Source organism: Kribbella caucasensis (genome assembly GCF_004361855.1).
Classification (GTDB): domain Bacteria; phylum Actinomycetota; class Actinomycetes; order Propionibacteriales; family Kribbellaceae; genus Kribbella; species Kribbella caucasensis.
Map to the genome: position 1 here is coordinate 57,672 of NZ_SNWQ01000004.1, position 115,343 is coordinate 173,014.

Consider the following 115,343-nt stretch of genomic DNA (forward strand, 5'->3'; position numbering starts at 1 on the left):
TGATCGACCGGGCCGGGTTTGCGCTCGGCAAGCTGGTCGCCGCGGCCGCGAATCTCACGTTGCCGGAGCGGATCGTGATCGGCGGCGAAGGGGTCCGGCTGGTCGAGGTCGCTCATGACGCCCTGCTGGACGGGCTCCACGTCGACCGGCATCCGGCCGCGACCGATCCAGAACTCGTGCTGCTCGATCCCGACTTCAGCGAGTGGGCTCGCGGTGCGGCCGTGATCGCGATCCAGACCTTCGTCCTCGGCAGCTGAAGATTTGGTAACTGCCTACTCCATGATAGACAGTTATGTATGGATGAGCTGTTGCGCCGTTGGCAGCGTGGGTGGGGGCTCTGCCGTGGACTGTCGCCGGCCGAGGATCGGTCCACCGCGCTGGAGGTCACGCTCGGGTTGCCGGAGCGGGATCGTGAGCTGTTCGCCTTCCCGTCGAGCGAGTTCGGGGCGCTGATCACCGAGACCGTTCAGGCGACCAGGCCGACCTGGCTGACTATCACGACGCACGAGCCGGATGTGGTCGACGAGCGACTCCGGTACGCCGGGCTCACGGTGTTCGCCGAGCGCAAACTCCTGATGACGTGCGACCTGACGAACCACCCGCGCCCTGCCCTGCCGGCGCAGTACGAGTTGGAGAGCGCAACGGACGGGGCTGTGTACAGGGTGAAGTTGCTCGATCGGCAAGGGGCGATCGCTGCGCGCGGGATGATGGCCGTGGTCGGTGGGGATGCGGTGATGCACGACATCCATACCGATCCGGCGCATCGGCGACGCGGTCTCGCCAGCGTCGTGATGGGTGAGCTCGCGCGGATGGCGGTAGAGCGCCGGGCGATCAGCGGGATCCTGATGGCGACGATCGACGGCGGCTACCTCTACGCCAAGCTTGGCTGGTCGTCGGAGGCAACAATGCTCACCGCAACCACGCCCAGCCGCGCGGCCTGAGCCCCAAGCGCCGGGCCGGTCGGCGGCGGCAGGGTCGCGGACGGGTTTAGCGGCCTAGGCGCTGCGGGCGCGGTGGGCGGCGACTTTGGTGCGGTTCTGGCAGGCGGGTGAGCAGAATCGTTGTGTGCGGCTCCGGGTCGCGTCCAGGAACAGGTTGTCGCAGCGGTCGGCATCGCAGATCCGCAGGCGGGCCCGCTCATCACTACCGAGCAGCATCGCGGTCGCAGTGGCGAACTCGGCCAGCCAGCCGGTCGCCGCCGAGACGCCGGGGCTGACGAAATGCAAATGCCACGGGCCCTCACGGCGGACGAGCCGCGGCGCCGCGCGAGTGCTCTCCAGCAGGTCGTTGATTGATGTGGCCGCGGCGTCGACCTCACCCTCCGCAATCCGCCGTAACGACGCATAGAGATCCCGCCCGCCGACCGCGAACGGCTGCAGCTCGATCTCCGGCAGGCGGTTGGTCGTCAACCGGAGCGCCGCCTCGACCGCCGCGGCATCACCGGCCGGGCGCGGCCGCCCCTGGGCGAATTCCCCGCCGAAACTGTTCGCCAACGCCACCGCCGCGTCCAGCGAAGCCCTCAGATGATCGGTTGCATCCACCCAGCAAGTATCCCGGGAACCGCGCCACGGTGGTGGTGCGTACATCTCGACAGTAGGTAGTCGGCAAATCGCCGCCGGCCTGCGCTCAGCGCAGGTGCAGCTTAGCCGGAAACGGCCACTACCTCATGTCGAGATGTACCGCCTGAGGCGCGGGTGCAGCACCTTTGGAGGAGGGTGGCGGGGCAGGACACCCGGGGGGGCTCATTCATGTGGACGAGGCGACTCAGACCGCGGCACGGCTCTCGCTACGACCACGGTCGTACGCCACCCGACGGCAACCTCCGACTCCGAACCGATGTGCGGGTTCGTTGCCGGAAACAACAATAGCGGCCATGAAACTGCGGACCCGCTGCCTCGGCCTGGCCGAAGCGGTCGTCGATCTGAGCGCCGTCGAGGCCAACGTCCGGCAGATCCGGCAGCGGCTCCGGCCCGGTACCGAGGTCCTTGCCGTGGTCAAGGCGGACGCGTTCGGTCACGGCGCCGTCCAGGTCGCCCGAGCCGCGATCGGGGCCGGCGCGACCTGGCTCGGCGTCGCCCGGGCCGACGAGGCGCTCCAACTCCGCGCGGCCGGGCTGACCGCACCGATCCTGGTCTGGCTGTACGACGCATCGGAGCTGATGTTGCTCGCCGACGTCGACGTGAGCGTGTCCACGGTCGCCGAACTCCAGCAGGTGATCGACACCCCGTCCGTCCACAACATTCACCTCAAACTCGACACCGGCCTGCACCGCGGCGGCAGCAACCCCGAACAGTGGATCGAACTCACTCGCACAGCCGCGTACTACGAAGCGCTCGGCGCGATCAAGATCCGCGGCATCTGGTCCCACCTGTCCCACGGCGACGAGCCCAACGCACCCCAGAACCAAAAACAACTCGAACTCTTCCGCACCGGCCTCACCCTGGCCCGCCGCGCCGGCCTGAACCCGAGCGTCATCCACCTGGCCAACTCCGCCGGCGCACTCACCCTCGACGCCCCCGACTGCAACCTGGTCCGAATCGGCGCCGCCCTCTACGGCATCGACGAACTCGGTATCGAGCTGACTCCACCGATGCGACTCGTCTCAAAGGTCGCCCAGGTACGCCGAATCCGGGCCGGCGAAGGAATCTCCTACAGCCATGACTACGTGGCGCCCCACGACACGACCGTCGCGCTGATCCCACTCGGCTACGCAGATGGCATTCCGCGCAACACGACGGGCCAGGCGAGCGTCCTGATCCGCGGTGTCCGGATGCCCATCCGCGGCCGGATCGCGATGGACCAGTTCGTCGTCGACGCCGGCGACATCCCCCTGGAACCAGGCGAACCAGTCACCATCTTCGGCGACGGCAGTCAGGGCGAACCGACCGCGGCCGACTGGGCCGAATGGGCCGGCACCATCCCGCACGAGATCTACTGCGGCCTCGGCCCCCGCATCCCCCGCCGCTACGAGGAGACGACCCGATGAAGGTGGCAGTGATCAGCGGCGGCGCGAGCCCCGAACACGAGGTGTCACTGGACAGCGGCGAAGGCATCGCCGACGCCGCGGAAGCTCTCGGCCACACGGTGCTCAGACTCGTGATCGATGCCGACGGCAATTGGTACGACGGCCAGCACGAAGCGATCGCTCTGCTCCAGGACTGCGATGTCGTCGTCCCCGCCCTGCACGGCGAAGGCGGCGAGGACGGCATCCTGCAAGGCTTCCTCCAGCACCTGAAGATCCCGTACGTCGGCAGCGGCGTCGCGGCCAGCGCCGTCGGCCTGGACAAGCACCTCACCAAATCCGTACTGCGTGCCCACGGCATCCCCGTAGCGCCTGGGATCACATTGCACAACGACGACGCCGAGTCCACGATGCAGAAACTCAAAGCGGCCGGCCTCGACTTCCCCGTCTTCGTCAAACCCGCGAACGGCGGTTCGAGCTTCGGCGTCACCCGTGCCACGGATCTCCCGTCCTTGACGCAGGCCATCGAGACCGCGGCCGCTGTGGATCACGACATCCTGGTGGAACAAGAGATCCGCGGCCGCGAGATCGACCTTGCCGTGCTGGAGTTCCCCGACGGACGGATCGACACCGCGCCCGCGTTGGAGATCCACGCGGACCCGGCCGAGCCGTTCTTCACCGCCACTGCGAAATACGCCAGCTCGGCGACGGAGTTCGTCGTACCGGCTGTGTTGGAGACCTGGCTCGCGCGGCGGTTGCGCAGTACGGCGATCGAGGTGTTCCAGACGCTCGGGTGTGCCGGACTGGCTCGGGTGGACTTCTTCGTCCCGGCTGGCGGGGAGCCGGTGGTCAACGAGATCAACACCTTCCCCGGATTCACCCCGGCCTCACAGTTCCCGCGGATGTGGGCCGCGGCCGGGATATCCTACGCCGACGTCGTACAGAACCTGCTGGAGACCGCCCATGCCCGTGCCACCCAGTCCCGTAAAACTCATGCCCGTACTGCTCAGTGACGACCGGATCGCCCGGATCCCCGCGATCGAGTGCGGCGAGCCACTGGTCGACCTCACCGACTGGGGCATCTCGACGGCGGATCGGCAGTTCGTCCGCGAAGGGCTGGCCGATCGCCTCGCCATCGCGGACAGCTTCCTGCCCACGGGGATCAGGTTGCACGTCGTCGAGGGATTGCGCGAACTCAAGCTCCAGCAGGAGATCTACGATGGCTACCGCGCCGAACTGGTCCGACTCAACCCGGGAATCTCACCCGAAGAAGCACACGTCCTGGCCAGCCGATTCGTCTCGCCGGTCGAGGTCGCACCGCATGTCGCGGGCGCGGCGGTAGACCTGACCTTGATCGGTGCGCACGGCCCGCTCGACCTCGGTACGCCGATCGACGCGACCCCCGAACAGAGCAACGGCGCCTGCTTCTTCGACGCCACCAACATCAGCCGCGAGGCCCGCGCGAACCGGTCACTCCTGGCCGACATCCTGTCCTCGGCCGGCCTGGTGAACTACCCCACCGAGTGGTGGCACTGGTCCTTCGGCGACCGCTATTGGGCCTACACCGAACAACACCCCCACGCCATCTACGGCCCACTTGCGCAAAACCAAATAGGCCAGAATCATGTGCTGTAAATCCGATCCGGTGAATACTGGATATTGATAGGAGCTGCCTATTGCGTGATAGGCAGCTTTGCTTTGACCCGGGCCGGTGTGGCCGGGACCGTTGGGTTATGACGATGGAAGTCACGGATTCCGCCCCGCCACCGGCCGCCGGACGTCCCCAGCGCGTGCGCGAGCTCGCCACCGAACGCAAAAGGATGCGCGGTGCGTTGATGCCGATCCTGCATGCGGTGCAGGAGGAATTCGGCTGGATAAGTCAGACCGACATCCCCGTGATCGCGGATGTACTGAACTTATCCGTTGCCGAGGTGCACGGCGTGGTGACGTTCTATCGGGACTTCCGCCGCGAACCGGTGGGCCGGACCGTCGTCCGGATCTGTCAGGCCGAGGCGTGCCGCTCGGTCGGCGCCGTCGACCTGGCCGAGCACGCGAAACGCAGTACCGGCCTTGGGTTCGGTGAGACGACGTACGACGGACGGCTGACCGTGGATGAGGTGTTCTGCCTCGGCAACTGCGCACTCGGTCCGGCGGTCCAGGTCGGCGACAAGGTGCACGGCCGGGTCACGCCCGCCCGGCTGGACGCGATCCTCGGGGAGGCACGATGAAGGTGTTCGTACCGCGGGACGCGGCGGCCCGGTCCGTCCGCGCCGATGAGGTCGCCGAGCGGATCGCTGCCGTAGCGGCCGGCGCCGATGTGGACGTGGTCCGCAACGGATCGCGGGGCATGCTCTGGCTGGAACCACTGGTCGAGGTGGAGACCGCCGAAGGACGGGTCGGGTACGGACCGGTCGCGCCCGAGGACATCGACGGACTGGTCGCCGCCGGGATGCTGACGGGTGGCGCCCGCAGTGAAGGCGCCTATCTCGGACTCGTCGACGAACTCCCGTGGATGAAACGCCAGCAGCGGTTGACGTTCGCTCGCGTCGGCGTCGTCGATCCTCGTTCGGCCGACGACTTCGCGCAGTACGAAGGAAACCAGGGACTGAAGCAGGCGCTGACCATGTCGCCGGCCGACGTGGTCGAGGAAGTCGTGAACTCCGGACTGCGGGGTCGCGGCGGCGCGGGGTTCCCGACCGGGATCAAGTGGCGCACGGTGCTCGGGGCCGAGTCGGACCTGAAGTTCGTTTGCTGCAACGCGGACGAGGGAGACTCGGGGACGTTCGCCGACCGGATGCTGATCGAGGGCGACCCGTTCGCGTTGATCGAGGGGATGACGATCGCGGCGTACGCCGTCGGCGCGACCGAAGGCTACGTGTACCTGCGGTCGGAGTACCCGGATGCGATCGAGACGCTGAACGCGGCGATCGTCACCGCCCGCGAGCGGGGCTGGCTTGGGCCGAACATCCTCGGCTCGGAACTCAGCTTCGACCTGCATGTCCGGGTCGGCGCCGGCGCGTACATCTGCGGTGAAGAGACGAGCATGCTGGAGAGTCTCGAGGGTAAGCGTGGGATGGTCCGGGCGAAACCCCCGATCCCTGCCCTGGAAGGACTTTTCGGCCGCCCGACCGTGGTCAACAACGTGTTGTCGTTGGCAACGGTCCCGACGATCCTGGCGAACGGCGCGGCGGCGTACGCGGCGTACGGGATGGGCCGTTCGCTCGGCACCAACGTGTTCCAGCTGGGCGGCAACGTCGCCCGCGGCGGGATCGTCGAGACCGCGTTCGGGATCACGCTCGGCGAGTTGGTGCAGGAGCTCGGTGGCGGTGCCGCGTCCGGCCGGCCGGTTCGCGCGGTCCAGGTCGGCGGACCGTTGGGCGCCTATCTCCCGGTCGAGCAGTTCGACCTGCCGATGGACTACGAGTCGTTCGCCGCGGCCGGTGCGATGGTCGGGCACGGCGGCATCGTGGTGTTCGACGAGACCGTCGACATGGCCGCGATGGCCCGGTTCGCGTTCGAGTTCTGCGCCGAGGAGTCGTGCGGGAAGTGCACGCCGTGCCGGGTCGGCGCGGTCCGCGGCGTCGAGACGATCGACCGGATCACCGCCGGCGTCGACCGGGACAAGAACCTCGTCCTGCTCGACGACCTCTGTGACCTGATGACCGACGGTTCGCTCTGCGCGATGGGCGGCCTCACCCCACTGCCGGTACGCAGTGCCGTCCGCCACTTCGGAGAGGACTTCCAAGCATGACCCTGCTCAAGGAACCCGATTTCGGAACTCCGGCCCGCGACGGCGAGGCGACCGTCGAGCTGACCATCGACGGGATCGCCGTCGCCGTCCCACCTGGGACTTCGGTGATGCGCGCGGCCAAGCAGGCCGGGGTCGACATCCCCAAACTGTGCGCGACCGACAGCCTGGAGGCGTTCGGGTCCTGCCGGTTGTGCGTGGTCGAGATCGACGGCGCGCGCGGTACGCCGGCCTCCTGTACGACGCCGGTCGGGCCGGGCATGGCGGTGCGGACCCAGAACGAGAAGCTCGGCAAGCTCCGCCGCGGGGTGATGGAGCTCTACATCTCCGACCACCCGCTCGACTGCCTGACCTGTTCGGCCAACGGCGACTGCGAACTGCAGGACATGGCCGGGGTCACCGGACTGCGCGAGGTCCGGTACGGCTCCGGGGTCGAGGCCGGCGCGAACCACATGGACGCGCCGACGGACTCCTCGAACCCGTACTTCGACTTCGACGCCTCCAAGTGCATCGTCTGCTCCCGCTGCGTCCGCGCGTGCGACGAGGTCCAGGGCACGCTCGCACTCACCATTGACGGTCGCGGCTTCGACTCGAAGGTTGCCGCCGGCATGGATGTCGGCTTCATGGACTCCGACTGCGTGTCGTGCGGCGCATGTGTCCAGGCCTGCCCGACCGCGACCCTGCAGGAGAAGTCGGTCGTCGAGCTCGGCATGCCTACCCGCTCGGTCGTCACCACCTGCGCGTACTGCGGGGTCGGCTGCTCGTTCAAGGCCGAGCTCCGCGGCGACGAACTCGTCCGGATGGTGCCGTACAAGAACGGAGGGGCGAACGAGGGGCACAGTTGCGTCAAGGGCCGGTTCGCCTTCGGGTACGCGAGTCACCCGGATCGCGTGCTCGAACCGATGGTCCGCGACGCGATCACCGATCCGTGGCGCAAGGTCTCCTGGGAGGAGGCGATCGGCTTCACAGCCCGCCGGCTGCGTGAGATCCAGGCTGCCCACGGCCAGGGTTCGATCGGCGCGATCACCTCATCGCGGACCACCAACGAAGAGGTCTACGCGGTGCAGAAGATGGTCCGCGCGGTGTTCGGCAACAACAACGTCGACACCTGCGCGCGGGTCTGCCACTCGCCCACGGGGTACGGGCTCAAGCAGACCTTCGGCGAGTCGGCCGGCACCCAGGACTTCCGCTCGGTGGAGAAGTCGGACGTGATCCTGGTGATCGGCGCGAACCCGACCGACGGGCACCCGGTGTTCGCGTCCCGGATGAAGAAGCGGCTTCGCCAGGGAGCCAAGCTGATCGTGGTCGACCCGCGGCGGATCGATCTGGTCCGCTCGCCGCACATCGAGGCGCAGCACCACCTCCAGCTCGCGCCCGGGACGAACGTTGCCGTGATCAACGCTTTCGCGCATGTGGTCGTCACCGAAGGTCTGGTGGACCGTGCGTTCGTCTCCCAGCGGTGTGAGGACTTCGATACTTGGGAGCAGTTCATCTCCGCTCCGGAGCACAGCCCCGAGGCGGTTGCGTCGGTCACGGGTGTGGACGCGGAGGAGTTGCGCGCGGCGGCCCGGCTCTTCGCGACCAGCGGCAACGCGGCGATCTACTACGGTCTGGGCGTCACCGAACACAGCCAGGGCTCGACCATGGTGATGGGGATGGCGAACCTGGCGATGGCGACCGGCAACATCGGCCGCCGTGGTGTCGGCGTGAACCCGTTGCGCGGGCAGAACAACGTGCAGGGCTCCTGCGACATGGGTTCGTTCCCACATGAGCTGCCGGGGTACCGGCATGTGTCCGACGACGGCGCGCGGGACGTCTACCAGCAGCTCTGGGGTACGCCGCTGCTGAACGAACCGGGTCTCAGGATCCCCAACATGTTCGACGCAGCGATCGACGGTTCCTTCCGGGCGCTGTTCGTGCAGGGCGAGGACATCGCGCAGTCCGACCCGAATACGCAGCATGTATTCGCCGCGCTCTCCTCGCTCGAGTTGCTGGTCGTGCAGGATCTGTTCGAGAACGAGACCGCCAAGTTCGCGCACGTGCTGCTGCCGGGAACGTCGTTCCTGGAGAAGGACGGCACTTTCACCAACGCCGAGCGCCGGATCAACCGGGTCCGCCCGGTGATGGCGCCGCAGACCGGTAAGCAGGAATGGCAGATCATCTGCGAGATCGCCCAGGAGATGGGCTATCCGATGCACTACGACTCGGCCAGCCAGATCATGGACGAGATCGCGCTCACCACCCCGACGTTCATGGGAGTGTCGTTCAAGAAGCTCGACGAGGTCGGCTCGGTGCAGTGGCCGTGCAACCTGGAGCACCCCGATGGGACGCCGATCATGCACGAGGAGGAGTTCACCCGGGGCAAGGGCCGGTTCATGGAGACGGTGTACGTGCCGACGACCGAGCGGTCGACGCGGAAGTACCCGTTGATCCTGACGACCGGGCGGATCCTCTCGCAGTACAACGTGGGCGCGCAGACCCGGCGTACGGCGAACGTCGCATGGCATCCGGAGGACATCCTGGAACTGCATCCGCACGACGCGGAGGTGCGCGGGATCGAGGACGGATCCACGGTCGCGTTGTCGAGCCGGGTCGGGCGGACGACGTTGCGGGCTCGGTTGTCGGAGCGGATGCCGGTGGGGGTCTGCTACACCACGTTCCACCACCCGGTGACGGGGGCGAACGTGATCACCACGGACAACTCGGACTGGGCGACGAACTGCCCGGAGTACAAGGTGACCGCGGTACAGGTCGATCTGGTGGTCGAGCCGTCCGCGGCATCGCTGGAGACTGTTGCGGTGGGCAACTGATGAGCGGAGTGGGGCTTCCGCCGCAGGTCCGGCTGGCCAACGAGATCGCCCGCCAGTTCGCCCACCGTACGCCGGCCGACGCGGCGACTGCGATCGCCACTCACATCAGGGCCGTCTGGGATCCGCGGATGAAGGCGGCCCTGATCGCTCATCTGGATGCGGGCGGCGAGGACCTCGACCCGGTCGCGGCACTTGCAGCCGCCCAGCTCCGCCCGGTTGACGCACAAGGAGCCAAGTAGTGCAGACTGCGGGGATGCGTCGTCGTCATGCGGCGGCGGCGCTTCCCTGGGATGCAGCGAGGGAGTTGGCGCACGCCGCAGCCGCACCGTTGAAGTGTCGGCCCCAACCGCTGGCCGACACGTACGGCTGCACGCTCGCCACCCCGCTCGTCGCACCCGCTCCGGTCCCACCGGTGGACCGCGCCGCCATGGACGGCTACGCGGTCTCCGGCGCCGGCCCTTGGCGCCTGGTCGGGGTTGTGTCGGCCTCTTCGGGACAGGCGGCTCCACTGGCAGACGGCGAGGCATGCGCCATCGTCACCGGCGCCGCCATCCCGACTGGCACTACAGCAGTACTACCGGACGAAGAAGCTCTCCTGCCTTCCTCTGACACTGTCTCTGGTGAGGTTTCGCCGGGGCGGCACATTCGGCGGGCTGGGGAGGAGTGTGTTGCCGGGGAGGTGTTGTTGCCTGCTGGCGTTGTCGTGCAGCCGGGTGTGCTGGGGCTTGCGGCGACGCTCGGCCTCGACCGGCTGACGGTGATTCCGCAGCCCCGGGTTGCTTCGCTGGTGACGGGTGACGAACTCGTGCACCGAGGACCTTCAGGACCCGGCAGGGTTCGCGACGCGATCGGGCCGATGCTGCCTGGTCTCATCGGTCAAGCCGGCGCCATCGCCCTGCCCGTCGTGCACCTGCCGGACTCGCGCAGGGATCTGGTCAACGCCCTGACCGACACCCAGGCCGACCTGATCCTCGTCTCCGGTTCCTCCGCCTCCGGGCCGGCCGACCACCTGCGCCCCGCATTGGCGGAACTGGGGGGCGAACTGATCATCGACGGAGTCGCCTGCCGCCCCGGGCATCCCCAGGCACTCGCCAGGTTCGACGACGGACGGCTGGTACTCGGGCTGCCGGGGAATCCCCTCGCGGCATTGACCGCCTTCCTCACTCTCGGGGCAGCGGCTCTGCACCGGCTCCGGGGATTACCGTTGCCCACTCTCCCGATAGCGCCAGTACCCGGTGGGCTCGCGTGTCATCCGGATAGCACCCGTCTAGTGCCAGTCCGCGTCGGCCCGCAGGGCGTAGTACCGGTTGGTCATGGTGGTTCCGCGATGCTCCGGGGAGTCGCCAGCGCGGACGCCCTCGCGGTAGTCGACCCCGGACCAGCAGAGGCGATCGCCGCCCGCCTGCTCTTCCTAGGCCGTGTCTGATGGTTTCCTGCAGTCGCGAGCAGGTGCTCGGTGCGGTAGCTCGGTGTGCTGGAGTGAAGGCCTCGATGCGGTGTTCATCGTGGCCTTTGCTCCAGTGCAGCGAGATGCCGTGCCGAGTGCCGCGCAGCACGCAGGAAACCATCAGACACGGCCTCGACCCAGGAGCACAGTTGTGGGGCGTCTGATCGCACGCAAGCCTGTACTGCGACTCGGCCCGGCCGGCGAACGCACCCGCCCGGACTCCATCGCCGTCGAGGAACCACTGGAGATCCGGGTCGACGGCAAACCCCTCGCGGTCACCATGCGAACGCCCGGTCACGATGTAGAACTCGCTCACGGCTTCCTCCACACCGAAGGCGTGATCGGTTCACCCGACGACATCCGCGACGCCCGGTACTGCGATTCGCGCGACGACGAAGGCCGCAACACCTACAACGTCCTCGACCTCGGCCTGGCCCCCGGCGTCCCTTCCCCGACGGTTGGAGTCGAGCGGAACTTCTACACGACCTCCTCTTGCGGCGTCTGCGGCAAAGCTTCCCTGGACGCGGTCCGCGTGAAGACCCGTTTCTCCCCCGCCGACGACCCGATCCGCGTGCCCCTCGACGTACTGGCGTCACTGCCGGACCGCCTGCGCGAACACCAACAGGTCTTCGATCGCACCGGCGGCCTGCATGCCGCCGGCCTGTTCACGCCAACCGGCGAACTGCTCGTGGTCCGGGAGGACGTAGGCCGCCACAACGCCGTCGACAAGGTCGTCGGCTGGGCCCTCCTCGGCGGCCTGATCCCCGCCCGAGGCTGCGTCCTGATCGTCTCCGGCCGCACCTCGTTCGAACTGGCCCAAAAGGCAGTCATGGCCGGAATCCCAGTCCTGGGCGCAGTCTCCGCCCCCTCCTCCCTGGCCGTCGACCTGGCCGACGAATGCGGCCTCACCTTGGCCGGCTTCATCCGCAACGGCTCCATGAACGTCTACGCCCACCCGAACCGCATCACCGTCCCGGCTCCCGTACAGATCTAGTGGCCAGTGTCCGACACGGGCCACTAGTTCGTGCCGAGGCCGGTGGTGCGGGCTCGGACTATTGCTTCGGCTCGGGTGGTGACCTGGAGCTTGGCGAAGATGCTGGTGATGTGGTTGCCGATCGTCGCGGTGGCCAGGTTGAGCCGGCTCGCTATGGCGGCGTTCCCCAGTCCGTCGGCGATCAGCGCCAGTACTTCGCGCTCCCGCGGGGTCAGCTCCGGGAAGAGCGCCTCGTCCGTGCGCGGGCGGGACAGATAGGCCAACGTCCGGCGCGCGATCCCCGGGCCGAAGATCGCCCCTCCGTCGGCGACGGCGGCGATCGCACGGATCACGTTGTCCCCCGCGGCGCCCTTCAGCACATAACCGCGTGCCCCGGCGCGCATCGCGGCGAACACCGACTCGTCGTCGTCGAACATCGTCAGCATCAGTACGGCGACGTCCGGCGCGACCCGGGCGATCTCGCGAGTGGCCTCGATCCCGGTGACCTCGGGCATCTGGATGTCCATCACGAGTACGTCCGGCTTCAGCGTGACGGCAGCCCGGACCGCCTCCGACCCAGTCGCTGCCGTACCGACCAACTCGAACCCGTCGCGAGCCGACAGCAGCGCCGCGAGTCCTTCCCGGACGATGCCGTGGTCGTCGGCGACGACAATGCGAACCGTCATCCGCCTGCTCCCAACTCCGACTCGGCCGGCGACACCCGGACCGGCAGCGGCAGCGATACCCGGACTTGGCCGCCGGTGCGGTCGTACCGGATCTCGCTCTCGCCGCCGAGTTCGGCCGTGCGCTCGCGGATCGAGGTCAGGCCGACCCCGGGCTGCCAGCTGTCCTCGGCGTTCACGCCATTGTCACGGACCTCCACGCGCAGGGCCGTCTCCGCCACGCTGAGCGTGACGACAGCCCGCGACGCCGTGGAATGCCTGATCACGTTGGTGAGCGCCTCGGTGACGATGCGATAGGCGGCAACCTCAACCGCTGCGGGAAGTTCCGGCAGCTCGACCGGTGCCTCGACGGTGACCGTGAGAGCACCCTCACCAGCCCGACCGGACAAGACCGTCCGCCCGGACAGAACCGCCGCGTGCTCGCGAAGCGCGCCGAGGAGTCCCATCCCGTCCAGCACGGGCGGGCGCAGATCGTAGGCGAGCCGACGGATCTCCTCGATCGCACCGATGGTCTGATCCCGCAGGTTCGCCAGCAGCTCGGCACTCCGCGCCCGGTCGGCTTCGAGCAGCCGCAGGGCCGCATCGGCGTTGAGGACCACCCCGGTCAGAACCGGCCCGAGACCGTCGTGCAGATCTCGCCGGATCCGGCGCCGTTCCTCCTCCCGGCCACTGATGACTCGCTGCCGCGACACCTGGAGTTCGTCCGCCAACCGCCCGGCCTGAACAGCCACCGTCAACGGAGCTGCAAGCAACGACAACACCCGCTCGTCGGCCGCGTCCAACCGATGCTCGCCGGAGCGCAGCCCAACCACGAGCTCGCCGATCCGCTGCTCCCCCGAATGCAAGACGATCGCCTGCCGAGCGGCCGGAAGCTCCCCATGGCCGGCCACCACCAGCTCGCCGACGACGATGGACGCCGCCGGGAAGTGCATCACCCGGCAAAGCGCTTCGAGTACTCCGTCCAGCCCTGCGCCGGCCCCGACACCTTCCCCCGTACCGGTGCCGATCTCGCCGAGTCGCTCCCCGATCGCGGCGATCGCACGGACCGGATCCCGTCGTGCGCCGTAGAACGCCCGGTGGATCAGGCTTTGCAACCACAACCTGACCGGGTTGAACGCCAACGCGATCAGCAAGGTGGCAAGGACCGAAGACCCGAGCGACACCTGGCGTCGTACGGCCTGGTCCATCAGGGCCACCAGGCCCAGGTACGCCGCGATCACGCCGCCGGTGAGCAACAGGTAGAGCAAGGAACGGGAGACCACCAAGCGGATGTCGAGCAGCTGGTACCGCAGTACGGCGATCGTGATCGACAAGGGAATCAGCACGATCGGCAAGATCCCCAGCAGCAACGACTCGGTACTCAGTACGGCCTCGAGCGTGAACGCCGAGACCACCACGACCATCGCCATCACCAGCCAGAGCATCCTCCGCCGGACCACGTCGTCACCCCGGCGGTAGGTGATCACCAGAATGACGAACGCGCCCAGGTAACTGGCCAGCAGGCCGATCCCCCAGATGGCGTTGAGCCAGGACGGCTGACCCGTCCACGGCGGCGCCGGATACGCCTGGATCCCGAGCTCGGCAGACATGCCACCCAGGGGATCGAGGACACCGGCAACCATCAGGCCACCCGTGTTGACGAGCAGCAAGCCGACGAACCACCGCAGGCGACTCCGCAACCGCCCGTCGGGAAACAGCACCAGAGCCAGCGGGATGAAGAACGCGACCGCCCAGTTCCAGCCGAAGCCGTTCACGACCGTCGCGAAAACCCGCCAGCCCCAGCCGTCGCCGGCAGCCCAGGCAAGAACCGCCATCCCGGTTCCGGTGAACGCATAGCAGCAGCCGCCGAGCAGCAGCACCCAACCGATCAGGTTGCGCGGACGGTAGAAGGCGATCGGCCAGCCGGCCACGGCCAGCGCCATACCGAGGATCGTGTTGCTGACCACAAGTAAGTCGACCAGGCGTGACCACGGCAACCCCGACAGTGCCGACGCGACGACCGTGAGCACGGCCTCGGCGACCGCCACCCCGAGCAGCACCGTGGCCGCCACACTGCGGCGGTGGTCGTACTGCGCTTCGAGGTCGCTGGTCACGTCCTCATCATCAGGACCTCGGGCCCCTGTCGCATAGGGGCCTGGCCCTGGACAACCCAGGAAATCCCACCGCCAGAGGGTGGGTCAGCACTCTGCGAACCAGGGGCAGGTCCGCCACACGCTGAATCGGCAAGCAACCATCGATTCGAGGAGTCCCCATGTCGACCACCAGTGCCGCGGCAGCGGCGACCACCCGGAAACCGCTCCGCGACGTGCGCGGCTTCTGGCGGATCCTGCTCGCGATCATCGCTCCGCTACCGATGCTCGCCAACGGCATCTACTACCTGCTGAGCCCGACCAGCGGCAACGCTCCGTTCGACGAGAGCGTCGCCGCCGCCGTCGCCCACGGTGACCGGGTGAGCCTGCTGGAGTGGATCCAGATCCCGTTCGTGACGTTGCTCATCCCAGCTACGTTCGCCGTGGTCTGGGTGGCCCGGCGCGGTGCTCCACGGCTGACCACGGCCGGCGCCCTGCTGGCACTCACCGGGTTCTGCGCGGGCCTCGGCAACCTGCCCGGCACGGTGTCGCTGGCCAGCCTCACGGTGAAGGAAGGCCTCGACGTCACGACCGTCGGCAAGCTTGCCAAGGCGATGGAGGAGAACCCGATCTTCCTGATCTCCGGCCTGCTGTTCATCATCGGCGTCACGTTCGGCCTGTTGCTGCTCGGGCTCGCCCTGTGGAAGAGCCGGGTCGCGCCGGCCTGGATGGGCATCGCGCTGGCAGTCGGCGGCTTCACCCACCCGTTCATGCCCACCCACGTGGTCGCCGGCGTCGGTCTGCTCGTTGCGGCCGCCGGATTCGCCGGCGCCAGCTACGCACTCCTCCGCACCAGCAACCAGGAGTTCGACCTGCCGCCGCAATAAGTCGCAACAAGTACTGCGAGTTGGTGCGCGAGTGATTCGCGCACCAACTCAGACTGCCTGGTCCGCCTGGTCCGGATGCAATGTCGACGGGGCGACCCAGAGACAGTCGGCGGTGCCTTGGGCCAGGCGGTCGGAATAGATCTCGACCTTGTGGGTGATGACGTTGAGGCACTCGGTGAGTTCGGCGAGCTGGGTCTGGATGTGTTCCTGGTGGCCACGGAGCAGGGCGAGCCGGTCGTGTTCGTTGCCGGGGCCCTGGCGGACCAGATCGGTGTAGCGGCGGATGGTGTCGAGCGGCATCCCGGACGAGCGGAACTTGATGCACATCTCCAGCCAGTCCACATCGTCCTCGCTGTAGACGCGACGGCCGTTCGACTCCCGGCGTACTCGGTCCGCCAGGATCCCCTCCCGCTCGTAGAACCGCAGCGCGTGCACGCTGAGCCCGGTCCGCTCCGACACCTGCCCGATGCTCAACCCCTCGCTCATACCCGCCACCCTAACCCGATGAGCTAGAGCTGGGTCTAGCTCACCGGGTCAGATGTTCTTGAGGGCGCGGAGTGCGAGCTCGACATCAGCCGAGGTGCTGTAGACGTGGAAGGACGCACGGAGGTTGCCGTTGCGGACGGCGGCCCGGATGTTGGCGGCTTTGAACGCCTCGTCAGCGCCCGGGAAGCTGGTGGACACGATCGCGGAGTTGCTGGGCGGCAGACCGAGGCCGGCCCGGAACTCGTTGGCCAGGGCGAGGTTGTGCTCGTGGATCGCCGGGATGCCGATCTGTTCGAGCAACTCCAGCGCCGGTGCCGCCCCGACGAAGCTGAACCAGGCCGGCGACTGGTCGAACCGCCGCGCGTCGGGAGCCAGATCCATCCGCGTCCCGTAGTACGAGCTGTGCCGGTCGTTGCCCGCGTACCAGTTGGCGAAGATCGGCCGGCAGCGCTCCTGGAGTTCGGGTGAGAGGTAGCCGAGGGTCGCGCCGCGTGGCGACATCAACCACTTGTACGTGTGCGCGATCAACGCGTCCACGCCGCGAACGTCCAACGGCAACCATCCCGCCGCCTGGCTCGCATCGAGCACCAGCAACGCGCCGATTTCCTTGCTCGCGGCAACGACCGCCGGGAGGTCCAGTACGTCGCCGGTCGCGGACTGGACCGCACTCACGGCAACCAGATCGATGCCCGGCCGAATCGCTTGAATCAGCTCGGCTGTCGGCGCGGACACCACCTCGACGCCACGGTCGGCGTGTGCCTGCCACGGGAACACGTTCGAGGTGAACTCGACATCGTCGACGAGCACCTTCGCGCCGTCCGGCAACGCGGCCGCAATCGGCGCCACGCCCGCGGCGACCGTACTGCCGACGAACACGTCCGCGGCCGGCGCACCGATCAGCCGCGCGAACGACTCCCGCGCCCGGGTGGTCGACTCGTCCCACGGCTCCCAGCTGGTCGCGCCCACATGCCAGTCCGCGAGCGCCGCCTGCAACGCCTCCCAGGCCGGGCGCGGCGGCAGCCCGTACGAAGCCGTGTTCAACCACCCCGGCTGCGCCTCCCACAGGTGCGCGTAATCGGACACAGACGTCATCGGCTCAGCTCCCCAGCTCACGGACAGTACGTCGCCCTATCCTCCGCTGGTTCACCACACCGGCCACAACCACCCCGGCCAAGATCACACCAAGCAACTCCGCAAGCACGGAAAATCATCTCGATCCGATCTGACGATCCGTTGCGACAGTAAGGGTATGAGCACGCCGACCGACTCGGATCTCCTGCGGAACATCGCCGCGGGTGACGAGGCGGCGCTCCGGCAACTCTACGAACGGCACGCCGGCTGGCTCCTCCTCCGCTTGAAGCGCCGCTGCGGCAACCCCGACCTGGTCGCCGGCGCGTTGCAGGACACGTTCGTCGCCGTCTGGAAGTCCGCGGGCCGGTACCGCGGCGAGGGCGATGTGGCGGCCTGGCTCTGGGGCATCTCGATCCGCCGCCTGGTCTCCGCGCTCCGCGGTCGCCCGGCCGCGGATCCACTCGGCGACGAGGTGATCAGCGCGGCCACCCCACTCGTCCACAGCGCCGAGGACGAGCTGCTGCTCGGAGTCGAGTACGGCGATGTCGGCTGGGCCCTCCGAACCCTGCCGCCCGAACTCCGCGCCACCGTCCAGGCGACAGTGATCGACGGTCTCACCGCCAAGGAGGCGGCCAAGTTGCTCGGGCTTCCGCAGGGCACGGTCAAGAGCCGCCTCCGGGTGGCCAAGGTCCAGCTACGGGAACGGCTGATGCCGGCCCGGGACGGGAGGATCTGATGGACTGGCACCTCGGTTCCGAACTGCTGGACCGCTACGTCACCGGTGATCTCGACCTCGCTCGTCAGGCGGCGGTGGAAGCGCACGTCCTGACCTGCGCGGACTGCCAGGCCCTCGCCTCCGAGCAGGCGCCCCAGCCGACACTCGACGAGATCTGGGCAGGCGTGGTCACCGCGACGGCCCGGCCCAAGCTGCCATGGCCGCTCCGGTTTCTGCAGCGGCTCGGACTCACCGAGACGGATGCGGTGATCCTCCGGTCGTCCACCTCGCTCTACCGGCCCTGGCTGCTCTCGCTCGTCGGCGCGTTCGTCATCGGTGTCGGCGGGAGCATGCTGTCACCGACCGAACAGCGCGCCTTCTACCTGCTCGTCGCTCCGTTGCTCCCGGCAATCACCGTGGCCGCGGCGTACGACTCCACGGACCCGATCCGCGAGCTCGCCAGCGCCACGCCGTTCAGCAAACTCCGGATCGCCTTGCTGCGAACGGCTCTGGCCGTCGCGGTCGCGCTACCGATCGTGCTGATCGCGGGGCTCATTTTGCCCTTCGTCGGCGCCGAGGCCTTCACCTGGTTGCTACCGGCCCTCACCTTGACCCTGCTCGCTCTCACCCTGCTGACCTGGTGGAACGCACCGATGACAGCCGGCGTCGTCGCGGCCCTCTGGCTGCTCGTCGTCGGGCTGCTCCGATCCGCCGACCAGCTCACCGCGGTGGACACCCCCTTCGCCCAACTGGCCTTCGCTGTCACAGCCCTCCTGGCGCTGGCCGTCCTCACCATCCGCATCACCACCCGGCACGCACCAGGAGGCTACGCATGAACAGCCAGATCGCCGTCCTCGACGGCGTGACCAAGTCCTACAACGGCACCGAGGTCCTGCACCCGACCGATCTCGGCTTCGGCCGCGGCGTGATCGGTCTGCTCGGCCCGAACGGCGCCGGTAAGTCCACCATGCTGCGGCTGCTCGCCACTGCGATGCCGCCGTCGTCCGGCCGGATCGTGGTCAGCGGCCACCTGGTCACCGGCGGAATCGCCGAGCGGACCGCCGCCCGCCGGCGGCTGAGCTACCTGCCTCAGGAGGTCGGTATCCCGCGACGGATGATGAGCTTCGGCTTCCTCGACTACATCGCCGTCCTCAAGGAGTGGAAGGACCGCGACACCCGGCACCGAGAGGTGATCCGCGTACTCGGCCTGGTCGGGCTGGCGGACCGCCGGACCAAGCGGGTGTCCGCGTTGTCCGGCGGACAGCGTCGCCGCCTCGCCCTCGCGCAGGCGTTGATGGGCGACCCGGACCTGGTCGTCCTCGACGAACCCACGACCGGGCTGGACCCCGAACAGCGCGCCTCGCTCCGCGGCATCCTCTCGTCGTACGCCAACCGCGGCTCCGTGCTGCTGGCCACCCACCAGACCGAGGACGTCTCGGCGTTGTGCGACCGGGTCATCATCCTGGACGAGGGACGGATCCGGTTCGACGGGACGGTCGCCGAGTTGATCCGGCTGGCCGAAGGTCAGGTCTGGGTCGGCGCCGAGGCGAACACGCGCGCGCTGTCGTCCTGGCGCACCGGTACCGGCGAGATCCGTTCCCTCGGGGGCGTCCCGGCTCCAGGCAGCCGCCCGGCCGACGTCGCCGTCGAAGATGCCTACCTGCTGGTCCGCAGCGAGATCACTGGCGCGACCAAGATCGGAGAGGTGCGATGAACACCGCGGCAGTCCCGTTCACGCCCGCCCGGACCGAGTCCATGCTGACCCAGTTGGCCGGCAAAGAGACTGCCCGCTACGCGAGGCATCCGCTTTTCCTTGTCGGCGTCGTCCTCGTGGCCTCGTCCTCGATCGGCAAGCCCGACGGCTTCAGTTCGTCGCTCGGCAATGTGATCGCCCCGGCCGCCGGCCTCGGCGTGATCGGCCTGCTGGTGATGGCGTCCCTGACCCGTACGTCGGACCAGGTCGCCACCGCCGCCGGCACGGTCGCCGTGAGCGAACGCACTCGGACGATGGCGTTGGTCTGCGCGATGATCGTCCCGTTCACGGCCGGCCTGATTTGGTTGCTCTGGGCAATCTGGGCGTACCGGCACTGGCCGCCGGCTGCCAACGGAGCGCCCTTCGGCGGCGTGTCCGACGGCTGGGCGTACGCGAACCTGATCGCCCTCGGTCTCATTCCGTCGCTGGGCGGACCGGTCCTCGGGCTGCTGCTCGCCCGATGGGTTCCGCGCCGCGGCGCCGCACCGTTGTTCGCCGTACTGGTGGTGGCCGAAACCATCATCATGCAAGGCCTTTTCGAGCCGCTGCGCTACGCCCGCCTCGTCGCGCCATGGACCTATTTCACCGGCCCGTACGGCGTGCCAGGTGACGCCGATCGCATCATGATCCTGACCGGATCGCCGCACTGGTACTGCGTCTACCTGCTCGCCCTGTGCGCCCTCGGAGTCGTTCTGGCCCTGCTCCATGATCGCGAACACCCCCGCAACCGGCTCTTCGTCGCGCTAGGCGTGATCGCCGCGGTCGCCGTGATCACCTGCGTCCTGGCCATCACGACAGGGGTGCAGGACGTGATGATCAACCCGTTGCCATCGGGTCTGTCATGATCCGGTACGCCGCCCGCGCCGTGCCCTGGGGACTCCTTGGAGCCGGCGCGGGCCTGGTGATCGGCCTGCTCCTGTTGGTCGAACGCTGGCCGTACACGCTCTGGCCCCTCCAAGGAGCGGCCGTCGGCCTGCTCGCGGGAACCGCCGTCTGGTGCTTCAACGAACCAGCCGCCTCCCTCGTCGACACCATGCCCCGCAGCCTTCGCTGGCGAACCACCGCACGATCCACCGGCACCTTGGCACTCGTCGCGATCTGGCTTATCGCCTTGCAGCAAACGCGATCCGGCTACTTCGGCCATGCCGAGGATGTCGCCTGGCAAGGCATCGCGCTGGCGGCCGCCGCTTCGGCGTACATGACCTGGCAGCGGTGCCGCGGTTCCACCGGGCCGGCGCGGGCGCTGTCGGCCGGGATCGTGGGGATCACTCTGTTCGTCGCTCTGGCCAGACCGTTCGACGAGGTGCTGCCGATCTTTCCGTACACCGCCGGCGACGACTGGGCGACCAGTCGCCTGATCTGGGCAGCGGTCCCCACCGCCGTTCTCCTGCTGACAGCCCGCCTCCCCGTGTTTCACCGGCTCACCTGACCTTGTGGGCTGAGGACGTGCCAGGTGCCCTTCACGCCTTCGCCGAGGACGTCGCCTGGCTTGGTGTCCTTGGCGAAGCGATACAACGGCCAACCATTCAGCGTCGCCTGGATGTCCTCGTCCGGCCGGACGACCGTGCCGAGCTTGTCCTGGCTGACCCCGGCTCCCGCGACGATGCCGGACTTCTTCACGTAGACCGGTTTCCACGCGGCCAGGCAGGTCTTGCTCACACAGACGGACTTCGACGGATCCCGGCTGTCGAGCACGGACATGTAGAGCGTCATGCCGTCGGCATCGACGGCGACCAGCCCGAGCTTCGTCGTACCGTGTTTGATGATCACCGGAGCTTCAGCCTCCGCCGACGGCGGTTTGGATGGCTGCGGTTCGGACGGCGGTGGTTTGGAGGCCGGCGCTGGGCTTTGTGCCGACGCCGGCGGCGGTACTGCGGCCGGCGCGGTCGTCGCGACATTGCCGACGACCGGGCTCAGCGCAGCGACCGCAACCGTTGCCCCGATCACCCAGAGCATGGTCGGCAGGCTCTTCAGCATGACAACCGTCCTACGCCTGGAAGATCGCGCCGTCGCGCTGCTGAACCGCCACCGGCGGCAGTGGCTTCTGCGCAGGACCTTCGACTCGTTCACCCGTGGTGGCGTCGAACTTGCTGCCGTGGCACGCACAGTTGATCGTGCCGTCGCCGACCCCCGTCACCACGCAGCCCTGGTGCGTGCAGATCGCCGAGAACGCACAGACCTTGCCACTCGCGTCCTTGGTCAGCACGACGTTCTGGTCCTTGAGGATCACCCCACCGCCGGCAGGAATGTCGGCCACCTGCGCGAGAGCCGCGGCACCAGTCGTCCCCTGTTTGACTGGTGCCTTGCTCGTCGGCTGGGTGCCCGCTGCCGGCGGTGGCGCTTGCTGCACGATGCATCCGGTCAGTACTACGGTCGTGGCCGCCGCGCCTCCGGCAAGGAGCACTGTCCGGCGTTCCACCTGTAATTTGCTCATGGTCATGTCTCCTTGTTCGATCAACGCAGCGGAACGCCGGATTGGGTGAGGTACCACAGACCCGCGGTAGCCCAGGCGCCGATGAGCAGGGCGAACAACATGCCGCCCGAGATCGGCAGAGCCCAGCCCGGCAACTTGTTGGCCCGCAGAGCGACCATCTTGGTCGTGAACGCGCCGTAGAACGCACAGCCGAACAGCGAATGCAGCGCGACTCTGGTGTCGAAGGTGCTGTACCCGAGACTCCACAGGCAGTGGTAGGCCACGGGAAGTGTTGCCACAAAGGCGATCGCGCCACTCCACCGGTGCCACTGCGACAACACCGCAGGCGCCTTCCGCTTGATCGGCAGCCGCCCGTACATCCACATCGCCGACACCACTTGGAACACACCCAGTACTACGGCCGCGGTCGCAAGCCACGCCTTCATCGGAGTCAATCCGGTGAACCCGACCAGCAAGGCCAGCGGCCGGCCAGTCGGCGTATGCACCCGCCCGTAGATCCCCAGTGACAACGCCACCAAGGCCCCGACGATCGCGAACCCCAGCAGCACAACGGCTCCCGGAACACCTCGCCGCGGCTCGGCTCTCGACTCCTTCCCCACCCCACCACCCCGGTCAGGCACAGGTGTCTCCACGTCCGTTTTCATGGCGCTCCACCCTCTTCGGCAACAACTCGTATGACCGCCATACGTGGAGATCCGCGGACCGGTTCAACGGAAGTTTTGGTGACTTGACCTAGAGGGCGCTCTAGCTCCTATGTTCTGTGGGTAACCACGGACCTAGGAGCTTCTTCATGCGCTACCGCACACTCGGCGGGACCGGTATCGAGGTGAGCGTGCACTGCCTCGGCACGATGATGTTCGGCGCGGTCGGCAACCCCGATCACGACGACAGCATCCGGATCATCCACACAGCTCTGGACCAGGGCATCAACTTCGTCGATACCGCCGACATGTACTCCCGCGGCGAGTCCGAGGAGATCGTCGGCAAGGCGCTCAAGGGCCGCCGCGACGACGTCGTACTCGCCACCAAGGTGCACTTCCCGCTGAGCGACGAGACCCGCAACCGCAGCGGCAACTCGCGGCGCTGGATCGTCCGGGAGGTCGAGGACAGCCTGCGTCGGCTGGACACCGACTGGATCGACCTTTACCAGATCCACCGGCCGGATCCGAAGACCGATGTCGAGGAGACCCTGTCGGCCCTCACCGACCTGGTCACGCAGGGCAAGATCCGCGCGTTCGGGTGCTCCACGTTCCCGGCCGAGGAGATCGTCGAGGCGTACCACGTCTCCGAGCGGCGCGGGTACGGGAAGTTCCGCACCGAGCAGCCGCCGTACTCGCTGATCGCCCGCGGGATCGAGCGCTCGGTGCTGCCGACCTGCGCGCGGCTGAACATGGGCGTGCTGACCTGGAGCCCACTGGCGTCCGGGTTCCTGTCCGGCAAGGTGCGCAAGAACCAGCCGGTCGACCTCACGACCGGCCGGGCTGCGCTCACCCCGTTCCGGTTCGACCCGTCGATCCCGGGGAACGCGGCGAAGTTCGACGCGCTCGAGCAACTGGTGGAGGTTGCCGACGGCATCGGATGCACACTGCCCGAACTCGCGCTGGCGTTCGTCGTCGCCCATCCCGCGGTCACCTCGGTGATCAGCGGCCCGCGCACGATGGAGCACCTCGACGCCCTGCTCAAGGGCGCCGAACTCACCCTCGACGACGAGACCCTCGACCGGATCGACGAGATCGTCCCACCCGGCACCGACCTCTACCAGCCCGACGGCGCCTGGCGACCCATCTCCCTGACCGACCCCACCAACCGCCGCCGCCCGATCCAGGACCGCTCCGCCGCCTGACCTCACAGGGCAAGGGCGGACCGCCAGGCCATCAAATCGCTGCTCCGTCGGCGCCATCCACGCTCAGCCGGGCCGGATCGGGTCCGTTGTGATGGCCTGGCGGTCCGGGCTTTCGTATCTGCAGCACTCACCAAGTGCCGCGAGACACCCGTCGGCGACCGGGTCGAGCGTGGGGACGGGGAGTCCAGCGTGGTTAATGAGTGCTGGAGGTACGGTCCGGTCGACTACCGTTTGCGTTCTGACGGGCGGAACGGAGGTGGCGGCGTGGCGGTGACCATGCGGGACGTGGCCGGGCACGCGGGCGTGTCGCCGAAGACGGTGTCCAACGTGATGAGCGGGTACCCGTACATCCGCGAGGAGACCCGGCGCCGTGTGCTCGCCTCGATCGACGCCCTCGGCTACCAGCTGAACATCTCGGCCCGGAACCTGAAGTCCGGCCGCACCGGCATCATCGGCCTGGCCGTCCCCGAACTGAGCCTGCCGTACTTCGCCGAGCTGGCCGACGCGGTGATCACGGCCGCCGAGAAGCACGGCCTGACGGTGATGATCGAGCAGACCGGCGCCGTCCGCGAACGCGAACTCGCCGCCCTCGCCCGGCCGCGCGGCCACCTCGTCGACGGCATGCTGTACAGCCCGCTCGCGCTCGGCCCTGACGATTCCGAGCAGCTGCGCACCCAGCACCCGATGGTCCTGCTCGGTGAGCGGATCTTCCACAGCCCGGTCGACCACGTGATGATCGACAACGTCACCGGCACCCGGGCAGCCGTACAGCACCTCCTGGACACCGGCCGGCGCCGGATCGCGGTGCTCGGCGTCCACCACGGCGAGAAGGTCGGCACGGCCGCGATCCGGTACGACGCGTACGCCACCGCACTGGCCGACGCCGGCGTCCGGCCGATCCAGAAGCTCGCGATCCCGGCCGGGAAGTGGCATCGGGACACCGGCGCCCAGGCGATGGAGACGCTGCTCGCGTCCGGGGCGAAGTTCGACGCCGTGCTCGGCCTGAACGACACGCTCGCGCTCGGCGCACTCCGGGTGCTGATCAAGCGCGGCATCCGGGTCCCGGACGACGTCGCGGTCGCCGGGTTCGATGATATCGACGAGGCGTCCTACAGCACCCCGAGCCTGACCACGGTCGACCCCGGCCGCGCCCAGATTGCCACCACCGCGGTCGAGCTGCTGGTGAAGCGGATGAACGGCGACGACTCCGACCACCAGGAGATCGTCGCGAAGTACGAGCTGCACGTCCGCGAGTCCACAACCGGACGCTGACCGACCCCAACCTCTTGACCCCTGCGCGGGGTCCGGGCATCATCCTTCTACACCGATGTAGAACACCGATGTAGAAACCGTACCGGCGGTCCTCACCCTGGAGCTGGTGCGTCCCCAAGCCCTGCCCCCCAACCGTGATCCACCACCCGCCGGGAGGACACGTCGATGCCCCATGCCGCCCCACCCCCACCGCCCGGAAGACCGACCCGAAGAACTCTGCTCGCCGGCGCACTCGGCCTGGCCGGCGCCACCACCCTGACCGGCTGCGGCACCTTCAGCCGGGACGCCCGCGTCCGCGAATGGAACCTGTTCGGCGGCGGCGACGGCGCCCGGCTGCTGCAGATCCACGACAAGTTCGTTGCCGAGCACAAGGACATCGCGTTCGAGGCGTACACGCTCGCCTGGGGCCCGCCGTTCTACACCAAGCTGGCGATGTCCGCCGCCGGTGGCCGTGCACCCGAGGTCGCGACGCTGCACCTGTCCCGGCTGAAGGGATTCAGCCCGACCACGATGCTCGATCCGATCCCGGTCGACCTGCTCGCGAAGGCCGGCATCACCGAGCAGGACTTCATCCCCGACACCTGGAGCCGCTGTCAGGTCGACGGCCAACTGTACGCCGTACCGCTCGACTCGCACCCGTTCGTCCTCTACTACAACACCGAGATCTGCCAGCAGGCCGGCCTGCTCGGTCCCGACGGCCGGATCAAGACCGTCAAAGGCGTGGACGCGTTCCTCGACATGCTGCGAGCGGTCAAGGAGGTCACCGGCAAGTTCGGCGCATCGGTCGAGACGACCAACCCGTGGAGGCTCTGGTGGACCCTCTACGGCCAGCTCGAGGGCAAGTTCTTCGACGAGTCCGGCACCCAGCTGATCATCGACGACGCCAAGGCGATCGAGGCCCTGGAACTGATGGCGAAACTCGCGGCCGACGGCCTGACCCCGAAGTCCTCCGACTACCCGTCGCTGGTCGCGCAGTTCACCAACGGTGACGCGGGTCTGAGCTTCAACGGCGAGTGGGAGGTGACGACGTACCAGACCGCGAAGATGCCGTTCAGCATGGCGCCGTTCCCGGTCGTGTACGACGTGCCGAAGTTCGCCGGCGACGCACACACGTTCGTGATGCCGCACCAGGCGGACCGGAGTACCAAGGACACCGAGGCCACGGTCGAGTACATCGCCTGGATGCTCAAGAACAGCGCCGAATGGGCTGCCGGCGGCCACATCCCGGCATACCAGCCGGTGGTCGCCAGCCCGGAGTACCTGAACCTCAAACCGCAGGCCGAGTACCGGTCGGTCGCGCCGGACGTGCTGTTCGACCCGGACGCGTGGTTCAGCGGATCGGGTGCCCAGTTGCAGAACGAAGCGGGGGCCGCCTTCTCGGGGGTGTACGCGGGCCGGATGACGCCGAAAGCGGCGCTCGACCAGTTCAAGGCCGCCACCCGGAAGCTGCTCGACACCCCGTCCCCGGTCTGACAGGAGCTGACCCCGATGGCCGTTCAGACACCGACCCGTACCGGTACCACCGAACCACAACCGACCCGCCAGCCACCCAGAAATGGGCCGCCCTGGACCGAGAAGTGGGGTGGACTCTTCTTCGTAGCGCCGTTTGGCGTGCTGTTCGCCTTCTTCCTGCTCTGGCCCACCTTCTCCGGACTCTGGAACAGCTTCTTCAACACCAGCCTGGCCGGAGTCCAGCAGGAGTTCCTCGGCCTGGCGAACTGGCGCGAGATGTTCGGCGACCCCGCGGTCTGGGACTCGCTGCAGAACACCCTCGTCTTCACCGCTATGAGTACGCCGCCGCTGGTGATCATCGCCCTGGTGATGGCGCTGCTCGCCAACCGCAAAGGCCTGCTCGGCTGGTTCCTGCGATTCTCGTACTTCGCTCCGTTCGTCATGCCGGCGACCGTCGTCACCCTGATCTGGGTGTGGATCTACCAGCCCGGCTTCGGCCTGGTGAACGGGCTGCTGACCGCCGGCGGGTCCGCCGAGATCGACTGGCTGAACACCGAGAACCGGGCCATGCTGGCGGTTGTGATCACCACGGTCTGGTGGACCGTGGGGTTCAACTTCCTGCTCTATCTCGCCGCCCTGCAAGGGATTCCGGACCAGGTCTACGAGGCGGCCGCGATCGACGGCGCGAGCGGACGGCAGCAGTTGTTCCGGATCACGCTGCCGCTGATGAGCCGGACCACCGGGCTGATCGTCGTACTGCAGCTGGTCGCGTCGCTGAAGATCTTCGACCAGATCTACCTGATGACCGACGGCGGCCCGAACTACGCGACCCGGCCGATCATCCAGTACATCTACGAGAACGGCTTCACCAGTTACCGGATCGGCTACGCGTCGGCGATCTCGTACATGTTCTTCCTGGTGATCGTGATCGTCTCGATCGCCCAGTTCAGGCTGTTCGGCGGCCGGAAGGAGGCGAACTGATGGCCACGCTCACCCTGTCTTCACGGGCTTCACGGGCTTCACGGTTTTCGCGGGGCAGCGGACCGGTTCAACCCCGCTTCACGTTTGCCAAGGTCGCGATCACGGTCGGCTCCGTGCTGCTCGCGCTGCTCTGGCTGGTTCCGTTGCTGTGGGCGATCGACACGTCGCTCAAGCCGGAACCCGAGACCACTCAGACGCCGATCACGTGGTTGCCGGGGGCACCGACCATCGACGCGTACCGGAACGTGCTGGATCAGGGTTCGATCCTGCGCTGGTTCCTGAACAGCACCATCGTGGCGTGCCTGGTGACCACCTTGACGCTCGTGGTTTCCACGCTCGCGGCGTACGGGTTCTCCCGGACGACGTTCCCCGGCCGGCGAGTGCTGTTCGGGATCCTGATCGCGGGCATCCTGGTGCCGCCGCAGGTGCTGATCGTGCCGTTGTTCCAGGAGATGACCGGTCTCGGTCTGGTTGACACGTACTGGGGGATCGTGCTGCCGCAGGTGGTCGCGCCGGTGATGGTGTTCGTGCTGAAGAAGTTCTTCGACGGCGTCTCCCGCGACTACGAGGACGCCGCCCGGGTGGACGGCGCGACCCGGTTGCGGATCGTCTGGAGCGTGATGGTGCCGATGTCGCGGCCGGTGCTCGGCGCGGTCGCGATCTTCACCTTCATCGGGGCCTGGAACAACTTCCTCTGGCCGTTCATCGTGACCACTGATCCGGCGATGATGACGATCCCGGTGGGGCTGGCAAACGTACAGGGGTCGTACGGGCTGCGGTACGCGCAGATCATGGCGTCGGCCGTGCTCGGCGGGCTCCCCTTGCTGGTCGTCTTCGCCCTGTTCCAGCGGCAGGTCGTCCGTGGTGTGGGCGACGCGGGGATCAAGGGATGAGGCGGGTCGCCGCGCTGGTTGCGGCCTTCCTGTTGCTGTTCACCGGTACTGCGCAGGCCCGGTCTGCGCCGGCCGACCAGCCTGCGCGCAACGCCCCGGCCTTGAGTGGTGATCTGCGCACCCATGACCCTGCGCTGATTCGCGACGGCTCCGACTGGTACGTCTTCTCGACCGGAGACCCTGCGGTAGCGGGCGGCGCAATACAGATCCGTAGGTCGACGGACGGCAAGCACTGGATCACCGACGGGACGGTCTTCGACGGGATTCCCGCGTGGTTGCAGGCGGAGGTCCCAGGTGTGTCGAACCTCTGGGCACCCGACGTGATCGAGCGCGACGGGACCTTCTACCTGTACTACTCGGCGTCCACGTTCGGCTCGAACCACTCCGCGATCGCGCTCGCCACCAACACGACGCTGGACCGCACCGACCCGTCGTACCGGTGGGTCGACCGGGGCCTCGTGCACCGCTCGGTGACCACTGACGACTACAACGCGATCGACCCGGGTGTCGTGGTCGATCGCGACGGGACACCATGGATGGCGTTCGGTTCCTTCTGGAGTGGGATCCGGATGATCCGGCTGCAGTGGCCGTCCGGTCTGGCCGCGCCGTCCCAGGGTGCGCCGCTCCGACTGGCCGACCGCCGCGTCCCACCGAACGCGATCGAGGCTCCGTACGTCGTCCGGCGTGGTGACTGGTACTACCTGTTCGTCTCGTTCGACTTCTGTTGCCGCGGGTCGGACAGCACGTACAAGATCATCGTCGGCCGTTCCCGCAACGTCACCGGCCCGTACGTCGACCAGTCCGGTACTCCGATGCTGCAGGGCGGCGGCACGGTGATCCTGTCCGGATCCGGTTCGATGGCCGGTCCGGGTGGCCAGTCCGTGTACGGCGGCTGGCTGGCGCACCACTACTACGACGTCCAGGCTGGCGGGGACTTCCGGCTCGGCCTACGGCGGATCCAATGGGGCTCAGACGGCTGGCCCCGTGTCACCTGAACCACCCTCAACTCCCAACCCTCACTACAGGAGCCACCTCGTGACATCTGCTTCACTCGTCCTCGACCCGGCCTTCACTGTCGCACCGGTCCGCCGCCGGACCTTCGGCACGTTCGTGGAGCACATGGGCCGTTGTGTCTACACCGGCATCTACGAACCCGGTCACGCAACCGCCGACGAGGACGGTTTCCGCAAGGACGTCCTGGAGCTGACCCGGGAACTGGGCGTGTCCCTGGTTCGCTACCCGGGCGGCAACTTCGTCTCCGGTTACCGCTGGGAGGACGGGGTCGGACCGCAGGACCAGCGGCCGCGCCGGCTCGAACTCGCCTGGCACAGCATCGAGACGAACCAGTTCGGCCTGGACGAGTTCATCCGCTGGTGCGCGAAGGCCGGCGTAGAACCGATGATGGCGGTCAACCTCGGCACGCGTGGCGTCCAGGAGGCGCTCGACCTGCAGGAGTACTCGAACCACCCGAGCGGTACGGCGTGGTCCGACTTGCGCGTGCAGCATGGCGAGGAGTCGCCGTACGGGGTCAAGTTGTGGTGCCTGGGCAACGAGATGGACGGGCCCTGGCAGATCGGGCACAAGACGGCCTCGGAGTACGGGCGGGTGGCCGCCGAGACGGCTCGGGCGATGCGGATGGTCGAGCCGGATCTGGAACTGGTCGCGTGCGGCTCGTCCAGCTCGGCGATGCCGACGTTCGGGACGTGGGAGCGCGAGGTGCTCCGCGAGTGCTACGACCTGGTCGACCAGATCTCGTGCCACGCGTACTACGGCAACGACGATGGTGACACGGCGTCGTTCCTGGCGTCGGCGGTGAACATGGACCGCTTCATCGACGCGGTGGTGGCGAGCGCGGACCACGTCGGGGCGGAGCTGAAGAGCAAGAAGCGGATCGACATCTCCTTCGACGAATGGAACGTCTGGTACGGCGACCGGTCCCGGCGTACGGACGGGCCGGGCGACGCGTGGGAGGTGGCGCCGCGACGGATCGAGGACGAGTACAACCTGACCGATGCCGTTGTAGTGGGCAACCTGCTGATCTCGTTGCTCCGGCACAGCGACCGGGTGGCCGTGGCCTGTCTGGCGCAGCTGGCGAACGTGATCGCGCCGATCATGACCGAGCCGGACGGTCCGGCCTGGCGGCAGCCGACGTTCCACCCGTTCGCGATCACCTCCCGGCTGGCGAGCGGCGACGTACTGCGGGTCGAGACGTCGTCCCCGTCGGTGGAGACAGCCAAGTACGGCGAGATCCCGGCCGTCGACGCGGTCGCTACGTATGACGCCGCTTCGGGCAAGCTGGCCGTCTTCCTGGTCAACCGCTCGGTGGACACGCCCGTCGAGGTGACCGTCGACCTCACCCGCACAGGCGCTACCGAGGTCCTCGAGGCGCTGAGCATGTACGACGACGACGGCCTCGCTGTGAACTCGGCGACGCAGCCCGACCGCGTTGTCCCCAAGCCGAACGACTCGGTGCGGTTGGCTGACGGTCGGTTGACCGTGACCCTGCCCGCGATCTCCTGGACGGCTTTGAGCCTGTCCTGACCATCGAAGCCCGGGCGGGGTACTGGAAAGTTCCCTGAGGATTCCTGTTGAGTGCCTTGCCCGGGCACCCGGTCGGCGGCGAGGCTGAAGGTGCTTCATTCGGCCGGCCGAGGAGATCCGATGTACGACTACGACCTGTTGGTGATCGGCTCGGGTCCGGGCGGGCAGAAGGCGGCGATCGCCGGTGCCAAGCTCGGCCGGCGGGTCGCGGTGGTCGAGCGCGGCTCGATGATCGGCGGCGTCTGTGTCAACACCGGGACGATCCCGTCCAAGACCCTGCGCGAGGCCGTGCTCTACCTGACCGGTATGGCCCTGCGCGACCTGTACGGCGCGAGCTACCGGGTGAAATCCGATATCACCATCGCCGACCTGATGGCGCGCACCCAGCATGTGGTCGGCCGCGAGGTCGAGGTGGTCCGCGCCCAGTTGCTGCGCAACCACGTCGAGATCCTGCACGGCACCGGCACCTTCGTCGATGCGAACACGGTCCGGGTGACCGGCTCCGGCCGCGGCGAGACGAGCACCGTGACCGCGGAGAAGATCGTGATCGCCACCGGGACCAGGCCGGCCCGGCCGCCACAGGTCGAGTTCGACGACCGGTATGTGCTCGACTCCGACGCGATCCTGAAGCTGGAGAAGGTGCCGGGATCGATGGTCGTGGTCGGCGCCGGCGTGATCGGGATCGAGTACGCGTCGATGTTCGCCGCGCTCGGCACCCGGGTGACCGTGGTGGAGAAGCGCGACAGGATGCTGGAGTTCTGCGATCCCGAGGTGGTCGAGTCGCTGAAGTTCCACCTCCGCGACCAGGCGGTGACGTTCCGCTTCGGCGAGGAGGTCGAGCGGGTCGAGGTGTCCGACCGCGGCACCATCACCTCACTGGCCAGCGGCAAGCGGATCCCGGCCGAGATGGTGATGTACTCCGCCGGCCGGCAGGGCGTGACCGATGAGCTGAACCTGCCCGCCGCCGGTCTGGAGGCGGACCCGCGCGGCCGGATCAAGGTCGACGACCACTACCGCACCCAGGTCGAGCACATCTACGCCGTCGGCGACGTGATCGGCTTCCCCGCGCTCGCCGCGAACAGCATGGACCAGGGGCGACTCGCGGCGTACCACGCCTTCGGTGAACCCGCCCGCGAACTGGCCGGCCTGCAACCGATCGGCATCTACACCATCCCCGAGGTCTCGTACTGCGGCGCCACCGAGGACGACCTCACCCGCTCCTCCGTGCCCTACGAGGTCGGCGTCTCCCGCTACCGCGAACTCGCCCGCGGCCAGATCCTCGGCGACACCTACGGCATGCTCAAGCTGCTCGTCTCCACCACCGACCGCACCCTGCTGGGCGTCCACGTCTTCGGCACCAACGCCACCGACCTCGTCCACATCGGCCAGGCGATCATGGGCTGCGGCGGCACCGTCGACTACCTGGTCGACACCGTCCTCAACTACCCCACCCTCTCCGAGGCCTACAAGGTCGCCGCCCTGGACGTCACCAACAAGATCAGAGCCCTAGAAGCCTTCGGAACCGACTGATCTCCACCCCCGGAGCCACCTCAACCCGCCCCACTTCCTCAAACCCACGCCCCTCATACAACGCCACCGCCGGCGTGTTCTTAGTCCCCGTGGACACCAACGCAACCGCCCGAGGCTCAATCACATCCAACTCATCCAGCAATGCCCGCCCGTGCCCTTGCCGCGAGTACGCCGGATCCACCACCAACCGCGTGATCTCCACCGTCTCGTCATCCGGCAACTCATACGCAACCGCGCCCACCAACACGTCCCCCACAAACCGCCCCAGCCAGCGTTCTTCGGACGCCATCAGCCCAGCAAGATCCTCTCGCATCGGCGGAATCCCATCGAACCCGATCAGCCCTGCCTCCACCGCATACGCCGCCCGTTGAACCCCCAACAACCGCCCCGCAATCCCCACATCACTTGGCTCAATCACCCGAATCACCCACCCAACCTGTCCACCCCCCCATCCACCCCGCGCCCCCATTTCCCGCACCGGCACAGCGGCCACGTCCCCACTCCGCCTCTCCCGCGTCGCACCCCGTCCAGCACCGCGATCCTTCGGCATCTCGCCCTCTTCGGCACCGCGCCCCTTCCGGGACCGTGAACACGCTGCAGCATGTCCAAGCCCACCACTTGTTGTTCAAGCCCTCCATCCCCGCCGCCCCTCCGCCACCGCCGCCCCTCCGCCACCGCCGCCCCTCCGCCATCGCGGCCACGTCGCCACGGCGCCCCTACGCGGCCGCGCCTCCTCCGGTCCTACGGAACCGTGAACAAGAAACCGGGACCGTGAACATGTTGCAGCGTGTTCACGGTCCCGGTTTGTTGTTCAAGCTCCCCGCAAGAACTCGCTCAGCTTCGTCGTCGACGACACCGCGCGAGCGCGCCCAGCACTTCGCGTTTGTGGCTTCGTCGCACCGTCCCGCGGACTCGCTTCCGTGGTGATGTCAAGACTGGCTGGTTGGCTCCGTCCTTCTCGTGACGGCGCCGGACGGCGGCGCGGATCGAGCGAGGGAGGCTGACGATGAGCAAGGTAGTGCTGGATGTGTCGACATCGCTGGACGGGTTCACGGCCGGACCGAATGTCCACCAAGAGGAGCCCACGGGGAACGGCGGCGAACGGCTGCACAAGTGGTATGCAGGGAAGGGATCGGATGGTGAGGTCGACCTCGCAGTCGGGCGGGAGTCCGAGGGGACGTTGGGGCCGGCCCCAGTCCACCGATTGACCGATCTGATCGACGGCGTCCGGGGCGCCGTGGCCGCGCAAACCGACTGGGCCGCCACGGCCCAGCTCGTCGCCGAGCAGTTGCGCACGCACCTCCCCGCACCGGACGTGCTCACCGCTGAGCAGCGCCTCGGCTCGCCCGACGACTACCGCGGCCACACCCTGTACGTCGAGCCGGACGGCTCGTTCTCGATCGTTGCCCTGGTCTGGCGGCCCGGGCAGATCACCCGGATCCACGACCACGTCACCTGGTGCGTGCTCGGCGTCATTCAGGGAGCCGAACACGAAGAACTCTTCGACGCCGACCTCAACATGATCGGCAGCAGCGACAACCACGTCGGCGAGGTCAGCGGATTCGCGCCGCCTGGCGGCATCCACCGCGTGCGCAACAACACCGAGACAACGGCGATCTCGATCCACATCTACGGCACTGATATCACCCGTCTCGGCTCCAGCGCCCGCCGCTACTACGACTGACCCGATCAGGAACAGCAGGGGAAACCAACACCCCACTATCGAAGGAGCATCAACATGTCACTCGTCCGCGTCCACAACTTCTCCATCTCACTCGACGGCTTCGGCGCTGGTGAGGGCCAGAGCAAAGACGCCCATTTCGGTCACGCCGGGGACAGACTGCACCAATGGTTGTTTGCCACTCGGTGGTGGCAGCAGACCGGCGGCAGCGGCGGCGTCGACGACGCTTTCGCCCACGAGTGGGGTCCGGCGATCGGCGCCGAGATCATGGGGGCAGGGAAATTCGGCCACCCCGGATGGCACGAGGACCCCGAGTGGAAGGGCGCCTGGGGTCCCAACCCGCCGTTCCACACACCGGTCTTTGTCCTCACCCATCAGCCGCGCCCGTCGATCGAGATGGAGGGCGGCACGACATTCCACTTCATCGACGCCTCGCCCGCCGAGGCGCTCGAGACAGCCCGCGAGGCCGCCGGCGGCAAAGACGTACGTATCGGTGGCGGCGCCACCGTGATCCGCGAATTCCTGGCTGCCGGACTCATCGACCAGATGCATGCGGTGGTGGTCCCGATCCTGCTCGGCCGAGGGGTACGTCTCTGGGACGGTCTCGAGGGCATCGAGAAGACCTACGCGATCGAGTCCGTCTCCTCGCCGAGTGGGGTCACTCATGTGACCTTCACCCGTGCGGGCGCCTGACTCGCACGTGCCGACCGTCGCGGATGGCACAAGAAGCCGGGACCGTGAACAAGAAGCCGGGACCGTGAACATGCTGCAGCTTGTTCACGGTTCCGGCTTGTTGTTCAAGCTCCTCCCGATCCTCCGGTTCAGAAGGGTTGGCGGGGGAGGTTTGAGGTGGAAGGTTTCCACCACAAGCGCCACTCCGCCCCGGATTCGTACGCCGAGCAGACTCGGGGCGGATGCTGTCATCGTTTCGGGCGGCGTGGGGTGGAGGAGTTCTCGGTGTGGCCGGGTACCTTTCGCGTGGTGCGTCGACTCCTTGCGACTCTGCTCGTACTCGGTTCCGCGGTCTCCGGCTGCACCTTTCCCGCAGCTGGCGCGGATCCGGGGCGGTCGACGACCCCGCCTCGAACCACGCCCACCGGTAGGCCTTCCACAACGTCGCCGTCCGGCTCGGCCAAGCTGATGCTCACAGAGCTGGGCCGCGTCCGCGTCGTCGCGACTCGGCCCGATTTGCCCGGCTACAAGCGGGATCAGTTCGGGCAGACCTGGAGCGACGACCACGCCGGCCCGGGCGGTCACAATGGCTGCGACACCCGCAACGATGTCCTCGCGGCCCAGCTGGCTGCGGTGCAGTACCGCAGCCGCTCCAGGTGCGTCGTGGTCGCCGGCATGCTCCCGACTGAGCCGTACACCGGTCGCCGGATCGAGTTCCGCAAGGCCGCGGCGGCCAAGGTGCAGATCGACCATGTCTACCCGCTCGCGCGGGCCTGGGACATGGGCGCGGCCGGCTGGCCGAAGGAGCGGCGCGTCGATTTCGCCAACGACCAGGCGGCAAATCTGCTGGCCGTCGACGGGCCGGCGAACGCATCCAAGAACGACGACGGTCCCGGCGAGTGGATGCCGATCAACCGCGGCTACCGCTGCACCTACGTGCTGCGGTACCTGCAGGTCGCCCACAAGTACGCGCTGCCGATCACCGCAGCAGATCGCGATGCCGCGCACGCGATCACCCCATCCTGCTCCTAGCCTCCCGATCCTCCGGTTCAGAAGGGTTGGCGGGGGAGTTTGGGGTGGCGGTTTACGTCTTTGTAGAGGAGGTAGCGGAAGCGGGTCGGGCCGCCGGCGTAGCAGGCTTGGGGGCAGAACGCGCGGAGCCAGAGGAAGTCGCCCTCCTGTACCTCGACCCAATCCTTGTTCAGGAGGTAGACCGCCTTGCCTTCGAGTACGTAGAGGCCGTGTTCCATCACGTGGGTCTCCGGGAACGGGATCACGCCGCCGGGCTCGAAGGTGACGATGTTGACGTGCATGTCGTGGCGTACGTCCAGCGGATCGACGAATCGCTGCGTCTTCCAGCGGCCCTCGGTGTCCGGCATCTCCACACCTTCGACGTCGACCTCGTTGGTGACGAACGCATCAGGGATGTCGATCCCCTCCACCCGCTCGTAGGCCTTGCGGATGAAGTGGAATCGGGAGACCTGCTCACTGGTGTTGCGCAGCGTCCAGTCGACAGCCGGTGGCAGGAACGCGTACCCGCCCGGCCCGAGTTCGTGCTTCTCGCCGGCGACGGTCAGGAGCACGTTGCCTTCGACAACGAACAGGACCGCCTCGGCGGCAGGATCCGTCTCGGGCTGGTCGCTACCGCCGCCTGGGGCGACCTCGACGATGTACTGGGAGAACGTTTCGGCGAAACCCGACAGCGGCCGGGCGATCACCCAGAGCCGGGTGTTCTCCCAGAACGGCAGTTGGCTGGTGACGATGTCGCGCATGGTGCCGCGCGGCAGTACGGCGTACGCCTCGGTGAAGACGGCACGGTCGGTCGTCAGCTCGGTCTGAGCGGGCAACCCGCCCGTCGGGGAGTAGTAGCGCGGCTGGTTCATCGTTCAGCTCCTCGGCTCGGCAGCCCACCCGGTGGGGAGTTGCGCGGCTCGGTCATTGTTCGTGTCCTCGGGTCAGCAGGTGGCCTCGGGGGGCGGCGTCGAGGTCGATGGGGTCGCCGCGTAGCCAGGTGCTGCGTACGACGCCGGCGAGTGCCCGCTCGGCGTACGGGGTGATGGGGTTCTTGTGGTGGAGGGCGTGTACGTCGACCAGGAACGTCTCGTCCGGCGCGAAGACGCAGAAGTCCGCGTCGGCTCCGACCTCGATCCGGCCCTTGTGCCGTAGTCCCGTCTGCGACGCGGGCGCCTGGCACATCCAGCGGGCGATGTCGACCAACGTGAAGCCACGCTGGCGGGCCTGCGTCCACACCGCCGGGAGGCCGAGCTGGAGTGAGGCGATGCCGCCCCAGGCCTCGCCGAAGTCGCCGGTGTCCAGGCGTTTGAGGTCGATCGTCGAGGGTGAGTGGTCCGAGACGACCAGGTCGATCAGGCCGTCGCGCAGGCCGTTCCAGAGCAGCTCGCGGTTCTCGGCCTCGCGGATGGGCGGGCAGCACTTGAACTGCGTCGCGCCATCTGCAATCTCCTCGGCGCAGAACGTGAGGTAGTGCGGGCACGTCTCCGCGGTGATCTGGACGCCCTCGCGGCGGGCCTGCGCCAGCATCGGCAGGACATCGGAGCTGGACACGTGCAGGATGTGCACGCGGCAGCCGGTCCGGCGGGCGAGGTCGATCACCTCCGCGACAGCGGCGTTCTCCGCTTCGCGCGGCCGGGAGTGCAGGAAACCTGGGTAGCTCGCCCCGTGCGCAGACGGGGCACTGTCGATGCTGTGGGCATCCTCGGCATGCACGATCAGCAACCCGCCGAACGAGGCGATCTCGCGCATCGCCGGCTCGACCTCGGCCGGATCCAGCGGCGGGAACTCGTCCACGCCCGAGTGCAGCAGGAAGCACTTGAACCCGAACACACCGGCCTCGTGCAGCGGTCGCAACTGCTGGACGTTGCCGGGAATCGCGCCGCCCCAGAAGCCGACGTCGACATACGCCTGGGATTCAGCGGTTTTCCGCTTCACTTCCAGCGCCGGTACGTCGCAGGTCGGTGGGATGCTGTTGAGCGGCATGTCGATGATCGTGGTGACGCCACCGGCTGCGGCGGCTCTGGTCGCGGAAGTGAAACCCTCCCAGTCGGTGCGCCCCGGATCGTTGACGTGGACGTGGGAGTCCACCAGGCCGGGCATCAGCACCTCGTCGTCGGAGAGGGCCAGCCGGTCCGCGGCGCCGGTGTCGGCCGCGGCCCAGAGCTCGGAGTCGTAGGGCTCGATGGCGACGATCCGGCCGGCCTTGACGCCGACGACGCAGGCCAGCTCGCCCGCCGTACTCACGACCCGACGGGCCCGGATGACGAGGTCCAGCGCGGTCATGCGATGCCCCTCTCGGTTGCGCTCATCGTAGGTCTCCCATTGGCCGACTGGCCGACAGAACACAGCAAACCCCCTCGAGCTCACGCACGAACTGTGCTCGGCAGGTGATCGACGGCGATCCGTTCCCCGAGCCGTCGCAGCAGTGGGGTGGGGTCGGCGATGCAGCGTCGTACGTCGGGTTCGAGGTCGGTCAGCGCGTACGCCGCGACGATGCCGACCTGATTCATCCGGGCAGGGTCGAGCCGATTGGTGCCACAGACAGCAACCACGGGGATACCGGTCGCCCTGGCCGCCGCAGCCACGCCGACGGCCGCCTTGCCGTGCAACGTCTGCTCGTCGAGCGCCCCCTCCCCGGTGACCACGAGGTCGACGCCGCCGAGCTGCTCATGAAACCCAACCAGGTCGAGCACAAGCTCAATCCCCGGCCGCAACTCCGCCCCAAGCAACGCCAACGCCGCAAACCCGACTCCTCCAGCAGCCCCCGCCCCCGCCGCACCCCGGAGGTCCCGCCCTGTCTGGCGGGTGACGAGGTCTGCCCAGTGGGTGAGGGCGGTATCGAGTACGTTGATCTGCACCCGGTCGGCGCCTTTCTGGGGGCCGTAGGTTGCGGCTGCGCCGTGTGGGCCGGTCAGCGGGTTGTCAACGTCGCAGGCGACGATGACTTCTACTCCTGCGAGTCGCTCGTCGAGTGCTGTCAGGTCGAGGGATGCCGCCTCGGACAGGGCTGCGCCGCCCTCGGCGAGGTCCTCACCGTTGCCGTTGAGCAGCCGGGCGCCGAGGGCTCGGACCAGACCGGCTCCCCCGTCCGTACTGGCGCTGCCGCCGATGCCGAGGATCACTCGGGTGCAGCCGCTGTCGATCGCGGCCGCCATGAGCTCGCCGGTACCGCGCGAGGTCGCGGTCATCGGAGCGAACTTGGCGCCTGGCAGCCGGATGAGACCGGAAACATCGGCCAGTTCGACGACGGCCACATCACCACGCCGGGCGAATCCACTGTGGACCGGCTCGCCAGTAGGACCCGAAGCAATCACCGGTACCAGCTCGAAGCCCGCGGCGACGGCGGCGGCGAGAGTCCCCTCGCCGCCGTCCGCAACCGACACCGATCCGACGATCACGTCCGGGCGGACACGTCGTACGCCGTCGCTCACCGCCGCCGCGACCTCGTCACTACTCAGCGTGCCCTTGAACTTGTCAGAGGCAACAACCACCTTCACCATCGCCGGCCCGTCAGCTGAGAGGCGCGAGTGCGGTTGGGGCGTCTTCGGGGCGTTCGGCCAGGTCCTCGAACTCGATCACGTTGTCGATCTCGAGGCCCATGGACACGTTGGTCACGCGCTCCAGGATGACCTCGACGACGACCGGGACCTGGTACTCGACCATCAGCTTCTTCGCCTGGTCGAGAGCGGGCAGGATCTCGTCCGGCTCGGTCACCCGGACGGCCTTGCAGCCAAGCCCTTCGGCGACCTTGACGTGGTCGACGCCGTAACCGTTGAGCTCGGGGCTGTTGATGTTCTCGAACGACAGCTGCACGCAGTAGTCCATGTCCAGCCCGCGCTGCGCCTGACGGATCAGCCCCAGGTACGAGTTGTTCACGACCACATGGATGTAGGGGATGTTGAACTGCGCACCGACCGCCAGCTCCTCGATCAGGAACTGGAAGTCGTAGTCACCCGACAACGCCACCACAATGCTGTCCGGGTCAGCCGTGGCAACGCCCAGCGTGGCGGGCACCGTCCACCCAAGAGGCCCAGCCTGGCCCGCGTTGATCCAGTGCCGTGGCTTGTACACGTGCAGCATCTGCGCGGCCTGGATCTGCGACAGCCCGATGGTGCTGACGTAGCGGGTGTCGGGTCCGAAGGCCCGGTTCATCTCCTCGTAGACACGCTGCGGCTTGATCGGCACGGTGTCGAAGTGCGTCTTGCGCTGCAGCAAGCTCTTCCGCTGCCGGCACTCGTCCGCCCACGCGGAACGGTCGGCCAACCTACCCTCGGCCGCCCACTCACGCGCCACCTCGACGAAGATCGCCAGCGCCGCGTGAGCGTCGGAGACGATGCTGTAATCCGGCGCGAACACCCGGCCGATCTGGGTCGGCTCGATGTCCACGTGGACGAACTTCCGGCCCTCGGTGTACGTCGCGACCGAGCCGGTGTGCCGGTTGGCCCAGCGATTGCCGATGCCGAGCACGAAGTCCGAGGCCAGCAGGGTGGCGTTGCCGTACCGGTGCGAGGTCTGCAGGCCCACCATGCCGGCGGTCAACGGGTGGTCGTCCGGGATTGTGCCCCAGCCCATCAGCGTCGGTACGACGGGAACCCCGACAACCTCGGCGAACTCGACCAGCAGGTCGGCCGCGTCGGCGTTGACCACTCCACCACCGGCGACGATCAACGGCCGCGAAGCGTCGTTCAGCATCCCGAGCACCTTCTCCGCCTGGGCCCGGGTCGCGGCCGGCCGGGCCACCGGCAACGGCTCATAGGTGTCGATGTCGAACTCGATCTCGGTCAGCTGGACGTCGATCGGCAGGTCGATCAGCACCGGCCCAGGACGGCCGGAACGCATCAGCTGGAACGCCTTCTGGAACGTCCCCGGCACCTGGGCCGGTTCCATCACCGTGACGGCCCACTTGGCCACCGGCGCCGCGATCGACGCGATGTCGACCGCCTGGAAATCCTCCTTGTGCAGCTTGGCCACCGGTGCCTGGCCGGTGATGCACAGGATCGGGATCGAGTCGGCCGACGCGGAGTACAGGCCGGTGATCATGTCGGTCCCGGCCGGGCCCGACGTACCGATGCAGACGCCGATGTTGCCGGGCTTCGCGCGGGTGTAGCCCTCAGCCATGTGCGAGGCGCCCTCGACGTGGCGGGCCAGCACGTGCTTGATCCCGCCGTGCTTCTTCATCGCGCTGTAGAACGGGTTGATCGCGGCGCCGGGCAGCCCGAAGGTCTGGACGGAACCCTCCTTCTCCAGGATCAGGACCGCGGCGTCGACCGCGCGCATGCGTGCCATCAGTCCGACGCCTTCCCGGAGAGACGCTCCACCCCGCGGAGCAGCGCGGAGTGGTCGAGTCCGCCGTCGCCGTTCGTACGGGCCGAGGCGACCAGTTGGGCGACCAGCGAGCCGAGCGGTACGACGACACCCGCCTCCCGGGCGGCCGCGGTCACGATGCCCATGTCCTTGTGGTGCAGGTCGATCCGGAAGCCGGGCTGGAAGGAGCGCGACAGCATGTTCTCCTTCTTCTGGTTCAGCACCGTCGAACCGGCCAGTCCACCACCGAGCACTTCCAGAGCCGCCTTGGTGTCCACCCCGTACGCCTCCAGGAAGATCACGGCCTCGGACAGCGCCTGGATGTTGGCCGCGACGATCAACTGGTTGGCGGCCTTGACCGTCTGGCCGGAGCCGCTCGGACCCACGTGCACGACGGTCTTGCCGACGGTGTCGAAGAGCGGCTTGGCGACGGCGAAGTCGTCCGCCTGGCCGCCGACCATGATCGAGAGCGCGGCGTTCTTGGCACCGGCCTCGCCGCCGGACACCGGGGCGTCAAGCAACCGGAAGCCGAGCGCGCGGGCCTGCTCGGCCAGCTGCTGGGTGACGTCCGGCCGGATGCTGGAGAAGTCGATGATGAGGGTCCCGGTCTCGGCGTGCTGGAAGACGCCGTCCTCGCCGGCGAGCACCTGCTCGACGTCCGGAGAGTCCGGCACCATCACGCAGACCACGTCGGCGCCCTTGACCGCGTCGGCGATCGACGTCGCGGCGCGCCCACCGGCGGCGACCAGAGGTTGGGCCGGCTCCGGACTGCGGTCGAGGCCGGCGACGGTGTGACCGGCGGTGGCGAGATGAACGGCCATCGGGCTACCCATGATGCCGAGGCCGATGAAGGCGATATTCGTCATGACTGAATCTCCAATGGTGGGTCAGCGGGAGGCGGCGCGGCGTTCGCGCGGCAGCCAGCCGAAGCTCTCGACAGTGGTGGTGGACGGCTTGTACTCGAGGCCGACCCAGCCGGTGTAGCCACCGGCCTCGAGGGCGGCGAGCTGGCGTTCGAGCGGAAGCGTTCCGGTGCCCGGCTCGTTGCGGCCGGGTGCGTCGGCGATCTGGACATGTGCGATCCGGCCGGCGTACTCGGTGATCACTCGATCGACGTCGTCGCCGTTGACCGCCAGGTGATAAAGGTCGGCAAGCAGGCCGACGTTCGGCGCCTGGACGCGATCGATGACGGCCTGTACGTCGGCGGCGGTCCGCAGCGGGTACCGCTCTGCCCCGCTCACCGGTTCCACGAGCACAGTGCCCTGAATCCGAGCCGCGGCGGCGGCCGCCAACCCCAGATTCTCGACGGCGAGGACGTCCTGCTCAGCCTCGGAGTGGCCGTCCTCCCGGTTGCCGTAGAGGGCGTTGAAGGCCCGGCAGCCGAGCCGCTCACCGATGCCGATAGTGACGTCGATGTTGTCCCGAAACTCACCGGATCGCTTCGGCCAGGACACCAGGCCGCGGTCGCCGCCGGGCATGTCACCGGCGAAGAAGTTGAGGCCGACCAGCTGTACGCCGGCGTCCTCGATCGCTGTCACGAACGCGTCGATGTCAGTGTCCGACGGCACTGCCGAGGCGAACGGCCACCAGAACTCGACGGCGTCGAAGCCGGCCTGCTTGGCGGCCGCGGGGCGCTCCAACAGCGGCAGCTCGGTGAACAGGATCGAGCAGTTCACCTCATAACGCAGCGCGTGGCTCATGGCGCTCTCCTTGCATTCCGCATCGTGGAAATCTGTTTCTGCTTTGCGAAATGACCATAAGATGCAGTTAGTGAAGGCGTCAAGCGGTGTGGGCGTTGTACGTTCCTCCAAGGACCGGAATCTCGGTCACCGCATCGACCAGAGGAGGTGCGCCGTGCTGCTGTCCGAGCTGCTCGACGCGCCGGAGCTGGGGCTTCGCCTGCTCTTCACCACCCCGGATGCGCTGGACCGTCCGATCGGCCGGGTGGTCACCACCGACCTGCTCGAACCCGGCAACTACCTCAGCGGCGGCGAACTGGTCCTCACCGGTCTGGTCTGGCGGCGTAGCGACGGGGACAGCGAGGTCTTCGTCGCGTCGATGGCCGGGCGGGGCGCCACCACGATCCTGGCCGGCAAGGCGTTGTTCGGGTCTGTCCCGGACGACCTGCTCGAGGCCTGCCGTCGGCACGAGGTCACACTCGTCGAGGTTCCCACGGAGGTCGCGTTCGCTGATGTCGCCGAGCACGTGGCGGCCGCGAGTTCGGCCGAGACGGGCGCCCGGTTGTCCGCGAGTCTCGTCCGTCAGCGGCAACTGCTCTCGGCGATCGCGTCCGGCCGTAGTCTCGATGAGCTCGCGGCCCGGATCTCCACCGAGATCGGACACGACTGCCGGGTGATCACAGCCACCGGTCGGCACGTCGTACCGGGTCCTGGACCGTTGGACGACGAGACGCTCGACGCGGTCACCCGGCGGTTTCTGACCGCGGATCGCACTCCCGCGGTCGCCGACGCCGGCGGCGCGTCGTACAGCCTCTTCCCGGTCGGATCAGGTCTCGGCAACCGGCTGACTGCCTGGGCGCTGGTCATCGAGGGCGACCACACGAAGTGGTCGGGCGACCATGTCGAGGCGGTGCACGAGCTGTGCGCGATCGCCGCCCTGGACCGCGCCCGGCGGGACGAGGGTCGGCTGGCGTTGCGCCCCCTGGTGGCGGACGCGCTGGCGATGGTCGAGTCCGGCGCCCCGTACGCCGAGGTCGCCACCCGGCTTCGGCAAGCCGGTGCGCAGTCGGACCGGCCGATGGTCGTCGCCATCGCCGAACTCCGGGACGACGGGTCGGCCGACGTCGCGATGTCGATTTTCGAGGACGTCGCGCTCACGGTCGGTCCCGCGATAGTGGCGCCGGGACGGGACGGCCTGCTGGTCGGGTTGTTGCCGTCCTCCCCGGAGCTCCCCGACCTGCTGCGCCGTGCGTTCGCCAGGCTCGCGCCCGGCCTCGTGCGCGCCAGGCTCGCGGTCGGCGTCAGCGGCGAGACCGTCATCGATGCGTTGGCGGGCGCGCTCGAGGAGGCACGGTCCGCACACCGGGTCGCTCGGGTCGGCGGTACGCCGGTGTCGGTAGTGACCTCCGACGAGGTCGCCTCGCATGTCCTCCTGCTCGCCACGGTGCCCGACGACGTTCGGCGGACCTATACGAACCGGGTGCTCGGGCCGGTACTAGAGCACGATCGCCGGACTCATACCGAGCTGATCGCCACGTTGCGGGAGTTCCTCGCCTGCTCGGGTTCGTGGTCGCGGACCGCCGAGTCGCTGCATCTCCACGTCAACACGGTCCGCTACCGGATCGAACGCGTAGAGCAACTGACCGGACGGGATCTGTCCAGTCTCGAGGACCGGGTCGACGTGTTCCTCGCGCTCAAGTCGCTCTAACCGCCCGGTTTGGGTGATCGCACAGATCCGGCCCCGCCGGAGCGACCCAAGTTCGGAGGTTCATCGGGTGCAATCCGGTCCCACCTGAGCCCAAGCTGTCGTGCAGGTCACTCCCCCGCGACCCCTTGAGCTTCCGAGGAAGGTGCCCCCGATGGCAATCCTACGACCAGGCCGCCGAGCCACCCGTCACCCTGTCGACGAGGTGCTGCCCGCGGGCAAGCTCGCCGTGTACGGCACCCAGCATGTCCTGGCCTTCTACGCCGGCGCGGTGATCGTACCGATCCTGCTGGCGAACGCGATCGGGCTGAGCACCGAGCAACTCATTCACCTGATCAACGCCGACCTGTTCACCTGTGGCATCGCGTCCATCATCCAGTCCGTCGGGTTCTGGAAGGTCGGCGTCCGGCTTCCGCTGCTGCAAGGTGTGACCTTCACGGCGGTCTCGCCGATGATCGCGATAGGCCTCGCCGCTGGGGGCGGTACGGACGGCCTGTTGGTGATCTACGGCGCGGTGATCGTGGCCGGTCTGGCTACGTTCCTGATCGCGCCGTTCTTCAGCAAGCTGATCCGCTTCTTCCCACCGGTGGTCACCGGCTCGGTCATCACGATCATCGGCCTGGCGCTGCTGCCGGTCGCGGCCGCGGACGCCACCGGCGGCGCCGGTCCGACCTCGGACCCGACCAGCGGCAAGAACCTGGCGTACGCGTTGGGAACGCTCGCCCTGATCGTGCTGATCCAGCGGGTCTTCAAGGGCTTCATGGCAACGGTCGCGGTACTCGTCGGCCTGGTCGTCGGCACCGGCGTCGCGTGGGCCTTCGGGGACGCCCACTTCGATGCCGTCGGCAACTCGAACTGGGTCGGCGTGACCACCCCGTTCCACTTCGGCTGGCCGCAGTTCTCGGTCGCCGCGATCATCTCCATGATCGTGGTCATGCTCATCACCGCGGTCGAGACGACTGGTGACGTCTTCGCAACCGGTGAGATCGTCGAGAAGCGGATCGGCCGCGAGGACATCGCCCGCGCCCTGCGCGCCGACGGCCTGGCCACCACCCTGGGCGGCGTCTTCAACTCCTTCCCCTACACCTGTTTCGCCGAGAACGTCGGCCTGGTCCGGCTCACCCGGGTGAAGAGCCGCTGGGTGGTCGCGGCGGCCGGCGTGATCATGATCCTGCTCGGCCTGGTGCCGAAGGCCGGCGCCATCGTCGCCGGTATCCCGCACCCCGTGCTGGGCGGCGCCGCCCTGGCGATGTTCGCCACTGTGGCCGTCGTCGGCTTCCAGACCCTGGCCAAGGTCGACTTCCACGACCACCGGAACGTGGTCATCGTGGCGACCAGCGTCGGCCTGGCCATGTACGTCACCGCGCAGCCGCAGGTCGCCCAGGCGGTGCCGGGCTGGGCCGAGATCATCTTCGGCAGCGGCATCACGCTCGGCAGCCTGACCGCGATCGGGCTCAACCTCCTGTTCCACCACGTGGGCAAGGACTTCGGCCCCGCGGTGGCCGGGCATCCGGGCGGCGAGACCGTACGGCTGGACCAGGTCAACCGGATGAGCCGCGAGGAGTTCGTGGAGACCTTCGCCGGCCTGTTCCAGGGACCTCGCTGGATGGTCGAACGCGCCTGGGACATGCGGCCGTTCACCGACACCCACGCCCTGCGACGCTCGTTCCAGGAGGCGCTCTTCTCCGGATCGCACGAGGAACAGCGCCAGCTGATCGAGGCGTATCCGCAGCTCGGTTCGCAGTTCGTTGCCGACGGCCTCAGTGGCGAGGCGTCGCTGCGGGACCAGTCCGCGCGCGGCCTGACCTTCCTGGCCGAGTCGGATCGCGACGAGCTGGCGGCGATCACCGAGGCGTACCGTGAGCGTTTCGGCTTCCCGCTGGTCATCTCGGTACGGGACGCGGAGTCCTTCGACCGGATCGTCGAGCAGGGCCGGGACCGCCTCGGTAACTGCGAGAACCAGGAGCACGCCGCCGCGCTGCTCGAGATCGCGAAGATCGCCGGTTACCGGTACGACGACTTCCTGCAGGACGCCAACCCCATCCACAGTGCCCGAACCCGCTGGAGCAGCAGCCGATGAGTACGACGATCCCGGACCGGCGAGTGTCAGCGGTCAAGGTCAACGGCAAGGACCTCGCCTTCGATGGCGTGGCCGTCCACACGACCTTGCTGGACTGGCTCCGCGACCGTGGGCTGACCGGAGCCAAGGAGGGTTGCGCCGAAGGTGAGTGTGGCGCGTGCTCGGTGCTGGTCGCCCGGCCCGGGATCGACACTGCCACCGAGTGGACCGCGGTGAACGCGTGTCTGCTGCCGGCCGCTGCCCTCGACGGTCAGGAGGTCATCACCGCCGAGGGTTTGGGGTCGAGCACGGCCCTGCATCCGGTCCAACAGGAGCTGGCCGTCCGGGGCGGATCGCAGTGCGGGTTCTGTACTCCGGGATTCGTGTGCAGCATGGCCGCGGAGTACTACCGCCCCGGCCGTACTGCGTCCTCGGCCGACCGTACGACGCCCGCAGCCGACCGTACTTCGGCGAGCGCCGACCGTACTGCGGCCGCGGGCGGCGGGTGTGATCACGAGCACGGGCCCAACGGCTTCGATCTCCATGCGCTCAGCGGAAACCTCTGCCGGTGCACGGGTTATCGCCCGATCCGGGACGCGGCGTACGCGCTCGGTGGTCCGGAAGCGGACGACGCGCTCGCGGCCCGGACGTCCACCCCACCACCCCCGCCGGCGCCCACCCGGTTGGAGGTAGCGGGAGCGGAGTTCCTCCGGCCGGCGGGACTCGACGAAATACTCGAGCTACTGGCAGACCGGCCTGATGCACAAATCGTGGCAGGGTCGACCGACCTCGGGGTGGAGGTGAACATCCGCGGCGTACGGGCTCCCCTGGTCGTCGCCGTGGACAGGCTTTCCGAGCTGCGGGAGTTCACGTTCGGGGCGGACGAGACGACCGGGGCGGTGGGGCGGGGAAGGAATCAAATCAGCATCGGTGCAGCGCTCACGTTGAGCGAGATCGAGCGACTGCTTGCCGGACGGGTACCGCTGCTGGCGCAGATGTTCCCCCAGTTCGCCTCCCGGCTGATCCGCAACGGCGCCACGATCGGCGGCAACCTCGGCACCGCGTCGCCAATCGGCGACACCCCGCCCGCGCTGCTGGCCCTCGACGCTTCGCTCGTACTAGCGTCCAGCCGCGGCGAACGTGTGGTGCCGCTCGCGGACTACTTCACCGGCTACCGGCAAACCCTGAAAGCGCCAGACGAGCTGATCCGGACCATCCTGATCCCATTGCCGCTCGCAACTACCACCGCTTTCCACAAGATCGCCAAGCGACGCCTCGACGACATCTCAAGCGTCGCGGTCGGCTATTCAGTCGAGGTGGTGGATGGAGTAGTCGATAGCGCCCGGATCGGGCTCGGCGGGGTGGCCGCGACACCGCTTCGCGCGCGGGCGACCGAGGACGCGTTAACCGGTCGGCCATGGACCGAGAAGACGGTGCGCGAGGCGGCCGCAGTACTGGCTGGCGAGGGCACACCGATGGACGACCACCGCGCGAGCGCGTCGTACCGCTCGGCGATGCTCGGTCAGTCGCTGCTTCGCTTCTACGCCCAAAACCTCGCAGCAGAAGGGGTCAGCGCATGAGCACGCTGTCCGAACGACCGCAGCGAGCCGTCGTCGGCCTGCCGTTGCCGCACGAGAGCGCTGCATTACACGTCACTGGCGAGGCCCTCTACACCGACGACCTAGTCGTACGCACCCGCGACGTCCTGCACGCCTGGCCCGTCCAGTCCCCGCATGCTCACGCCCGGATCACCGCGCTCGACGTGCAGCCCGCGTACGACGTACCTGGGGTGGTCCGCGTCCTCACAGCCGACGACCTGCCCGGTACCAACGACGCCGGTGTGAAGCACGACGAGCCGCTGTTCCCGAACGAGGCGATGTTCCACGGGCACGCCATCTGCTGGGTGCTCGGTGAGACTCTCGAGGCTGCCCGGCTCGGCGCCAAGGCCGTGCAGGTCGAGTACGAGCCGCTCCCCTCGTTGGTGACGGTTCGGGAGGCGATCGCCGCGGACAGCTTCCAGGGAACCGGGCGACACCTTGAGAGCGGCGATGTCGAGACGGCGTTCGCCCAGGCGGCGCACGTGTTCCGGGGCGAGTTCGAATTCGCCGGCCAGGAGCACTTCTACCTCGAGACCCACGCCGCGCTGGCCTTGGTCGACGAGGCCGGCCAGATCTTCGTACAGAGCAGCACCCAGCACCCGTCCGAGACCCAGGAGATCGTCGCGCATGTGCTCGGCGTACCGAGTCATGCTGTGACGGTGCAGTGCCTCCGGATGGGAGGAGGCTTTGGTGGCAAGGAGATGCAGCCCCACGGGTTCGCCGCGATCGCAGCGCTCGGCGCGACGCTGACCGGTCGGCCGGTCCGGCTGCGCCTCAACCGCACGCAGGACATGACGATGTCCGGCAAACGCCACGGCTTCCACAGCGAATGGCGGGCCGGCTTCGACGACGACGGCCACCTGGTCGCACTCGACGCCACCCTCACCGCCGACGGCGGCTGGAGTCTCGACCTGTCCGAACCGGTTCTGGCCCGCGCGATGTGCCACATCGACAACGGGTACTGGATCCCGAACGTCCGCGTCGACGGCCGGATCGCCAAGACGAACAAGACTTCCCAGACCGCCTTCCGCGGCTTCGGCGGACCCCAGGGCATGATCGTCGTGGAGGACTTGCTCGGCCGGTGCGCGCCGCTACTCGGGTACGACGCGATGGAGCTGCGGCGCCGCAATCTCTACCAGTCGCACCACGCCACGCCGTACGGGCAGCCGGTCCGCCACGCCGAGCGGTTGGAGGCGTGCTGGAGCCAGGTGCTCGAGATCGGAGACGTCGAGCGGCGGCGTACGGAGATCGAGCAGTTCAACGCGTCCCACCTGCACACGAAGCGGGCGCTCGCGATGACGCCGGTGAAGTTCGGCATCTCCTTCAACCTCACCGCGTTCAACCAGGCCGGGGCGCTGGTGCACGTCTACAAGGACGGCTCGGTGCTGATCAACCACGGCGGCACCGAGATGGGACAGGGCCTGCACACGAAGATGCTGCAGGTGGCGGCCACGTCGCTCGGCGTACCGCTGGCTCGGGTCCGACTGGCCCCGACCCGTACCGACAAGGTGCCGAACACCTCGGCCACCGCGGCCAGCTCGGGCGCCGACCTCAACGGCGCGGCGATCAAGAACGCCTGTGAGCAGATCCGCGAGCGCCTCGCACAGGTTGCCGGGGGCAAGCTCGGTATCAGCCCGCACGACGTACGGTTCACCGACGGCGCGGTCAGCGGACTGTATGGCGACAGCTTGCGGTGGGAGGACGTCGTCCACGCCGCGTATCACCAGCGTGTACAGCTGTGGGCGGCCGGCTTTTACCGCACCGAAGGACTGCATTGGGATCCGGCCGCCATGCATGGCGAGCCGTTCAAGTACTTCGCGTACGGCGTTGCCGCGGCGGAGGTCGAGGTCGACGGATTCACCGGCTCCTACACGCTGCGCCGGGTCGACATCGTCCATGACGTCGGTGACAGCCTCAGCCCGTTGATCGACGTCGGCCAGATCGAGGGCGGATTCGTCCAGGGCGCCGGCTGGTTGACGCTCGAGGATCTCCGCTGGGACGAGAGCGACGGACCGAACCGGGGCCGGGTCGCGACGCAGGCGGCCAGCACGTACAAGCTGCCCAGCTTCTCGGAGATGCCGGAGGTCTTCAACGTCCGCCTGCTGGAGAAGGCTCACGAGGAAGGCGCCGTCTATGGCTCGAAGGCTGTCGGCGAGCCGCCGTTGATGCTTGCGTTCTCCGTGCGCGAGGCGCTGCGGCAGGCGGCTGCGGCCTTCGGTCCGGCGGGGACGAGCGTGGATCTGGGCTCGCCCGCCACACCGGAGGCCGTCTACTGGGCACTCGACCGAGCCCGGTCACACCCCGCAGCGGAAGGGCTCAACGGTCAGGCCGATGGTCAGGCCCACGGGCGTGTCGACGGGCAGGTCGATGGTCAGGTCGATGGTCAGGTCGATGGGCGGCTCGACGGGATCGAGCGCGACGGCGTCCGCTCCCCCGTCAAGTTGAGTGGAGTGTGACGGCGGAGATGGAATGGATGCGAGCGGTACAGCGGCTGCGCGAACAGCGCCGGCCGGGCGTCCTGGTGACCGTGATGTCGGTACGCGGGCATGCACCTCGTGATGCCGGAGCCAAGATGGTCGTCGCCGAGGATCACGTCTGGGCAACAGTCGGCGGTGGCAATCTGGAGTCCGTCGCGGTCGAGCGTGCACGTGAATTGCTGGCGGCCAGTACTACGGACCCGGAGATGCTGGAGTTCGCGCTGTCGGACAAAGCGCCGTACCAGCATGGGGTCCAGTGCTGCGGCGGTGAGGTGAGGCTGTTGCTCGAGCCGCTGCCTGTGGTTCCGTCTGTCGCGATCTTCGGGATGGGACACGTGGGCCTCGAACTCGCCCGGATCCTCGCCCGCCATGACGTGGAACTGCATCTCGTCGACTCGCGACCCGGCCAGCTGGTGCCCGAGCGGCTGTCCGTACTCGACGACGCCGTGGCGAACGTGCACGTCCACCACGTACCGGTGTTGCCGGAACTGGTCGTCGGCGAACTGCCGCCGGGCACGCATGCGCTGGTGATGACTCACGACCATGCCGAGGACGCAGCCCTTTGCGACGCCGCGCTGCGCAATGGGCAGCTGGCAACGATCGGGTTGATCGGGTCCAGCGCGAAGTGGTCGCGGTTCCGCCGCAAGCTCGCCGACGACGGTCTCCCGGCCGAGGCGATCGACAAGATCACCATCCCGATCGGCCTGCCCGGCCTGCCCGGCAAGGAACCGGCGACGATCGCGGTCAGCGTCGCCGCCTGGCTACTCCAACTCTTCACCGCCGAGCGCAGCGTCCCGCCGGATCAGCTGACCACCGCCGAGCGCAACGCCGCGCCGGCTCCATTGATCACCGCCGATCGTCGCCCCGCGTCGGCCCAGCGTGAGGCGAAGGCATGACACTGTTCCGAGGCACCTTCATCGACACCCCGGAGAACCCGTTCACCGGCGGCGCCCTGCGGGTCGCCACCGACGCCGCGCTGGTGGTCAAGGACGGCGTGATCGTTGCGCGGGGCCCCTATGCGGAACTCCGCGCCGCGCACCCCGCCGAACCGACCGTCGACCTGACGGGAGGCGTGGTGCTGCCCGGGTTCGTGGACACACATGTCCACTTCCCGCAGATCCGCGCGGTCGGCGGCCTGGGCATGCCCCTGCTGGAATGGCTCGACCGGTACGCCCTGCCCGAAGAGGCCCGGATGGCCGACGTCGACTACGCCACCGGGGTAGCCGACGAATTCGTACGTGGCCTCGCCGCCGCGGGCACTACCAGCGCGTTGGTCTTCGGGGCCCACTACTCAGACGCCGTGGACGTACTGTTCACAGCCGCCTCACGCGTCGGCCTGCGGATCACCAGCGGCCTGGTCGTGAGCGACCGACTGCTACGCCCCGAACTGCTCACCAGCCCCGCGCGGGCGTATACCGAATCCCTCGCACTCGCAGAACGCTGGCACGGCGTAGGCCGCAACCGGTACGCCGTGACGCCGCGCTTCTCGCTCTCCTGCACCGACGACCTCCTCGCCGCCTGCCGAACCGTGCTGGACGAGATCCCCGGTTCCCTCTTCACCTCGCACGTGAACGAAAACGAGGCCGAGATCGCCAACGTGACCGAGCTCTTCGGTGGCAGCGACTACGTGAGCACCTACGATCGGCACGGACTGGTCAACCGCCGAAGCGTGCTCGCCCACAACGTCCACCCGACCGATGTAGAGCTCAAGATGCTCGCCGAGGGTGGTGCGACGATCGCCCACTGCCCGACGAGCAACGCCGCCCTGGGCAGCGGACTGTTCCCGCTGGCAAGGCATCTCCAGCACGGCGTCCGCGTCGCACTCGGCTCGGACGTCGGCGCCGGGACGGGATTCTCCCTGCTGAAGGAGGGGCTGCAGGCGTACTTCGTCCAGCGGCTGCTCGGCGAGCAGGGCTGCCCGCTCACCGCCGCACACCTGTTGCACCTGGCAACCACAGCGGGTGCCGAGGCGATCGGCCTGGACGCCGAGGTCGGCGACCTGAGCGTCGGCAAGCGATTCGACGCCCAACTCCTACGCCCGGCCGACGGTTCCCCGCTGGCCGTCAGCGTCGCCCACGCCGAAGACGCCGAAGAAGCCCTGGCCCGAATCTTCACCCTAGGCACCCCCGCAGACGTCCACGCCGTCTGGATAGACGGCCACCTCCTCCACCACTAACCCCGCGCGCCCCCTTGGGACGGCCGCTGGGGACGGGCACTGGCGGCCCCAGGGGCGGGTACTTCGGACAGGATCTGGGGACCTCGGACATGCAATGCCCTGTCCGAGGTCCCCCTGGTTGCCCGAGGTCCCGGCTCGCTGTCCGAGGTCCCGGCTCGCTGTTCGAGGTCCCGCCCCGTTGTCCGAGCTCCCGGCTCGCTGTCCGAGGTCCGGCATACCGGACGGCAGACGCCACCTTGGGCACCCACCAGGCGTCGGCCGGCGCGGAACGTGACGGGCCGGTGCCCAAGGTCGCGCCCCACGGTCCCCTTCACCCACCCAGGCGGGGCCGCGCGATGGACCGGGGTGGGTTTTGACGGCGACCGGGGCGAGGTTTTGCCTCAGAGCGGGCAAGAGGCCACCCCGAACCCCCGCGGCCGGTTGGGGCCGGTACTTCGCACGGGATCTGGGGACCTCGGACATGCAAATGCCCTGTCCGAGGCCCCGGCTTGGTGTCCGAGGCCTCGGCTTGGTGTCCGAGGCCCCGGCTTGGTGTCCGAGGCCCCGGCTTGGTGTCCGAGGTCCGGCTTGGTGTCCGAGGCCCCGGCTTGGTGTCCGAGGTCCGGCTTGGTGTCCGAGGTCCCGGGTTGGTGTCTGAGGTCGCGGGTTGTAGCCGGCGGGGTGGTCAGGTGGTCTTGGCGAGGAGGGTGTGCTGGATTTTCGCCACCTGTACGGCCAGGGTGGACTCGTCGACGGTGAGGACGGTGTCGTGTTCGACTATGGGGCGGCCGTTGACGAGGAGAAGTTCCAGAGGTGGGGGTGTGCCGAGGACCAGTGCGGCGACGGGGTCGGCGATGCCGGCGTGGGCGAGGGTGTCGAGGCGCCATACAGCGAGATCGGCGAGTTTGCCCACCTCGATCGAGCCGATCTCGTCCTCGCGGCCCAGGATGCGTGCGCCGTCGAGGGTCGCCAGCTCCAGTGCGGCGCGGACGCCGAGGGCCTGCGGTCCACCCCGAGCGCGGGCGAAAAGCAGTGCGTGGCGCAGTTCTTCGAGCAGGCTGCCGGCTTCGTTGCTGGCGGCACCGTCCACGCCGAGGCCGACCGGACTGCCGGCCGCCCTGAGGTCGGCGACGCGCGCGATACCTGCCCCGAGGCGAGCGTTTGAGCTGGGGCAGTGCGCGATACCGGTCGCCGTCTGGCCCAGCCGCTTGATCTCCGCGTCGTCGAAGTGGATGCCGTGAGCGAACCACACATCCGGCCCCATCCAGCCGAGCTGCGCGGCGTACTCCAGCGGAGTGCAGCCAAACCGATCCTGACACCACTCGCCCTCGTCGGTGGTCTCGGCCAGGTGCGTGTGCAGCCGGACGCCCTTACGACGGGCGAGTTCCGCGGCCTCCTGCATGAGTTCACCGGTGACGCTGAACGGCGAACAGGGCGCGACCACGATCCGCAGCATCGAATCCGGCGAAGGGTCGTGCCACCGGTCGATCGCGGCCTCGGTCGCGACGAGGATCTCGTCCCGATCCTGAACCACCGAGTCGGGCGGTAACCCACCGTCCTTGAAGCTGAGGTCCATCGACCCCCGCGCCGGGTGGAACCGCAGTCCGACCTCGGCGGCGGCAAGGATCTCCGCCTCGAGCAGGTCACCACCCGATCGGGGGAAGAGGTAATGATGATCGGCCGCCGTCGTACAGCCGGTACGGGCGAGTCGGGCCAGCGCGCCCTGTGCGGCAACGTGGACTGACTCCTCGTCGATGCCGGCCCACACCGGGTAGAGCGCGGTCAGCCAGCCGAACAGGGTCGCGTCGGCAGCGAGCCCACGGGTCACCCACTGGTACAGATGCTCGTGGGTGTTGACGAATCCAGGTGTGACGAGACAGCCGCTCCCGTCGACCACCCGCGCTCCCTCGTACGCCGGCGCGGGCCCCGCGCCGACCGCGACGATGCGGTTGCCATCAGCAACGACATGGCCGGTGGCGAGCTCGCGGCGCTCCCGGTCGAGGGTGACCACGGTCGCTCCGTCGATGACGATCGGCGCTGTGCTCATCGGACCCCTTTGCTGTCTCTCAAGGGAAGCAGCCTCCTGCTCCGCAAGGGAATGCGACCGGAGCCGCACTCGGTGAGGTCAGTCAACTCCTCCGGCCGCCGAGCCGATACCCGCGGAGGACACGAACCCCGGTCCGACCCCAGCACCGCACGTTGGAGGTTCCTCCAACACAGCTCAGCAGAAGCCGGGTACTGCGAGCCACGCGCTACCCGGATCGCTGGCGTCATCACGAACGACGGTCGCCTCGATCAGGCCGTATGGGCGATCCGCGGCGATGAACACCTCACCCGGGTTCTCCACGCCGAAGGGGCTCAGATCCACCAGGAAATGGTGCTTGTTCGGCGCCGAGAACTTGATCTCCGCGACCTCGGGGTGCTGCTGAAGCACAGCCTCACCCATCCCGTACAGGGTCTGCTGCAGCGCGAGACTGTGGATCCGGGCGAACTGCTCGAGCAACAGGCTCTTGATCTCGTCGTACGACTTGTCCCAGTCGACGTCCGTGTGGTCATAACGCCACCGAGCGACCAGCGATGTCGCGAGAATGCGGTCGTCCGTCTCCGCCAGGGTCGTGTACTTGTCCTTGAGGAACCCGTGAAACTCCGACCCCGTGGACTTGAGCACGACCAGGTCGCGGATGCCGGAGACGACGTACGCCGTACGGTCGTCGCCGCGGCCTTCGACGTTGACGACCGTCGTCCGAGTACCGCTCCCGGACCGGACGAAGGAGTGATCATGACCCGCGCCGTCGACCGGGATCCGCTCCCACGGATACTCCTCGATCTCGATCCGGGCACCATCTGCCGCAGGGGTGGCATCAATGAAGTGGCCGCCGAGGGTGAGGGCGAAGTCCTCGATCGCGCCGACGCCTTTCTCCTTGGCGAACGCGAACGCGGTGTTCTTCTGTGTGTCGGTCGGGAGGACGTCACCCTGGTCGCCAGTGGTGTGCGCGTCCTCGAAGCGTCCCCGCAGGGCGGACGAGACGTTCAGGTCGCGGATCTGGTGACGAGCCGTGTCACGGTAGATGCGGACGACGCGGCTCTCGGCCTTGCCGTACTGATTGGCTCCCAAGTGGATGGCCATGGGATCAGCTCCCTCGGTAGGTGGAATAGGCGAACGGGCTGAGCAGCAGCGGGACGTGGTAATGCCGCTCGTCGTTGATCTGGAAGGTCACGGTGACCTCGGGGAAGAAGATGCTCTGGCCGGACGTGATCGCATAGGCGGCGACACCAAACCAGAGCTGGTACGTGCCGAACTCGAGACCGTCGGGCGCCAACTCGGTGACACGACCGTCGTCGTCGGTGCTGCCCGTCCCAAGGACAACAACCTCGTCGTCGGTGATCCAGGACAGCCGGACCGGGACACCTTGGGCAGGTCGCCCAAGCGCGGTGTCGAGAACATGTGTGCTCACGGTGCTCATGCGGGAACCTCCTCGACGACTTTGGCGAGGCGGAGAAGGGCGATCTTGCGCAGTTCGTCGCGCACGACCGCGATCTCGCTGTCCTCGTCGTTGGTCAGCCGCCGGCGCAGACTGGTCAGCATCTCCTCCGCCGACAGGCCGGTGGCGCAGATCAGGAAGACGCGACCGAACCGCTGCTCGTACTCGCGATTGCCGGCCGCTAGTGCAACGCGGATCTCAGGGTCATCGCCGACCCCTGCCTGCTCGTTGCGCGACCATGCGGCCTCGGTACTGTTGCCGTCCGCCCGGTCGCCGATCCGCGGGTGGGCCGCCAGCGCCTGGTCGACCTCACTGTCGTCCAGGTCTCGCACCCCTTGGTCCGCGGCCGTCCTGAGCGCCGCGAGATCGCCGTACGGCCGGCCGGCGAGGACGCCGTCGACCCAGCGCGGTACGTCGCAGCAGGCCGCCAGCATCGGACGCAGCCGGTCGGCCACAGCGGTGTCGAACTCCTGCAGATCCACAGGTCCCCTACTTCTTCTCGAATCACGAAACTGAATTTCCGTATGACGAGAGAGTGGCACGCACCCAAACGCCCCGTCAACAGTTTGTTGAATTCTGTGCCCCCGGCCCTGCCCTAGTCGCGGGCGCGGTTGAGGTAGTTGTAGACGGTGAACCGGGTGACGCCGAGCGCCTCCGCCACCAGCTCCGCCGACTTTCGGTACTCGAACGCACCCTTGGCCTCGAGCAACAGCACCGCCTGCTGCTTCTCATTACGCGACAACTCGTGCAGCGGCCCACCGACTTCCTCGGCGACCTCCGCGAGCAGCGCGTTCACACCACCCTCACCACCCGCAGAAGCCTTGCGGGGAAGGCGAACCGCCGCCACGGGTGACCCTTCCCACAGCAGCGGTACGTCGTCGGCGCGAGCCTCGTCCGGCGGCACGAGCTCGGCGTTCAACCGCTCCACCAGCGGCGTGATCGCCACGACGAGCGGATGCCCCTCGAGCTCAGTCATCGCCGCGCACCTGCAAGGTCACCCGGCTGGCCCCGTGCGCGAAGGCGGCCTCCAACACCGTCGTCAGCGCCGGCAGCAACGTCTCCTGCTCGCCACGCACCAGGGTCCCCAACGGACCGAATTCGCACTCCAACCCGGCCTCCTGGGCGACCCGGAGCGCCTCGGTGGCGTGCGCCGGCGGTTCCCCGTCGACATCGAAGGGCTCCGTGGTGAACTCCGCAACCAGTCGCATACCCGCGAGGCTAATGCCCTAAGACCGCTGCTGCCCTAAGACCGCAGCGGGCGCTTGGCCAACGTCGCCAAACCGACTTCATCCACACCGATCAACTCGTCGACCTCCGATTGGTCGACAGCACCGCAATCCACTCCGCGCAGCACGAAGCCGGCGAGGGCAGCGGCGGTCGCGGGCTCATCGAGATAGCCGGACTCACCCTTGCCGACGTACGCGCGCAGCCGAGCAGCGGCGGACTCCAGACCCTCCCGATAGAACAGGTACGTCGCCGCGAATCGGGTCGGCAGTTGAGCGGGATGCATGTCCCAACCCTGATAGATCCCGCGGACGAGCGAGCGTCGTACGAGTCGCTGGTGAAGCCGCCACGCGGCGCGCACGGAATCGCGGTCACCGACCGGCAGAACGTTGGTCGAACCGTCGGAGACGAACACCCCCGTACCCGCCGCGGCCAGCTGCATCACGTCCTTGGCGTGATCGGCGACCGGGTGCTCCATGCTCTGGTACGCCGCTGCGACCCCGAGCGAGGCCGAGTAGTCGTACGTGCCGTAATGCAGACCGGTGACCCGTCCAGCGCCCGCCCTGATCATCCGGGCGATCAACGCAGTGCCGTCCGAACCGAGAATCGCCTGAGGCGTCTCGACCTGGATCTCGAACTTCAGCGACTCCGCCGGCACCGAGTGCGCGAGCTCGATCGCCGACAGCACGACCACCATCGCCTCGACCTGCTCCACCGACGTCACCTTCGCGAGGGTGATCACGAATCCGTCCGTCAGCGCCCCAGCGCCGGCCAGCTCACCGACGAAGAGATCAAGCGTCCGTACACCGCGCCGACGACTCGGCGCCTCGAGCGACTTGATCCGAAGCCCGTGGTACGGCGGGACCGCGCCGGTCTTGATCGTCTCCGCCAGCGAACGGGCTGCATCGATCGCCGCGGCGTCCTCCTGCTCGTCAGGCCTGGTCCCGTAGCCGTCCTCGAAGTCGATGCGCAGATCCTCGATCGGTTCGCGGTCCAGCTTGGCGCGGACCCGCTGATAGACCTCAACGGCCTGGCCGGGCGGCAACTCCAGCGCATCGGCCAACTCCGTCGCCGACCCGCCATACCGAGCGAGGACAGCCTTTGCTTCCTCCGCCCAATCGCGAACCGTGCCCGCGTCGTACCGGTCGGCAGGCACGTAGACGGTGTGAACTGGTTGCCGGACCCCACGGTCGCCCGGGTAATGCGCGGCCAGTGCGGCGTCGGCATCGGCCAGCCGCCGATCCAGCTCACCAACGAGAGCGTCGAGGTGGCTCATGACCGGATCACCTCCCATAGATTTCGTATTGCGGATAGTATTGTCTACCATGCGGAAGCGACAACGTCCGAGGTCTTCCGGGATCTGGCGCTAAACTTCCGTCATCCGGAAACTTGAGCAGAGTGGGGCCACCGTGGCGGAAGAGAACGGCAGCAAGGGCCGCTCCGGCAGCGTGCAGTCGATCGAGCGGGCCTTCGTCCTGCTCGAGACGATGGCGGACGCGGGCGGAATGATGGGCCTGTCCCAGCTGGCCGCCGCTTCGGGTCTGCCGCTGCCGACGATCCATCGGCTCGTCCGCACGCTCGTAGACCTCGGCTACCTGCGCCAAGAACCGTCCCGGCAGTACGTCCTCGGCCCCAAGCTGATCCGGCTCGGCGAGAGCTCGTCCGACATGCTGAGCGTCTGGGCCCGCCCGCATCTGGCCAAGCTGGTCGACGAGTTCGGCGAATCGGCCAACATGGCGATGCTCGACGGCGATCAGATCGTGTACCTCGCACAGGTGCAGTCCCGGCACTCGATGCGGATGTTCACCGAGGTGGGACGCCGAGTGCTCCCCCATTGCACCGCCGTGGGCAAGGCGATCCTTGCGCAGCTGCGCGAGGCCGAGGTACGTGAACTGCTCCACCGCACGGGCATGGCCAAGCACACCGAGAACACCATCACCGACCCGGATGTGTTCATGACCCAGTTGCACAAGGCCCAGGAGCAGGGTTACGCCACCGACGAGGGCGAGCAGGAGCTCGGCGTCCGCTGCGTCGCGGTCGCCGTGCCCGACGCGCCATCACGACTGGCGATGTCGATCTCAGGCCCGGCCGGCCGGATGTCCGAGGAGCTCGTCGAGCGTGCGATCCCGCTGCTCACCCAGGCCGGCAAGGCCTTCTCCGAAGACCTGCGCTGATTGCGCGGTACCGGTCAGGCGGTTTTCCAGTAGCCGAGCGCCTTGACCCGATCCTTGGGGATCTTGAGCTCCTTGAGCACGTACGACGTGAGCGTGCGGGTGGTGCTGGTGTCGCAGGCGATCCAGATGAACGTGCCGGACGGGTCCTCGACCAGGCCCGGGAGGTTCGCCTTGACGTCGGCGACCAGCTGATCATCCTCGCGCGGAACCGTCCGCAGGTCGTGTCGATCAGGGTCCAGGCGAAGTGGGAGTTCGTGGTCGGAGTCATGGCTGGTCTCGAACCAGATGGTCGCGGGCAGCTTCGGCTCGACCTCGAGGAGCGAGTTGATGGCCGGCAGCGACGCCGGATCGCCGATCACCAGCATCCGCTCCGGCAGCGGATCCGGTACGTCGAAACCCGTGCCCTGGACGGTCGCCTCGATCGTCTGGCCAGGCTCGGCCTTGCGCGACCAGTCGGACGCGCATCCGTCGTGCAGCGCGAACTCCAGGCTGAAGGTGCCCGCCTCGACATCCGGATCGACCAGCGTGTACGCGCGCTGATGCGGCTTGCCCGCATTGTCGAACCACAGCCGCACCCACATCGTCGGATGCGTGCCGATCGCGGCCAGCATGCCACTGTCGGTGAAGTGCACACGGCGATAACGCTCGGTGACCTGTTCGGCACCGGTCACGGTGAACGTGAAGTCCTTACCCCGGAACAGCTTGAGGACCACACCCTCCCAGCCATGCCCCACGACCGCCTCCTCTGCCGAAACCCCGCAAAATAGCCGTTGCGGCTTCGAATTGCTGACTTGTAAGTTAGCGCAGCCTAACCTAAGCGAAGCGAGGATATCGAGTTGAACGCCAAGGTCCACCGCGACGACTGGGGTGTCCCGCACCTGCGAGCCGGCGACCCACTCGCCCTCGCCTACCTCCAAGGCGTCAACGCCGCCGCGGACCGCGGCTGGCAGATCGAACTGGAGCGCCGCCGATTCCTCGGTACGAGCGCGGCCTTCCTCGGCCAGGAGGCAGTCGGCTGGGACACGTTCGCCCGCCAGGCCCGCATCGACGACACCGCGCAACGGTGCTACCAGAACCTCGACGACGACACTCGTGAGTGGATCTCGGCGTACGTGGACGGCGTCAACCACGCGCTGCCCAGCGCCGCAGTACGGGCTCCTGAGTTCGCCTCGACCGGGCTCGAGCCCACCGAGTGGGAACCGTGGGCGCCGCTCGGGATCTGGATGGCCGTGCACATCCTGTTCGCCGGCTTCCCGACGCTGCTCTGGCGCGAGCAGGTCGTCCGCAACCTCGGCGAGGGCGCCGTCACCCTGTTCAACTCCGAAGGCCCAACGACCGCGGGCAGCAACGGCTGGCTGATCCCCGGTGACCTCACCGCCACCGGCCTGCCGATCATCGCCGGCGACCCGCACCGCTACATCGAGAGCCCGAACGTCTACCAGCAGATCCGCCTCTCCTGCCCCGAGTACGACGCCGTCGGGCTGGCCGTCCCGGGCATCCCCGGCATCGCCCACTTCGGCCACAACGGCGAGGTCGCGTGGGGCATCACCAACGCGATGGCCTCCTACCAGGACCTGTACTACGAACAATTGCGCCGCAGTGATTCGCAGGTCGAGGCGCTCGGCCCATCCGGCTGGCAGACCGCCTCGGTCCACACCGAGACGATCGAGGTCGCCGGCTCGGATCCCGTGCCGATCGAGGTGATCGAGACCGAGCGCGGACCGATCATCGTCGGCGGTCCGGACGAGGATCGGGCGATCAGCCTGTGTTACCCGCCCCGGGTGACCGGCCGCCTCGGCTTCGAGACGATCCCCAAGTTGCTCACGGCAACCACTGTGGCCGACGTCGATCGGGCCTGGGACACCTGGGTGGAACCGGTCAACGTGGTGATGGCCGCCGACACGTCCGGAGGGCTGCTGCACCGAACCGCGGGACTCGTTCCCGAGCGGGATCCGGGCAACCTGCTGCGCGTCGTACCGGCCTGGGAGGCGGAGCACGAGTGGCGGGGATGGCACGAGTTGCCTCGGGCAACTGTCGACGGGGTCGCGGTGATGGCCAACAGTCGCGAGATCGCAGAGCCGCTCGGCGAGGAGTTCGCGGCGCCACACCGTTACCTGCGGATCAAGGAACTGCTGACCTCGCGTTCAGGGTGGGCGGTCGAGGAGATGCCGGCGATCCACACCGATACCTACCTGGGGTCGGCGGACCTGCTGCTGGATCTCCTTGCGGGCTTGCCTCATCTCACACCCGCGGCTGCTGAGCTGCGGGCGCAGCTGCAGGTATGGGATCGCCGGATGGATGCCTCCAGCAACATCGCCTCCAGCTTCGCGGCGGTTCGGAAGGCGCTGATCCGGCGGATCGCGGAGCACCCGACGCTGGCGCCGCTGGACCAGGAATCCGGCTGCCCTGAACTGTTCCAGCCGTGGATGGACACGCTGACGCACGTCGCCTTCGCACTGGAGAACCTGCTCACCACCGACCTGCTTCCGTCGATCGACTTCGGCAGCCTCGCTCGCGAAGCGCTCGAGGAGGTTGCTGGCCGCCGACCACGTGGGCCTTGGGGCGACACTCATCAGTTGTCGCCGCTGCACGCGCTGCGCGGACCACTGTTCGCCCCCGACGAGGAGCCGATCGATCTCGCCCTGTCCGGCGACCACCACTGCGTGATGTCGACGTCGCCGCTGCCCGGTCTCACCGATGTGTGCATCCGCGCGTCGGCCGCACGGTTCGCGTGGGACCTGGCGAAGCGCGAGAACAGTTCGTGGATCGTGCCGCTCGGCGCGTCCGGCGTACTGGGCGATCCGCACCACCACGACCAATTGCCGCTGTGGCTGCGCGGCGAGCTCGCGCCGATCGTGACCGACTGGGACAAGCTCACCCCCAAGGAGGACACCTTCGACCAGGACATCGCCGGCCTCGGCCGCGTCCGGATCGTCCCCGCTCAACCGGCTGATGACATCGACCTGATCTACGACTGGGTGACCGCCGAGCGGGCCCGCTTCTGGGGCATGGGCGACAAGTCCCGCGCCGAGGTGCTCGCGATCTACGAGTTCCTCGACTCGCTGCCGACCCACCACGTCTACCTGGTCCATGTGGACGACGTACCGGTCGCCCTCTTCCAGACCTACGACCCCGGCGCCGATCCGGTCGGCGAGGCGTACGACGTCCAGCCCGGCGACATCGGCGTCCACCTCCTGATTGCCCCTGGCGACCCGCGACCCGGTTTCACTGGCCAGCTCTTCGTTGCTCTCGGCACCTTCCTGATCGGCCAGAAGGGGCATCCCCGGGTGGTCGTAGAACCCGATGCCCGCAACACCAAGGCCGTCACCCGCTTCCAGCGCGGCGGCTTCACGATGGGCACCGAGGTCACTATCACCCAACACGACGGCACCACCAAACCCGCCCAACTCGGCTTCCTCACCCGCGAGACGTTCAAGTCTGCTTCGTCAGGACGGTGATGAGGTCGTAGGTTCCGTCCGGGCGCCGGCAGAGCCGTACGCCGAGCTTGAAGCGCCCGGAACCGTCGTTCAGCGGGAACTCGCCGATGATGTCGAAGACCCCCTTGGCGTCGGGTGTGGTGGTCGGTGGCATGGTCAGCAACTGCTGGATATGCCCGTACCAGATGGCGGCATTCCCGTGCGGGTCGATAATCCGGAGCGCGTGTTGACCGATCCCGAAGAAGTGCTTGTTCATGTGGTATCGGCGAAGACCCCACTTCGGGTGCGGTGGCTCGCTCGGGATGTAGCTGACCTCGCGCGGCATGACCGAGGTGCGCACGATTGCGAAGCCGGCTGGCCCGGCCCTCGTCTCCAGCCGGGTGAGGTCTTGCTGGACGTCTTCGGGCAGCAAGGTCCGCCGCTGCTCTGCTCCCTCCTGGCCCTGCGCCAAACCCAGGTGCTCGAGCAGAGCCTCCATCTGCTGCTGCATCAAAGCTCGCCGCTCGGCCCGGTAGTTCGCCGTACGGGGCCCGCTGAGCAGGACGCGCAGCTCGGCGACGCGACCCTGATCGTGCGGGGACAGCACCCGGTCGCTCGGATCGGCGCCGGGCGTTAGGACATCCGCCTTCGGCACGGCGCCGGTCAGCAGCCGGCCAATCTCCGCCAGCTCGTGCGCGACCGTCCGGGTGACGTCGTCGAACTTGATCCGCTCGTTGACCGTGACCGTGACGACCTCGTCGCCGATGACGAACTCGGCCGGATGCCCATCCGCCACGGGGCCGATCCGGAACTCGATCGGGAAGGTCTGGCCGTCCGGTGTAGTCAGCAGCACGGTCGCCCCGTCCTCGTCCAGTGCGATCTCACCAACCTCGGCGGCCTGCCGCACCAGCGGATTGAGCACCTCCCGTAGCACGACTCGCAGCAGCCGGGCGTGGTCCTGAACAGGGCCGTCGGCAACGAACTCTTCGAGCCGGGCCGCATTGCCGGTCAGCTGGTTTGACTCGAGCCGCTGGCTGACATGCTTGCGGACCAGTGCCGCGTCGAGGTTGGTGTCGCCAGGGACACCGGCACGGCGTTGGAGGGCCTTGAAGGCGTTGACCGTGCGGGCGAGTTCGTTCAGGGCCAGCACGACGCCTTGTTTGCGGCCGCCTGCTTCGGCGATTGCGAGCATGCGGTCGAGCGTGTCCAGTGCGACGCGGATGCGGGAGAGTGCGATGACCCGCTTCATCCGGAGCGGAGTCGATCCGGGTTCGGCCTGCAGCCGGCGCCAGGCCTCGTCGACGGCGGCTCTGGTACGAGCGATCGGGTCACCGGTCACGCGAGTTCCGTTGGCCGGATCCACCGATGCGAGATCCGGTAGGCCATCGTGGGCTTTCAGTACGGCGACGAGGTCGGCGCGAGCCTTGCGGAGTTCGGCCCGCGCGCCGGCAGCGCCGCGTCGTACGGCCTCGGTGAGGTCGTCGAGGTGGTCGGCCTGCTGCTCGATCCGATCGAGGGCGAGATGCTGGTCCTGGCGGTCCTGGAAACCCTGGCGCGGGTTCTCTCCCGGGGCCGCCACGATCCCCAGGCGGGCGGCACGTACCGCGGCGCGGACGTAGTTGGTGAACTCCGCGCCGGCCGGACGGATGCGGAAGAACACGTCGATGCTGCGGGCAACGTTCGCCGGGGTGAATCGGCGCGGTTCCGGCCGTAGTGCGTCAGACTTGGCCTGTGCCGCCTGCTGGGTCTGTTCGGTCAGGAAGAGCAGCACACCAAGCTTGTCCGCCAGTTGCTTCTGGTCTGTGGCGAGTTCGTTGTTGGCGTCCGCCGCGTGAACGTCGTGCTGGGCATCCTGCCGGTTCGCCGCCCACCGCGCGATCGGCGTCGCGATCAACTGGGCCAGCGCCGTGAACACAGTCGCCTGGTAGATCGCCGGATCGAGCCCGAGGACGTGGTCGACGGTGTTGACCACACTCAACGTGAGCAGCGGCGGTGCCGCGTTCAGAATGTGCGCCCAGAACGGCATCCGCGCCGACGGGTGGTTGCTGCCGGCCACGAGCTCGGGTTGGTCCGGCGCCGTCGGCAGCGGCGTACCGGGGTTGATCGCGGTCGGGGCGTTGCCGCGGAGCCGGTCGAGGATCCGTGGTAGGAGCTTGGCCGTCGCCGGGTCTTGGCGGGACTCGGCCAGCTGTTCGGCCAGGCCGACGAGTTGGACGGCCTTCTCGAGGTCGGCGCGCATCGCCTGGAAGAGCGCCCTGCTCTCGCCGCTCTCCATCGCATCGACACTGAAGGTGACCAGGTCGTGGATCGCCTCGTCGTTCTTCGCCTCCAGGAACGTGTTGACACCGGCTGCCGCCAGTGCGCCGAGCAGGTTGTTGGCGGCGCCGAACAGCAGCAGCTCGCCGTACGTGCTGATCGCCTTCGCCACGTCGGTCGGGTCCAGCTCGTTCGGATCGGACTTGCCGGGCACGAACCGTCGGCCGAGGCCGGGGATCTGCTCGGCCAGTTCCGCCGGCGCCAGCGTCCGGTAGCCGAGGGAGTCCAGGGACCCGTCGGCACGGGCACCGGCCATTGCGATCGCCTCGGTCGCGCCGGCCAGCCGACGGTCGAGCTGCTCGAGGAAGTCGGTCAGCTGGTTCTGGTACCGGGCCGGATCGGTCGCGGCCCGCGTCATCAGCTCCTCGAACCGCAGCATCTTCGCCTTGAGCCGGCGGCCGTCGGCGTACCGGTCGATCATCGGCCGCAGGACGGCGGAGGCACCGAAGAAGATCGCCGGGGCGATCATCGCCGCGGGCGTCGGCGCCAGCGCGAAGGCGACCGCGGCACCAGCGATCGCCGGCCCGAGATGCCGGATCCGGTACCTCGGTTCGGCCGGCGCCATCGTGTCCGGGTCGACGTTCTCGGGCGGCTTGCCGACCAGCCCGAACGGGTCCGCCTCGAGCCGGCCGTACAGCCCCGGGTATCGCTTGGCCACCTCGCCCAGCCGCACGCCGAAGCGGTCCAGCTTGAGCCTGAGCTTGTGCCCGTCCAGCCAGCGTTGGGCGACGGCGTGGAACACCCCGGCCGCGAGCAGCGGCGCCGCCACCCCGGTCGCAGCCACCACACTCCCGCTGACCACGCCGATACCGACCGCCGCCGCGACGGCCGGCAACCCGCCGAACGCGAGTTCCTTGGCGAAGTACACCCGCAGCCGCGGCCGCTCGTCACCCTTCACCCAGCCGCGCGTCTGCTTGTCCACCATCGGACCATCCGGACCTTCCAGCAGAGCCTGCCGGTACTGCGCGTCCTTCTGGCCGCGCGCGACACCGAGATGCTCCATCAGCGCGCGGATCTCGTTGCGGAGGTTCTGCTTGCGCAACGGGTGATGCCTGCGCGTGGTCTCGAACTCCTTGTCGAGCAGCCGCGCCTCGGCCAGTCGGCCCCCATCCTCCCGGGACAGGACCTGCTCTTGCTTGACGTTGCTGCCGAGCCGGAGTACAGACGGCTCGGCCGGCCGGCCGGCGTGTGCCAATTGGTGCAGGAGATTGGCCATCGTCCTTGCCACGCTGGTGTTCCCGCTCCGCGCGGACACACTGATGGTCGCGGGCTGCGACCCGTCCGCCAGTACGACGAACTCGCCCGGGTGACCGTCGTCGACAGTCGCTGCTCGGACGTTCAGCTCGAACGGGGCGCCCACCTTCGGCGTGACCAGATACCTGTTGCCGTCCAGGACTTCCGGCCGACTCGGATCGCTGGGCCTGCGGGTCACCGACTCGATCTCCGCCGCCGCGAGTACGTCGTCCCGGGCCAGGGCCGCGTGGATCTCCCGCTCGACGGCCTCCCAGTTGGCCATCAGCCGGCGGGTTCCACTGAAGAACATCAACGACCGTGCCACACCCCGGATGACGTCCTTGCCCGAGGCATCGTGTCCGGGCGGAACCCCATCCTGCGCAGACGTCGTACCGTTCCCGTCCGCGAACTCCTGCGGGTCCGTCGGGTCCGTCGGGTCCGTGGGATCGGTCGGGTCCGTGGGATCGGTCGGATCGGTCGGATCGGTCGGATCCGTCAGGTCCGCCTGGTCGGTCACGTCCACCGGTGGTCGCGGTACCGGGTTGAGCGCGCGAGCAATAGCGCTGCGCCCGTCCTCGGCCGCCTCCGGGTTGTCCGGGTGATCAGCGAAGTCGGGAGGGGTGTGGGGGAGGATGCGGTGCTTGTCCAGGGTTTCGATCATGTCGGCGATCGAGCGGCCGCGGTACCACCTGCTCCGGCCGGTCTCCGCGTGCTCCAACATGACACTGACTTCGAGCGAAGCCTTGCCATCCGGGCCCTGGACCTTGGTGAGCACCACCTTGGCCGTATGGCCGGACCGGATCATTGCCTTCAGCCCCGATTCCAGCGAGCTCACCCGATAGCGGCCGACGCCCGGCGGGATGAGATTCGGGGCCTTGGGTCCGAACGCCCAGTCGAACGACACCGAGCGCTGCGGCCGGATCGGTTGCCCCGGCTCGAGGTACGTCGGTGGCACGGGCTTCACTTCACGGAGTTCAAGTACGACGTAATCCGGCTGACCGGGTTGCCCGAAGCTCCACTCCGCGCGGTTCTGGTGCTCCGACGAGGAGACCTGACCAACGTCGTCCTGCTTGGGCTCGTCGGGGTTGGGGTCCGGGTTGGAATCGTCGGGGTTCGAATCGTCGGGATTGGAGTCGTTCGGATTGGGGTCGTTCGGGTCCGGGTCGTTCGGGTCGGGGTTGTCCGGGTTGGAGTCGGGTGGGTTGGTGCTGGACGGGCCGTCGTCGGTGGCGTCGGCGATCAGGAGAGGGTCGGGGACGGACGCTTCGGCGGACAGCGTGCGGAACTTCTCGATCGCCTCCTCGAGACGGCGCTCGGCCTGTTCGAGCGGCCGGTGGTTGACGCCTCGCTCCGCCAGCGGGCGCCGGATGTCGATGAGATCAGCGGCCTTCCGGACTGCCCACAACGCGTCGATACGATCCTCGAGCAGTGGTTTCTCGGCTCGCGTCTCGGCACGCAGCAACCGCCTGGCCTCGTCGACAGCAGCCCGCACCCGATCCGTATATCCCCCACGGACGGCCTCGCCCTTGGCCGGATCCACGCCCTCCAGCAGCGGGAAGTACGGCGGAATTCCGGCGTTGTCCGTGATCCGCAGATAGACGGTCATCGCGTGTTCGAGCCGCGCCCGCGCCTCGTCAAGCTCCGGCCCAGACCGACCGTCCGCCTCCAGCCGGTCCACCTCGGCCGCCAGTGACTCGATCCGCTGCAGCCCCCAACTGCGTTCCTGCCGGACACGGAAGTCGACAGCCGGATCGTCCCCAGGCTGATTCGCCGTCCTCGCCTCCCGTACGGCGGCGCGCGCCCGGTCCGTGAAGTCGGGAGCGCTCCGCGACACGGGGTCCGACCAGGTCGGCGTCGTACCGTCCACCACCTGATCGGCAAAGTCGCCGATCTCCTCGAGGAGGTACTGAACGCGGGCGACGGTCCGGTCGATCACCTCCGGATTGGCGACCTGCGCGCCCAGTGCGTGGTTCAGCCGGTCGAAACGCATCAGTTCGGCGTTCTTGAAGTAGAACCTGGACGCCGGGATGCCGGCCACGGCGCCGATCGAGCCCGCGATCGACAACCAATAAGGGAGGTCTTCCAAACTGATCACGGCGTGAACCCCGAGCGTCGTACCGATCGCCAAGGCCGAGACCGCGGCGACCTGCGCGACCCAAGCCCAGAACGGTGTCAACCCAAACGGCTTGGGCCCGGTCGGCGCATCCGGCGGACGAAGCCGTACCCCGGTCTCGAGGTCGGCCCGATCCTGGGTCCGGTCGGCCAGGTCGGGTACTGAACCGGACTGTGTTTGCGCGGCCTCTGCTTCGAGCTGTCCGATCCTGCTGTCGAGATCGGACAGCTGACTCCCCAACGCGTCGAGGATCTCCCGGGCCGACCGCGCGGCCAGCAACTGCACCTCATAGGTTCGACGCTCGTCTCCGGTCGCCTCGTCCTTGCTCATGAACCAGGCATCCGCAGGAGCTCCGGCCAGTGCACCGCCGGCGCTGGGAACGAAGGCTCCGAGCAGACCTTCCCAACTGGTGATCGCCTCGAGGATGGGCGCCAGTGGGTTCACCGCCGGCTGCGGACCGGGCCGACCTGCCGCGTCGGTGTCCTTGTTCCCACCGGCAGAGAGCAACCGCCGCAGGATCGAGGGAATCTGGTCGATGGTCTGCGCGCCAAGGTGCAGGCCGAGCGACGGGAAGCCCGGTTCGTCGCCAAGCTCCGGGACTCGGTGATCCAGACCCAGCCCCTGCATCGAAGCGAGTCGCTCGGCTCTCCGCCGCAGGTCGGCGAGTGCTTCGAGTAATTGGTTCTGCAAGGTGTCGGGGTCGTTCTCCTGCTTCCGCTTCATGTGGTCGACCCGGCGGAGCCGCGCGTCGAACTTGCCCGCGTCGATGCGGCGCTCGGCCCAGGCCCGGAATCCCGCCGCCAGCCCCAGCACCAGGATTGCCGAAAGCGGGTCGACACCAAGTGGCACCAGGGCGAGGGCCGCGCCGATTCCGGCCGTGGCGGCACCGCCGTGCCTGACCAGGTAGTGGCCCTGCTGCGTGGCACGCGGGGGCTGTGGACCGTCGTTCGGCGGTGCCGGCGCGATGCCGAGGAGCCTGCGGAATCCCGGGTAGTCCCGCTCGCGTGCCTCGTCGTCGGCGCGGTAGGCAGGCCGGTACATCAACTCCTTCTTGCCCACCAGCCAGCGATCCAGGAACGCACCGGTCAGCGAGTTGACGAAGGCCGGAACAGCCATTCCGGCGGCGAGCAACGGGGTGCCGCCGGCGAGGAGGACCGCTGCCACGATGGCCGTCGAGTTGACCCCGGAGCTGATCACCACCTTGGCGACGAACATCGCGGTGGGCAGGCGCCGGTCCAGCAGGCTCTGCTGGGACTCGAACGCGTATACCGTCGCCCGCGCGCGACCACCGATCAGGCCACGCAGCAGGTCCACGTCACGCTGGTGGGTCGCCAAGCCCATCGACTCGATCAACCTCGCGATCGCGTCCCTGGTCAGGGCTTTGCGGATCGCGCCCATCTCCCGGCGATCTTCGACCCGCTGCTCCAGATTGGCCAGCCGGGCCTTGTCCGCGATGGTCAGCTCGAGGTCGGACCGCTCGTCCTGGTTCGCGGTCGGAGTGAGGAGCGGCTCTCGGGTCAGCAGACTCGGGTCCGTCACCCCGACGGTGAGGCGAAGGCGGAGTTCCGCGACCGCCTGCGCCATCGTGGGCGCGACGTCGTAGCGGCGTACGTTCTCGGCCACGGTGATCACGGCGGTGGGAACCGCGCCGTCGTGGATCTCGACTGTGTACGACTGCTCTGCCTCGACCTGCCCCGTGGTGACGACGACCTGTACGGCGACATCCTTCGTCACCTGGATCTCATAGCTGTTCGCACTCGTCCGCTGGATCGACTTGACGTCCGCGGAGTTGGCCACCGTCGTACGAGCCATCGCCTCCTGGATGTTCCGCTCCAGCCGAGTGCCCTGCGGAGACACGATCAATTGGTCAGCGGGGCCGTGGACAGCATCGACCAACTCGGCCAGGTTGAATGCGCTGTAAGTCTTGACGGTGGCTCTGTGGTCGACCACCTCGACCGTGAACCTGTACGGCGACGCGTCGGCCGCCGGCCGTGCCACCCGGGTGACGACCAACCTCACCCCATGCCCGGACTCGGCGAGCGCGGTCAACTCTTGCTCCAACGCAGCGAGCGCCTGCGGATCAAGGGCAGCCCGCAACGCGTCGAGCCCGGCCGTCCCAACAAATCTCGGCGTTCCACCAGGCACGTCCGCCCGGAGTACGGCGGTCACCTGCTCGCCGATCCTCAACGGCCCACTCGGTTGAGCACCCCCGATGCCGCCGTACAACCGGGCAGCATCTTGTCGGGAGTCCGGGTTCGGGGTGAACTCGATCTTGCCGTCGACCAAGTCCACCTTCGTACTCGGCGCGGCCGGCGAGTGCCACTCACCACCTGGGGTGCGAACCATCACCCAGAGTTCGGCGAACTTCCCGACGTAGGCCGGCGGGAAATGACCGACCCTGCCAATCTGCATGTCCGCCCAGCGGACCGCGCCAGTGTCATCGACGAACGCGTTGAACCAGTGACCTTCAGTCGGGACGCCAGGACCCCTCGGCGCGAACAATCCCCCGATGATCGCAACCGTGCCTGGCGGCTGACCCTCCAGGCTGGCCCTGATCCGGTCGAACGCGGCTGCGGTGTAAGCCTCCGGGTTCGTTGCGTCCGGAACGACTATCGTGTCGGGCCGGACACCGGTGAACTCGTACATCTCATGCCGCTCACCCGGATTCAAACTGGGTGTGCCGTGCTGGTTGACCGATATGTGCAGGTCGAGGTAAGCAAGCCGCGGCTCGTGGCCCTGCAGCGTGTCTGCAAACGCGCGGGCACTGTCGCCACAGTTGTTCGTCGCACCGGGGTGATCGGATTTGTAGTGCGGGTTGCCGCGCGGGACCCAATCGTCAACATTTCGCAGGGGGTCGTCACCCACCCGATCCGCAAAGTCCCGCGTGAACGAGCCGTCCGGGTCGCCGTTGCCATAGCGGCCGGGCTCCACCTCGTGCCGCTGTTGACCGGGAGCGCCGGCCGGGCTCGACAGCGGATCGGCCGAGGGCTGGCTCGGGTGCTGGATCAGGTCAGCCAACTCCGCGATCCTCGCGCGCGGGTGGTTCACAGACTGTCCGGTCGACGGATCGCGCACGTCGATTGTTGCCTCTAGCAAGGAGGTGACTGGATTGGCGGCGAAGGTCACCGTGACCCGGTTGCCCCTGCTGATCAAGGCAACGAGCCCGCTTTCCAGGCGGGCCAGCTCCCGCCATCGAACAACCGCGTCATCCGGAAAGATGCTGAACGTCCCCATGTCCTTGAACAGCGCCCAACCGGGAATACTCCCATCTTGGTTCAGCATCCGGTCCAACGCTTCAGCCGTCTGCACCCGGACCAGCGCATCCGGCTGCGGATAGACCTCGCTCAGATAGGCAACCATCTCTCCGTTCGGCCCGGCCTCGACCCGGTTGCCCCCCTCGGGCCTCACCACGATCGGATCAGCGACCTGCTCGCTTGCACCGAGCCGAGCTGACGGCCCTACATCGCCCAGGAGCTGATCGGCGGGCGGTGGGGGTGTCGGAGTGGTGTCGTCCACTGGAGGAGGTGTGAGTGGGCCCTGCGGTGGGGTGAAGAGGTCGTCATCGCCGGGCTGGAAGGATTCGATCGACGGACGGGAGTACCGGTTGAAGATCTCGCCGGCCTGGTTGATGAAAGTGCGGCCACTGACCCACACGGTCCGGCCCGACGAGTCCTGCACGGTGTAGGTCACCGTCACTGTGGACGGGCGGATCTGGCCGGGCGGGAAGCTCACGGTGACGTCGAGCTCAAACCCGGCGTTCAGCCACGCGGCCCACTCGTTCTCGACCTTCTTGTAGGCACCGGTGTTCAGATTCTTGTTCTGTGGAAAGAGATTCTCCAGCACCGTCATCTTGAAGAACCGCCAGGCGAGCGCATGCCCACCTTCGTCCTTGGGTACTCCACCAAGCTTGCCCGCGAGCGCCTGGGCCACCTTGTCGGCGTACCGACGCCCGCGCCCGTCGAACGCTCGGACGAGGTGGGCGCGCACCGACCGCGGCCGCCCCTTCGAGTCCGAGATCCACTCAGCCGTATTGCCCCTGTACGTCTGAGGACCCGGCAGGTTGATCGCCCCGAGCCGCGGTTGGTCCTCCTCCGCGATCAAGGGCGAGTCCGGATCGAACCACCCGAACTCAGCTCCCGCCCCCTCTTCGGCCTCCGACACCGGCGGATCACTCGGCGGCGGTGGATCGTCCTTCTGTGCCTGCCCAACAGGCCCAGCCAGCGCCGCGCTCGCCCCGAACCAATGCTCCTCACCAACCGCCGGCTCAAACTTCGCCACCGACTCCGCAGCTTCAGCCGAGGCCGCCAACTCCAAATCAGCACTCGTCGCGTCGTCAACGCTCGGCTCCCCGGCCGGCGTCGCCCCATCGGTAGTGTCTTCGGCCTCCGTCTCCGCACTTCGGTCTGCGGAAACGTTCGGCTTGCCGGAGGTAGTCGGCGTAGTGCCCTGTTGGGTGGACGCGGCCGCTGCGGTGGAGCCGACTGCAGAGTGTACCGGCCCAGCCGGTGTACCAACTGAACTTGGCGCCTGGGTGACCACCGGCGCAGAGGTCCCCGGCGCGACAGGCGCGGCGCCCGACAGCTGGTGGCCGCCCTCCGGGTCGCCAAGTTGCAGCTCGCTGCCCTGCCGGTTCGCTGTCGCGCCATCCGTCGATTCGACGATTTCGTTGCCTTGAGCATCGACGGTTTGGTCGGCGGCGATGCCGTGGTGATCGACGACCGGCTGGTCGACCAGCTGCTGATCACCGGTCTGCAGATCGACCGTCTGCTGGTCGGTGACCTGCTGGTCGGTGGGCTGGTGGTTCTCGGTCAGGGTCGAGGATGTGTCGTGGTATGGGCTCTGGGCTGAGCCGAGGCGGACGGGTCCGGCGTCTGAGTGGGCGCCCGAAGTGGTCATGGGCGGCCTGAGCAGGGACTCACCTTGCTCCGACCGGAGCTGATCAGAGGCCGCCAACTGCTGATCGCCGGACAGGTCGGATCCGGGGTCCGAAAGCCTGGAGGTGTTCGGGTCCGTGACTGACCCGGCATCTGTCAGCGTGCCACCGGCCTGACCACTGCCGCTCTGGAGACTTCCGGTCTGCTCACCTCCGGCCTGCCCACCTCCAGTCTGGCTGGTTCCCCCTTGGCTGTTCCCGAGCTGACCGCTGCCGGCCTGGCCATTCCCGGCCTGTCCCACGTCGGCTTGTCCTCCGGCGACCTTGGCCAGGTCGCCAGGTGGGGTGTTCGGTGGTGGGGTGAAGGTCGACGCCTCCGTGCCGAACCTGTTGATCAAGGCGTTCGATGCCGATTGGCTGAACCCTCGGAAGGTGTCGACGCCGTTCGCGCGCAACGACCCGTTGGCGCCGGCGCTCAGCCACCCGTCCTTGACGTACTGGGCGGCGTCCTGGACGTTCAGCAAGTTGCCGAAGTTGCCACTGTGAACGTCCTCGGCAACCTTGCTGGACAGCGTCGAGCTGAACGCGTTGGTGCCGAAGGACTGCACGAAGACTCGGGTTTGCTGCTTAACCCATCTCGACGCACCGACTCGATCCAGAGCGCGGCTGGTCAGATTGCCGAGTCCCCGGAACGGCTTACCGATGAGGTGCGAGATCGGTTCACCGGCACTGGAGCCCAGGATGGACTTCTCCATCTGTTCGTTGCCGAACTTCGTGCCGAGCCTGCCGGTCTCGTTCAGCGCAAGGCCCGTGGGGATCAAGTCGTCGACGATCTCGGTCGCCACGCCGCGAAGGAAGCGACCCGGTGTCAGGGCGACGACCTGGGGAAACGTCGAGGCGGCCGCGCGGCCCGCCAGCCACTCCAGCGAACCGCTGACCAATTTGGCGGTTCCCCTGGTGATCAAGAACCGCGCGCCCATACCCGCGACCCACCCGGCCGGTCCGGCGGCGAAGGTCGCGGCGTAGATCGGCAGGTTGATCGCGATCTCCCACTTGATCTGGGCTCTGGTGTACTCGACGTCGGCCGCGTAGTCGAGCACGCTCTGCGCGATCCGGCCCGCCGCCGTGGACAGTTCGCCGGTACCGCCAAGACCACCGCCGGCGAAGGCCTTCACCGAAGAGTTGAAGGCACCGCCGGCATAGTCGGGCCAACTGGTCGCCATCTTTCCGGCCTGCTCGCCGGCCGTCGTTCCCATCGCAGTCGCCAGCGCGGCGAGATCCCGCCAAGCCGGCGCGAGGACGTTCCGCAGTGTTTCCTCGTCCGCGTCCGGCCAGCCGAAGACCTTGCCGACCGCCTCGCCGGCCAACCGGAGTACCTCGTATGCAAAGCCATAGATGTCAGTTGGGGGAGGCGGAACGGCCATGACCGGTCAGGCCTGGCCGGTTCGCTGGATGTTCTCGCTCTGCAGCCGGTCTTGTTCCTCGTAGCGGGCAGCGTCCCCGGTCATGCTGGTGCCGAACGCCTTCAGGGTTTCGGCACCCTGTTTGGCCGATTCCTTCAGATCCGTGGCCGGCAGGTTGTAGCCGAGGTGGAAGTTGTCCGCCTCCTTGCCGGTGCCGATGGCGGGCTCGCCGGAGAGGATCCGCTGGACGATCTCGGCGACCTTCGTCCCGAAGTCCCCACCGGCGGCCACCAGGGAGGCGCCACCGGTCCGTACGACGCCGGTGTCCATCTCCATCCGGCCACCATCGATGTTCACCTTGGCCATCACGACGTCCTCTCCGCTCGCAGCCGGATCTGTTCGAGCACTGGGTCGAGTACCAGGTCCGTGGTCGCCCCCGCCCGCGGCAGGATCGTCGCCCGCATCAACCGGATCGCCTGCCGGGTGGCGTCCTCGATCGCCTGGTCGAAGGTCTGCTTGATCTGCTCCGCCAGTGCCACCGAGTCGGCGTTGCGGTAGATCCGCGCATCCAGTTCGAGGTCGATCAGCCGGCCGTCACCATCCACCGTCACCGTCACCAGACCGTCGGCGGAATCGGCGTGGCCGCGAAGCTCCGAAACCGCCCGCCGGGCGGCAGTCACGTCGTCGGCCAACTTTGCCAGGTCGTCGATCATGCAGGCAGCTTGGACGGCCGGAGCCCGCTGTGGATCACGATGACCGCTTTCTGCCAGCCGTCGGAGGCGGCCGCGACCCAGGGCGACGATGAGGCGTGACCAAGAAGATCTTCGCGTGGATTACCGCCGCCGCGCTGACCGGCATTCCGGCGGTCATGTCGTCCCCTGCCCTGGCCGCTCCACCGGACGGTCTGTGCACCAAGGCGGACCCCGCTCGGCCGGTGATCTCGCAGTTGCCGTGGGCGCAGCAAACCCTCGACCCGGCCGCGGTCTGGCCGTACAGCACAGGGGCGGGTGTACTGGTCGCCGTGATCGACAGCGGGGTCGACGTCGATCACCCCCAACTCCGGGCCCGCGGCAAGGTACGAACCGGCGAGGACTTCTTCCAGGTCGGCAAGCTCCGCGCCACCTTCGACTGCGACTCGCACGGTACGGCGGTCGCCGGCATCATCGCGGCGACTCCGCAGCCGGGGATCGGCTTCCGTGGGCTCGCACCCGGTGCGACCGTTCTGCCGGTCCGGGTCAGCGAACGTGCCAGCACCGACGGAGACGCCAACGAGATCGACCCACTGGTACTTGCCCAAGGCATCAGATATGCGGCGGACCAGCGAGCCAAGGTGATCAACCTGTCGATGGCCGGACATCGTGACGACAAGGTCGTCCGCCAGGCGATCGCCTACGCGCAGGCCCGGGACGCACTCGTCGTGGCTGCCGCCGGCAACTCTCAGGGGGACGACGACCGGAGCCTGCCGTCATTCCCAGCGGCATACCCCGGCGTCCTCGGCGTCGGCGCCGTCGACATCGGCGGCAGCCGTGTCTCCGCTTCGCAGATCGGCCCTTACGTCGACCTGATGGCGCCTGGCGCCGAGGTGGTCGGTGCCGCTCGCCGCGGTGGTCACAACTACTACAGCGGCACGAGTTTCGCCGTTCCCTTCGTGGCGGCGACCGCCGCCCTCGTCCGCGCGGCCTGGCCGCAGCTGAACGCAAAGCAGGTGTCCGAGCGGCTGATGGCGACTGCGACACCGGCGCGCGGCGGGTCCGCCGGACCGGCGTACGGCGCCGGCGTGGTCGACCCCTATCGCGCCGTCACCGAGGGTTTGGTGAAGACCAGTCCGGCGAAGATGCCGATACTTGCCCATCCGCCGGTCGACCAGCAGGCACTCGATCGAGTCGCCACCTGGCAGCAGCGCGTGTCACAGGCCTGGTTCCAGGTGGGCCTGGCCGGCACCGCCGCGCTGGTGATCCTGGTTCTCGCCGCCGTCGTCCCAGCCGGACTGCGGAGACGCTGGCGGCCGGCCCGGTCCGGTCCGCTGCCCGCCGATCGTCCGCGCGACGAACCACCGGACCAACTCTTCCTGCTGCCACCCCCGTCAGCGGAGCGCTGAGTACTCGCACACCGCGAAGAGCCCCGGCGCCGTTGTGGCGCCGGGGCTCCCGTACTACGTCGGTTGCTCAGCGTGGGCTGAACACTTCACATCCCAGTGCCGTAGCCGGCCGCGCAACGGTTCACGGTCGCCATGTTGGCGTCCACTGCCTGCATACCGGCACCCGCCAGCGCCCGCTGCATTTCCCCCGAGGCCTCGGTGACCCGGTTGAGGGCGTTGTAGACCTCGGTGAAGGCACCACCCGCGCCGTCCAGCATCTCCATCGAGGAGATGTTCATCTTCGTCAGCCAGTCGTTCTTCGCGATCTCGATCGATGCGTTGACCGACCTCACCGTCTCGAGCAAGCCCGTGACGGTCGGAAACTCACACTTCTGCAGATCTTCCATCGGGTTCTCCTTTCTCTGCTGCTCAGACCGGGCCGCGCATCGCGTGTCCGAGGGTGCTGGGCTCCGGAATCCGGGCGAAACCGCCCGCCCACTCGTCGTCGTTGGCTGCGTACTCCAGCCGGTGCTTGTTCGCGTCGCCGCTCAGCTTGTCCAGGGCCATCACCAGCGCCTCCATCGCTTCGCGCCACTTGTAGTGGGCCTGCAGAAAGCTGGTCGCCTGTCGCATCACCCAGCCGGTTCCGATCACCCCCGTCACGGCGTTGTCCACAGCGTTCTTGTGGATGTGCATCTGGGCGGACGTGTCGGCCGATGCCGTCGATGCCTGCTGGGCGGCGAGTGGGTTCAGGTACATCTGACTCGCGGGGTTCGCCATCCTGCCTCTCCTTCATGGAAGTTGCGGCCGCCTGGCCATCCCGGGCCCGGGACCGGAGTCAGCGAGCGCCGCATGACTCGGATCGACGCTAAGGAGCCTGGACCGGCGCCGGTCGCCGGCGGCACGTTCCTGCCACCACGCGTACCGCTCGCCGCACAGGCCGGACGATCGAACCCGACAGCGAACCAAGGAGGCCTGCGCATGGCGACGGTCATCGTGAAGCGGCCAACCCGCCGCCCGTCCCCCGAACCACCGTCGGGTGAGTTGCTACTGGATGCCCCGCCCGAGATCCCGGTGCCCACCGGGCGGCAGTGGACGCAGGCCCTGATGATGCTGCCGATGGTGGCGATGATGGGCGCGATGCTGCTGACCTTCTCAGGCAGCATGCGCCCGGGCCTGCGACTCGTCATCTACGGTCTGTTCGGCGCAGCGCTGCTGGGCATGGTGGTCGTCGGGTTCCTGGTGGCCGGCGGCACCAGCAAGCGCGATATGGGCAACGCCCGGCGAGTGTACCTGCGCCAGCTGGCCCAGCACCGGCTGCGCCTGAACCGGGCGATCGACCGGCAACGGTCGGCGTTGCGGTACGTCCATCCGGAGCCTGAGTCGTTGTGGAGTCTGGCCGCCAGCTACCGGCTCTGGGAACGACGTCGCGACGATCCGGACTTCGCCGTCGCCCGGATCGGAGTCGGCCGGCAGAGCGCCCCCATCACGCTGGTCCCCCCGGACACCCAGCCGCTGGAACGGCTCGAACCCCTGTCCGCGCTTGCGTTGCGGCGCTTCCTCGCCACCTTCGGCGAGGTCCCCGGCCTCCCACTCGCCGTTTCGATGGGCGGTTTCAGCCGTATCCACCTTCGCGGCGATCGCGGCCGGAGCGTCGCGCTCGTGCGCGCACTGCTGGCACAGCTGAGTGTCTTCCAGGCACCCGACGACCTGCGCATCGCCGTCTGCGCGGGCGGCGGGCAGCAACCCGAGTGGGAGTGGCTGAAGTGGTTGCCGCACGCCCTGCATCCGAGCCGCAACGACGCGATCGGACCGCTGCGCATGGTCGCCACCGGAATCACCGGTGTCGAGGCGATGCTGGACGACCTGATCGCGAACCGGCCGCGGTTCGATCCCGAGATCGACCACCGGTCGTCGGGTCCGTTGATCGTCGTCGTGATCGACGGTGGCGAACTGGCCGGCTCCGATCACCTGATGACCGGCGGCGGCGTCGAAGGCGTCGTACTGGTCGACCTGACCACCGAGCCGCCGCGGGCCCTGGACCCGAGCTGCATCGTCCTGGATATAGATGCCGATGGCAACTTGATCAGCGAGACCATGGACGGCGAGACCGAGCTGGGTGAGGCCGACGGTCTCACCCAGCCGGCGGCCGAGGCACTCGCCCGGCAGCTCGCCCCGCTCCGGCTCACCGCCGGCGTGGTCGGCGAGCAACCACTGAGCGCCGAGCTCGGGCTGGCCGAGTTGCTCGACCTCGGTGACCCGTTCTCGTTCGACCCGGCCCGGACCTGGCTGCAGCGGCCGAACCGCGACCGGCTCCGGATCAGGTTCGGCATCCGCCCGGACGGTACGCCGATCGAGATCGACCTGAAGGAGTCGGCGCAGGACGGCATGGGCCCGCACGGACTGCTGATCGGCGCGACCGGCTCGGGCAAGAGCGAACTGCTCCGGACGCTGGTGCTCGGGCTGGCCATCACCCATCCGCCCCGATCGCTGAACTTCGCCCTGATCGACTTCAAGGGCGGTGCGACGTTCACCCGGCTGGACCACCTGCCGCACACCAGCGCGGTGATCACCAACCTCGCCGACGAGCTTCATCTGGTCGACCGGATGACCGACGCCCTGAACGGCGAGCTGCTCCGACGCCAGGAGCTGCTGCGGGCGGCCGGCAACTTCTCCTCTCTGCGCGACTACGAGAAGGCACGCGCCGCCGGCGCCCCGCTGGACGAGGTCCCGACGTTGCTCGTCATCATCGACGAGTTCAGCGAGCTGCTCAGCGCCAAGCCGGACTTCATCGACACCTTCGTCCAGATCGGCCGGGTCGGCCGGTCGCTCGGCGTCCACCTGCTGCTGGCGAGTCAGCGCCTGGAGGAGGGCCGGCTGCGAGGCCTGGACACGCACCTGTCGTACCGGATCGCACTGCGGACCTTCTCCGACATGGACAGCCGGACCGTGCTCGGCAACGGGGACGCCTTCAAGCTCCCGCGACCGCCCGGCCACGGCTTCCTCAAGTCCGGTACCGAGCCGCTGCTGCGGTTCCGGTCCGCCTACGTCTCCGGCGTGCACCACCGTCCCGATTCACACTTGACCGGTCAGCGGTTCGACAACGCGCCCGAGCTGATGGAGTACTCGACCAGCTACCTGGCACCGCCCGTCGACGAAGAAGAACCGGAGACGGTACCGGACGAGGTCAACGACGACAGCGTCGGCGAGAGCCTGCTGGACATCCTGGTCGAACGGCTCGCCGGGAGGGGGGATCCGGCCCACCAGGTCTGGCTGCCGCCACTCGATCAGGCGCCTGCGGTCGACGAGCTGTACGGCGGTCTCGTCGTCGACCCCGCCCGCGGGCTCACCACGGCGGTACTTGGGCATCGAGGCACTCTCCAGCCCGTGGTCGGGATCGTCGATCGGCCGCTCGAGCAGCGCCGCGATCCCCTGGTCCTCGATCTGGCCGGCGGCGCCGGGCACGTGGTCGTGATCGGCGGCCCGCAGAGCGGCAAGAGCACCGCGATTCAGAGCATCATCACCGGTCTGGCCCTGACCCACACCCCGCAGGAGGTGCAGTTCTACTGCCTGGACTTCGGCGGCGGGTCGCTCGGCACGCTGCGCAACCTTCCCCATGTAGGCGGGGTGGCCGCTCGGCAGAGTGTCGGCGCCGTACGCCGAACCGTGGCCGAGGTCGCCGGTGTACTGGCCGATCGGGAGCGGCGATTCGCCGAGCAAGAGATCGACGGCATCACCGGCTACCGCCAACGCCGGTCCGCGGTGCAGTTCACCGACGACCCGTTCGGCGACGTCTTCCTGGTCATCGACGGCTGGGGAACCTTGCGCAGCGACTTCGAGGACCTCGAACCGGTGATCGCCGACATCGCCGCCCGCGGACTCTCGTACGGCGTCCACGTGGTACTCAGCTGCGCCCGATCCTACGAGTTGCGGATGAACATCCGCGACCTGCTCGGAACCCGGCTGGAGCTGCGCCTCGGTGATCCGATCGACTCGATGGTGGACCGGATCGCGGCCCATGCCGTTCCGGCCGGCCGGCCGGGCCGCGGAATCACCACCAGCAAACATCAGATGCTGGTCGCCCTGCCCCAGCTCGCTGCCACCGGCCTGCCGAACCAGGCGGATCAGTCCGGCCAGGCAGATCGGTCCAGCCCTGAGGGTCGCGCGCGGCTGACGGCCGAGCTTGTCGGCCGGATCGCCGATGCCTGGCCGGGCCACCGCGCGCCCGCCGTACGGTTGCTGCCGGCCACTTTCGAGTACGGCGCCCTGCCGGAGCGGGACCGGGCCGACGACACCGGGCAGCGGCTCTCGATCGGCATCACCGAGAACGATCTCGGCCTGGCGGAGCTGGACTTCGAGGCGGAGCCACACCTGCTGCTGTTCGGCGATGCCGAATCCGGCAAGACGAACTTCCTCCGCGTCCTCGCGCACCGGATCGCGACCGCCTACCGGCCCGAGCAGGCGCGGATGCTGATTGTCGACCATCGGCGCGCCCTGCTCGGCGAGATCACCAGCGAACATCTGCTGGGCTTCAGCGCCGACCGGCAGGCAACGGCCCGGCTGATGCAGGAGGCGGCCGGGTCGATGGCGGAGCGGATGCCACCCGCCGACGTGACGCCGGAACAGCTCCGGCGCAGGAGCTGGTGGCAAGGGCCGGAGCTGTTCGTCCTGATCGACGACTACGACCTGGTGGCCACGCAACTGGAGAACCCGTTTCTCCCGCTGCTCGACTACATCCAGCTCGGCCGCGACATCGGTCTGCACCTGATCGTGACCCGCCGGATGAACGGCGCGAGCCGGGCGCTCTACGAGCAGTTCATCGCCCGGATCCGCGATGTCGGCACCCCCGGCGTGCTGCTGTCCGGTGACCGGATGGAGGGCGCGCTGCTCGGCGGGGTGAAGCCGGAGGCGTTCCCACCGGGCCGCGGCCGCCTGATCCGCCACCGCGGCGAACCACAACTGATCCAGCTCGCCTGGCGCCCACCCCGGGAGGAGGACACCCCGTAACCATCCCCCGCGGTCAGCCGCGGACCTTCCAGCAAACGTGACGAGATCTCAGGAGGGATCAATGAGCCAGATGTACTTGAAGCCCGATTACATCCCGATGTTCGAGGGAGGTGCCCAGTACCCGCCCTTCGCGCACGCCGAGCCGACTTATACAACGAGCGGTATGCCAGGAGTCGGACTCTTCAATCAGGCAGTCCTCGCTGCCGTTACTCGTGGCAAAGATTTCGACAACAAGGCGAGCACCGGTGTCGAGTCCCTCAAAGTGATCACCCGGCGCTGCGGTGCCGAGTACTCGCAGAACGACACAGCCGAAGCCACCAACATAGCCAGGACAGCGGCAACAAAGGGAGACCAGGTCAGGATCATCGACGACGCCAACCGATACCGCCTGGACTACCCAATGCCCAGCGGGGTCTAAGGAGCGCACGACATGGGTCACTACACCGGGAAAGATTTCCCCGAGATGCTGGAAGATCTCAGGACGGCCTCGGCTGCGGCCGGGACCGGCGCACAGCTCCGCACGTGGGTAGAGGCATTCGCGGCACAGACGAACGAGCGTCGGGCAAACGTCCAAAGGAGTGTCGAGGGCCTACACAACGGATGGAAGGATCTCGCCGGCGACGCCTTCGCGACCCGATGGGCTATGGCCGCGTTGTCAGTCGAGCCGTGGATCCGTTGGAGGCTCCCAGATGCGCTGCTCAACCTCGGCTTCGGTCAGAAGGTGAGTGAGACCAGGGAGATCGTTGTTGCTGCCAAGAAGGCCTACGACGCGGCCATGCGGCAACTGGCTATCCCGACAAACCCCAACGCCAGCTTCACCGAGAAAATGCAGGCCAGCGAACCCGGTTTCGTCCAGGGCGTCGCCATCGCGGCGGAAGCGGCGAAAATGCGGGCCCAGGCCGCGATGGACACCCTGAACGAATATGTCACCACGCTCAGCCAAGACGTTCTGAACGGTATCCCGATGTCGGAGTGGAACGGGCCGACTGGGGATGCTGGTCCGGTGCCTCAGACCGGGCCGGGCCAGCGTCCGACCGGCACTGGGCCGGGCGGGCCGGGAGGCGGTCCCTCTGACTTGGGTGACACAGGAGATCAGACAGGCGAGCAGGCCGAGCAAGCGGGTGCGGGTGATGAGGCCGGGGCGGGTGGGCAGCCGGCGGGTGGCGATCCGGCGGGTGGTGGCACGCCGACCGAGGGCGAGGGACCAGGACTGGCCGGGCTGCCGCCGGGGACGACGACGCCCACGCCGACCACGCCGACGTACCCGACCGGACCTGGCGGTGTCGGCAAGCTGCCGACGCCGTCCTTACCACCGGTCATCCCCGGGGGCATCCCCCTCCAGCCCTTGACGACCACGACTCCGAAGAATCCCAAGGGTTTCAAGGTCGGTTCGGGTCTGGGCGGTTCGGGGCTTGGTGGTTCCGGCCTCGGTGGCTCGGGACTGAGCGGCCGGGGCGGCGGCGGGTCGGGCCTCGGCGGGCTCGACGTCGGCAAGGGCATCGGCGACGGGAAGGACGTCCCGGGGCAGGCCGCTCGGCAGATGCCGTCCCGCGCGCTGTCCGCGACCCCGCAGGCCCCGGTTCCGCCGGCGGCCACACCGGCCGTCGGGGCGAACGCTCCGGGCGCCGGTGGAACCCCACCGCCGATGATGCCGCCGATGGGGATGGGAGGCGGCGGCGAGAGCCCGAAGCCGGGCACGGCGAAGCCCGTCGTACAGAACAAGGGGCGTACGACGAACCGACTGCCGGGCGTGCCTCCGAAGCTGCGTGGCCGGTCTGGCAAGGCCGATCCCACCAGTGGGCTCGGGGCGTTCGGGGCGGCCGCATCGGCCACTCGACGCCGGTCGGAGCGGACGGAACCCCTCGACACCGTACAACTCCTGGACGAGGAGCTGTGGGCGGTCGAGTCGAAACCGGAGTCGTCCACCGCGACGCCAACGCGGTGGAAGGGCTTCAGCTCACGCTGATCACGCCCAGAACAAGGGACCCGCTGCCGACCAGGCAGCGGGTCCCTTCACTTTGGTCAACAACCTGTCAGCGCAAGGCGGGGCCGGCCGGCTGAACCGCTGCTGCAGCTGGGTCGAGACCGCTACCGCGAGGGATCCGGGCGACCAGGCCGGCCGGCATCCGGATCGGCTGCACCCCATCGAAGCCGAGAGTGTTCTGTACCTCCGGCCCGGCCAGTGGATAGGCGATGCCGAGATCGCTCACCAGCATCACCGTGCCGATCGGCGCCTGGGTAGACGGCATCGCCTCGACCAGCGCAGCACCGCCCGGCGGAACGATCACCCGATCGGCGAGTGGTGCACCCCGGCCGGTCCGGGCAGCCGTCGTCATCATTTCGTCGCGGACCGGCATACCGACATCGATGGCCAGCCGTGGAACGGTTCCGCCCGGCTCGAAGGTCGCGCACAGCGAGGATCCGCTCATCCTGGGGCCGACGAACTCCGGCCGCTCCGGCGGAAGCTGGCCGGGTGCGGTCGACGGCGCGGGGCCCTGGCGGGACTGGCCGGCTGCGACGAGTCCCAACGGCTTCGCGACCGGCTGCTGACCCTGATATGCCTTTGCGGTCGGTGCGTAGGCCCGCTGGATGTCGTACTGCAGCGGCGTGATCGGGCGCAGTTGGTCAGCCTCGGCCAAGTAGTACTGACTCACCCCGTCGGAGGTTCGGACCACCAGCAACTGTCCGTTCCGCAACGATCCCCATCCTGGCACCGCCTTCGACGGCTGGCCGAGTTTGGCGACGTGGATCGGCCGCAGCGGCGCACCGGACGGCAGGCCGTCGACGAGCTCCATCCCGACCGTTGCCCAGGGCTCCGATCGCAGGGCCAGGCCGACGGTGACCGTGTCGCTCTCCCGGATCCGATGCCGGTAGCCATTCCGCAGCAGGTACTGATCGCCCGTCTCGCCGACCGCCACCAGCAGCGCCTCGTCGGCCATGACGCGACCGCCCGACGGCTCCCGGCCGACCAGCAGGACCGACTCGTCCACCGCCGCGCCGGTCTGATCCTTACCGGGCTGCGAGCACAACGACCAGGATCCACGGAGCAGACCCTTTGCCGCTGGCAACGAATCCGGAGCGTCCGCGATCCCTACCCGCGGGCCGCGCGGCACCCCGGCGAGAGACTTCTCCGACACGTTCATCAGCGGCGCGAAGCTGCCCTTGGCGAGCAACGCCGACACGTAGTTGGCGGCCGGATGGAGCCGGCCGTCGACGTACACGAAGCGGGTGCCGGTCTCCTTCTCCACGATGATCGACTCGCCGTCGCGCCAAGCGGTCTTGCCACCCGGCACGATCAGCCCGAACACCGTGAACCCGGCCAGCACGATCAACGCCAGACCGATACTCCAGTACGCCGCCACAAGTGGCCGCCGGAACGGCGGTTGTTCCGGATCGGACTCCCGCAGGATGAGTGCGGACACCACCCGCTGGATCAGGAACTGATGGGACTGCAGTTGATCCCGCTTGGTCGCCATCGCTCAACCCCCGATCCCGCGCACCACGGAGTACAGGTCCAGCACCGCGCAGCACACCGGGATGATCGCCAGGACGACACCGAGCTCCAGTAGTTCGCCGTACCGGCCGAGGTACGGGCTCAGCGGTCTCGTACTCGCCAGCAAGCCGATCGCCAGAACGAGAGCGGCCGCGACGAGCAGGACCAGGCCTGACACGGCGATCGTGGAGAGCGGCCCGACGGCCAGTGCAACCAGCCCACCGAACCCGGCCGCCAGCAGCGTCAGCCGATGCCGGACGGCCGGATACAGTCGAGCCCGCAGCAGGAACCCGAGACTGAGCAGGCCCACATACCAGATTGCGGCCCGGCTGCCGCTGTTGACGAGGACGCTCAGGCAGACGATGCCGGCAGTAGCGGTCGCGATCAGTAGTCCGGTCAGGAAGGCATCCGCCCGGATGACGGCGAGATACACCAACCGGCGGGGCGGCTGTGAGGCGTCGCTGACCAGATCGGTGGTGGTTCGCGGCAGAACCGGCATCGGCACCCGTCCCAGCCGGATCGACAGCACACCGAACATGGGTGAGAAGGCCAGCAAGGCGCCGGCCAGCAGGGCAGCCGCCTCGTACGGGTCGAGTGACTCCCAGGTCGCCAGCCAGCCACCGACGAGACCGAGCAGCCCGCTCACGATCGCACCGATGAAGAGGGCGGGCCGGTCCGCCGTACCGACCAGGGCGAGCAGGCCGGCCAGCAGCAGACCGGCCGAGGCCGACAACAGCTCGGGCGTCCCGACCGAGGTGAGCGGCCCGTCGCCGGCGAGCAGCAGACCCGTACCGGAGATTGCGAAGGGCAACGAAATTGCGCCGAGCACGCTGCCGGCCGAAGCGTCGCCAATTGCCCGTGAGAACACGGTTCCGGCGGCGAGCAGCAAGATCGCCACACCTAGGAACCAGCCCGAGCTGACAGCCGGCGGTGTCGCCCGGAGCCCATCGATCAGGACAAGGAGCAGAGCCAGCCCACAGAGCACCAGCCCCGTGTGCCGGGTGGTGCGTGCCGCCCACATCCTGCCCGTGCGTCCGGCTCCACCGGCGATGGCGTCCACCACATCGTCGTACTCGAGCTCCGGCCAGTCCACGGAACTCTCGACGAGGTGAAGCACCTCACCGTCGCGAATCCGCTGCTGTCCAAGAGTGAGGCCGAGATCCAGTGCACTGCCATCGGCTCTACGTAGCGCCCAACCGCCGGCTTCGACACCGTCGTCCGCCAGGTGTTCGCCGGCGATGCGGAGCAGGCCCGGAACGGTTTCCGCCACCGCCGAATACTCTGGAAGGGCCACGTCGATACGGCGGTTCGGGGCCGCGACGGTGACCCTGACGAGGCCCGTCATTCTCATCTGTCAGCTCCTCTTCGCGAGTTGTTGGCGTCAGCCTGCCTCAGCCAGGCCGCGTTGTTCCGGCTACGGCAGCTAGCGGACACCGATCACCCGGCCGAGCCCGGATCCGTAGGCTCGAAACGGCTTCGATGGAGGGAGAACCGTGCAAAAGGACGACGTTCTGCTGTTGCCCGTGGGGCATGACCTTGGGGTGCTCTATGCCGAGGGTGGGGGCGAGCGGCGGCAGCAGGTTCGGGTGGGGGTGGAGGTGGTGGAGTTGGCGGATCGGGACTTTGCTGTGTGGTTGCTGGCGCATGGGACGGATGGCGAGGACCGGCCTACCCGGGGGAGTTTGGTGGAGAAGGCGGAGAAGCTGGGGTTGGCGGCCGATCAGGCCGATGCGGCCGTGGAGCGGTTTGTCGCGGAGAAGTTGTTGTTCGAGGTCGTGCCGGACGGAGAGTCGGCGATCGCGTTTGCGGAGGGGCATCAGTTGGTGCCGTTGATGCATGGGCTGGGGCCGGATGCGGATGAGCCGTGGTTGCAGACGATCGGGTTGCTCAACCAGCCGGTGGTGCAGGTGTCCAACGCCTTGTACGACGTGTGGGCGTGGTCGTCGTTGGCGCCGCAGTTGTGGACGGGGTGCCATGACGCAGCGATGGTGGCGGAGAAGATCGGGGTGACGAGTCCCGAGGAGACCGATCCGCGGCAGGTGCTGGCGGGCGTGCTCGGCAACGTCCACGCACTGCTCTGTGTCCGAGCGGCGTACTTCGACCGGAAGAGGCCCCGATGAACGTTTTCCCGATCGGCCACTACTCCGGGTTGCGGCCCGGGGAAGAGCCGGCGCACGTCGTACGGGTTGGGTGGCAGCAGCATCGGTTGAGTGAGGACGCGTTCGGGGTGTGGGTGCTCGCGCATGGGATGACCGAGACCGGCAAGGGCCAGTGGACCGTGACGGATGTGGTCAAGCAGGCCGAGCAGGCGGGAGTTACAAAGGCGGAAGAGCTGCTGTGGGGCCTAGCCGAGAAGGGTGCGGTGGTGCTGGTGGCCGACGATCCGACCCAGGCGACAGCGTTCGCCAAGAGTCACCGGATGGACGTGTTGTTCGTTGGCCTCGGCAACACTCCTGAGCGGCCGGACGGGCACGCGGTCGGCGTACCGGGGCTTGGTGCCGCGGCCATCCTGGACCCGGACTGCTATGAGTTGTGGCAGTGGGGTTCGGTGGCGCCGACGTTGTGGCACAGTTGCGAGGTCCGGGCGACCGTGACGGCCGAGCTCGGGCAGACGCTCGAGCCGGTGGACGCGCTGGGTGAGATCCTCGGCGATCTGCGGTTCCTGATCGCGCACGGATGTGCCTACCTGGACGTGGCGGCCTAGGCAGGTGGAATCATGAGTACTGCGATGGCGACGATTCCGCTGAATGCGCTGGTACCGCGTGCCACGGGGCCGGTGGCGACGGTCTACCTGGTGGCGCCGAACGCTGGTGGCCGGACGGCTGTGCTGAAGGTGTATCCGCAGCCGCTGGACCGGCGGACCTACAACGGGATCGAGGTCGAGCAGGCGAAGCTGGCCGGGTTGCGATCGGTGGCCTCGATCGTGCGGGTCGAGGCGATCGACGAGCTGCCGGACGGGCGGAGCGGGTTGCGGATGGAATTCTGTCCGCAGTCCCTACCCGACCTGGTACGACGCGGCCCGCTGCCGATCGGCGATGTCGTCATCCTCGGCCAGATCCTCGCCACGGTGCTCGCCGAGGCGCACCACATCGGGCTGGTCCACGGCGGAGTCACGCCGGCCAATGTGCTCGAGCGGTCCTCGGGTCAGCCGGCCTTGAGCGACTTCGGGCTCGCGCTGCGGGTGCGGTTTCCGCGCGATCTGATGGCCGACGCGGCGTACACGGCTCCCGAGGTACTGCGGGACGGCGAGCTCTCCGAGCAGGCGGACGTGTACGGACTCGGCGCCGTCCTCTATCTCGCGTTGACGGGCCATTCCCCCTTCCCTGTAAGGCCTGGTGAGACCGCTGACGACGTCGTACTGAGGGTGCTGCGCGAGCCCGTTCCGGAGGTGTCGGGGCGGGACGTGCCGGCCGGGTTGACCGCGTTGCTGACCCGGATGATGGCGAAGGAACCGGATGATCGGCCGGAAGCGGCAGAGGCGGCCGAAGCACTCGAAACCCTCCTGCACGCACCGGAGCAGGAGGCCGACGACGAACTGGATTTCGACGACTTCCGCGACGAACTGGCCGCCGCTCGCGTCACCCACACCACCCCGCCCGCGCAAGCCACAAAGCCGCGCACGAAACCAGCCAAGAAGCCGGGCAAGAAGCGCAAGCGACTCTCCAAGGACGTCATGATCGGCGCCGCCGCGGTGGTATCACTGCTGGCAGTCGTGCCGATCGTCCTGCGGCTGGTCATGAACGACGACGACCCGCAGCGCACCACCCCTCCCCCCGTCGCCTCCGCAACCCCGAGCGTGACGCCGACCCAGACGATCACTCCGGCCGTGAAGGTCGAGGTCAAGCCCGTCAAGGACAACGGGACCTCGCTCTTGCTGCAGTGGACGAGCACCAAGCCGCTGGCCTACTACGCCCACATCGCGGAACAGGGCGGCAAGGGAGTTCAGACCCGGTACATGGGTTCCAGTACTTCGCTGACGGTCAAGGTCAGCCCAGGTCTCAAGTACTGCTTCCTGGTTCAAGGCAGCGACGGCAACGCCGTGTACGTCACCGAGCCGGTCCCCATCCGCGGCGCAACCTGCAAGGGCTAGAAGAGGCTCCGTAGCTCCAAGGCGGCCTGCAGTCGATCGGTCCACGGCCTCGACCGCAGCCCGCGGCGTACCTCGCGGACACCCGCCCAAGCCTGCCGGCCGACCTCATCGCTGACCGGCGCGCCCGACCACAGCGCATGGTCAACCGACCGCGCGACTAACCCGAGCCCTGCCTGAGCGCGCGCATCCGTCACGTCCGAGGACGCCAACGCGAGATCCCTGACCGTCATCCCCGACGTCACCGCAACCCCGTGCGCACGCAGGCGATCCCGCGCCTCCGCCCACGCCCCGACAACCGCCGCACTCCCCGTACGCCGCCGACGCCGCAGAGCGCGAACGAACTTCAGCAGCGGTACGCCGAACAACCACAGCAGCAACACCAGCGAAGACGCGACGAACATCCACAACACCGGAACCCCGACGCCGTCCCAAGTCGAACCGCCGGCCCGATCGGCGGGAGCCGGCGCTACCTCCGGATCCTCGAGATCCTCAACTGGTGGCACCTCCTTCCGCGCCTGGTCCGTCACGTCGGTGTCACTACCCGGTACTGCGGTCTTCCCGGTCGCAGCTTGTCCCGCGGGATCCAGCGGCCACCAACCGACGCCGGCCACGGCCACCTCGGGCCAGGCCAATGCATCGCGGTTCCGCACCGTGTACCAGCCATCCGCATCCGGTTGCGCCGGTGCCCGGAATCCCACCACCAGCCGGGCCGGGATCCCGTTGATCCGGGCCATCGCGACATAGGCAGCCGCGAACTGCTCACTGGTCCCCGGCACCCCGTCGAAGAGGAACCGGCGCAGCTGCGGCCAGCTGTGCCCCGTCGGCAAGGGTTCCTGAACGGCCAGGTTGTAGTTCTTCCGCAGGTACGCTTCCAGCGCCAGCGCCGTCGCGAACGTCGCCCTTCGATCGGCGAGCGCGGACACCGCCAACTCGGTCACCTCGCTCGGCGCGGACCCGAGATCGCCAAGACCACCAGGCGCCTCAGCATCCACGCCCGCGTGCAGCAGGTACTGCGCGTCGACGGTCGGCTTCGACCAGGTCAGCTCGTACTGGCCGGGCGGTTCCTCGGCGAGCAGGGTGCTGCCGATCGGCTCGACCTGCGGCTCGACCGCGCCCTGGACCCCGGACGGCAACAGCTGCCCAGGCAACCACGGACCGCGCAGCCCATCGAGTCGGACCGAAGCGCGTTGCGGGCTCACCGGCACCGTGACGTCCGAATCCGGCGTCAACTGGGAGCCCAGTCGGAGGACCGGATGGCTAGTCGTCCAGTTCGCCCCGTCGAAGTCGTCCAGTGCCACCTGCCGCCATCGCCCAACCGGATCCGACGACTGGTAGCGGAACACGACCGCGTCCTTGTCCGGCCCTTGCAGTCGCCCGGCCAGTTCGTCGAGCGGACTCGTCGGCCGCGCTCCCGGCGCCGTCGCACTCTGCACACGCTGCAACGTGTACGGGTCCCTGCCGACGGGATCGATCGCGCTCACGACGAACCCGCCGATCACCGCCACCACCGTGACCACAGCCGCCGCGATCAACGGAGTCACAGGACTCGTACGCCGTACTCGGTCGGGGCTGACCAGATCGGGTACCAGCAGCGCGGCAACAACAGCGGCGAAACCGAGGGCAACCAGTACGGCGGTCGCACCGGTCAGCGCGATGTAGGTCTGGCTGACCCCGACCACCACCAGCGCGGGGATCACGGCGACCAGGACCGGCGCCCGGTCGAGCAACTCGATCCCCAGCAGACAAGCCAGCAGAACAAGGAGAGGCACGAAGAGCAGCAGCTCGGAGTCGGGCCGAGCCGGCCAGGTGGACTCCAACGTCAGCTGCCACGAGTTCAACCCACGGCCCAGTGCGCGGACCGACTCCAGCGTCGGCAGACCGGCCATGGTGGTTGCCTGAAGCACCGTTTCGATCAAAGCCAGCAGCCCACCAAAAGCCATCAGCAGAGGCCGCCACGGCAGCAGCCCCTGCCAGTACCGGCACAGCTCGGTGACGCCGTAGGCGACCAAACAGATCACGCCAACCGGCAGCAGCAGCGGGGCCACACCGAAAACGGGCCCGAAGCAAAGACCTGCGATCAGCGCGGCGACCACCACCGCCAGAGTCCGCCGCCGCGTGCTCACTCGATCACTCCGCTCCACTGCTGCAACGCATCGGTCGCATCACCGGCGAGGATCACCCGAGCGCCCAGGATCGGCGCGATCCCACGCACCGGCCCGAGGCCGAGCACGGTGACCGAGCCGTACCGAACCAGCAAGGGCGCCAGGTCACTGGCCGTCCCCCGCGCGCCGGTCACGACCACGATCGCTCCACCGCTTGATGCACCGGTCGTCAGCGAAGGTGGAAGCAGAGCCGCCCGATCGTCGCTCTGCTTGGCGAGGCAAAGCTCATCGAGGAACTGCCGCGAAGCAAGGGCACCACCCGGAGCCGCCAGGTCAGCACCGGCCGACGTCAGCAACCGACAGCGGTGCCCGGCCATCGACGCGGCGAAGAGGATCGACGCGGCCACCTCGGCCGCCTCCTCGAACGTTGCCTCCGGCAAAGTCTCGGACCGGGTGTCGAGCAGCACGGTCAACCGAGGCTGGTCGGGATCGACGTAGTCACGCACCATCAGCTGACCGGTCCGGGCCGTCGCCTTCCAATGCAGGTGCCGCACCTCGTCGCCCACGACGTACGGCCGGACGTCGCGCAGGTCGGCCGATCCACGCAGCGAGTCGTCCGCGGTCCGGCCGACGTGGTGGTGCCGGGGCCGACCGGCAACGACCGTACGGGTCGGGTGGCGGCGCGGGTGCACCCAAAGCGTCGCGACCTCACCGGTGGCGAGGCTGTTGCGCGCGAGACCGAGCGGGTCACGCCGTTCGAGGGTGAGCGGGCCGACCGCGATCCGTCCACGCCGCGAGGTCGGCAGTTCATACCGGTACGTCGCTTCGCTGTCCGGGCCGAGTCGCCGGATCCGGACCTGCTCCCGTGCGTCACCGGCCACGTCGTGCGCCGCGAACGCAGGCTGCCACCGGCTGCCCGTGTTCCGCACCCGCAACGTCGCCAACGCCGGTCGCCCCCGCTCGACCCGATCCGGCGACAGATCCCGTCGTACCGAGACCTGCGGTTGCCGGACAGTCAGCACCGTCGCGGCGACCAGCGCTCCGAGCCCAAGCCCGGCCAACGCCCGGAAGAACGCATACCCGGCCCACTCCCCGATCACGTACGCAGCGATCGAGGTCACCAGGACAGCGATACCCCGTCCGGTCAGCCGCATGGTCATTCGTCCGGCCACAGGACGCGGTTCGACTCGAAGTGTCCGCCGGGGCCGTCGACGGTGACCCAGACCTGCTGGCCGACGGCGGAGTTGTGGAACTTGTGCATCGTCAGGTTGCCGTCGGCATCAGTCTCCAACTCGAACCCGCCATCATGCAGTTCGCCCCACTCGCTGGCATAGGCGCGGAACATGTAGGTCGTGTTCGGTGCCAGGTTCCGCGCGTTGAGCAGGATGAAGGCGCAGCCCGACGTGCCTTCGGGGCAGTTCGAGTCGGTGTAGTCGCCCGAGCGTCCGTGGCTGATCTGGATCGTCCCGTCGGCACCGGAGCCAGGCGTCGCCGCGATGGAGGCGTTGCTACCGACCAGAACCCGGCCGTCGGCGCTCCTCGTCACCGCCCGGACCTGGAACGTGTACTGCGAACCGGTGCTGAGCCCGCTCCATCGATAGCTGGCCGCCGTGGTGCTCTCGTTGACGCCACCTTGTGTGACCTCGTACCGCAGCAGGCGTCCGCCGTTCAGATCCGGCTGCCGCCAGGACAGCATGACCTCCTCGGGCCAATCAGTCGTCGTCAGCCCGACCGGCGCATCGGCCGCGCCGCCCAACGTGATCCGCGCGGACGAAACCCCGGCACCGCGGCCGGCCCGGTTCTCCGCGAGCACGGTGAAGACGTACGACGACCCGTTGGTCAACCCGGTCACATTGAGACTGCGGTCCGAATCCTCGACCGTGCGACTACCACCGGACCACGACACGACGTACGACGTGATCGGCGTGCCGTTGGGGGCAGCCGTGGTCCACTTGATCAGCGCGGAACCGTCGCCAGGGGTGGCGGAAACGTCGCCTGGGGCACCGGGTCGGCCGGCCTGGACCGCCGGTTTCCGCGGCGTGTTCCTCGGCTTCGGTTTGTTCGTTTCGGGCTTCTCACGCTCCGGATCGGACCGCTTCGTCTTCGGCGGGTTCGCCGGGGTCGGCGTCTCCCGGCGCTCCTCCTCGGTCGGCTGGACCGTCTTCGTCGGGGTGGACGGCTTGACCGGCTGGGACGGCTTGATCGACTGGGACGGCTTGGCCGACGGCGTGGTCTTGTTCTCGTCCTTCTCGTCCCCTCGCCCGGCCACCTCGACCTCGGTCACCTCGCCGTTGCCCTCGACAACCATCGAGTGCTCGCCGGCCTTGCTGTCGACGTACAGGCGGGAGTCGCCGCCGCGGAACAGGCTCGGGCGTTCGTCCTTCGCGGTCTTCGCGTCCTTCGACGGCGGCGGGATCTTCTGCCGCGTCTTCGGTTCGCCGTCGCGATCCAGGGTCACCAGGCTGTCGTCGGTCGCGTCGATCAGCGCCACCCCGTCCCCCGAGGAGGCGATCTGCTCGTACTTGCCCGGCCGGAGCCTCTTCACCACCGGTTCGGCGGACGGTCGCCCGCTGACCACCTGCGACGTGTCGACCAACTGCAGCACGTTCTTCGACCGGTCCAGAATCGCGATCCGGCCGGCCACGTCGTGGGCGGCCACGATCGCGTCCGCCGGGATGTCCAGCTGGGCGAACGACATCGCGCGGCCGAGCCCGTCGCCGTTGACCGCGCGCAGTTCGCGCACCGTCGTGTCCACGAACACCGGCTGATCGTCGACCAGCGCCAACGCACCCGTGTGCCCGGCGGTCACCTTGGCGACACAGGCGATCCGCTCGGCCCGGAGCGGCAGCTGGCACAGCTCCTGGGTGGACAGCCGGTGCACCCAGAGCGTGCCGGTCGAGGTGACGACCGACTGGCCCAGCGCACCGCCGAGAGTCTCCGTCGCCGGGTTCTCGCCCAGCCGCTGGACCGCGCCCGCCCGCTGGTAGACGGCGAAGGCCGCGCCCGCGGCTTCCATCACGACCGGACGTTCGGTCGCCGGCGCGGGCAACGGGTCAGCCACCTGGAGATCCGACTTGCCGAACTCGATCGTGCGGCCCTGGGCCAGAATGAATCCGCTCTTGTCGGTCTGCACCACCGTCGTGCCTGGTCCGGCCGACGGGACCTTCACCTGAGCGTCGACGTTCTTGGTCGCGCCGTCGATCCGGAACACGGTGCCCAGCGTGCTGTTGTAGATCAGGTGTCCCGTCTGGGCGAACTTCATCCCGACCGGGTTCGCGCCCGCGCCGGTGACGGCGATCGTCGTCACCACCATGCAAGCGGCCACCACCCCCGCCAACGCCGCCCGCCCCCGCCAAACAGCGCCAGCTGCCGCACCGCCCCGGTCGCTAGATTCCTTACCAACTGCAGCACCCCGGTCGCCGGCTTCTGCTGTGCGCCTTGCCCCCAGCAGGGCAATGGATTTCTTTATGCCCATGATCGATGTCCCCAGACCATTGATCGATCCACCTGTCTCAGACCGTACCCATGCTTGCGGTCGGCGCCGGAGTTGCGGCCAGCACCTCGTCGACGACCGATGACGGCGGCCGCTGGCTGAGCTCGGCATCGGGCGTGAGCACCAGGCGATGCGCGAGCACCGGCTGCGCGACCTGCTTCACGTCGTCGGGTGTGGTGAACGCGCGCCCGTCCGTCGCCGCATACGCCCGCGCCGCGCGGACCAAGGCGATGCTGCCCCGCGGACTCGCGCCGTACCGGACGGCGGTGTGCTCCCGGGTCGCGGCCGCCAGCTTCACGGCGTACGAGCTGATCGCGGGATCGACGTGCACCGACCGAACGGCCGCGATCGCGTTGCGCAGCGCCGGTACGTCGATCACCGGGCTGAGCGAGTCCGGCCCGATCCGGCCGGTGTCGCCGAGGACGATCCGTACTTCGGCGTCGTGGTCGGGATAGCCGATCTCGATCCGCATCAGGAACCGGTCCAGCTGCGCCTCGGGCAACCGGTAGGTGCCCTCCATCTCGATCGGGTTCTGAGTCCCGATCACCAGGAACGGATCCGGGACCGCGCGGGTGTTGGAGTCGACCGTGACCCGGCGTTCTGCCATCACCTCGAGCAGCGCGGACTGCGTCTTCGGCGTACCGCGGTTGATCTCGTCAGCGACCACCACGTTGGCGAAGATGCCGCCCGGGTGGAACTCGAACGTCTCGTTGCCCTGGTGGTAGACCATCACGCCGGTGATGTCGCCGGGCAGCAGGTCGGGGGTGAACTGGATCCGGTTCCAGCTCGCGTCGATGCTGCGGGCGATACACCTCGCCAACGTGGTCTTGCCCAGCCCCGGCACGTCCTCGATCAGCAGGTGTCCCTCGGCGAACAACGCGGTCAGCGCTAGTCGCACCACCTCGGGCTTGCCGTGGATGACGCGCTGCAGGTTGTCGGCGACCAGCCGGTACGCCTCGCCGGGCGGGATCGTCGCACTCATTGGCTGCTCCAGGTGAACTTGTTGGAGGTCACGGTCTGCTGGCCGTCGGCACTGGCCACCACCCAGACCTGCTGGCCGGGCGCGTCGGTGGCGAACCGGTCGTCGATCAGGATGCTGCCGTCGGACTCGGTGGTCAGCGTGGCGCCCGGGTTGGACGGCTGCCACTGGGTCGTGTACGGCTGGAAGAAGTATTCGGTGTCGGGCTTGAGACCAGTCCCGGTGATCTTGATGTAGGCACAACCCGGCCGCAGGCATGGGTGGCTGCCGTTGGTCGACGTGGCCGCGCCCCGGGCCGCCCGCAACGACGGTGACGATCCGCCGCCGCCGCTGCCGACCTCGACCAGCTTGCTGACCTTCTTGCCGCTGATCAGGTTGCCCTTGGCATCGGAAGTGACCGCGTAGACCTCGACGACGAAGTAGTCGCCGTTCGCCAGGCCGGTGAACGTGTGGCTGGTGTTGAGGCCTCTACCGGCCGGCCATTCACCGGGTCCGGACGCCGAGTACCGGTACTCGACCAGCTGGCCGCCGCGCAGGTTGGGCCGGGCCCAGCTGACGGTGATCTTCCGATCGCCAGGGACCACGCGGAAGTTGGCCGGCGGATCGGCGGGTTGGAGCGTCGGCACGATCCCGCGGGTGTTGCTGCCCGGTCCGGCGCCGACCCGATTCACCGCGCGGACGGTGAACGTGTACGTCATGCCGTTGGTGAGCCCCGTGATCGTCGTACTCCGGTCCGTCCCTGCCAGGGTGCGGGTCCCGCCGTTCCAGCTCACCCGGTACGACGTGACGGTGGCGCCGTTCGACGCGGCCGCACCCCAGGTGATCGTGGCGGAACCGTTGCCCGGTGCGCCGGAGACAGCACGTGGTACGCCGGGGCGGCTCGCCTGGATCGGTGGCTTCGCGGTCTCTCGAGGACGCCTTGGTTGCCGCGTCCGGTCGTCACCAGGTTCATCACCGGGCCGGTCGGTCGGCTCGGTGGTCCGTGGATCGTTCGTCCGTGGATCGTTCGTCCGCGGATCAGTCGTCTGCGGCTGGGACGGTCTGTTGGTCGGCCTGTTCTGCTGTGGCGGATCAGGTGTGGTGGTTGGCGTGTCACTGGGACGTTCCGGCTTGGACGTGGCCGGGCGGCTGGTGTCGACCGAGGTCACGTCCCCGGTGTCGTCGACGACCATCACCTGCTCGCCCGACTTGCTCGCGACGTATAGGCGGGAGTCGCCACCGCGGAACAGTCCGGACCGGTCGTCGCGGCCGACCCTGGCCTTCGCCGACGGCGGTGGGATCTTGCGGACCGCCTTCTCGTTGCCGTCGCGGTCCAGCGTGATCAGGGTGTCGGTGCCGTCGTCGATCAGCGCGATGCTGTTGCCGGACGAGGCGATCCGCTCGTACTTGCCCTGGCGAAGCTGCTTCTTCACCGGCGCCGCACCTGGTTCGCCGCCGTCCAGCTCGGCGGTGTCGACCAGGTGCAGGGTCGCCTGCCGCGGGTCGACCATCGCGATCCGGCCGTCCACGTCGTTCGAAGCGACGAGCGCGGCGCCGGACAACTCCGGCAGTCGCACGGGCACCTTACGGCCGAGGCCGCCCGCGTCCACGGCGTACAGCTCGCGGGCTGTTGTGTCGACGAAGGCCACCTGGTCGTTGCCGACGACAGTGAGGGCGCCGGTGTGCCCGGGCGGCAGCTTGGCCGGGCAGGACAGCCGGTCGGCGTCCATCGGCAACTGGCACAGCTGACCGTTGTCCAGGCGGTTGACCCACAACGTGCCGCTGCTCGTCACCACCGGCTGTCCGAGCCGGGCGCCGACGGTCGCGACGGCCGGCTGATCGTTGAACCGGACCACCCGGCCGCTCTGCCGATAGACCGCGAACGCTGCGCCGGAACCCTCGAGGCCGATCGGCTGCTCGTTCGCCGGGGCCGGCTGCGGATCCAGCACCTTGAGGTCGGACTTGCCGAACTCGTAGGTCCGGCCGCGGGCCAGCACGTACCCGCTCTGGTCCGACTCGACGATCTGGGTACCCGGGCCGGCGCCTGGCAACGAGACCTGGCTGTCGACGTTCTTGGTGCTGCCGTTGACGTGGAAGATCATGCCGAGCGTGCTGTTGTAGATCCAGCTGCTGGACCGGCTGAACTGCACGCCGGGCGAGGCGTTCCCGGCTCCGGCCACGGCGACACCGGTGATCGCCACACACCCGGCCACCACCGCGGCCAGCGCCGCCCGAGGCCGCCAGCCCTCCGCCGCCCGCCGCCCGTCCGCTCGACACCCGTCCGCTCGGGGCCCCGCTCGGCACCCGTCCGCTCGGCACCCGTCCGCTCGGCACCCGTCCGCTCGGCACCCGTCCGCTCGGCACCCGTCCGCTCGGCACCCGTCCGCTCGGCCCGGCGCCGCTGGACGTCACGGATCGTGAGCCGGCGACCCAGATCGGTGATCTTCACAGGCACGAGGCTAGATCAGCCCTGGTCCAGCAGCCATCCAGATCCGGTCCAGCCCGCGTCGGTTCCAACCACTGGACAGTAGCCACCGGTACGCCGCTCCGCCGGGACCCGTTCATGCGCCGAGTTCGTGCGGGTGCGGACAGGAAGTGGGGACCGCGGACAGGAAAATAACGTGTCCGAGGTCCCGGGTTGGTGACCGAGATCCCGGGTTGGTGTCCGAGGTCCCAGTTCGTACCCGCGACAGGATGTGGGGACTGCAGACAGGAACTGGGGACCGCGGACAGGAAAACAACGTGTCCGACGTCCCGGGTTGGTGACCGAGATCCCGGGTTGGTGTCCGAGGTCCCAGTTCGTACCCGCGACAGGATGTGGGGACTGCGGACAGGAACTGGGGACCGCGGACAGGAAAATAACGTGTCCGAGGTCCCGGGGTGGTGACCGAGGTCCCGGATTGGTGTCCGAGGTCCCGGATTGGTGTCCGAGGTCCCGGGGTGGTGACCGAGGTCCCGGGGTGGTGACCGAGGTCCCGGGGTGGTGTCCGAGGTCCCGGGGTGGTGTCCGAGGTTCGGGTTAGGGGGTGGTGGCGAGGGCGGGGAGGTGGAATTCGAAGATGGCGCCGCCTTCGTCGGCGTTGTAGACCTTGAGGTCTCCGCCGTGTGAGAGGGCGACCCAGCGGACGATCGACAGGCCGAGACCCGACGACCCACCCCCACTGGTGAATCGCTCGAACAGGTCGTCCCCGACCGCCGGATCCACGCCCGGCCCCTGATCGGCCACGGTGACCCGCCCATCGGCGACCGTCACGGTGACGACGGCCTGGCCACCTGGACCCCGCCCGTGCCGCAGGGCGTTGTCGAGAAGGTTGCCGATGGCCCGTTGCAGCAAGGCCGGATCGGCCCGGACCTTCGTCGGCGCGGTGACCACCGAGATCCGCGCGTTGCCGGCCGGGGTGTCCTCGACCACGCCGGCGACCAGCTGATCGAGCCAGACCGGTTGCATCGACAGGTGTTCGACGCCGGCCGCGAGCCGGGCCCGGACCAGCAGGCCGTCGATGATGTCACCCATCCGTCCGGCCAGCCGAACCGTTCGGGGCAGCAACTCCTCGCGCTGGCCCGGATCCCTCGCGGCCGATTCCGCCAAGGCCCGCAGCGCCGCGACCGGAGTACGGAGGTCGTGTGCGGTCTCGGCCAGCAGGACTTCCTGCTGTTCCAGGGCCGCCGTCGCCGGCCGGATAGCCCGTCCGGACAGCCAGTATCCGACAAGCGCCGCCGCGCCGATCAGGATCCCGCAGCCGATCAGCACGACGAGGACGAGATTGCTGTGCCGGCTGCGCTCGTCCTCGACATCGGCCCAGGCCACCACGGCGCCGGCGTACCGCCTGCTCGAGTCCATGAACGGTTCGGCCGCGACCCGGACCCGGTCACCGTTGGCCGCCTCGCCGTCGGCGCGCAGGCTGGCGCCGCTCGACACCGCTTCGGTCGCCAGCTGGTCCAGCGCCGCGCGGTCCATCTCCACCCCACAGGGGTTCGCGCTGGCCTGGACCGGGAACGACGGCGCACCGCCCGGCAGCACGATGAAGGATGGGCAGCGGTTGTAGAGCGGATCGTTCGGGATCCGGTCGAGGCCGAGCGAGTTGCTGTCGGTGATCAGCCGCATCACGGACTGCGTCACCACGTGAAGCTCGTTGTTGACGTCGTCTTCACCGTTGTTGCCGTCCAGGGTGATGATCAGCGGCGCGAACACGACCAGGCCGATCGTGTTCATCGCGGTGAAGATCGCGGTCAGCCGCCAGCGCAACCGGCGCAACCGCTCGGCCGCGGGAGCCCTCATCCGGACTCACCCGATCGGGTCAGCCGGTACCCCTGGCCGCGGACGGCCTGGATCAGCTCGGGCTGACGCAGCTTGCTCCGCAGCCGCTTGATCGTCACGTCCACCACGTTCGACATCGGATCGGCGGCCATGTCCCAGCAGTGCTCGATCAGCTCGGAGCGGGACACCGCCTGCTCGGGGCGGACCATCAGGTACTCGAGCACGGAGAACTCCTTCGCGGTCAGGGTCAGCAGGACACCCGCCCGGCGGACCTCGCGGCGTCCGGTGTCGACCTCGACGTCGTCGTACCGCAGGACCGGTGGGCGGCCGGCGCCGGCCCGGCGGCACAGACTGAGCACGCGGACGATCAGCTCCTCCACAGCGAACGGCTTGACCAGGTAGTCGTCACCGCCGTGCTCGAACCCGTCGATCCGTTCGGCCAGCGTGTCCCGCGCGGTCAGGAACAGCACGGGCACCGCCCAGCCCTCCTGCCGGCGGCTGCGAACATAGCCGATCGAGTCGCCGTCCGGCAGCATCCGGTCGAACACCACGCAGTCGTAGGAGTTCACCCACAGCGCCTCGTCGGCCGACGCGATGTCGACGGCGCTGTCGACCGCGAGCGCGGCCGACCGGAGCGCGGCGACGATCGCGATCCGCATGTCCTCGACGTCCTCTACCACCAGTACGCGCACTCGGGTCCTCGCGTGTCATCGAAATGTCATCGTCGACTACGGATCGTATGTGGCATGAACGGTCACTCAGCGCAGACATCGGCCCGGATCGCGTTCCGGGTGCTGGGCCCGCTCGAGGTCGACGGCCCGGACCGGGAGCCCCTCGACGTGTGCGGCGGCAAGCCGGCCACCGTGCTGACCCTGCTCCTGCTGCACCGCAACGCGTGGGTCAGCACGGACCAGCTGATCGAGGCGGTCTGGGCCGGTCTGGACGTGCCCGCCTCGGCCCAGCGCAACCTCAAGACGTACGTCTGGCAGCTCCGTCGCGCCCTCCCCGGCGACCGGATCGAGAGTCGTCCCGGCGCGTACCGCGTGCACGTCCGGCCCGGTGAGCTCGATGCCGATCTCGCCGCCGACCTGTCCGACCAGGCCCGCAAACTCCTCCTCGCCGGGAACTCGGCCGCCGCGGCGGCCAACCTGGTTGAGCAAGCACTCGGCCTCTGGCGGGGTTGCCCGTACGACGGGCTGACGGGCGACGCCACCTCGGCGGTCGAACGGCTGACCGAGCTGCACCGGTCGTTGCGCGAGGATCTTGCCGATGCGCACCTGGATCTCGGCAGGTCCGCGGACGCGATCTCGTTGCTCCGGGCCCTGACCGACGAGGACCCGCTGCGCGAGCTGACCTGGACCAAGCTGTTGGCCGCGCTCCGGCGTACCGGCCGGCGGCACGACGCGCTGGCGGCGTACCAGCGGGCCCGGACGGCCCTTGTCCGCGAGCTCGGGATCGAGCCGGGTGCGGAGCTGACCGCCTTGCATCAGGCGATCCTGAACGACGACGCCCCAGCCGAAGCGCCGCTTCATCAGCAGCCCACCACCACCGATGCCGTCCGCTCGGATCTGCCCGCCAGGATCGCCGGTTTCGTCGGACGCGGCGCCGAGCTGGCCGCCGTGGCGAACCTGGATATGGCAGCCGGCGTACAGGTGGTGACGATCGACGGTATGCCGGGGATCGGCAAGACCGCCTTCGCGCTCGAGGCGGCCGCGACGATCACTCGCCCGGACGGCAAGTTCTACCTGGACCTCCGCACTCACCGCGACCGGCCGATCGACACATTCGATGCGCTGGGCGAGCTGATCCACGCCGCGGCGCCATCAAGCTCGTTGCCGAGCACAACAGCCGGGCGGGCGGCCTGCTGGCGATCGCTGGGCCTGCGAATCCTGCTGGTGCTCGATGATGTCGCCGACGCCGAGCAGGTGCGGCAGCTGCTGCCGAACACCCCGGGTTCTGTGGTTCTGGTGATCAGCCGGCCCCGGCTCGCCGGGTTGGACAGGGACGCCGCGATCACTCTCGACGTACTGGCTGACGCCGACGCAGCTCGGCTCACCGACTCGGAGCCGATCCTGCGGTGCTGCGCCGGTCACCCGGCGGCGCTGCGACGGCTGGCCGAGCGGGTCCGGAACCGGGAGCCGTGGACGGCGGCCCGGCTGACCGCGCGGCTGGACGACCGGACCGCTCCCGGCCGAGAGCTGGCCGACGTCCATGCGCTCTTCGAAGCGTCGTATCGGGCGCTCTCGGAACCGGTCCGCAGGATCTATCGCCTGCTGGGTCTGACACCTCAGTTCGACGTCCGGCGAGCCGCGCGGCTCACCGGTCTCGACCAACAGGAAGTGGAGCCGATGGTGGACGAGCTACTGGACCGGCATCTCGTGGCCGAGCCCGCGCCCGGCCGGTTCGCCCTGCACCCGTTGGTGCGGGACCACGCCCACCGGTTGCTGCTGGCAACGGAGTCCGACGATGACATCGACGCGGCGAGCGCGCGCGTCCGGGTGACGCGTGGAGCCGACCTCGAGCTGGTCTCCCCCGAAGACCCGAGGGTCGCATGAGGCCCCCGGCCGCGACCACCGCCCGCGCTCCGGGTCAGGCGGCTGCCCAAGCCCCGAGCGCCCGTGCGGTCCCGCAGTCCACTTCAGTCGGCACGCCGATCGCCCGCGCCGCGACTGTTTCGCAGCGCCCCGCGGCACGGCCCGTCGCAGTACAGACGGCCGCTATCCCCCCGCACACGACCAGGTCGTATCTGGTGAACGAGCCGCCTGCGCCTGCACCCGCGGCGGACAAGGTGGAGATGCCGGAGCGAGCGATCCGGGTCGGCCAGATCGTCTGCTGGCAGTTCGCTTTGGTGGCCGTCGGTGCTGCTACGGCCGGCTCCCGGATGACCTTGATCCTGACGAGTGTGGCCGCGTTCTCCCTGGTTTTGTTGACCTCTGTACGGTTTCGCGGGCTGTGGCTGTACCGCTGGGTCGGCGTACTGCTGCTGTTCCTGGTACGACGCCGGCGCATCGACCTGTCCGGTGACACCGCGCTCAACCTGGTCAGCGTCTTCTGCGGACGGACCAGCACGAGCTCGGTGACGGTCCGGGAGCAGCCGTACGGGATGCTCAGCCGTCCGCAGGGGGCCAGTGTCACCCTGCGAGTCGGTGCCGACGCGCAGTACGAACTCCTGCCCCGGTTGGCCTCCCTGGCCGACGCAGCGGATGAACAGCCGGTCGCCGTGTCCGTACAACTCGTCCTGCACACCGGCACGAAGCAGAACCAGCCGCCGCGTGCGTGGGTCGCCGTCGCAGCAGCCCGTACGCCGGAGATCGCGACGGACGAGCAGATCGGTCAGGTGCTGGCGAACACGGTCCGCCGACTGGTCCGCCGGTTCGACCGGGAGCAGGTCGAGTGCCTGCCACTGGACGAGTCCGACGCACTCGCGTCGATCGGTGCTCTCGCCCACGCGAATGCGGGCCGTGGGCAACTACGCGAGCGCTGGACCGGCTGGGCCTCCGGACCGGTACACCAGGTCTGCGTCCGGCTCACCGGCTTCGCATCCCTTCCCAATCCGGCCGCACAGGCGCTGGTCGACACCCTGCTCGGCACCGCGACCGGCACCGCTCAAACCCTCGCCGTCACTGTCACCGCCCCGGCCGTGCTGGACAGCGGCAAGCTCCTGACCGGCGACCGGCCCTCAACCCAACCCTTCCAATTCGAACCCGCTCAGTACGACGCCGTACTGCGGGTCGCCGCCGCTCACCCGGGCACGCTGGACGCGGCGATCGACATCCTCACCACGTTGGCTCGCTCGTTCGGAGTCGAGCCGGAACGCCTCGATGGGCGGCACACGTCCGGTGTCGCCGCCACGTTACCTCTGGGGGTCCCATTCTCATGACCGTCACCGTTCTGCACCGCCCCACCGGCTTCCAGCACGTCCCGGCCCAGGACGGTATCGCCGCCCTGCTGGCCCAGGCACGCGACGAGGTCATTGCCATCAGCAACCTGACCCCGGCCGGCCCGGCCTTCGGTCCGCGCGACGTCCGGCCCGGTCTGCGCTATCGGGCGATCTACCCCGACACGGCCCGCACCGCGCCGACCCTGTGCCGGCACCTCGGTGCGATGTCCGTCGCCGGGGTGGCCGTCCGGACGATGCCGCAGGTGCCGTTGAACGCCCTCATCATCGACGGATCGGTCGCGGTGCTGCCGGCCGACACGGCGAACGGGAGCGTCGCAGTACTGCGGCTGAACAGTGTGGTGGCCACTGCGCGCGAGCTGTTCGAACGAGTCTGGCCGGACGCCGTACCGCTGTCCGACAACGACCTCCCGGTCGACACGGACCTGACTCATCGGGACCGGGAGATGCTCCGGTTGCTCGCACTCGGGGCTACCGACGAGGTCGCGGCCGCGCAACTGGGGATCTCGGTCCGGACCGTCCGGCGGATGGTCGCGCAGCTGATGGGCCGGCTCGGCGCCCGCAGCCGGTTCCAGGCCGGGGTGAAGGCGGCCGACCGCGGCTGGCTGCTGGACCGGGCCAGCTGATGCGCGTCCTGACCGTCGCCGCGGATCGCCCCGGCGCCTATCCGACCATCGGCTCCGCCCTGCTCGAGGCGCCCGACGGGGCCACGGTCGCGATAGCCGCCGGGGAGTACGCGGAGACGCTCGAGCTGACCGGCCGGTCGATCACCTTGCAGGCCGAGGCCGGCGCGACCGTCGTACTGGATGGCGATGGCGCCGACTGGCCGACGCTGCGGGCCGTCGACGGTGAGCTCACGCTGCGCGGACTCGACGTACGGGCGGGTGACAACCTGGCGATCTCGGTCGACCGGACCGTGCTGACCGTCGAGAAGTGCCGCGTCGGCAGCCGGACCCGGCCAGCGATCAGCGTGCACGCGAGTACGGCGTTCACCGTCGACGGGTGCACCGTGACGGGTGCGGAGACCGGCATCGTGGTGGAGGGCGCGAGCGGGCGGATCCTGGACACCACCGTCACCGAGATCGCCGGCGACGGGATAGTCGTTGCCCTGGGCTCCGATCCGCTGATCCGCGGCTGCACGATCACGGCCTGCGGCGGGCGCGGGGTCTACGTCTACCAGTACAGCCGGCCGGAGCTGACCGACACCGAGATCGCGCGTACCGGGGCGGACGGCATCGGCGTCGCCCACGGCAGTACGCCGGTCGTCCGCCGGGTGAACGTGCACGATACCCGCGGATCCGCGATGTCCTTCGCCCCCGGCTGCGGTGGCCAGGTCGAGGGCTGCCGGACGGACAACACCGGACAGCCCGCGATCGCGATCGCCGACGGCGCCACGGTCGAGGTGATCGAGAAGGCTGCGGCCCGGCCCGCGGAATCCGGTGGTCCGCTGGAGGAACTGCTCGACGACCTCGACGGGATGGTCGGGCTGCCCGAGGTGAAGGCCGAGGTGCACGCGCTTGTCGACGAGATCCAGGTGAACGAGTGGCGGCGATCGGCCGGGTTGACCGTCGGCGGCGTCAGCCATCACCTGATCTTCGCGGGCGCGCCCGGGACCGGGAAGACCACAGTCGCGCGGGTTTACGGCAAGCTGCTGAAAGCGCTCGGGGTGCTGCCGCACGGCGGATTCACCGAGGTGTCGCGCCGGGACCTCGTCGGCCAGTACATCGGGCACACCGCGGAGAAGACCAGCGCCGTGTTCGAGAAGTCGCTCGGCGGGGTGCTGTTCATCGACGAGGCGTACACGCTGTCCCGATCGGCCGGTACCGGCGGCGACTTCGGCCAGGAGGCGATCGACGCGCTGGTCAAACTGATGGAGGACCACCGCGACGAGATCGCCATCATCGTGGCCGGGTACACCGCCGAGATGGACGACTTCCTGGCCGCCAACCCCGGGCTGGCGTCGCGGTTCTCCAAGACGATCGAGTTCGGGAACTACTCCGCCGAGGAACTGCTGCTGATCACCGACCGGATGGTGGCCGGCGGGGACTACCTGCTCGACCCGGCCGCCGGCCCGCCGCTGACGGCGTACTTCGACCGGATCGCGCACGGCGCCAACTTCGGCAACGCCCGGGAAGCCCGCCGCCTGGTCGAGGGCATGCGCAAAGCCCAGTCCCAGCGGCTTCGCTCACTCGGCCGGATGCCCACCACCGACGAACTGCGCTCCCTCCTCGCAGCCGACGTCCTCTCCGCGGCCGGTTCCTAGCAGGCCGGCTGGCAGGTTCGGGCAGGCAGATCCCGGGCGGGGCGAAACGCCGGTCGGGTTTGGCCCGGCCGGCGGTTCGGCGTTTTAGTGCTTTGGTGCTGGCAAGTTCTGGCGGTACCGGCCAGCGGTTCAGCTCAGGACTTTCTCTTCCTTCGCCCGATGCTCCCGGCCGGCGGCCTGCCGCTCGACCGGTGGGTGCTCCACCGTGCGTGGTGAGGGGCAGACCGGTCCGCGGTGGATCGGGCCACCTCCCAGCCTCCTGCTCTTCCATTGTTTCTCTTCGTAGTCGTAGTAAGTATCGACGCCTCCGACTGTCATAGCTGTCCTCCCGTCGCCACCTGCTAACGCTCCTGCTGGCTGGGATCCACAATCAGTCACCGGAGCCCGCGAAACAAGCAAATCTTGAATCATCCACCGACAAACGGACTCAGACGTCAGATTTCGTTGATTTATCCAGCTTTTTGGGGGTTCAGCGTGGTCCCGGCGACCTCAGACCGCATAGATCGCGACTCCGTGCCCGGCCAATCGCGCGCCCTCGGCAACTATTTCTGCGTCACCGTAAGCGATCACCCTGTCCTGCGGGGCCTGGTCGAGCGGCACCACATCGGTCGCGTCGGACAGATTGACAACGATGCGCAAGGCTCCCCGCGCAACCACCAGCCAGGACCCGTCCACGTCGTACGTCAGGTCGACCGAACCCAGCCGATCGTCGCGAAGCTCGTCGGTCCGGGCCCGCAGCGCGAGCAGATCGCGGTACCAACTGAGCAGCTCCCGATGTGGCGAACGGTCCACCTCGGCCCAGTCGAGCACCGAACTACGCCAGGTCTCCGGGTCCTGCGGATCCGGGATCTCGCCCGCGTCCCACCCGTACGCCGCGAACTCCCGCCGCCGGCCGGTTCGGACCGCCTCGGCAAGTTCGGGCTCCTCGTGGTCGGTGAAGTACCGCCAGGGTGTCGAGGCTCCCCACTCCTCACCCATGAACAACATCGGCGTGTACGGCGACGTGATCACCAGAGCAGCCCCGATCGCGAGCTGCCCAGGGGTCAGCGCGGGCCGGTCCCCGAGTGCGCGGTTACCCACTTGATCGTGGTTCGAGGTGTACGCGAGGAACTCCGAGCCCCGGTGCCGTACGGGATCCACCGGCCGGCCCCACTCCTTGCCCCGGAAGGTCGAGTAGGACCCGTCGTGCAGGAACACCTGGGTCAGCGTCTTCGCGAACACGCCGGGCTGCGCGAAGTCCTCGTAGTACCCGGCTCGCTCTCCGGTGAGCAGCGTGTGCAGTGCGTGGTGGAAGTCGTCGCTCCACTGCGCGGTCATCCCCAGCCCGCCCTCGGCCACGGGCTCGACCATGCGCGGGTCGTTCAGATCGGATTCCGCCACCAACCCGAGCGGCCGCCCGAGCTCGGCCGACAGCGCCGCCGTCTCCACCGACAGTTGTGCAAGTAGGTGCTGCGGGCTGTCGTCGACCAGGGCGTGTACGGCGTCCAGCCGCAGCGCGTCCACGTGGAAGTCCCGGAACCAGCGCAGTGCGTTGTCGCAAATGAACCGGCGGACCTCCACCGACCCCTCGTCGTCCAGGTTGACCGCCGGACCCCACGGAGTCGTGTGCTTACCGGTGAAGTACGGCCCGAAGGCATCCAGGTAGTTCCCGGACGGCCCGAGGTGGTTGTAAACCACGTCCAGACACACGGCCAGACCGACCCCGTGACACTGGTCGACGAACCGCTGCAACGCCTCCGGCCCGCCGTACGGCTCGTGTACGGCGTACAGGTCCACCCCGTCGTACCCCCAGCCGTGCCGCCCCGGGAACGCCGCGACCGGCATCAACGACACCACCTGCACCCCGAGCGCCACCAGGTAGTCCAGATGCCCAGCGGCCGCCTCCAACGTCCCCTCCGCCGTGAACGTCCCCACATGTAGCTCGTAAAACACCGCCCCCCGCACATCCCGCCCGCCCCACCCACCGTCACTCCACCCAAACCGGGACGCATCAAACACCCTGCTGACCCCATGAACCCCAACCGGCTGCCACCCACTCCGCGGATCAGGCATCGCCTCCCCGCCATCCACCGAAAACCCGTACTCCGTCCCGTGCCCCGCCTCCGCCACCTCCAGCCGCCACCAGCCCCCATCACCCCGCTGCATCGGCCGGCTCCCATCGGCCAGTACCAACGACACAGCCCCAGCCCTCGGCCCCCAGACACAAAACGTGTGCATGGCTTCAGCTAACCATCAGCGCTCTATCGTCTTGGCGATCACGCTCCTACGCTGGGCAGCGTGAGCACCAAGATGCAGGAATGGATGTTCGAAAGCTTCCCGCTGCTGCGGTATGAGCCGACCGAGATGCGGATCAGGGTGAGCGACGGAGAGCTCCAGATCGCGGACACCACCCGGGCGATGCTCGTCTGGGAGCCGCGCCGCATCGTGCCGTCGTACGCCGTACCGGTGGCTGATCTCCGCGGCGAACTTGCGGCCTCGACCCTGCCGTCGATCCCCGCGCCGGACCGGATCCTCGATCCTGGGACACCCTTCGTCGCCCACTCCTGCGCCGGCGACCCGGTCGACCTGCTGATCGGTGACACCCGGTTTCCCGGAGTGGGGTTCCGGCCTCAGGACCCCGACCTGGCCGACTACGTGGTACTCGATTTCTGGGCGTTCGACGGATGGTTCGGGGAGGACGAGCGGCTGATGGCGCATCCGCGCGACCCCTATCACCGGGTCGATGTCCGGCAGAGCTCGCGGACGGTCCGGCTCGAGCTGGACGATGTGGTGATTGCGGAGAGCACCCACCCGGTCCTGGTCTTCGAAACCAGCCTGCCGACGCGGTTCTACCTGCCGCCGCAGGACGTGCTCGTCGAGTTGACGCCGACCGAGCGCAGGACAGCGTGTGCCTACAAGGGCCAGGCCTCCTACTTCTCGGTGGCCGGGTACACCGATCTGGCGTGGAGCTACGCCGAGCCCCTCGACGGAGCCACGCAGCTCGCGGGGCTGGTCGCCTTCCTCGACGACAAGCTGGACGTGTTCATCGACGGCCGCCGCCGCGAGCAGGCGCCCTCGCCAGCCGCCGAACTGTTCCGCGACCGATTCGGCATTAAGCAGTGAGGTCTCAGCTCCTGGCGAGGAGGGCCACGGGGTAGTCGGACAGTAGGTCGTCGATCCGGACCGCTCCGCTGCCCACTGAGCGCCCCGTCAACACGTTCTGCCAGGAGCCGTCGGGGAGGACGACCGTGGACGAGCTCCAGCCGCCCAGGCGGTGGAGGGCTACCGGTAGGCGGGTTGCCAGGGTGATAACGGCGTCGCCGCGGGCGAAGGCGACCGCGTGGCCGTTGGAGGTGGGGAGCGGGGTGTAGCTGCCGTGGAAGGCGTCCGGGTTCGAGCGTCGCAAGCGCAGGGCTCGCGAGGTCACCAGGAGCTTCTCGTCGGCCAGGTTCGCGGGCTTGGCGCCGTCGTCCAGCCGGGCCAGCCGGTCGATCCGTTGTCGGTAGTCCACCGGTCGGCGGTTGTCCGGGTCCACCAGAGACAGGTCGACGAGTTCCGTGCCCTGGTACACGTCCGGGACGCCCGGCATCGTCAGCTGGATCAGCTTCTGCCCGAGCGTCGCAGCCCGGACGAATTCCTTCTGCCCGTCGGCGAACCGGCGTACCGAGGTCAGCACGTCGGTGTCGGACAGCACCGCGGACGCGAAGGCGCTAACGGCTTCCTCGTACTCCGAATCCGGTGACGTCCAACTGGTGTGCCGCTTGGCCTCGCGGATCGCCTTGAGAAGATAGGTCTGCAGGCGTTCTTCGGCGAGCGGCCCGTCGTTCCACGTGCCCAGCAACGTCTGCCAGACCAGGTACTCCGTACTCCCGTCGACCAGCGGCCCGCGGTACTCCTCGGTGGCCACGCGCCACCCACGAACGGCCTCCACCCACGCGGCGGGCTGCTCCGACAGTACGGCGAGCCGGGCGCGCACGTCCTCGGAGCGTTTGGTGTCGTGCGTGGACAACGTGGTCATCGTGCGCGGCCAGTCCTCGTTCAGCCGGGCCGCGAACGCGTGGAACTCCTCCGGCGACACCCCGAAGTGCTCCGGATCGCCGCCGACCTCGTTCAGCGAGGACAACCGGAACCACCGGTAGAACGCGGTGTCCTCGACGCCCTTCGCCATCACCGGTCCGCACGTCTGCTGGAACCGCACGATCAACTCGTGCCGCGCGTGCTCGTCGATCCGGCTCGCCGTCCCCGCCTCCCGGCCGAGCAGGAGGTCGCGGACCAGGTCGAGCGTGTCCTGCTGTTCCTCGTCCAGATTGCGCCGGGCCAGTTCGGCGGCGTGCTCCAGCACCCGGACCGCTTCGTCAGGCGCCGGCTCACCCGGTACGACGTACGCGCGGTACCGGTCGAAGTTCACCAGCAGCTCGACCACGACCTCGTGGAACGCGCGCCGGGTGTGGTCGCGCAGCCGGACGTCGTCCTGGCAGATCCGGGCGAGCAGCTCGACGAGCCGGTGGACCTCGGCGTACTGACCGTGCTGCACGACCTCGCGCTTGGCCTGCTCCACGACCGGCGCGAAGTCGGCCGGCTCCCCGGTCAGTTCGGCGTGGTACGCCGCGAGCGGTGCGGCCCCGGCAGGGTCGACGAACAATCCACCGACCCGCAGCAGGACGTCGTACCCGGTCGTGCCGGCGCAGGGCCAGTCGCGGGGCAGTTCCTCGTCGCCCTCGAGGATCTTCTCCACCACGACCCACGCGCCACCGGTCCGCTCGGCCAGGCGGCGCAGGTATCCCCTCGGATCGGCCAGGCCGTCGGGGTGGTCAATGCGGAAGCCGTGGATCTTGCCCTCACGCAACAGACCAAGCAGCAGTTCGTGGGTGGCCTCGAAGACCTCCTGCGTCTCCACCCGGACCGCGGCGAGGGTGTCGACGTCGAAGAAGCGGCGGTAGTTCAGCTCCTCGTCCGCGACCCGCCAATGCGCCAGCCGGTACCACTGCTCGGTGACCAGCTCCGCCACCGGCAAGTTCTCAGTCCCGGGCCGCAGCGGGTACTCGTGCTCGTAGTACCGCAGTACAGGCTCGTCGCCGGCAGTGTCGACGGACAGCTCACCGGCCGCCAGTACCTTGCCGATCCGCTGGCCGAGGACCGCCATCAGCAACGGCTGGTCCCCCGATCCCCAGTCGACGTCGAACCACTCCGCATAAGGCGAGCCCGGGCCGTCACGCAGTACGGACCAAAGGGCCTTGTTGAGCCGCTCCGGTGTCGGCACGGAGACGTGGTTCGGTACTACGTCAGCGATCGCGCCCATCCGGTGGTCCGCAAGCCGTGCGGTCAGCCGGTCGAACGCCGCCTGCCCACCGGCCGGCTCGGACAACCTGCTGTGGTCGACCACGTCGTACCCATGGGTGGAACCGGGCGCTGCCTGCAGGATCGGCGACAGGTAGACATGCGAGACGCCGAGACTGTGCAGGTACGGCACGATCTCGGCGGCCGCGTCGAACCCGAAGGCAGGATTCACCTGCAGCCGGTACGTCGACTGCGGGATCCAACTGGTGCGGTGGGACGGAATCGTCATCCCGCGACCTGCCGGGGACGGGTCAGGACGAGCGTGCCACGGGCCTCCAGCTTGATCGTGCTGCCGGCCGCATGCTCCTCGGCGCTGGCCCCGCCCGTCGCGGTCGTCGTGTCCACCACCACGGTCCAACCCGCGCCGTACGGCGACGGCGGCAGCAGGAACTCCTGCGGCTGGTGGTTGCTGTTCAGGAGGATCAGGAACGAGTCGTCCACCACCGGCTCACCGCGCGGGTCCGGCTCCGAGATCGCGTCGCCGTTGAGGAACACCGCGATCGCGCGGGCGTCGTCCCGGCCCCAGTCGCCGTCCTGCATCTCGGTGCCGTTCGGGGTGAACCAGACCAGGTCACCGAGACCGTCGACACCGGTGTCGCCGTGGAAGAACCGGCGACGGCGTAGTACCGGATGGTCGTTGCGGAGCTTCAGCAGGCGGCTGGTGAACTGCAGTAGGTCCTTTTGTGCGGCAGTGAGGTCCCAGTCGACCCAGGCGATCTCGTTGTCCTGGCAGTAGACGTTGTTGTTGCCACTCTGGGTCCGGCCCAGTTCGTCGCCGTGGGCGAGCATCGGCACACCCTGCGAGATCAGCAGCGTGGTCAGGAAGTTCCGCTGTTGCCGGGCCCGCAGCGCGAGGATGGCCGGGTCGTCGGTCGACCCCTCGGCACCGCTGTTCCAGGACCGGTTGTGGCTCTCGCCGTCCTTGCCGCCCTCACCGTTGGCCTCGTTGTGCTTCTCGTTGTAGGAGACCAGGTCGCGCAGCGTGAACCCGTCGTGCGCAGTGACGAAGTTGATACTGGCCAGCGGCCGCCGGCTGTCGTCCTGATACAGGTCGGACGAGCCGGTCAGCCGGGACGCGAACTCGGCCAGGGTGTACTTCTCACCGCGCCAGAAGTCCCGCACGGTGTCGCGGTACTTACCGTTCCACTCGGTCCACAACGGTGGGAAGTTACCCACCTGGTAGCCGCCGTCGCCGACGTCCCACGGCTCGGCGATCAGCTTCACCTGGCTGACCACCGGGTCCTGCTGGACCAGGTCGAAGAACGCCGACAGCCGGTCGACCTCGTGGAACTGCCTGGCCAGCGTGGCCGCCAGGTCGAACCGGAACCCGTCCACGTGCATCTCGGTGACCCAGTAACGCAGTGAGTCCATGATCAGCTGCAGCACGTGCGGATGCCGCATCAGCAGGCTGTTCCCGGTCCCGGTGGTGTCGTAGTAGTGCGACTTGTCCTGGTCCACCAGCCGGTAGTACGCCGCGTTGTCGATGCCCTTGAACGACAGCGTCGGGCCGAACTGGTTGCCCTCCGCGGTGTGGTTGTAGACGACGTCGAGGATCACCTCGATATCCGCCTCGTGCAGCGCCTGCACCATCGTCTTGAACTCGGTCACCTGCTGGCCGCGGGTGCCGTTGGAGGCGTACGCGTTGTGCGGGGCGAAGAAGCCGATCGTGTTGTAGCCCCAGTAGTTCGACAGGCCGCGCTCCTGCAGGTGACCGTCCTGGGCGAACTGGTGCACCGGCATCAACTCGATCGCCGACACCCCGAGGGTGGTCAGGTGCTCGATCACCGCGGGATGCCCGATCGCGGCGTACGTGCCGCGGATCTCCTCGGGCAGCCCGGGATGGGTCTTGGTCAGGCCCTTGACGTGCGCCTCGTAGATCACCGTCTCGTGGTACGCGTGGCCCGGTGGCCGGTCGTTGCCCCAGTCGAAGAACGGGTTGGTGACCACCGACAGCATGGTGTGCTCGCGGTTGTCCATCGTGTTCAGCTCGTCCGGCTTGGCGAACCGGTAGCTGAACAACGACTCGTCACCGTCGACCTGGCCGTCGATCGCCTTCGCATACGGGTCCAGCAGCAGCTTGGACGGGTTGCACCGGTGTCCCTCGGCCGGGTTGTACGGACCGTGCACGCGGTACCCGTACCGCTGGCCGGGCTGGACCGAAGGGAGGAAGGCGTGCCAGACGAACCCGTCCACCTCGGTCAGCTGGACCAGCTGCTCGGTCCCGTCGTCCCCGATCAGTGCCAGGTCAACTTGTTCGGCAACCTCCGAGAACACCGCGAAGTTCGTTCCGGAGCCGTCGTACGTGGCTCCGAGGGGATAGGGACGACCAGGCCATTTCTGCACCCGACGACAGTAGCCACCCCCACCCCCACCCGGCGCATGGTGGTGGGTTTCGGTACCGGGAATTCACCTGATCCCGCTGCCACAGAGTTACCGTGTCACTACCCCGTGTGGAGCCCCGGACGATGACTGCCGGGTCAGCGAAAATCCCGATAAGATCCCCCGCTTGTGGAACCGTCTTCCGACCAGGCACCGGTGTTCGTCGATTCGTCGGGGCGTCGACGTCGCAGGGTCCGAATCGCCGGTGCGGCCGTCACCGTACCGGTCGTCGTCTATCTGGTGTTGCTCGCGAGCAGTGTGCTCGGTGGGCCGGCGCCTGACAACCAGTTCATTCCGTTGCCGGGGAACGACAAGGCGCAGTCGGAGCAGCGGCCGAAGGTGAAGCCGACGCCGACCGCGGCCACCCCTGACGCCGAGGAGTCCAGTACGCCGGACCCGACGACTCCTACTCCGACTTCAACACAGACGCCAACGCCGACCGGTCCGACGACACCGACGACACCGACGGTCACCCCGACGGCGACCACGAAGACCCCCGGGCCGCCGGCTCGGACGACCGCCACGGCGACGCCGGGACACGGTAAGCCGACGACGCCGCCTGGACGCACCAAGTCGCCGTCCAAGCCGTGAGCCGGCGCGCACAGGCCCGACGCGGACCCGCCCGACGGGCCAAACGAGCGCCGCTCCGCACCCATTGGATGATCCTCGCCCTGCTGCTGGTGGGTCTCACCAACGCCCTGGCGCTGCAGGGGTACACCGACCATCTGTTCGGGCACACGCCCGACGGCGAGGTGACCGCGATCGGCAGTCGAGCGGCCGTGCCTCCGGCCATCAGGTCTGGCGGCCCGGTCATCGATGCCGGGCCGGCCGGCGATCGCTCGTTCCGGCCGAAACCGCGGACGATCGCGCTCACCTTCGAC

90 protein-coding genes (2 of these 90 cut by a window edge) are annotated in these 115,343 nt (G+C 68.4%); 50 read left to right on the forward strand and 40 right to left on the reverse strand.

The genetic code is table 11. The features are described from left to right. Window positions 1-257, forward strand: partial view of an ROK family transcriptional regulator gene (locus EV643_RS10225; RefSeq protein ID WP_133799767.1) — the final stretch only. The gene continues 886 nt to the left of window position 1, outside the view; the window shows 257 of its 1,143 coding nt (coding positions 887-1,143); its start codon lies beyond the left edge, outside the window; it ends in the stop codon at window positions 255-257. Window positions 258-296: 39 nt separating this feature from the next. Continuing rightward, window positions 297-941: a GNAT family N-acetyltransferase gene (locus tag EV643_RS10230; RefSeq protein ID WP_133799768.1), complete on the forward strand. Its 645-nt coding sequence runs from the start codon at window positions 297-299 to the stop codon at window positions 939-941. Window positions 942-995: 54 nt separating this feature from the next. On the opposite strand, the gene EV643_RS10235 is transcribed toward EV643_RS10230, so the two are convergent. After that, the gene (locus tag EV643_RS10235; RefSeq protein ID WP_166665393.1) at window positions 996-1,541 is read right to left on the reverse strand and encodes a CGNR zinc finger domain-containing protein; all 546 of its coding nucleotides are present in this window, start codon (window positions 1,539-1,541) and stop codon (window positions 996-998) included. Between the two features lie 332 nt (window positions 1,542-1,873). Between EV643_RS10235 and alr the strand changes: the two genes are divergently transcribed. The 9 genes from alr to fdhD all read left to right on the forward strand — a co-directional run bounded on the left by alr (window position 1,874) and on the right by fdhD (window position 11,961). Further along, on the forward strand, window positions 1,874-2,986 hold the full coding sequence (gene alr / locus EV643_RS10240; protein WP_133799770.1) for an alanine racemase: 1,113 nt from the start codon (window positions 1,874-1,876) through the stop codon (window positions 2,984-2,986). Continuing rightward, window positions 2,983-3,975 carry a D-alanine--D-alanine ligase family protein gene (locus EV643_RS10245; RefSeq protein ID WP_166665394.1) on the forward strand — a complete coding sequence of 331 codons (993 nt, stop codon included), beginning with the start codon at window positions 2,983-2,985 and terminating at the stop codon, window positions 3,973-3,975. The genes alr and EV643_RS10245 overlap by 4 nt, the downstream gene beginning before the upstream one ends. Further along, window positions 3,956-4,597 (forward strand): M15 family metallopeptidase, encoded by a 642-nt coding sequence (locus EV643_RS10250; RefSeq protein ID WP_133799772.1) that lies wholly within the window; start codon window positions 3,956-3,958, stop codon window positions 4,595-4,597. Before EV643_RS10245 ends, EV643_RS10250 begins: the two co-directional genes overlap by 20 nt. Window positions 4,598-4,695: 98 nt before the next feature. Beyond that, window positions 4,696-5,190, forward strand: a complete 495-nt coding sequence (locus tag EV643_RS10255) for an NADH-quinone oxidoreductase subunit NuoE family protein (RefSeq protein ID WP_238165482.1) — start codon at window positions 4,696-4,698, stop codon at window positions 5,188-5,190. Next, window positions 5,187-6,713, forward strand: a complete 1,527-nt coding sequence (locus EV643_RS10260; RefSeq protein WP_133799773.1) for a formate dehydrogenase beta subunit — start codon at window positions 5,187-5,189, stop codon at window positions 6,711-6,713. Before EV643_RS10255 ends, EV643_RS10260 begins: the two co-directional genes overlap by 4 nt. Next, window positions 6,710-9,520 carry a formate dehydrogenase subunit alpha gene (fdhF, locus tag EV643_RS10265; RefSeq protein ID WP_133799774.1) on the forward strand — a complete coding sequence of 937 codons (2,811 nt, stop codon included), beginning with the start codon at window positions 6,710-6,712 and terminating at the stop codon, window positions 9,518-9,520. The genes EV643_RS10260 and fdhF overlap by 4 nt, the downstream gene beginning before the upstream one ends. After that, window positions 9,520-9,759 (forward strand): formate dehydrogenase subunit delta, encoded by a 240-nt coding sequence (locus EV643_RS10270; RefSeq protein ID WP_133799775.1) that lies wholly within the window; start codon window positions 9,520-9,522, stop codon window positions 9,757-9,759. Before fdhF ends, EV643_RS10270 begins: the two co-directional genes overlap by 1 nt. 14 nt (window positions 9,760-9,773) lie before the next feature. Next, window positions 9,774-10,946: a molybdopterin molybdotransferase MoeA gene (locus tag EV643_RS10275; protein WP_133799776.1), complete on the forward strand. Its 1,173-nt coding sequence runs from the start codon at window positions 9,774-9,776 to the stop codon at window positions 10,944-10,946. Window positions 10,947-11,118: 172 nt separating this feature from the next. Further along, complete coding sequence (gene fdhD, locus EV643_RS10280; protein WP_133799777.1) at window positions 11,119-11,961, forward strand: formate dehydrogenase accessory sulfurtransferase FdhD; 843 nt, start codon at window positions 11,119-11,121, stop codon at window positions 11,959-11,961. A 23-nt stretch (window positions 11,962-11,984) separates the two neighbouring features. On the opposite strand, the gene EV643_RS10285 is transcribed toward fdhD, so the two are convergent. Together EV643_RS10285 and EV643_RS10290 are read right to left on the reverse strand one after the other, a co-directional pair. Further along, entirely contained in the window at window positions 11,985-12,626 is a 642-nt protein-coding gene (locus EV643_RS10285; protein ID WP_133799778.1) for a response regulator transcription factor, read from the reverse strand. Then, window positions 12,623-14,716 (reverse strand): sensor histidine kinase, encoded by a 2,094-nt coding sequence (locus EV643_RS10290; protein ID WP_133799779.1) that lies wholly within the window; start codon window positions 14,714-14,716, stop codon window positions 12,623-12,625. The genes EV643_RS10285 and EV643_RS10290 overlap by 4 nt, the downstream gene beginning before the upstream one ends. Window positions 14,717-14,874: 158 nt before the next feature. On the opposite strand from EV643_RS10290, the gene EV643_RS10295 reads away from it, so the two are divergent. Continuing rightward, window positions 14,875-15,579, forward strand: coding sequence for a hypothetical protein (locus EV643_RS10295; protein WP_133799780.1), 705 nt, complete (start codon window positions 14,875-14,877; stop codon window positions 15,577-15,579). 48 nt (window positions 15,580-15,627) lie between these two features. Here the strand turns inward: EV643_RS10295 and EV643_RS10300 are convergent, their stop codons facing one another. Both EV643_RS10300 and EV643_RS10305 read right to left on the reverse strand, forming a co-directional pair. Then, entirely contained in the window at window positions 15,628-16,065 is a 438-nt protein-coding gene (locus EV643_RS10300; RefSeq protein ID WP_133799781.1) for a MerR family transcriptional regulator, read from the reverse strand. A 48-nt stretch (window positions 16,066-16,113) separates the two neighbouring features. Beyond that, the gene (locus EV643_RS10305) at window positions 16,114-17,157 is read right to left on the reverse strand and encodes an aminotransferase class V-fold PLP-dependent enzyme (protein WP_133799782.1); all 1,044 of its coding nucleotides are present in this window, start codon (window positions 17,155-17,157) and stop codon (window positions 16,114-16,116) included. A gap of 157 nt (window positions 17,158-17,314) precedes the next feature. Here EV643_RS10305 and EV643_RS10310 point away from each other — a divergent pair, with 157 nt between their 5' ends. Genes EV643_RS10310 through EV643_RS10330 form a run of 5 tightly spaced genes read left to right on the forward strand, consistent with a single transcriptional unit; the run spans window position 17,315 to window position 21,033 of the window. After that, entirely contained in the window at window positions 17,315-17,872 is a 558-nt protein-coding gene (locus tag EV643_RS10310; protein ID WP_133799783.1) for an RNA polymerase sigma factor, read from the forward strand. Beyond that, window positions 17,872-18,687 carry a zf-HC2 domain-containing protein gene (locus EV643_RS10315; protein WP_133799784.1) on the forward strand — a complete coding sequence of 272 codons (816 nt, stop codon included), beginning with the start codon at window positions 17,872-17,874 and terminating at the stop codon, window positions 18,685-18,687. Before EV643_RS10310 ends, EV643_RS10315 begins: the two co-directional genes overlap by 1 nt. Continuing rightward, complete coding sequence (locus EV643_RS10320) at window positions 18,684-19,565, forward strand: ATP-binding cassette domain-containing protein (RefSeq protein ID WP_133799785.1); 882 nt, start codon at window positions 18,684-18,686, stop codon at window positions 19,563-19,565. Before EV643_RS10315 ends, EV643_RS10320 begins: the two co-directional genes overlap by 4 nt. Continuing rightward, window positions 19,562-20,449: a hypothetical protein gene (locus EV643_RS10325; protein ID WP_133799786.1), complete on the forward strand. Its 888-nt coding sequence runs from the start codon at window positions 19,562-19,564 to the stop codon at window positions 20,447-20,449. Before EV643_RS10320 ends, EV643_RS10325 begins: the two co-directional genes overlap by 4 nt. Further along, entirely contained in the window at window positions 20,446-21,033 is a 588-nt protein-coding gene (locus tag EV643_RS10330; protein ID WP_133799787.1) for a hypothetical protein, read from the forward strand. Before EV643_RS10325 ends, EV643_RS10330 begins: the two co-directional genes overlap by 4 nt. On the opposite strand, the gene EV643_RS10335 is transcribed toward EV643_RS10330, so the two are convergent. The 3 genes from EV643_RS10335 to EV643_RS10345 are packed head-to-tail and all read right to left on the reverse strand — an operon-like array spanning window position 21,018 to window position 22,682. Next, entirely contained in the window at window positions 21,018-21,581 is a 564-nt protein-coding gene (locus EV643_RS10335; protein ID WP_133799788.1) for a COG4315 family predicted lipoprotein, read from the reverse strand. The two genes, EV643_RS10330 and EV643_RS10335, sit on opposite strands and share 16 nt — an antisense overlap. A gap of 10 nt (window positions 21,582-21,591) precedes the next feature. After that, window positions 21,592-22,038, reverse strand: a complete 447-nt coding sequence (locus EV643_RS10340) for a Rieske (2Fe-2S) protein (protein WP_238165483.1) — start codon at window positions 22,036-22,038, stop codon at window positions 21,592-21,594. Window positions 22,039-22,058: 20 nt separating this feature from the next. Further along, window positions 22,059-22,682, reverse strand: a complete 624-nt coding sequence (locus EV643_RS10345; RefSeq protein WP_238165484.1) for a DUF6529 family protein — start codon at window positions 22,680-22,682, stop codon at window positions 22,059-22,061. Between the two features lie 146 nt (window positions 22,683-22,828). Here EV643_RS10345 and EV643_RS10350 point away from each other — a divergent pair, with 146 nt between their 5' ends. From EV643_RS10350 to sthA, 8 genes are all read left to right on the forward strand, one after another. Beyond that, entirely contained in the window at window positions 22,829-23,881 is a 1,053-nt protein-coding gene (locus EV643_RS10350; protein WP_133799790.1) for an aldo/keto reductase, read from the forward strand. Window positions 23,882-24,145: 264 nt separating this feature from the next. Beyond that, window positions 24,146-25,153 carry a LacI family DNA-binding transcriptional regulator gene (locus EV643_RS10355; protein WP_133799791.1) on the forward strand — a complete coding sequence of 336 codons (1,008 nt, stop codon included), beginning with the start codon at window positions 24,146-24,148 and terminating at the stop codon, window positions 25,151-25,153. 165 nt (window positions 25,154-25,318) lie between these two features. Next, window positions 25,319-26,626, forward strand: coding sequence for an extracellular solute-binding protein (locus EV643_RS10360; protein ID WP_133799792.1), 1,308 nt, complete (start codon window positions 25,319-25,321; stop codon window positions 26,624-26,626). Between the two features lie 15 nt (window positions 26,627-26,641). Beyond that, window positions 26,642-27,586, forward strand: a complete 945-nt coding sequence (locus EV643_RS10365) for a carbohydrate ABC transporter permease (RefSeq protein ID WP_133799793.1) — start codon at window positions 26,642-26,644, stop codon at window positions 27,584-27,586. Further along, window positions 27,586-28,479 carry a carbohydrate ABC transporter permease gene (locus EV643_RS10370; protein ID WP_133799794.1) on the forward strand — a complete coding sequence of 298 codons (894 nt, stop codon included), beginning with the start codon at window positions 27,586-27,588 and terminating at the stop codon, window positions 28,477-28,479. Before EV643_RS10365 ends, EV643_RS10370 begins: the two co-directional genes overlap by 1 nt. After that, the gene (locus EV643_RS10375) at window positions 28,476-29,474 is read left to right on the forward strand and encodes an arabinan endo-1,5-alpha-L-arabinosidase (RefSeq protein ID WP_133799795.1); all 999 of its coding nucleotides are present in this window, start codon (window positions 28,476-28,478) and stop codon (window positions 29,472-29,474) included. Before EV643_RS10370 ends, EV643_RS10375 begins: the two co-directional genes overlap by 4 nt. A 40-nt stretch (window positions 29,475-29,514) precedes the next feature. Next, complete coding sequence (arfA, locus tag EV643_RS10380; RefSeq protein WP_133799796.1) at window positions 29,515-31,020, forward strand: arabinosylfuranosidase ArfA; 1,506 nt, start codon at window positions 29,515-29,517, stop codon at window positions 31,018-31,020. Between the two features lie 120 nt (window positions 31,021-31,140). Beyond that, window positions 31,141-32,550 carry a Si-specific NAD(P)(+) transhydrogenase gene (gene sthA / locus EV643_RS10385; RefSeq protein WP_133799797.1) on the forward strand — a complete coding sequence of 470 codons (1,410 nt, stop codon included), beginning with the start codon at window positions 31,141-31,143 and terminating at the stop codon, window positions 32,548-32,550. Here the strand turns inward: sthA and EV643_RS10390 are convergent. Beyond that, window positions 32,519-32,977 carry a GNAT family N-acetyltransferase gene (locus EV643_RS10390; RefSeq protein ID WP_133799798.1) on the reverse strand — a complete coding sequence of 153 codons (459 nt, stop codon included), beginning with the start codon at window positions 32,975-32,977 and terminating at the stop codon, window positions 32,519-32,521. The two genes, sthA and EV643_RS10390, sit on opposite strands and share 32 nt — an antisense overlap. Window positions 32,978-33,556: 579 nt before the next feature. Here EV643_RS10390 and EV643_RS10395 point away from each other — a divergent pair. The 3 genes from EV643_RS10395 to EV643_RS10405 all read left to right on the forward strand — a co-directional run bounded on the left by EV643_RS10395 (window position 33,557) and on the right by EV643_RS10405 (window position 35,935). After that, window positions 33,557-34,234 (forward strand): cysteine dioxygenase family protein, encoded by a 678-nt coding sequence (locus EV643_RS10395; RefSeq protein ID WP_133799799.1) that lies wholly within the window; start codon window positions 33,557-33,559, stop codon window positions 34,232-34,234. 54 nt (window positions 34,235-34,288) lie between these two features. Continuing rightward, window positions 34,289-34,924, forward strand: coding sequence for a dihydrofolate reductase family protein (locus EV643_RS10400; RefSeq protein WP_133799800.1), 636 nt, complete (start codon window positions 34,289-34,291; stop codon window positions 34,922-34,924). Between the two features lie 288 nt (window positions 34,925-35,212). Continuing rightward, window positions 35,213-35,935, forward strand: a complete 723-nt coding sequence (locus tag EV643_RS10405) for an HNH endonuclease family protein (RefSeq protein ID WP_238165485.1) — start codon at window positions 35,213-35,215, stop codon at window positions 35,933-35,935. Window positions 35,936-35,952: 17 nt separating this feature from the next. Here EV643_RS10405 and EV643_RS10410 read toward each other — a convergent pair whose 3' ends face one another. The 6 genes from EV643_RS10410 to EV643_RS10435 form a co-directional block, all read right to left on the reverse strand. Next, entirely contained in the window at window positions 35,953-36,786 is an 834-nt protein-coding gene (locus EV643_RS10410) for a bifunctional allantoicase/(S)-ureidoglycine aminohydrolase (protein ID WP_133799801.1), read from the reverse strand. Between the two features lie 52 nt (window positions 36,787-36,838). Next, the gene (gene allB, locus EV643_RS10415) at window positions 36,839-38,200 is read right to left on the reverse strand and encodes an allantoinase AllB (protein ID WP_133799802.1); all 1,362 of its coding nucleotides are present in this window, start codon (window positions 38,198-38,200) and stop codon (window positions 36,839-36,841) included. A gap of 80 nt (window positions 38,201-38,280) precedes the next feature. Further along, entirely contained in the window at window positions 38,281-39,417 is a 1,137-nt protein-coding gene (locus EV643_RS10420) for a glycerate kinase (protein WP_133799803.1), read from the reverse strand. 10 nt (window positions 39,418-39,427) lie between these two features. Next, window positions 39,428-41,203 (reverse strand): glyoxylate carboligase, encoded by a 1,776-nt coding sequence (gene gcl, locus EV643_RS10425; protein ID WP_133799804.1) that lies wholly within the window; start codon window positions 41,201-41,203, stop codon window positions 39,428-39,430. After that, window positions 41,203-42,087, reverse strand: coding sequence for a 2-hydroxy-3-oxopropionate reductase (locus EV643_RS10430; protein WP_133799805.1), 885 nt, complete (start codon window positions 42,085-42,087; stop codon window positions 41,203-41,205). The genes gcl and EV643_RS10430 overlap by 1 nt, the downstream gene beginning before the upstream one ends. Window positions 42,088-42,108: 21 nt before the next feature. Next, window positions 42,109-42,921 (reverse strand): hydroxypyruvate isomerase family protein, encoded by an 813-nt coding sequence (locus tag EV643_RS10435; protein WP_133799806.1) that lies wholly within the window; start codon window positions 42,919-42,921, stop codon window positions 42,109-42,111. A gap of 154 nt (window positions 42,922-43,075) precedes the next feature. On the opposite strand from EV643_RS10435, the gene EV643_RS10440 reads away from it, so the two are divergent. From EV643_RS10440 to guaD, 6 genes are all read left to right on the forward strand, one after another. After that, complete coding sequence (locus tag EV643_RS10440; protein ID WP_166665395.1) at window positions 43,076-44,608, forward strand: PucR family transcriptional regulator; 1,533 nt, start codon at window positions 43,076-43,078, stop codon at window positions 44,606-44,608. Between the two features lie 151 nt (window positions 44,609-44,759). Next, the gene (uraD, locus tag EV643_RS10445) at window positions 44,760-46,685 is read left to right on the forward strand and encodes a 2-oxo-4-hydroxy-4-carboxy-5-ureidoimidazoline decarboxylase (protein WP_133799808.1); all 1,926 of its coding nucleotides are present in this window, start codon (window positions 44,760-44,762) and stop codon (window positions 46,683-46,685) included. Beyond that, entirely contained in the window at window positions 46,682-48,244 is a 1,563-nt protein-coding gene (locus EV643_RS10450) for a xanthine dehydrogenase small subunit (RefSeq protein ID WP_133799809.1), read from the forward strand. The genes uraD (EV643_RS10445) and EV643_RS10450 overlap by 4 nt, the downstream gene beginning before the upstream one ends. Further along, on the forward strand, window positions 48,241-50,718 hold the full coding sequence (gene xdhB, locus EV643_RS10455; protein ID WP_133799810.1) for a xanthine dehydrogenase molybdopterin binding subunit: 2,478 nt from the start codon (window positions 48,241-48,243) through the stop codon (window positions 50,716-50,718). Before EV643_RS10450 ends, xdhB begins: the two co-directional genes overlap by 4 nt. A gap of 17 nt (window positions 50,719-50,735) precedes the next feature. After that, window positions 50,736-51,635, forward strand: coding sequence for a xanthine dehydrogenase accessory protein XdhC (xdhC, locus tag EV643_RS10460; protein WP_238165486.1), 900 nt, complete (start codon window positions 50,736-50,738; stop codon window positions 51,633-51,635). Next, a complete protein-coding gene (gene guaD / locus EV643_RS10465) occupies window positions 51,632-52,915 on the forward strand; it encodes a guanine deaminase (protein WP_133799812.1) in 1,284 nt (427 codons plus the stop codon). The genes xdhC and guaD overlap by 4 nt, the downstream gene beginning before the upstream one ends. A gap of 664 nt (window positions 52,916-53,579) precedes the next feature. Here the strand turns inward: guaD and EV643_RS10470 are convergent. The 7 genes from EV643_RS10470 to EV643_RS10500 all read right to left on the reverse strand — a co-directional run bounded on the left by EV643_RS10470 (window position 53,580) and on the right by EV643_RS10500 (window position 58,876). Next, entirely contained in the window at window positions 53,580-54,941 is a 1,362-nt protein-coding gene (locus EV643_RS10470) for an 8-oxoguanine deaminase (RefSeq protein ID WP_133799813.1), read from the reverse strand. 174 nt (window positions 54,942-55,115) lie between these two features. Beyond that, entirely contained in the window at window positions 55,116-56,021 is a 906-nt protein-coding gene (gene pucL / locus EV643_RS10475) for a factor-independent urate hydroxylase (protein ID WP_133799814.1), read from the reverse strand. 4 nt (window positions 56,022-56,025) lie between these two features. Then, window positions 56,026-56,358, reverse strand: coding sequence for a hydroxyisourate hydrolase (gene uraH / locus EV643_RS10480; protein ID WP_133799815.1), 333 nt, complete (start codon window positions 56,356-56,358; stop codon window positions 56,026-56,028). Continuing rightward, window positions 56,355-56,858, reverse strand: coding sequence for a 2-oxo-4-hydroxy-4-carboxy-5-ureidoimidazoline decarboxylase (gene uraD, locus EV643_RS10485; RefSeq protein ID WP_133799816.1), 504 nt, complete (start codon window positions 56,856-56,858; stop codon window positions 56,355-56,357). Before uraD (EV643_RS10485) ends, uraH begins: the two co-directional genes overlap by 4 nt. 113 nt (window positions 56,859-56,971) lie before the next feature. Continuing rightward, window positions 56,972-57,352, reverse strand: a complete 381-nt coding sequence (locus tag EV643_RS10490; RefSeq protein ID WP_133799817.1) for a helix-turn-helix domain-containing protein — start codon at window positions 57,350-57,352, stop codon at window positions 56,972-56,974. Then, on the reverse strand, window positions 57,345-57,584 hold the full coding sequence (locus tag EV643_RS10495) for a thiamine-binding protein (RefSeq protein ID WP_133799818.1): 240 nt from the start codon (window positions 57,582-57,584) through the stop codon (window positions 57,345-57,347). Before EV643_RS10495 ends, EV643_RS10490 begins: the two co-directional genes overlap by 8 nt. A gap of 35 nt (window positions 57,585-57,619) precedes the next feature. Next, on the reverse strand, window positions 57,620-58,876 hold the full coding sequence (locus EV643_RS10500; protein WP_133799819.1) for a DUF6986 family protein: 1,257 nt from the start codon (window positions 58,874-58,876) through the stop codon (window positions 57,620-57,622). Between the two features lie 133 nt (window positions 58,877-59,009). On the opposite strand from EV643_RS10500, the gene EV643_RS10505 reads away from it, so the two are divergent. After that, the gene (locus EV643_RS10505) at window positions 59,010-59,774 is read left to right on the forward strand and encodes an IclR family transcriptional regulator (RefSeq protein ID WP_133799820.1); all 765 of its coding nucleotides are present in this window, start codon (window positions 59,010-59,012) and stop codon (window positions 59,772-59,774) included. 14 nt (window positions 59,775-59,788) lie between these two features. Here EV643_RS10505 and EV643_RS10510 read toward each other — a convergent pair whose 3' ends face one another. Further along, on the reverse strand, window positions 59,789-60,508 hold the full coding sequence (locus tag EV643_RS10510) for a siderophore-interacting protein (RefSeq protein WP_133799821.1): 720 nt from the start codon (window positions 60,506-60,508) through the stop codon (window positions 59,789-59,791). Window positions 60,509-60,610: 102 nt separating this feature from the next. Between EV643_RS10510 and EV643_RS10515 the strand changes: the two genes are divergently transcribed. Beyond that, entirely contained in the window at window positions 60,611-63,232 is a 2,622-nt protein-coding gene (locus tag EV643_RS10515) for a GNAT family N-acetyltransferase (RefSeq protein ID WP_133799822.1), read from the forward strand. On the opposite strand, the gene EV643_RS10520 is transcribed toward EV643_RS10515, so the two are convergent. From EV643_RS10520 to EV643_RS10530, 3 genes are read right to left on the reverse strand one after another with little or no spacing between them, the layout of a single operon-like run. After that, entirely contained in the window at window positions 63,207-75,149 is an 11,943-nt protein-coding gene (locus EV643_RS10520; RefSeq protein WP_502255079.1) for a WXG100-like domain-containing protein, read from the reverse strand. The two genes, EV643_RS10515 and EV643_RS10520, sit on opposite strands and share 26 nt — an antisense overlap. A gap of 6 nt (window positions 75,150-75,155) precedes the next feature. Further along, the gene (locus tag EV643_RS10525) at window positions 75,156-75,494 is read right to left on the reverse strand and encodes a hypothetical protein (RefSeq protein WP_133799824.1); all 339 of its coding nucleotides are present in this window, start codon (window positions 75,492-75,494) and stop codon (window positions 75,156-75,158) included. Next, window positions 75,494-75,841 carry a YbaB/EbfC family nucleoid-associated protein gene (locus EV643_RS10530; protein ID WP_133799825.1) on the reverse strand — a complete coding sequence of 116 codons (348 nt, stop codon included), beginning with the start codon at window positions 75,839-75,841 and terminating at the stop codon, window positions 75,494-75,496. Before EV643_RS10530 ends, EV643_RS10525 begins: the two co-directional genes overlap by 1 nt. Window positions 75,842-75,936: 95 nt before the next feature. On the opposite strand from EV643_RS10530, the gene mycP reads away from it, so the two are divergent. Next, window positions 75,937-77,226: a type VII secretion-associated serine protease mycosin gene (mycP, locus tag EV643_RS10535; protein WP_238165487.1), complete on the forward strand. Its 1,290-nt coding sequence runs from the start codon at window positions 75,937-75,939 to the stop codon at window positions 77,224-77,226. Window positions 77,227-77,312: 86 nt separating this feature from the next. Here mycP and EV643_RS10540 read toward each other — a convergent pair whose 3' ends face one another. Both EV643_RS10540 and EV643_RS10545 read right to left on the reverse strand, forming a co-directional pair. Continuing rightward, a complete protein-coding gene (locus tag EV643_RS10540; protein ID WP_133799826.1) occupies window positions 77,313-77,612 on the reverse strand; it encodes a hypothetical protein in 300 nt (99 codons plus the stop codon). 22 nt (window positions 77,613-77,634) lie between these two features. Then, window positions 77,635-77,985, reverse strand: coding sequence for a hypothetical protein (locus EV643_RS10545; protein WP_133799827.1), 351 nt, complete (start codon window positions 77,983-77,985; stop codon window positions 77,635-77,637). A 201-nt stretch (window positions 77,986-78,186) separates the two neighbouring features. On the opposite strand from EV643_RS10545, the gene eccCa reads away from it, so the two are divergent. The 3 genes from eccCa to EV643_RS10560 all read left to right on the forward strand — a co-directional run bounded on the left by eccCa (window position 78,187) and on the right by EV643_RS10560 (window position 84,178). Then, on the forward strand, window positions 78,187-82,212 hold the full coding sequence (eccCa, locus tag EV643_RS10550) for a type VII secretion protein EccCa (protein WP_133799828.1): 4,026 nt from the start codon (window positions 78,187-78,189) through the stop codon (window positions 82,210-82,212). A 61-nt stretch (window positions 82,213-82,273) separates the two neighbouring features. Beyond that, window positions 82,274-82,630 carry a hypothetical protein gene (locus tag EV643_RS10555; protein WP_133799829.1) on the forward strand — a complete coding sequence of 119 codons (357 nt, stop codon included), beginning with the start codon at window positions 82,274-82,276 and terminating at the stop codon, window positions 82,628-82,630. A 303-nt stretch (window positions 82,631-82,933) separates the two neighbouring features. Next, complete coding sequence (locus EV643_RS10560; protein ID WP_133799830.1) at window positions 82,934-84,178, forward strand: hypothetical protein; 1,245 nt, start codon at window positions 82,934-82,936, stop codon at window positions 84,176-84,178. A gap of 67 nt (window positions 84,179-84,245) precedes the next feature. Here the strand turns inward: EV643_RS10560 and eccB are convergent, their stop codons facing one another. Next, window positions 84,246-85,688, reverse strand: a complete 1,443-nt coding sequence (gene eccB, locus EV643_RS10565; RefSeq protein WP_133799831.1) for a type VII secretion protein EccB — start codon at window positions 85,686-85,688, stop codon at window positions 84,246-84,248. A 3-nt stretch (window positions 85,689-85,691) separates the two neighbouring features. Beyond that, window positions 85,692-87,056, reverse strand: coding sequence for a type VII secretion integral membrane protein EccD (gene eccD, locus EV643_RS10570; protein ID WP_133799832.1), 1,365 nt, complete (start codon window positions 87,054-87,056; stop codon window positions 85,692-85,694). Between the two features lie 142 nt (window positions 87,057-87,198). Between eccD and EV643_RS10575 the strand changes: the two genes are divergently transcribed. Genes EV643_RS10575 through EV643_RS10585 form a run of 3 tightly spaced genes read left to right on the forward strand, consistent with a single transcriptional unit; the run spans window position 87,199 to window position 89,795 of the window. Then, window positions 87,199-87,825: a hypothetical protein gene (locus EV643_RS10575; RefSeq protein WP_133799833.1), complete on the forward strand. Its 627-nt coding sequence runs from the start codon at window positions 87,199-87,201 to the stop codon at window positions 87,823-87,825. Further along, the gene (locus tag EV643_RS10580; protein WP_133799834.1) at window positions 87,822-88,409 is read left to right on the forward strand and encodes a hypothetical protein; all 588 of its coding nucleotides are present in this window, start codon (window positions 87,822-87,824) and stop codon (window positions 88,407-88,409) included. Before EV643_RS10575 ends, EV643_RS10580 begins: the two co-directional genes overlap by 4 nt. Before the next feature lie 12 nt (window positions 88,410-88,421). Continuing rightward, window positions 88,422-89,795 (forward strand): serine/threonine protein kinase, encoded by a 1,374-nt coding sequence (locus tag EV643_RS10585; RefSeq protein ID WP_133799835.1) that lies wholly within the window; start codon window positions 88,422-88,424, stop codon window positions 89,793-89,795. Here EV643_RS10585 and EV643_RS10590 read toward each other — a convergent pair. The 7 genes from EV643_RS10590 to EV643_RS10620 all read right to left on the reverse strand — a co-directional run bounded on the left by EV643_RS10590 (window position 89,792) and on the right by EV643_RS10620 (window position 101,298). Then, on the reverse strand, window positions 89,792-91,918 hold the full coding sequence (locus EV643_RS10590; protein WP_133799836.1) for a transglutaminase TgpA family protein: 2,127 nt from the start codon (window positions 91,916-91,918) through the stop codon (window positions 89,792-89,794). The two genes, EV643_RS10585 and EV643_RS10590, sit on opposite strands and share 4 nt — an antisense overlap. Beyond that, window positions 91,915-93,018, reverse strand: coding sequence for a DUF58 domain-containing protein (locus tag EV643_RS10595; RefSeq protein WP_238165488.1), 1,104 nt, complete (start codon window positions 93,016-93,018; stop codon window positions 91,915-91,917). The genes EV643_RS10590 and EV643_RS10595 overlap by 4 nt, the downstream gene beginning before the upstream one ends. A gap of 35 nt (window positions 93,019-93,053) precedes the next feature. Further along, a complete protein-coding gene (locus EV643_RS10600) occupies window positions 93,054-95,210 on the reverse strand; it encodes a fibronectin type III domain-containing protein (protein ID WP_166665396.1) in 2,157 nt (718 codons plus the stop codon). Window positions 95,211-95,409: 199 nt separating this feature from the next. Continuing rightward, on the reverse strand, window positions 95,410-96,372 hold the full coding sequence (locus EV643_RS10605) for an AAA family ATPase (protein WP_133799839.1): 963 nt from the start codon (window positions 96,370-96,372) through the stop codon (window positions 95,410-95,412). Beyond that, window positions 96,369-98,549, reverse strand: coding sequence for a fibronectin type III domain-containing protein (locus tag EV643_RS10610; protein WP_133799840.1), 2,181 nt, complete (start codon window positions 98,547-98,549; stop codon window positions 96,369-96,371). The genes EV643_RS10605 and EV643_RS10610 overlap by 4 nt, the downstream gene beginning before the upstream one ends. Window positions 98,550-99,367: 818 nt before the next feature. After that, on the reverse strand, window positions 99,368-100,627 hold the full coding sequence (locus EV643_RS10615) for a sensor histidine kinase (RefSeq protein WP_133799841.1): 1,260 nt from the start codon (window positions 100,625-100,627) through the stop codon (window positions 99,368-99,370). Continuing rightward, window positions 100,624-101,298: a response regulator transcription factor gene (locus EV643_RS10620; protein ID WP_202869503.1), complete on the reverse strand. Its 675-nt coding sequence runs from the start codon at window positions 101,296-101,298 to the stop codon at window positions 100,624-100,626. The genes EV643_RS10615 and EV643_RS10620 overlap by 4 nt, the downstream gene beginning before the upstream one ends. 54 nt (window positions 101,299-101,352) lie before the next feature. Here EV643_RS10620 and EV643_RS10625 point away from each other — a divergent pair, with 54 nt between their 5' ends. The 4 genes from EV643_RS10625 to EV643_RS10640 all read left to right on the forward strand — a co-directional run bounded on the left by EV643_RS10625 (window position 101,353) and on the right by EV643_RS10640 (window position 106,767). After that, window positions 101,353-103,161 (forward strand): AfsR/SARP family transcriptional regulator, encoded by a 1,809-nt coding sequence (locus EV643_RS10625; RefSeq protein ID WP_133799842.1) that lies wholly within the window; start codon window positions 101,353-101,355, stop codon window positions 103,159-103,161. A 194-nt stretch (window positions 103,162-103,355) separates the two neighbouring features. Further along, on the forward strand, window positions 103,356-104,486 hold the full coding sequence (locus EV643_RS10630) for a hypothetical protein (RefSeq protein WP_133799843.1): 1,131 nt from the start codon (window positions 103,356-103,358) through the stop codon (window positions 104,484-104,486). Beyond that, window positions 104,483-105,130, forward strand: a complete 648-nt coding sequence (locus tag EV643_RS10635) for a helix-turn-helix transcriptional regulator (protein ID WP_133799844.1) — start codon at window positions 104,483-104,485, stop codon at window positions 105,128-105,130. Before EV643_RS10630 ends, EV643_RS10635 begins: the two co-directional genes overlap by 4 nt. Then, on the forward strand, window positions 105,130-106,767 hold the full coding sequence (locus EV643_RS10640) for a right-handed parallel beta-helix repeat-containing protein (protein ID WP_133799845.1): 1,638 nt from the start codon (window positions 105,130-105,132) through the stop codon (window positions 106,765-106,767). Before EV643_RS10635 ends, EV643_RS10640 begins: the two co-directional genes overlap by 1 nt. 489 nt (window positions 106,768-107,256) lie before the next feature. Here the strand turns inward: EV643_RS10640 and treZ are convergent, their stop codons facing one another. Beyond that, the gene (gene treZ, locus EV643_RS10650) at window positions 107,257-108,984 is read right to left on the reverse strand and encodes a malto-oligosyltrehalose trehalohydrolase (protein ID WP_133799847.1); all 1,728 of its coding nucleotides are present in this window, start codon (window positions 108,982-108,984) and stop codon (window positions 107,257-107,259) included. 60 nt (window positions 108,985-109,044) lie between these two features. Between treZ and EV643_RS10655 the strand changes: the two genes are divergently transcribed. After that, window positions 109,045-109,869 carry a DUF427 domain-containing protein gene (locus EV643_RS10655; RefSeq protein ID WP_202869504.1) on the forward strand — a complete coding sequence of 275 codons (825 nt, stop codon included), beginning with the start codon at window positions 109,045-109,047 and terminating at the stop codon, window positions 109,867-109,869. 4 nt (window positions 109,870-109,873) lie between these two features. On the opposite strand, the gene treY is transcribed toward EV643_RS10655, so the two are convergent. Beyond that, window positions 109,874-112,312 carry a malto-oligosyltrehalose synthase gene (gene treY, locus EV643_RS10660; protein ID WP_133799848.1) on the reverse strand — a complete coding sequence of 813 codons (2,439 nt, stop codon included), beginning with the start codon at window positions 112,310-112,312 and terminating at the stop codon, window positions 109,874-109,876. Then, entirely contained in the window at window positions 112,309-114,426 is a 2,118-nt protein-coding gene (glgX, locus tag EV643_RS10665) for a glycogen debranching protein GlgX (RefSeq protein ID WP_133799849.1), read from the reverse strand. Before glgX ends, treY begins: the two co-directional genes overlap by 4 nt. 165 nt (window positions 114,427-114,591) lie before the next feature. Between glgX and EV643_RS44090 the strand changes: the two genes are divergently transcribed. Beyond that, window positions 114,592-115,053: a hypothetical protein gene (locus EV643_RS44090; RefSeq protein ID WP_166665397.1), complete on the forward strand. Its 462-nt coding sequence runs from the start codon at window positions 114,592-114,594 to the stop codon at window positions 115,051-115,053. A 68-nt stretch (window positions 115,054-115,121) separates the two neighbouring features. After that, window positions 115,122-115,343: the 5' portion of a bifunctional polysaccharide deacetylase/glycosyltransferase family 2 protein gene (locus tag EV643_RS10675; protein ID WP_166665398.1), read on the forward strand. 1,881 nt of this gene lie beyond the right edge of the window; 222 of the gene's 2,103 nt are visible here — the first part of the coding sequence; its start codon is at window positions 115,122-115,124; the stop codon falls past the right edge of the window.

Excerpts from the sequence above, each read along its gene's own strand:
- EV643_RS10450 (WP_133799809.1), top strand. The coding sequence starts at position 46,682 with ATGAGTACGACGATCCCGGACCGGCGAGTGTCAGCGGTCAAGGTCAAC.
- fdhF (WP_133799774.1), top strand. The coding sequence starts at position 6,710 with ATGACCCTGCTCAAGGAACCCGATTTCGGAACTCCGGCCCGCGACGGC.
- EV643_RS10545 (WP_133799827.1), bottom strand. The coding sequence starts at position 77,985 with ATGGCGAACCCCGCGAGTCAGATGTACCTGAACCCACTCGCCGCCCAG.
- EV643_RS10430 (WP_133799805.1), bottom strand. The coding sequence starts at position 42,087 with ATGACGAATATCGCCTTCATCGGCCTCGGCATCATGGGTAGCCCGATG.
- EV643_RS10500 (WP_133799819.1), bottom strand. The coding sequence starts at position 58,876 with ATGAGCCACCTCGACGCTCTCGTTGGTGAGCTGGATCGGCGGCTGGCC.
- EV643_RS10635 (WP_133799844.1), top strand. The coding sequence starts at position 104,483 with ATGACCGTCACCGTTCTGCACCGCCCCACCGGCTTCCAGCACGTCCCG.
- EV643_RS10540 (WP_133799826.1), bottom strand. The coding sequence starts at position 77,612 with ATGGAAGATCTGCAGAAGTGTGAGTTTCCGACCGTCACGGGCTTGCTC.
- EV643_RS10615 (WP_133799841.1), bottom strand. The coding sequence starts at position 100,627 with ATGAGGGCTCCCGCGGCCGAGCGGTTGCGCCGGTTGCGCTGGCGGCTG.
- EV643_RS10605 (WP_133799839.1), bottom strand. The coding sequence starts at position 96,372 with ATGAGTGCGACGATCCCGCCCGGCGAGGCGTACCGGCTGGTCGCCGAC.
- EV643_RS10410 (WP_133799801.1), bottom strand. The coding sequence starts at position 36,786 with ATGAACCAGCCGCGCTACTACTCCCCGACGGGCGGGTTGCCCGCTCAG.
- EV643_RS10490 (WP_133799817.1), bottom strand. The coding sequence starts at position 57,352 with ATGACTGAGCTCGAGGGGCATCCGCTCGTCGTGGCGATCACGCCGCTG.
- EV643_RS10340 (WP_238165483.1), bottom strand. The coding sequence starts at position 22,038 with ATGAGCAAATTACAGGTGGAACGCCGGACAGTGCTCCTTGCCGGAGGC.
- eccD (WP_133799832.1), bottom strand. The coding sequence starts at position 87,056 with ATGAGAATGACGGGCCTCGTCAGGGTCACCGTCGCGGCCCCGAACCGC.
- EV643_RS10375 (WP_133799795.1), top strand. The coding sequence starts at position 28,476 with ATGAGGCGGGTCGCCGCGCTGGTTGCGGCCTTCCTGTTGCTGTTCACC.
- EV643_RS10435 (WP_133799806.1), bottom strand. The coding sequence starts at position 42,921 with ATGAGCCACGCGCTGCGTTATGAGGTGAACTGCTCGATCCTGTTCACC.
- EV643_RS10305 (WP_133799782.1), bottom strand. The coding sequence starts at position 17,157 with ATGACGTCTGTGTCCGATTACGCGCACCTGTGGGAGGCGCAGCCGGGG.
- EV643_RS10350 (WP_133799790.1), top strand. The coding sequence starts at position 22,829 with ATGCGCTACCGCACACTCGGCGGGACCGGTATCGAGGTGAGCGTGCAC.
- xdhB (WP_133799810.1), top strand. The coding sequence starts at position 48,241 with ATGAGCACGCTGTCCGAACGACCGCAGCGAGCCGTCGTCGGCCTGCCG.
- alr (WP_133799770.1), top strand. The coding sequence starts at position 1,874 with ATGAAACTGCGGACCCGCTGCCTCGGCCTGGCCGAAGCGGTCGTCGAT.
- EV643_RS10230 (WP_133799768.1), top strand. The coding sequence starts at position 297 with ATGGATGAGCTGTTGCGCCGTTGGCAGCGTGGGTGGGGGCTCTGCCGT.
- EV643_RS10260 (WP_133799773.1), top strand. The coding sequence starts at position 5,187 with ATGAAGGTGTTCGTACCGCGGGACGCGGCGGCCCGGTCCGTCCGCGCC.
- gcl (WP_133799804.1), bottom strand. The coding sequence starts at position 41,203 with ATGGCACGCATGCGCGCGGTCGACGCCGCGGTCCTGATCCTGGAGAAG.
- EV643_RS10495 (WP_133799818.1), bottom strand. The coding sequence starts at position 57,584 with ATGCGACTGGTTGCGGAGTTCACCACGGAGCCCTTCGATGTCGACGGG.
- sthA (WP_133799797.1), top strand. The coding sequence starts at position 31,141 with ATGTACGACTACGACCTGTTGGTGATCGGCTCGGGTCCGGGCGGGCAG.
- EV643_RS10420 (WP_133799803.1), bottom strand. The coding sequence starts at position 39,417 with ATGGTGAAGGTGGTTGTTGCCTCTGACAAGTTCAAGGGCACGCTGAGT.
- EV643_RS10255 (WP_238165482.1), top strand. The coding sequence starts at position 4,696 with ATGACGATGGAAGTCACGGATTCCGCCCCGCCACCGGCCGCCGGACGT.
- EV643_RS10300 (WP_133799781.1), bottom strand. The coding sequence starts at position 16,065 with ATGAGCGAGGGGTTGAGCATCGGGCAGGTGTCGGAGCGGACCGGGCTC.
- EV643_RS10365 (WP_133799793.1), top strand. The coding sequence starts at position 26,642 with ATGGCCGTTCAGACACCGACCCGTACCGGTACCACCGAACCACAACCG.
- EV643_RS10320 (WP_133799785.1), top strand. The coding sequence starts at position 18,684 with ATGAACAGCCAGATCGCCGTCCTCGACGGCGTGACCAAGTCCTACAAC.
- EV643_RS10275 (WP_133799776.1), top strand. The coding sequence starts at position 9,774 with ATGCGTCGTCGTCATGCGGCGGCGGCGCTTCCCTGGGATGCAGCGAGG.
- treY (WP_133799848.1), bottom strand. The coding sequence starts at position 112,312 with ATGACGATTCCGTCCCACCGCACCAGTTGGATCCCGCAGTCGACGTAC.
- EV643_RS10335 (WP_133799788.1), bottom strand. The coding sequence starts at position 21,581 with ATGCTGAAGAGCCTGCCGACCATGCTCTGGGTGATCGGGGCAACGGTT.
- EV643_RS10530 (WP_133799825.1), bottom strand. The coding sequence starts at position 75,841 with ATGATCGACGACCTGGCAAAGTTGGCCGACGACGTGACTGCCGCCCGG.
- treZ (WP_133799847.1), bottom strand. The coding sequence starts at position 108,984 with ATGCACACGTTTTGTGTCTGGGGGCCGAGGGCTGGGGCTGTGTCGTTG.
- EV643_RS10585 (WP_133799835.1), top strand. The coding sequence starts at position 88,422 with ATGAGTACTGCGATGGCGACGATTCCGCTGAATGCGCTGGTACCGCGT.
- EV643_RS10625 (WP_133799842.1), top strand. The coding sequence starts at position 101,353 with ATGAACGGTCACTCAGCGCAGACATCGGCCCGGATCGCGTTCCGGGTG.
- EV643_RS10315 (WP_133799784.1), top strand. The coding sequence starts at position 17,872 with ATGGACTGGCACCTCGGTTCCGAACTGCTGGACCGCTACGTCACCGGT.
- EV643_RS10520 (WP_502255079.1), bottom strand. The coding sequence starts at position 75,149 with ATGGCCGTTCCGCCTCCCCCAACTGACATCTATGGCTTTGCATACGAG.
- guaD (WP_133799812.1), top strand. The coding sequence starts at position 51,632 with ATGACACTGTTCCGAGGCACCTTCATCGACACCCCGGAGAACCCGTTC.
- uraD (WP_133799808.1), top strand. The coding sequence starts at position 44,760 with ATGGCAATCCTACGACCAGGCCGCCGAGCCACCCGTCACCCTGTCGAC.
- pucL (WP_133799814.1), bottom strand. The coding sequence starts at position 56,021 with ATGGCCATCCACTTGGGAGCCAATCAGTACGGCAAGGCCGAGAGCCGC.
- uraH (WP_133799815.1), bottom strand. The coding sequence starts at position 56,358 with ATGAGCACCGTGAGCACACATGTTCTCGACACCGCGCTTGGGCGACCT.
- EV643_RS10285 (WP_133799778.1), bottom strand. The coding sequence starts at position 12,626 with ATGACGGTTCGCATTGTCGTCGCCGACGACCACGGCATCGTCCGGGAA.
- EV643_RS10310 (WP_133799783.1), top strand. The coding sequence starts at position 17,315 with ATGAGCACGCCGACCGACTCGGATCTCCTGCGGAACATCGCCGCGGGT.
- EV643_RS10370 (WP_133799794.1), top strand. The coding sequence starts at position 27,586 with ATGGCCACGCTCACCCTGTCTTCACGGGCTTCACGGGCTTCACGGTTT.
- EV643_RS10325 (WP_133799786.1), top strand. The coding sequence starts at position 19,562 with ATGAACACCGCGGCAGTCCCGTTCACGCCCGCCCGGACCGAGTCCATG.
- eccB (WP_133799831.1), bottom strand. The coding sequence starts at position 85,688 with ATGGCGACCAAGCGGGATCAACTGCAGTCCCATCAGTTCCTGATCCAG.
- EV643_RS10470 (WP_133799813.1), bottom strand. The coding sequence starts at position 54,941 with ATGAGCACAGCGCCGATCGTCATCGACGGAGCGACCGTGGTCACCCTC.
- EV643_RS10250 (WP_133799772.1), top strand. The coding sequence starts at position 3,956 with ATGCCCGTACTGCTCAGTGACGACCGGATCGCCCGGATCCCCGCGATC.
- EV643_RS10400 (WP_133799800.1), top strand. The coding sequence starts at position 34,289 with ATGTCACTCGTCCGCGTCCACAACTTCTCCATCTCACTCGACGGCTTC.
- EV643_RS10295 (WP_133799780.1), top strand. The coding sequence starts at position 14,875 with ATGTCGACCACCAGTGCCGCGGCAGCGGCGACCACCCGGAAACCGCTC.
- EV643_RS10330 (WP_133799787.1), top strand. The coding sequence starts at position 20,446 with ATGATCCGGTACGCCGCCCGCGCCGTGCCCTGGGGACTCCTTGGAGCC.
- EV643_RS10600 (WP_166665396.1), bottom strand. The coding sequence starts at position 95,210 with ATGGTGGTGACGACGATCGCCGTCACCGGCGCGGGCGCGAACCCGGTC.
- allB (WP_133799802.1), bottom strand. The coding sequence starts at position 38,200 with ATGACCGCGCTGGACCTCGTCATCCGGGCCCGTCGGGTCGTGAGTACG.
- EV643_RS10555 (WP_133799829.1), top strand. The coding sequence starts at position 82,274 with ATGAGCCAGATGTACTTGAAGCCCGATTACATCCCGATGTTCGAGGGA.
- EV643_RS10360 (WP_133799792.1), top strand. The coding sequence starts at position 25,319 with ATGCCCCATGCCGCCCCACCCCCACCGCCCGGAAGACCGACCCGAAGA.
- EV643_RS10640 (WP_133799845.1), top strand. The coding sequence starts at position 105,130 with ATGCGCGTCCTGACCGTCGCCGCGGATCGCCCCGGCGCCTATCCGACC.
- eccCa (WP_133799828.1), top strand. The coding sequence starts at position 78,187 with ATGGCGACGGTCATCGTGAAGCGGCCAACCCGCCGCCCGTCCCCCGAA.
- EV643_RS10245 (WP_166665394.1), top strand. The coding sequence starts at position 2,983 with ATGAAGGTGGCAGTGATCAGCGGCGGCGCGAGCCCCGAACACGAGGTG.
- EV643_RS10395 (WP_133799799.1), top strand. The coding sequence starts at position 33,557 with ATGAGCAAGGTAGTGCTGGATGTGTCGACATCGCTGGACGGGTTCACG.
- EV643_RS10580 (WP_133799834.1), top strand. The coding sequence starts at position 87,822 with ATGAACGTTTTCCCGATCGGCCACTACTCCGGGTTGCGGCCCGGGGAA.
- EV643_RS10525 (WP_133799824.1), bottom strand. The coding sequence starts at position 75,494 with ATGGCCAAGGTGAACATCGATGGTGGCCGGATGGAGATGGACACCGGC.
- EV643_RS10345 (WP_238165484.1), bottom strand. The coding sequence starts at position 22,682 with ATGAAAACGGACGTGGAGACACCTGTGCCTGACCGGGGTGGTGGGGTG.
- xdhC (WP_238165486.1), top strand. The coding sequence starts at position 50,736 with ATGCGAGCGGTACAGCGGCTGCGCGAACAGCGCCGGCCGGGCGTCCTG.
- EV643_RS10270 (WP_133799775.1), top strand. The coding sequence starts at position 9,520 with ATGAGCGGAGTGGGGCTTCCGCCGCAGGTCCGGCTGGCCAACGAGATC.